The sequence below is a fragment of the Bradyrhizobium iriomotense genome (assembly GCF_018129405.1).
Lineage (GTDB): Bacteria > Pseudomonadota > Alphaproteobacteria > Rhizobiales > Xanthobacteraceae > Bradyrhizobium > Bradyrhizobium iriomotense_B.
On sequence record NZ_JAFCLP010000001.1, the window covers coordinates 230,686 to 344,896 of the forward strand.

At 64.9% G+C, this 114,211-nt stretch carries 100 protein-coding genes and 1 pseudogene (2 of these 101 running past the window's edge); 34 read left to right on the top strand and 67 right to left on the bottom strand.

Going from position 1 to position 114,211, the window contains the following annotated elements:
* Both JQ592_RS00900 and JQ592_RS00905 read right to left on the bottom strand, forming a co-directional pair.
* Positions 1 to 7,791, bottom strand: the 5' end (the start) of a protein-coding gene (locus JQ592_RS00900; protein WP_246820077.1) for a leukotoxin LktA family filamentous adhesin. It extends 9,564 nt beyond the left edge of the window; only the first 7,791 of its 17,355 coding nucleotides appear in the window; it begins with the start codon at positions 7,789 to 7,791; its stop codon lies off the left edge, out of view.
* Positions 7,792 to 7,863: 72 nt separating this feature from the next.
* A complete protein-coding gene (locus JQ592_RS00905; protein WP_211401048.1) occupies positions 7,864 to 8,613 on the bottom strand; it encodes a hypothetical protein in 750 nt (249 codons plus the stop codon).
* 292 nt (positions 8,614 to 8,905) lie between these two features.
* Between JQ592_RS00905 and JQ592_RS00910 the strand changes: the two genes are divergently transcribed.
* From JQ592_RS00910 to JQ592_RS00920, 3 genes are all read left to right on the top strand, one after another.
* The gene (locus JQ592_RS00910) at positions 8,906 to 9,949 is read left to right on the top strand and encodes an ABC transporter substrate-binding protein (RefSeq protein WP_211401049.1); all 1,044 of its coding nucleotides are present in this window, start codon (positions 8,906 to 8,908) and stop codon (positions 9,947 to 9,949) included.
* The gene (locus tag JQ592_RS00915) at positions 9,946 to 12,639 is read left to right on the top strand and encodes a hybrid sensor histidine kinase/response regulator (protein ID WP_211401050.1); all 2,694 of its coding nucleotides are present in this window, start codon (positions 9,946 to 9,948) and stop codon (positions 12,637 to 12,639) included. Before JQ592_RS00910 ends, JQ592_RS00915 begins: the two co-directional genes overlap by 4 nt.
* Before the next feature lie 200 nt (positions 12,640 to 12,839).
* The gene (locus tag JQ592_RS00920) at positions 12,840 to 13,799 is read left to right on the top strand and encodes a c-type cytochrome (protein ID WP_246820078.1); all 960 of its coding nucleotides are present in this window, start codon (positions 12,840 to 12,842) and stop codon (positions 13,797 to 13,799) included.
* Positions 13,800 to 13,969: 170 nt separating this feature from the next.
* Here JQ592_RS00920 and JQ592_RS00925 read toward each other — a convergent pair whose 3' ends face one another.
* Positions 13,970 to 14,899, bottom strand: a complete 930-nt coding sequence (locus tag JQ592_RS00925; protein ID WP_211401051.1) for a LysR family transcriptional regulator — start codon at positions 14,897 to 14,899, stop codon at positions 13,970 to 13,972.
* 128 nt (positions 14,900 to 15,027) lie between these two features.
* On the opposite strand from JQ592_RS00925, the gene JQ592_RS00930 reads away from it, so the two are divergent.
* The 11 genes from JQ592_RS00930 (at position 15,028) to JQ592_RS00980 (ending at position 27,477) form a co-directional block, all read left to right on the top strand.
* Positions 15,028 to 15,966, top strand: coding sequence for a ring-cleaving dioxygenase (locus JQ592_RS00930; protein ID WP_211401052.1), 939 nt, complete (start codon positions 15,028 to 15,030; stop codon positions 15,964 to 15,966).
* Positions 15,963 to 16,589, top strand: a complete 627-nt coding sequence (locus JQ592_RS00935) for an alpha/beta hydrolase (RefSeq protein WP_211401053.1) — start codon at positions 15,963 to 15,965, stop codon at positions 16,587 to 16,589. Before JQ592_RS00930 ends, JQ592_RS00935 begins: the two co-directional genes overlap by 4 nt.
* 184 nt (positions 16,590 to 16,773) lie before the next feature.
* Positions 16,774 to 17,556 (top strand): IclR family transcriptional regulator, encoded by a 783-nt coding sequence (locus JQ592_RS00940; RefSeq protein WP_211401054.1) that lies wholly within the window; start codon positions 16,774 to 16,776, stop codon positions 17,554 to 17,556.
* Entirely contained in the window at positions 17,553 to 18,428 is an 876-nt protein-coding gene (locus JQ592_RS00945; protein WP_211401055.1) for an ABC transporter permease, read from the top strand. Before JQ592_RS00940 ends, JQ592_RS00945 begins: the two co-directional genes overlap by 4 nt.
* 5 nt (positions 18,429 to 18,433) lie before the next feature.
* Positions 18,434 to 19,297 carry an ABC transporter permease gene (locus JQ592_RS00950; RefSeq protein WP_211401056.1) on the top strand — a complete coding sequence of 288 codons (864 nt, stop codon included), beginning with the start codon at positions 18,434 to 18,436 and terminating at the stop codon, positions 19,295 to 19,297.
* Between the two features lie 28 nt (positions 19,298 to 19,325).
* A complete protein-coding gene (locus JQ592_RS00955) occupies positions 19,326 to 20,390 on the top strand; it encodes an extracellular solute-binding protein (protein ID WP_211401057.1) in 1,065 nt (354 codons plus the stop codon).
* Positions 20,387 to 21,463 (top strand): ABC transporter ATP-binding protein, encoded by a 1,077-nt coding sequence (locus JQ592_RS00960; protein WP_211401058.1) that lies wholly within the window; start codon positions 20,387 to 20,389, stop codon positions 21,461 to 21,463. Before JQ592_RS00955 ends, JQ592_RS00960 begins: the two co-directional genes overlap by 4 nt.
* Positions 21,464 to 21,465: 2 nt before the next feature.
* Entirely contained in the window at positions 21,466 to 22,152 is a 687-nt protein-coding gene (locus JQ592_RS00965) for an AroM family protein (protein WP_211401059.1), read from the top strand.
* Positions 22,149 to 23,255: a DUF917 domain-containing protein gene (locus tag JQ592_RS00970; protein ID WP_211401060.1), complete on the top strand. Its 1,107-nt coding sequence runs from the start codon at positions 22,149 to 22,151 to the stop codon at positions 23,253 to 23,255. The genes JQ592_RS00965 and JQ592_RS00970 overlap by 4 nt, the downstream gene beginning before the upstream one ends.
* A 6-nt stretch (positions 23,256 to 23,261) precedes the next feature.
* Positions 23,262 to 24,815, top strand: a complete 1,554-nt coding sequence (locus tag JQ592_RS00975) for a hydantoinase/oxoprolinase N-terminal domain-containing protein (protein WP_211401061.1) — start codon at positions 23,262 to 23,264, stop codon at positions 24,813 to 24,815.
* 1,339 nt (positions 24,816 to 26,154) lie between these two features.
* Positions 26,155 to 27,477, top strand: a complete 1,323-nt coding sequence (locus JQ592_RS00980) for an epoxide hydrolase family protein (RefSeq protein WP_211401062.1) — start codon at positions 26,155 to 26,157, stop codon at positions 27,475 to 27,477.
* Here JQ592_RS00980 and JQ592_RS38540 read toward each other — a convergent pair.
* The gene (locus JQ592_RS38540; RefSeq protein ID WP_283816063.1) at positions 27,474 to 27,602 is read right to left on the bottom strand and encodes a hypothetical protein; all 129 of its coding nucleotides are present in this window, start codon (positions 27,600 to 27,602) and stop codon (positions 27,474 to 27,476) included. The genes JQ592_RS00980 and JQ592_RS38540 overlap by 4 nt on opposite strands.
* 36 nt (positions 27,603 to 27,638) lie before the next feature.
* Here JQ592_RS38540 and JQ592_RS38175 point away from each other — a divergent pair.
* A pseudogene (locus JQ592_RS38175) lies at positions 27,639 to 27,761 on the top strand (IS5/IS1182 family transposase); the annotation flags it as partial.
* A 681-nt stretch (positions 27,762 to 28,442) separates the two neighbouring features.
* On the opposite strand, the gene JQ592_RS00990 reads toward JQ592_RS38175, so the two are convergent.
* Positions 28,443 to 28,670 carry a hypothetical protein gene (locus JQ592_RS00990; RefSeq protein WP_211401063.1) on the bottom strand — a complete coding sequence of 76 codons (228 nt, stop codon included), beginning with the start codon at positions 28,668 to 28,670 and terminating at the stop codon, positions 28,443 to 28,445.
* Between the two features lie 366 nt (positions 28,671 to 29,036).
* Here JQ592_RS00990 and JQ592_RS00995 point away from each other — a divergent pair, with 366 nt between their 5' ends.
* Positions 29,037 to 29,474: a hypothetical protein gene (locus JQ592_RS00995; RefSeq protein WP_211401064.1), complete on the top strand. Its 438-nt coding sequence runs from the start codon at positions 29,037 to 29,039 to the stop codon at positions 29,472 to 29,474.
* Positions 29,475 to 29,586: 112 nt separating this feature from the next.
* Here JQ592_RS00995 and JQ592_RS38820 read toward each other — a convergent pair whose 3' ends face one another.
* On the bottom strand, positions 29,587 to 29,835 hold the full coding sequence (locus tag JQ592_RS38820; protein ID WP_433996386.1) for a hypothetical protein: 249 nt from the start codon (positions 29,833 to 29,835) through the stop codon (positions 29,587 to 29,589).
* 33 nt (positions 29,836 to 29,868) lie between these two features.
* On the opposite strand from JQ592_RS38820, the gene JQ592_RS38825 reads away from it, so the two are divergent.
* A complete protein-coding gene (locus tag JQ592_RS38825) occupies positions 29,869 to 30,162 on the top strand; it encodes a hypothetical protein (protein WP_433996387.1) in 294 nt (97 codons plus the stop codon).
* Positions 30,163 to 30,322: 160 nt separating this feature from the next.
* Here the strand turns inward: JQ592_RS38825 and JQ592_RS01005 are convergent, their stop codons facing one another.
* The 7 genes from JQ592_RS01005 to JQ592_RS01035 form a co-directional block, all read right to left on the bottom strand.
* Positions 30,323 to 30,553, bottom strand: coding sequence for a hypothetical protein (locus JQ592_RS01005; RefSeq protein ID WP_211401066.1), 231 nt, complete (start codon positions 30,551 to 30,553; stop codon positions 30,323 to 30,325).
* A gap of 335 nt (positions 30,554 to 30,888) precedes the next feature.
* A complete protein-coding gene (locus JQ592_RS01010) occupies positions 30,889 to 32,385 on the bottom strand; it encodes an ABC transporter substrate-binding protein (protein ID WP_211401067.1) in 1,497 nt (498 codons plus the stop codon).
* A 56-nt stretch (positions 32,386 to 32,441) separates the two neighbouring features.
* Complete coding sequence (locus JQ592_RS01015; RefSeq protein ID WP_211401068.1) at positions 32,442 to 33,446, bottom strand: ABC transporter ATP-binding protein; 1,005 nt, start codon at positions 33,444 to 33,446, stop codon at positions 32,442 to 32,444.
* Positions 33,443 to 34,456, bottom strand: coding sequence for an ABC transporter ATP-binding protein (locus JQ592_RS01020; RefSeq protein ID WP_211401069.1), 1,014 nt, complete (start codon positions 34,454 to 34,456; stop codon positions 33,443 to 33,445). The genes JQ592_RS01015 and JQ592_RS01020 overlap by 4 nt, the downstream gene beginning before the upstream one ends.
* A gap of 2 nt (positions 34,457 to 34,458) precedes the next feature.
* Positions 34,459 to 35,352, bottom strand: coding sequence for an ABC transporter permease (locus JQ592_RS01025; protein ID WP_211401070.1), 894 nt, complete (start codon positions 35,350 to 35,352; stop codon positions 34,459 to 34,461).
* Complete coding sequence (locus JQ592_RS01030) at positions 35,349 to 36,299, bottom strand: ABC transporter permease (protein WP_211401071.1); 951 nt, start codon at positions 36,297 to 36,299, stop codon at positions 35,349 to 35,351. The genes JQ592_RS01025 and JQ592_RS01030 overlap by 4 nt, the downstream gene beginning before the upstream one ends.
* A gap of 275 nt (positions 36,300 to 36,574) precedes the next feature.
* Positions 36,575 to 37,996 carry an amidase gene (locus JQ592_RS01035; RefSeq protein WP_211401733.1) on the bottom strand — a complete coding sequence of 474 codons (1,422 nt, stop codon included), beginning with the start codon at positions 37,994 to 37,996 and terminating at the stop codon, positions 36,575 to 36,577.
* A gap of 121 nt (positions 37,997 to 38,117) precedes the next feature.
* Here JQ592_RS01035 and JQ592_RS01040 point away from each other — a divergent pair, with 121 nt between their 5' ends.
* The gene (locus JQ592_RS01040) at positions 38,118 to 39,005 is read left to right on the top strand and encodes a LysR family transcriptional regulator (protein ID WP_211401072.1); all 888 of its coding nucleotides are present in this window, start codon (positions 38,118 to 38,120) and stop codon (positions 39,003 to 39,005) included.
* 7 nt (positions 39,006 to 39,012) lie between these two features.
* Here JQ592_RS01040 and JQ592_RS01045 read toward each other — a convergent pair whose 3' ends face one another.
* The 15 genes from JQ592_RS01045 to JQ592_RS01115 all read right to left on the bottom strand — a co-directional run bounded on the left by JQ592_RS01045 (position 39,013) and on the right by JQ592_RS01115 (position 54,223).
* Positions 39,013 to 39,948: a carbohydrate kinase family protein gene (locus JQ592_RS01045; RefSeq protein WP_211401073.1), complete on the bottom strand. Its 936-nt coding sequence runs from the start codon at positions 39,946 to 39,948 to the stop codon at positions 39,013 to 39,015.
* Between the two features lie 6 nt (positions 39,949 to 39,954).
* The gene (locus JQ592_RS01050; protein ID WP_211401074.1) at positions 39,955 to 41,601 is read right to left on the bottom strand and encodes an FGGY-family carbohydrate kinase; all 1,647 of its coding nucleotides are present in this window, start codon (positions 41,599 to 41,601) and stop codon (positions 39,955 to 39,957) included.
* Between the two features lie 39 nt (positions 41,602 to 41,640).
* On the bottom strand, positions 41,641 to 42,414 hold the full coding sequence (locus tag JQ592_RS01055; protein WP_211401075.1) for an SDR family NAD(P)-dependent oxidoreductase: 774 nt from the start codon (positions 42,412 to 42,414) through the stop codon (positions 41,641 to 41,643).
* Between the two features lie 30 nt (positions 42,415 to 42,444).
* Positions 42,445 to 43,452 (bottom strand): ABC transporter ATP-binding protein, encoded by a 1,008-nt coding sequence (locus JQ592_RS01060; RefSeq protein ID WP_211401076.1) that lies wholly within the window; start codon positions 43,450 to 43,452, stop codon positions 42,445 to 42,447.
* Positions 43,453 to 43,463: 11 nt separating this feature from the next.
* Positions 43,464 to 44,294 (bottom strand): carbohydrate ABC transporter permease, encoded by an 831-nt coding sequence (locus JQ592_RS01065; RefSeq protein ID WP_211401077.1) that lies wholly within the window; start codon positions 44,292 to 44,294, stop codon positions 43,464 to 43,466.
* Positions 44,295 to 44,298: 4 nt separating this feature from the next.
* Positions 44,299 to 45,171: a carbohydrate ABC transporter permease gene (locus JQ592_RS01070; RefSeq protein WP_211401078.1), complete on the bottom strand. Its 873-nt coding sequence runs from the start codon at positions 45,169 to 45,171 to the stop codon at positions 44,299 to 44,301.
* 95 nt (positions 45,172 to 45,266) lie between these two features.
* Complete coding sequence (locus tag JQ592_RS01075) at positions 45,267 to 46,610, bottom strand: ABC transporter substrate-binding protein (protein ID WP_433996388.1); 1,344 nt, start codon at positions 46,608 to 46,610, stop codon at positions 45,267 to 45,269.
* 292 nt (positions 46,611 to 46,902) lie between these two features.
* The gene (locus JQ592_RS01080; protein ID WP_183241259.1) at positions 46,903 to 47,853 is read right to left on the bottom strand and encodes a sugar-binding transcriptional regulator; all 951 of its coding nucleotides are present in this window, start codon (positions 47,851 to 47,853) and stop codon (positions 46,903 to 46,905) included.
* A gap of 6 nt (positions 47,854 to 47,859) precedes the next feature.
* Positions 47,860 to 48,522, bottom strand: a complete 663-nt coding sequence (locus tag JQ592_RS01085; protein WP_211401080.1) for an HAD family hydrolase — start codon at positions 48,520 to 48,522, stop codon at positions 47,860 to 47,862.
* A gap of 67 nt (positions 48,523 to 48,589) precedes the next feature.
* On the bottom strand, positions 48,590 to 50,506 hold the full coding sequence (locus JQ592_RS01090; protein WP_211401081.1) for a nitric oxide reductase activation protein NorD: 1,917 nt from the start codon (positions 50,504 to 50,506) through the stop codon (positions 48,590 to 48,592).
* Positions 50,507 to 50,516: 10 nt separating this feature from the next.
* Positions 50,517 to 51,329 (bottom strand): CbbQ/NirQ/NorQ/GpvN family protein, encoded by an 813-nt coding sequence (locus tag JQ592_RS01095; RefSeq protein ID WP_211401082.1) that lies wholly within the window; start codon positions 51,327 to 51,329, stop codon positions 50,517 to 50,519.
* A 62-nt stretch (positions 51,330 to 51,391) separates the two neighbouring features.
* The gene (locus tag JQ592_RS01100; protein WP_211401083.1) at positions 51,392 to 52,738 is read right to left on the bottom strand and encodes a cbb3-type cytochrome c oxidase subunit I; all 1,347 of its coding nucleotides are present in this window, start codon (positions 52,736 to 52,738) and stop codon (positions 51,392 to 51,394) included.
* Between the two features lie 98 nt (positions 52,739 to 52,836).
* The gene (locus tag JQ592_RS01105) at positions 52,837 to 53,289 is read right to left on the bottom strand and encodes a c-type cytochrome (RefSeq protein ID WP_018647685.1); all 453 of its coding nucleotides are present in this window, start codon (positions 53,287 to 53,289) and stop codon (positions 52,837 to 52,839) included.
* A 95-nt stretch (positions 53,290 to 53,384) separates the two neighbouring features.
* Entirely contained in the window at positions 53,385 to 53,645 is a 261-nt protein-coding gene (locus JQ592_RS01110) for a cytochrome C oxidase subunit IV family protein (protein WP_211401084.1), read from the bottom strand.
* Positions 53,646 to 53,647: 2 nt separating this feature from the next.
* Positions 53,648 to 54,223, bottom strand: coding sequence for a cytochrome c oxidase subunit 3 family protein (locus JQ592_RS01115; RefSeq protein ID WP_211401085.1), 576 nt, complete (start codon positions 54,221 to 54,223; stop codon positions 53,648 to 53,650).
* A gap of 170 nt (positions 54,224 to 54,393) precedes the next feature.
* Between JQ592_RS01115 and JQ592_RS01120 the strand changes: the two genes are divergently transcribed.
* The gene (locus JQ592_RS01120) at positions 54,394 to 54,549 is read left to right on the top strand and encodes a hypothetical protein (RefSeq protein WP_091892367.1); all 156 of its coding nucleotides are present in this window, start codon (positions 54,394 to 54,396) and stop codon (positions 54,547 to 54,549) included.
* Between the two features lie 11 nt (positions 54,550 to 54,560).
* Here the strand turns inward: JQ592_RS01120 and JQ592_RS01125 are convergent, their stop codons facing one another.
* A complete protein-coding gene (locus JQ592_RS01125) occupies positions 54,561 to 54,707 on the bottom strand; it encodes a hypothetical protein (protein ID WP_211401086.1) in 147 nt (48 codons plus the stop codon).
* Here JQ592_RS01125 and JQ592_RS01130 point away from each other — a divergent pair.
* Positions 54,706 to 55,131 (top strand): cupin domain-containing protein, encoded by a 426-nt coding sequence (locus JQ592_RS01130; RefSeq protein WP_211401087.1) that lies wholly within the window; start codon positions 54,706 to 54,708, stop codon positions 55,129 to 55,131. The genes JQ592_RS01125 and JQ592_RS01130 overlap by 2 nt on opposite strands.
* A gap of 97 nt (positions 55,132 to 55,228) precedes the next feature.
* On the opposite strand, the gene mmsB is transcribed toward JQ592_RS01130, so the two are convergent.
* From mmsB to JQ592_RS01225, 19 genes are all read right to left on the bottom strand, one after another.
* The gene (mmsB, locus tag JQ592_RS01135; RefSeq protein ID WP_211401088.1) at positions 55,229 to 56,419 is read right to left on the bottom strand and encodes a multiple monosaccharide ABC transporter permease; all 1,191 of its coding nucleotides are present in this window, start codon (positions 56,417 to 56,419) and stop codon (positions 55,229 to 55,231) included.
* Positions 56,416 to 57,993, bottom strand: a complete 1,578-nt coding sequence (mmsA, locus tag JQ592_RS01140) for a multiple monosaccharide ABC transporter ATP-binding protein (protein ID WP_211401089.1) — start codon at positions 57,991 to 57,993, stop codon at positions 56,416 to 56,418. The genes mmsB and mmsA overlap by 4 nt, the downstream gene beginning before the upstream one ends.
* A gap of 228 nt (positions 57,994 to 58,221) precedes the next feature.
* A complete protein-coding gene (chvE, locus tag JQ592_RS01145; protein ID WP_246820079.1) occupies positions 58,222 to 59,295 on the bottom strand; it encodes a multiple monosaccharide ABC transporter substrate-binding protein in 1,074 nt (357 codons plus the stop codon).
* Between the two features lie 71 nt (positions 59,296 to 59,366).
* Positions 59,367 to 60,248, bottom strand: coding sequence for an SMP-30/gluconolactonase/LRE family protein (locus JQ592_RS01150; RefSeq protein ID WP_211401090.1), 882 nt, complete (start codon positions 60,246 to 60,248; stop codon positions 59,367 to 59,369).
* On the bottom strand, positions 60,245 to 61,321 hold the full coding sequence (locus JQ592_RS01155; protein ID WP_211401091.1) for an aldose epimerase family protein: 1,077 nt from the start codon (positions 61,319 to 61,321) through the stop codon (positions 60,245 to 60,247). The genes JQ592_RS01150 and JQ592_RS01155 overlap by 4 nt, the downstream gene beginning before the upstream one ends.
* 2 nt (positions 61,322 to 61,323) lie before the next feature.
* On the bottom strand, positions 61,324 to 62,250 hold the full coding sequence (locus tag JQ592_RS01160; RefSeq protein WP_211401092.1) for a Gfo/Idh/MocA family protein: 927 nt from the start codon (positions 62,248 to 62,250) through the stop codon (positions 61,324 to 61,326).
* Positions 62,247 to 63,023, bottom strand: coding sequence for a FadR/GntR family transcriptional regulator (locus JQ592_RS01165; RefSeq protein ID WP_211401093.1), 777 nt, complete (start codon positions 63,021 to 63,023; stop codon positions 62,247 to 62,249). Before JQ592_RS01165 ends, JQ592_RS01160 begins: the two co-directional genes overlap by 4 nt.
* Positions 63,020 to 64,000, bottom strand: coding sequence for a galactofuranose ABC transporter, permease protein YjfF (gene yjfF, locus JQ592_RS01170; protein ID WP_211401094.1), 981 nt, complete (start codon positions 63,998 to 64,000; stop codon positions 63,020 to 63,022). The genes JQ592_RS01165 and yjfF overlap by 4 nt, the downstream gene beginning before the upstream one ends.
* On the bottom strand, positions 63,997 to 64,989 hold the full coding sequence (locus tag JQ592_RS01175; protein WP_211401095.1) for an ABC transporter permease: 993 nt from the start codon (positions 64,987 to 64,989) through the stop codon (positions 63,997 to 63,999). The genes yjfF and JQ592_RS01175 overlap by 4 nt, the downstream gene beginning before the upstream one ends.
* A complete protein-coding gene (locus JQ592_RS01180) occupies positions 64,986 to 66,530 on the bottom strand; it encodes a sugar ABC transporter ATP-binding protein (RefSeq protein WP_211401096.1) in 1,545 nt (514 codons plus the stop codon). Before JQ592_RS01180 ends, JQ592_RS01175 begins: the two co-directional genes overlap by 4 nt.
* A 114-nt stretch (positions 66,531 to 66,644) precedes the next feature.
* Positions 66,645 to 67,610, bottom strand: a complete 966-nt coding sequence (gene ytfQ / locus JQ592_RS01185) for a galactofuranose ABC transporter, galactofuranose-binding protein YtfQ (RefSeq protein ID WP_211401097.1) — start codon at positions 67,608 to 67,610, stop codon at positions 66,645 to 66,647.
* A 505-nt stretch (positions 67,611 to 68,115) separates the two neighbouring features.
* Positions 68,116 to 69,288, bottom strand: a complete 1,173-nt coding sequence (locus JQ592_RS01190; protein WP_211401098.1) for a fumarylacetoacetate hydrolase family protein — start codon at positions 69,286 to 69,288, stop codon at positions 68,116 to 68,118.
* 93 nt (positions 69,289 to 69,381) lie between these two features.
* Entirely contained in the window at positions 69,382 to 70,440 is a 1,059-nt protein-coding gene (locus tag JQ592_RS01195; protein ID WP_211401099.1) for a YeiH family protein, read from the bottom strand.
* 111 nt (positions 70,441 to 70,551) lie between these two features.
* Positions 70,552 to 70,770 (bottom strand): hypothetical protein, encoded by a 219-nt coding sequence (locus JQ592_RS01200; protein ID WP_211401100.1) that lies wholly within the window; start codon positions 70,768 to 70,770, stop codon positions 70,552 to 70,554.
* Positions 70,771 to 70,934: 164 nt separating this feature from the next.
* Positions 70,935 to 71,648 carry an ABC transporter ATP-binding protein gene (locus JQ592_RS01205; RefSeq protein WP_211401101.1) on the bottom strand — a complete coding sequence of 238 codons (714 nt, stop codon included), beginning with the start codon at positions 71,646 to 71,648 and terminating at the stop codon, positions 70,935 to 70,937.
* Complete coding sequence (locus JQ592_RS01210) at positions 71,645 to 72,400, bottom strand: ABC transporter ATP-binding protein (RefSeq protein ID WP_211401102.1); 756 nt, start codon at positions 72,398 to 72,400, stop codon at positions 71,645 to 71,647. Before JQ592_RS01210 ends, JQ592_RS01205 begins: the two co-directional genes overlap by 4 nt.
* 132 nt (positions 72,401 to 72,532) lie before the next feature.
* Entirely contained in the window at positions 72,533 to 73,552 is a 1,020-nt protein-coding gene (locus JQ592_RS01215) for a branched-chain amino acid ABC transporter permease (protein ID WP_211401103.1), read from the bottom strand.
* The gene (locus JQ592_RS01220) at positions 73,549 to 74,451 is read right to left on the bottom strand and encodes a branched-chain amino acid ABC transporter permease (protein WP_211401104.1); all 903 of its coding nucleotides are present in this window, start codon (positions 74,449 to 74,451) and stop codon (positions 73,549 to 73,551) included. The genes JQ592_RS01215 and JQ592_RS01220 overlap by 4 nt, the downstream gene beginning before the upstream one ends.
* A 90-nt stretch (positions 74,452 to 74,541) precedes the next feature.
* Positions 74,542 to 75,801 carry an ABC transporter substrate-binding protein gene (locus JQ592_RS01225; RefSeq protein ID WP_211401105.1) on the bottom strand — a complete coding sequence of 420 codons (1,260 nt, stop codon included), beginning with the start codon at positions 75,799 to 75,801 and terminating at the stop codon, positions 74,542 to 74,544.
* Positions 75,802 to 75,973: 172 nt separating this feature from the next.
* Between JQ592_RS01225 and JQ592_RS01230 the strand changes: the two genes are divergently transcribed.
* Genes JQ592_RS01230 through JQ592_RS01240 form a run of 3 tightly spaced genes read left to right on the top strand, consistent with a single transcriptional unit; the run spans position 75,974 to position 80,012 of the window.
* Positions 75,974 to 77,467: an AMP-binding protein gene (locus JQ592_RS01230; protein WP_211401106.1), complete on the top strand. Its 1,494-nt coding sequence runs from the start codon at positions 75,974 to 75,976 to the stop codon at positions 77,465 to 77,467.
* Positions 77,464 to 78,105 carry a TetR/AcrR family transcriptional regulator gene (locus JQ592_RS01235; protein ID WP_211401107.1) on the top strand — a complete coding sequence of 214 codons (642 nt, stop codon included), beginning with the start codon at positions 77,464 to 77,466 and terminating at the stop codon, positions 78,103 to 78,105. Before JQ592_RS01230 ends, JQ592_RS01235 begins: the two co-directional genes overlap by 4 nt.
* A complete protein-coding gene (locus tag JQ592_RS01240) occupies positions 78,102 to 80,012 on the top strand; it encodes a flavin-containing monooxygenase (RefSeq protein WP_211401108.1) in 1,911 nt (636 codons plus the stop codon). Before JQ592_RS01235 ends, JQ592_RS01240 begins: the two co-directional genes overlap by 4 nt.
* A 189-nt stretch (positions 80,013 to 80,201) precedes the next feature.
* On the opposite strand, the gene ald is transcribed toward JQ592_RS01240, so the two are convergent.
* The gene (gene ald / locus JQ592_RS01245; RefSeq protein ID WP_211401109.1) at positions 80,202 to 81,317 is read right to left on the bottom strand and encodes an alanine dehydrogenase; all 1,116 of its coding nucleotides are present in this window, start codon (positions 81,315 to 81,317) and stop codon (positions 80,202 to 80,204) included.
* A gap of 143 nt (positions 81,318 to 81,460) precedes the next feature.
* Here ald and JQ592_RS01250 point away from each other — a divergent pair, with 143 nt between their 5' ends.
* The 3 genes from JQ592_RS01250 (at position 81,461) to JQ592_RS01260 (ending at position 84,962) form a co-directional block, all read left to right on the top strand.
* Positions 81,461 to 81,940 carry an Lrp/AsnC family transcriptional regulator gene (locus JQ592_RS01250; RefSeq protein ID WP_211401110.1) on the top strand — a complete coding sequence of 160 codons (480 nt, stop codon included), beginning with the start codon at positions 81,461 to 81,463 and terminating at the stop codon, positions 81,938 to 81,940.
* A gap of 82 nt (positions 81,941 to 82,022) precedes the next feature.
* Entirely contained in the window at positions 82,023 to 84,380 is a 2,358-nt protein-coding gene (locus JQ592_RS01255; RefSeq protein WP_211401111.1) for an Orn/Lys/Arg decarboxylase N-terminal domain-containing protein, read from the top strand.
* 6 nt (positions 84,381 to 84,386) lie between these two features.
* Positions 84,387 to 84,962: a GNAT family N-acetyltransferase gene (locus tag JQ592_RS01260; RefSeq protein WP_211401112.1), complete on the top strand. Its 576-nt coding sequence runs from the start codon at positions 84,387 to 84,389 to the stop codon at positions 84,960 to 84,962.
* Positions 84,963 to 85,048: 86 nt separating this feature from the next.
* Here the strand turns inward: JQ592_RS01260 and JQ592_RS01265 are convergent, their stop codons facing one another.
* A complete protein-coding gene (locus tag JQ592_RS01265) occupies positions 85,049 to 85,261 on the bottom strand; it encodes a hypothetical protein (protein ID WP_183241215.1) in 213 nt (70 codons plus the stop codon).
* A 257-nt stretch (positions 85,262 to 85,518) separates the two neighbouring features.
* Between JQ592_RS01265 and JQ592_RS01270 the strand changes: the two genes are divergently transcribed.
* A complete protein-coding gene (locus tag JQ592_RS01270) occupies positions 85,519 to 85,899 on the top strand; it encodes a hypothetical protein (RefSeq protein WP_246820080.1) in 381 nt (126 codons plus the stop codon).
* 23 nt (positions 85,900 to 85,922) lie between these two features.
* Here JQ592_RS01270 and JQ592_RS01275 read toward each other — a convergent pair whose 3' ends face one another.
* Both JQ592_RS01275 and JQ592_RS01280 read right to left on the bottom strand, forming a co-directional pair.
* Positions 85,923 to 86,363, bottom strand: a complete 441-nt coding sequence (locus JQ592_RS01275) for a flagellar basal body rod protein FlgC (RefSeq protein ID WP_211401113.1) — start codon at positions 86,361 to 86,363, stop codon at positions 85,923 to 85,925.
* A gap of 106 nt (positions 86,364 to 86,469) precedes the next feature.
* A complete protein-coding gene (locus tag JQ592_RS01280) occupies positions 86,470 to 87,519 on the bottom strand; it encodes a hydroxyacid dehydrogenase (RefSeq protein WP_211401114.1) in 1,050 nt (349 codons plus the stop codon).
* A 239-nt stretch (positions 87,520 to 87,758) separates the two neighbouring features.
* Between JQ592_RS01280 and JQ592_RS01285 the strand changes: the two genes are divergently transcribed.
* The 3 genes from JQ592_RS01285 to JQ592_RS01295 all read left to right on the top strand — a co-directional run bounded on the left by JQ592_RS01285 (position 87,759) and on the right by JQ592_RS01295 (position 89,355).
* Complete coding sequence (locus tag JQ592_RS01285; RefSeq protein WP_211401115.1) at positions 87,759 to 88,310, top strand: thiamine pyrophosphate-binding protein; 552 nt, start codon at positions 87,759 to 87,761, stop codon at positions 88,308 to 88,310.
* A gap of 8 nt (positions 88,311 to 88,318) precedes the next feature.
* The gene (locus JQ592_RS01290; protein ID WP_211401116.1) at positions 88,319 to 88,915 is read left to right on the top strand and encodes a thiamine pyrophosphate-dependent enzyme; all 597 of its coding nucleotides are present in this window, start codon (positions 88,319 to 88,321) and stop codon (positions 88,913 to 88,915) included.
* A 77-nt stretch (positions 88,916 to 88,992) separates the two neighbouring features.
* On the top strand, positions 88,993 to 89,355 hold the full coding sequence (locus JQ592_RS01295) for a VanZ family protein (RefSeq protein WP_211401117.1): 363 nt from the start codon (positions 88,993 to 88,995) through the stop codon (positions 89,353 to 89,355).
* Positions 89,356 to 89,412: 57 nt separating this feature from the next.
* Here JQ592_RS01295 and JQ592_RS01300 read toward each other — a convergent pair whose 3' ends face one another.
* The 11 genes from JQ592_RS01300 to JQ592_RS01350 form a co-directional block, all read right to left on the bottom strand.
* Positions 89,413 to 89,796, bottom strand: a complete 384-nt coding sequence (locus JQ592_RS01300) for a DUF1236 domain-containing protein (protein ID WP_211401118.1) — start codon at positions 89,794 to 89,796, stop codon at positions 89,413 to 89,415.
* A gap of 117 nt (positions 89,797 to 89,913) precedes the next feature.
* Positions 89,914 to 90,801: a 2-hydroxy-3-oxopropionate reductase gene (locus JQ592_RS01305; protein WP_211401119.1), complete on the bottom strand. Its 888-nt coding sequence runs from the start codon at positions 90,799 to 90,801 to the stop codon at positions 89,914 to 89,916.
* 12 nt (positions 90,802 to 90,813) lie between these two features.
* Complete coding sequence (gene hyi / locus JQ592_RS01310; RefSeq protein WP_211401120.1) at positions 90,814 to 91,599, bottom strand: hydroxypyruvate isomerase; 786 nt, start codon at positions 91,597 to 91,599, stop codon at positions 90,814 to 90,816.
* 11 nt (positions 91,600 to 91,610) lie between these two features.
* The gene (gene gcl, locus JQ592_RS01315; protein ID WP_211401121.1) at positions 91,611 to 93,395 is read right to left on the bottom strand and encodes a glyoxylate carboligase; all 1,785 of its coding nucleotides are present in this window, start codon (positions 93,393 to 93,395) and stop codon (positions 91,611 to 91,613) included.
* A 153-nt stretch (positions 93,396 to 93,548) separates the two neighbouring features.
* Complete coding sequence (locus JQ592_RS01320) at positions 93,549 to 95,351, bottom strand: adenine deaminase C-terminal domain-containing protein (protein WP_211401122.1); 1,803 nt, start codon at positions 95,349 to 95,351, stop codon at positions 93,549 to 93,551.
* Between the two features lie 85 nt (positions 95,352 to 95,436).
* Positions 95,437 to 96,237, bottom strand: a complete 801-nt coding sequence (locus JQ592_RS01325; RefSeq protein ID WP_211401123.1) for an NYN domain-containing protein — start codon at positions 96,235 to 96,237, stop codon at positions 95,437 to 95,439.
* A gap of 54 nt (positions 96,238 to 96,291) precedes the next feature.
* A complete protein-coding gene (locus JQ592_RS01330; protein ID WP_211401124.1) occupies positions 96,292 to 97,791 on the bottom strand; it encodes a tripartite tricarboxylate transporter permease in 1,500 nt (499 codons plus the stop codon).
* Positions 97,791 to 98,273 carry a tripartite tricarboxylate transporter TctB family protein gene (locus tag JQ592_RS01335; protein WP_211401125.1) on the bottom strand — a complete coding sequence of 161 codons (483 nt, stop codon included), beginning with the start codon at positions 98,271 to 98,273 and terminating at the stop codon, positions 97,791 to 97,793. Before JQ592_RS01335 ends, JQ592_RS01330 begins: the two co-directional genes overlap by 1 nt.
* On the bottom strand, positions 98,270 to 99,238 hold the full coding sequence (locus tag JQ592_RS01340; RefSeq protein WP_211401126.1) for a Bug family tripartite tricarboxylate transporter substrate binding protein: 969 nt from the start codon (positions 99,236 to 99,238) through the stop codon (positions 98,270 to 98,272). The genes JQ592_RS01335 and JQ592_RS01340 overlap by 4 nt, the downstream gene beginning before the upstream one ends.
* A 113-nt stretch (positions 99,239 to 99,351) precedes the next feature.
* Positions 99,352 to 100,194 (bottom strand): IclR family transcriptional regulator, encoded by an 843-nt coding sequence (locus tag JQ592_RS01345; protein ID WP_211401127.1) that lies wholly within the window; start codon positions 100,192 to 100,194, stop codon positions 99,352 to 99,354.
* A gap of 173 nt (positions 100,195 to 100,367) precedes the next feature.
* Positions 100,368 to 102,497, bottom strand: coding sequence for an acetate--CoA ligase family protein (locus JQ592_RS01350; RefSeq protein ID WP_211401128.1), 2,130 nt, complete (start codon positions 102,495 to 102,497; stop codon positions 100,368 to 100,370).
* A gap of 348 nt (positions 102,498 to 102,845) precedes the next feature.
* Between JQ592_RS01350 and JQ592_RS01355 the strand changes: the two genes are divergently transcribed.
* The 3 genes from JQ592_RS01355 to frc all read left to right on the top strand — a co-directional run bounded on the left by JQ592_RS01355 (position 102,846) and on the right by frc (position 106,679).
* Positions 102,846 to 103,541: a GntR family transcriptional regulator gene (locus tag JQ592_RS01355; RefSeq protein WP_164936202.1), complete on the top strand. Its 696-nt coding sequence runs from the start codon at positions 102,846 to 102,848 to the stop codon at positions 103,539 to 103,541.
* A gap of 61 nt (positions 103,542 to 103,602) precedes the next feature.
* Positions 103,603 to 105,336, top strand: coding sequence for an oxalyl-CoA decarboxylase (gene oxc, locus JQ592_RS01360; protein WP_211401129.1), 1,734 nt, complete (start codon positions 103,603 to 103,605; stop codon positions 105,334 to 105,336).
* Positions 105,337 to 105,401: 65 nt separating this feature from the next.
* The gene (gene frc / locus JQ592_RS01365) at positions 105,402 to 106,679 is read left to right on the top strand and encodes a formyl-CoA transferase (RefSeq protein WP_211401130.1); all 1,278 of its coding nucleotides are present in this window, start codon (positions 105,402 to 105,404) and stop codon (positions 106,677 to 106,679) included.
* 272 nt (positions 106,680 to 106,951) lie between these two features.
* Here frc and JQ592_RS01370 read toward each other — a convergent pair whose 3' ends face one another.
* The 4 genes from JQ592_RS01370 to JQ592_RS01385 form a co-directional block, all read right to left on the bottom strand.
* The gene (locus JQ592_RS01370; RefSeq protein ID WP_211401131.1) at positions 106,952 to 109,375 is read right to left on the bottom strand and encodes a cytochrome c3 family protein; all 2,424 of its coding nucleotides are present in this window, start codon (positions 109,373 to 109,375) and stop codon (positions 106,952 to 106,954) included.
* A 35-nt stretch (positions 109,376 to 109,410) separates the two neighbouring features.
* Positions 109,411 to 109,863, bottom strand: coding sequence for a DUF2721 domain-containing protein (locus JQ592_RS01375; RefSeq protein WP_211401132.1), 453 nt, complete (start codon positions 109,861 to 109,863; stop codon positions 109,411 to 109,413).
* Between the two features lie 30 nt (positions 109,864 to 109,893).
* Complete coding sequence (locus tag JQ592_RS01380) at positions 109,894 to 110,172, bottom strand: hypothetical protein (RefSeq protein WP_211401133.1); 279 nt, start codon at positions 110,170 to 110,172, stop codon at positions 109,894 to 109,896.
* A 75-nt stretch (positions 110,173 to 110,247) separates the two neighbouring features.
* Positions 110,248 to 112,938: an arylsulfatase gene (locus tag JQ592_RS01385; protein ID WP_211401134.1), complete on the bottom strand. Its 2,691-nt coding sequence runs from the start codon at positions 112,936 to 112,938 to the stop codon at positions 110,248 to 110,250.
* A 319-nt stretch (positions 112,939 to 113,257) separates the two neighbouring features.
* Between JQ592_RS01385 and JQ592_RS01390 the strand changes: the two genes are divergently transcribed.
* Positions 113,258 to 114,211, top strand: partial view of a SphA family protein gene (locus JQ592_RS01390; protein WP_433996390.1) — the 5' portion only. 99 nt of this gene lie beyond the right edge of the window; 954 of the gene's 1,053 nt are visible here — the first part of the coding sequence; it begins with the start codon at positions 113,258 to 113,260; its stop codon lies beyond the right edge, outside the window.

A 114,211-nucleotide genomic window follows, 5' to 3' on the forward strand; every position in this document is an offset into this window, starting at 1 on the left:
GGCACTGCTGCCGATCTCCGCCAGGACGGACGAGTTTTCGTGAGCCTCCGCATCCGCACCGACGCCGGCGACGATACCGCCGCCGAGGGCGGTGGACGTCGTCGTCAGCGTGCCGGCGCCGCTTGCGCCAACTGCCAGAGTCGCGACGTTGATGGTGGAGCCGTTCAGAACCCGCGCGGCGACCGAGCTCGTTCGGCTTGCCGTTGCGAACGAAGCACCGACAGCCACGGCACCGCCGGTGACGCCCCCGGTGAAGACCACCTGGGTCGTCGAATCCTGCGCCATGACAGCGGTGCCATTGCCGGTGCCGCTCGCGCCGGTGATCTGGCCACCGAGCAGGGCCGTCACGGTGTTGGCGACATTGCCGACCGCCACCGCCGCCTGCGCGCCGAAGTAGAGCGCCGCACCGCCGGCGATCGCCTCGGTGTCGATGGTTTTGCCGGCATAAGGTCCGGTGGTCGCGTCCTTGACGACCGCCGCAACGGTGACAATCGGTGCCGATACGGCCAAAGGCGTATCTGCGGCCACCAGCACGCCGGAGCCGTTGCGTCCGTAGTCACTCACATTGGCGAATACGATGCTGTTGACGCTGGTGTAGCCGATGCCGGCCCCGATGCCGACGTTCTTGGCGAAGCCGGCGCCGAGAAGATACATCTTGGCCGCATTGGCGCTGGTGGCAGCGACATTGACTTGCGTGCCCGCGACGTTGCCGCCCGCGATCTGCGCGACGACGGCGTCGCTGCCGCCGCTCAGCACGCTGCTGACGTCGTAGGTCGAGCTGACGTTGGCGCTGTTCGGATTGCCGGCCGTGCCGCTGGCGACCGCGTTGCTGCCGTGCGAGTTGTTGGTGCCGTTGTTCACGGACGCGATGGTGCCGTTGTTGCCCTGATTGAGCTGGCCGGTCTGCTGGCCCTGGGTGTCGGCGTCGGCGGTGTTAGTGCCGATGATGATGACGCCGACGGTCGCGCCGATGCCGACGCTGCCACCGATGCCGGCGGTGACCGCGTAGGACAGCACCTCCTTGGTGCTGAGCGCGTTGACGTTGATTGCGCCGGCCGAGTTCAGATTGCTGTTCCAGCTCTCGGCAACGGTCCGGCTCTTGAACACGATGATGTTGGCGGCGGCGCCGACGCCGACCCCTGCCCCGCTCGCGCCGACCGCGAGCGCACCCGCGATCTCCTTGATCGCCACGTCCTCGTTGGCGTTGATGGTGACCGCACCGGCCGCACCGCCCGTCACCGATTGCAGCGTGGTGTCGTAGACGCCGGCGATGGTGGTGTTGTTGGCGATCTCGATGTTCGCCATGCCGGCAATCGCGGCCGTGCCGGTCGAGAGCGCACCGCCGATGGCATAGGCCTCGAAGCGGTTCTTGGTCTTGGCCTCGACGTCGAGCGCGCCGCTCAGATTGAGCGCGGTCGTGTGTGCCGCGCCATTGCCCTGATAGTGGAACTCGTCGCCGACATAGGCCTCGGTCCGGTTCGAGGAGACCTGGACCAGGAACGCCGCGCCGATCGCGGCCTGGCTGCCATAGGCGCCGGAGCCGTTCGCGGAGAAGATGCCGGTGTTGTTGGTGGCGTTCACCGTCAGTGACGCAGCCGTCAGCGCGCCGCCGTCGACATAGGCTTCCGTCGTCGCCTGGAAGACGTTAAGCCCGACCGAGCCGGTGTTGAAGCCTATCGCGATCGAGGACGCATCCTGCTCGGCATTGGCCTTCACGGTGACAGCGCCGACCGTCGCGCTCGACGACTGCACGCCGCCGACCGTGGCATTGGTGATGGTGGCGAACGTACCGCGCTGCATCGTGGTGCTGATGACGGTGGCGCCGCCGCCGCCGTTGCCGGTCGGAGCCACGATGCCGGCACCGAACGCGCCGGAATAGGAGAAGCTCGACGCGGCGACCTCGATCTGCGGCGCCAGCGTCGACGACGTCAGGCGGGTGTCGATGGCTGCGCTGTCGACATAGGCCCGGGTCGCCCCGCTCATCACATTGGTGATCGGGTTGATCATGATGGAGATGCCGCTGCTCGCGGCGACCGACGCGACGTTGGTCACGACCGCCTGATGCGAGCTCGCGACGACGGCAAGGCCGCGCACGGTGTCCTGATTCTCGGTGAGGTCGGGCGTGGTGTCGGTCGGCGCATGCGCAGTGCCGAGATCGAAGGCATGCACGAGCGTACCGTTGTTGACCGACAGCGTATCAGTGCTGCTGGTCCCGAGCGCGTCGACCTTGGTGTTCGCGCCGCTGATATAGGCCGCCGTTGTCCCGGTGATCTGGTTGGTGACCAGCGAGCCCGCGCCGCCGGCCGCCCCCTTGCTGATCGACACGGCGCCGGCGAATACGCCCGCCTTGTCATTGTTGCCGGCGGTCACGCCGACGTTGTTGGTGGCGGTGACGTCGGCGCCGTTGATGCCATTGGTGCCGGCGGCGGTGATGCCGGCGGTGACGTTGGTGCCCATCAGATTGGTGGCGACGGAACCGGCCAGCCCGACCTGCGAGGACATCGCGATACCGACGGCGACCGTCGAGATGCTGGCGTTCGAATTCGCACCCACCGCGACATTGCCCGAGGCGGTCAGCTTGGAGCCGGTGACGCCGGCGCTGACATTGTTGGCGATGCTGCTGTAGACCAGCGCGAGGCCCGCGGCGCTGCCTTGCGTCGAGGCGCCCGCGACCGCTGCGGTTCCCGTGATGCTGGAATTGTCGGTCGCGGTGACGGAAATGTTGCGACCCGTGACGGACGATTGCGTCGTGCTGGACAGGTTGTTGCCGATGGCCGCGGAGACGGTATTGGCGATCGAGCTGATCGTCGTGCCGCCGACGCCCGCAAATTGTCCGGTCGCAAGACCGAAGCCGATCGTGACCGACTGGATCTTGGAGGAATCGACCGCGCTCACGCTGACATTGCCGTTGCTGCCGGCCGTCATCAGGACGTTGGCGATATAGGCCGAATGCGTCGTCGCGATGGTGTTGTAGACGATCGAGGCGCCGACATTGTTCTTGCCGGCCTGGATGAGGCCCGCAACGGAAACGATGCTGGCGCCCGGACCGTTACCCGTGCCGTCGTTGAGCGCAGCCGCGCTGAAGTCGATGCAGTTCTGCCCGCCGGTGCCGCCGGCGACCGTGCAGGTGTCCGTGGCGAGATGATTGTTGTTCGACTTCTTGACGAGGTTGCCGAGCGCGGTGTCCAGCGCCGACACAGCGCCGCTGTCTGCCAGCACCGTCACGCGTCCAACGTCGATGTTCACCGTTGCGCCGCTGTTGATGTAGGCGGTCGTGGTCGGCGAGATCTCGCTGACGACGATCGCGCCGGCAAGCCCGTTGGACCCCGCCCCACCCGAGGCCGCACCGGCCGCAATCACGCTGGCGCTGTCGGCCAGCACCAGCAGGGTGTCGTAATTCGAGATCGAGGTGCTGCGGATATGCGCGTCGGTCGCGTTTCCACCCGTGGGATCGGCGATCGACGCGTAGGTCAGCCCGATGCCGACGCCGGCCTGGCCACCCGTAATGTAGAGCGAGCCGCCGCCGATCGCGATGTTCGTGGTCTGGTAGGCGTCGACCTCGAGCGCGCGATTGACGCCGCTCGCCTGCCCCGTGATCGTCGAGCTCTCGATATAGGCGTTGGCGCTGTCCGTGATGATGCCGACCGAGGCCGACAGCGACGCCGAATTGGATTTCGATCCCGCCACGCCGATGGCGACGACGGTCTCCGAGCCGCCATTGAGCGCCTGCACCGTCACCGAACTCTGGTTGCTCATGGTGGTGCCGTAGATATAGGCGAGCGTCGCATTGTTCGACATCGCCGCTGCGATCGCGCCGCCGATCGCAGCCCCCGTGGCGGACCCACCGGCCAGATTGAGCGCCGCCGAGCCCGAACCATTGTTGAGCATGGTGTCGTTGAGCGCCTGAACGATCGTGTTGGTCAGCACCGCGCCGGTCGTGGTGTACTTATTGACCGTCGTGTTCCTGATATAGGCGCTGGTGCCGAGCGAGACGTCGCTCACCGACGAGCTTCCGGCGAGATCGACGCTGAAGCCGCTGGTGCTCGATCCCGAGGTCGAACCGATCTTGCCCGCCGCCGTCGTCACGCCGGCGGTGCCTCCGGTCGAGGCGGCGCCGGCAGCGCCTGCCTTGTCGGAGAAACTCGACGACGCCGGGTCGGAGACGGCTGCCGCGACGGCGGCCGCCGTGATGCGTCCCGAAGTGGTCGCGCTGAGTGTCAGATTGTCGACATTGACCGCCCCGCTTCCGCCGCTGGTGCCGGCGAACGGATCGTTGGCGCTGAACATGCCGGGCCGGATGTCGGAATGGTTGTCGCCGATATAGGCGGAGGTGTCGGTATTTGCGCCGAGATAGGCGACCGACAAGCCGACCGCCGACCCGCCACTCCCGTTATAGCTCATCGCGCCGGACAGCGTCACGACCGACAGATCCTGCTGCGCCAGGATGCCGACGGTCGGGGCATAGACGGTGGCCCGGCTCGAGATCGACGCGTGCGTCGTGTTGTTCAGGAAACCGAGCGAAGTGATGCCGTTCAGCGCCAGCGTGCCGGCAGCCTTGCCGGACGACGGTGCGACAGCGACGAACTGGTCGGAAGTGATCGCGTTGACGGCGATGTCGTCCGCCGCACGCAGCGTCGCACGGTCCGAAACGCCGGCGATGGTCTTGGTGTTGAACTGGACGAGATTGAGCGCTCCGCCGACCGAGGAGCCGCCCGAGGTGTTGCCGAACAGGAAGCCGAGCGTGCCGACATTGCCGGCGGCGTCGATCGACGCCGTGGTCGTGGTGGCCGCGATCTGGAGGCTGGCGTTGTAGGTATGGAGGTCGCCATTGTCCATCCCGACCGACCAGCCGGTGCCACTGCCGCAGGCCGCGGTCGCGCAGGTCGCCGTCAGGCTGGCGCTGCCGGCCACCCACGCCGTCGTGTTGTTGTTCACGACGAAATGGTTCAGCGAGCCGGCGATGCCGATCGTGTCGCCGGCGTCCGCGGTGGCATTGGCGTAGCTGGTCAGGATGTTGCCGCCGACGCCGAGATTGCCGTTGAGGTGGCTCAGCACCGCCCCCAGTCCATCCCATTTCAGCCAGGTGTTGGTGATCGGCAATTCGGTGGTGGCATCGACGGCGATATTCGCCGCGTTGACCAGGGTTCCGCCCCCGATATAGGCGTTCGAATTATGCGTGAAATTGCCCCAGGCGACGGCCGCGCTGATCGCGGTGCTCTCGCCGGACACCGGGTCCTTCGTAATCGCGCTGGACGTCGCATTGCTGCGAACGCCGCGATCAATGACATTGCTGGCGACGGCGACGTTGCCGCTGGCATAGATGCTCGGCGCGCCGCCGCTCGGATTTTGCGCGATCGCAGCGGTCGCGCTCTGCGTGCTGTTGGCCAGCGAGAGCGCGCCTGCGACCTTGAAATCGAAGCTCAACGGCACCAGCGAACCCATATGGTCCCTGATGATCGACGTCGGCGCGGTGACGGCACGCAGCCCTCTTTCGATTGCCGCGATCAGTGCCGGGAGGCCGGCGATGGACGAAGCCATCGTGGAATTGAGCGTGGTATCGGACGTCGCTTCGACCAGAACGGAGCCGTTCATCCGGTTGGCGGTATCGGTTCCGAGCGATGCGCCGAGCGTTGCGGTCGCGGATGTCGTGATGTCGCTGATGGCGAATGCCCCGCCGACAGCACCGCTCGCCCCCGTTCCGGGCGCCGCAACCGACGTTGCGCTGGTCGAGAACGAGTTGTTGTTGATCGCGCGCACCTTCAGGGTGCTGCCGCTCGTGTTCACCGTGCCGGCAGCAATATGCGCGCCGGTCGCGACGTTGGCGGTCGTCGTCACCGATCCCGTGGAATAGGCCACCGTCGGGACAATCTGCGCGCTCGTCGACGCCGCGAGGGCCGAGATGGCGATGGTCGCATCGTTGAGCGCCTTGATCTCGAGGTTGCCGCCGGCGTTGATCGTCGCGCCCGAGGCCACGTTGGTCGTGGCAGTGCCGTCGATCTTGCCGACGACCACACCGGCCGCGACAGGCGTGAGGCTGCCGAGCAAGGTGGAGGCGACCGCCGGATCCGACGCGGTCTCCGTGGCGTGTGCGGAAATGGTCACATCGCCGCGGCCGTTGATGTCGGCATGGCTGTTGATGTTGATGGTCGCCGTGGCGCTTGCCGCGACATAGCCGCCATTGAGCCCGAGCAGCGAGGCGGCAAGTGTCGAGCCGACAAGCGCAAAATCGCCAGCCACGGAACCGTTCAGGAAGCTCGACACGGCCGTCGAGGTCGCACTGATCGAGATGATGCCGCCGGTGATCTTGCCGTCGACCGTGATCGACGTCGCGGCGGTGGCCTGGCCGGACAGCTTGATGTCGCTCGCCGTCGCCCGCAGCGTCACATTGCCGTCGGTGTAGCTGGTTCCACCGAAATTGACCGACTGGGCCAGGATCTGCGCGCCATTCATGATCTCGATGTTCGGCGCGTCGATGATGACGTTGTTGGCGTTGCCGGACGAATGGCCGGAGCCATCGAGACGGCGGGCATCGATCACCGCATGTGCGGCGAGCGTGATGGAATGATCGGCCTGAATGAGGTAGTCGGCACCGGCGCTGAGCCCGGCGAGCGCATTCACGATGGAGCTGTTCGACAGCGTCACGCCGGTGTCGCCCTGAGCGGCATCACCCACGACCACGTCGGTCGGGTCGATCAGCAGCGTGCCGGCCTTGCCGTTGTCCGCACTGAGATCGACCTTGATGCCTTTCCCGATGTCGATGATCCCGTTCGCGCTGAAATCGACGAGACCCGCATTGCCGCTCTTCGCGCTCGCGTCGAACCTGGCGCCGCCCGCGACGGTCAGGTTCTGCGCCGCCTTCAGGCGGATCTCGCCGGCATCGCCGGTCGTGCTCGCGATGTTGAGATTGGCCTTCTTGCCGACATCGATGTTGTTGCCGGCCTGAACCGTGATGTTGCTCGGCGTCGTAGTCTTGCTCTGCGCAGTGAGACGCCCGTTGACCCTGGCGTTGTTGACCGCACCGATATGGATCGAGCCGTTGCTGACGGTGATTGAGCTGGCGCTGCGCAGGCCCTTGGAGTTGACGGAGGCCGCGAACTTCGCGGCGTGATCGAGATTGGCGATGTCGCGCTGGGTGGCGCCGCCGACATAGACGTTCTGCCCGGTCAGGCGCACGCCATCCTGGGCATTGACCCGGCCGTAGATGCGGATGTTGCCGTCGGGCGAGACCGGGAACGAGCCGGCCATCAGGTTGCCGACCGCCGTGCCGTTGATAGCCCCTCCCGGGCCGATAAGACTATCCGTGAATTCGCGCGTCGGCGTCGAGACATTGAGGCTGCCGACATTCACCGTGCCGGAACGGCCGACCACGAACCCCTTGGGATCGGCGAAATAGACGTTACCGCCGATCGCACCGTTCATGTAGGAGTTCAGCGTGCCGTTGACGTAGACCGGCGCGTCGCGAACGATGTTGACGAGGTTCTGCGTCCCCGTCGGCAATTGCAGATTGACGGTGTTGCCCTGCCCGACGCTGAACTGCGAAAACGAGTTGAAGGCGTTGTTGCCCGCGACCGTCGACGTCGTGACATTGGTGATGCTGCCGGAGGTCTGAAGGCTGGTGCCGGTGCGTCCATCCGGGACGATGACGTTGGCGGTCTGCGCCTGGACGCGGACGCTGTACACCGGCAGGAAGACCATCTGCATCGCGCAGAGCAGCGACATCGAACGGAAGCGCGCCAGCCCCCGCAGCGTCGTCAACTCGTCATTGTCTCGCGTTGCAGATGGTCCGCGCATTTCAGATCCTCATCATCGGCATTGGCGCCGATCCACAACCGGGTGGGAGAATGTCGAAAGAAGCGTCCGGCATCAGAACTGGCCGGGCGGCAGCTTGAAGATGTCCGGGCTCTTGGCGTCCGCCACGTAGAACAACAGCAGGCTGGTGGGCGTCAGCACACGCTGGTTGTTCTCCTTGTTCTCGAACGTGCCCTGCAGCAGCAGGATCACCGAGCGGTCCTTGGCATCGCTGCCGCGGAACATCACGATGCCGCCGGCAACCGGCATGTTGACCGCGATGGAGTCGGGCTTGAAGCCTTCGCCCATGAAATGGGCGCGCAGGATGTTGGCGTTGGAGAACAGCTTCTCCGGCGTCATCGCTGTGTCGGTCCCCTTCGACCAGACGGCGCCGACCTGGATCAGCGACTTGGACTTGTAGCCGAACACGTAGGAGAGCTCGGCGGTGCCGCCGTTCGGCAGCAGCTCCGGAACGGACAGCAGGATGCTGTGCGTCAGCTCGGATGCGTTGTCCTGCGCCTTGATCGCGTCGGGCTTGGCGTTGAAGTCCCTGGTCATCGCCGCGCGCACGTCGGCTTCGCTCATGCCGAACTTGGCCGAGCGGAAACCGTCGATCGCCTTGGTCTTGTCGTCCACGCCGGCGCTCGGCGCCTCGGTCGCAGCCGCCGCCGGTGCAGCGGCGGCTGGAGCAGCACCGGCCGCCGTGGCAGCCTTCGGAGCCTGCGCGGCCTTCTGCTTGGGCACGGCGCCCTGGGCCGCCAACGGGCCTGCGGAAAGTGAAGTGAGGAGACCGACAAGGGTCGGGACAAGATAGATTTTGCGCATCGCAAACCTTCGAAACAACCTGAAACAACAGATCAAAAATCGGCAGCTACGAAATCGGCTTCCCCGAACCGTCGTCGCAACCGAGACGGAAATGTTGCAATGCTACAAGGCATTGCGGAACGTCACGGATCAGACAAACGATCGAAACAGCGACTCTTTCGGCGGGTAGGAATACGGTATCGGGCTGCGCATGGCTGCGAATGAACATTCACAAGCGCATTTTTTCATCAATTGTGGTCGCTAGCCTTTCGCGATATGCACAGCGTCAGGGACAACTTTTGCGAAACATTTCATGATTGAGCGGTCCGCTCCTGCCCGCGCTGTGCCGGCGGTCGCCCGCCGCGATTTCCTTCGGCTTGCCGGCACAACTGCTGCAGGTCTCCTCGCGCTCGGCGCAACGCCGGATCGCATGCGGCTCGTCGCCACGCTGACGGCATTGCCGCTCGACGACGAACTGACCAAGAGAAGCATGACCGAAGCTGCGACCACGCGGCTCGGCGGGCTCATCGCGGGCCTGAGGCAACGAGGCTGGGTCGAAGGGGTCAACTTCCGCCTCGAAGTCCGTTCGAGCTTCGGCGGAGCGGATCGACTGAAGACTGCAGTTCAGGAATTGCTGGAGCTCAGACCGGATGTCATCCTGACCGGCTCGACGGGTGAAACCGCAGCCGTCATGGCGGCCACCAAGACGATCCCGATCGTTTTCGCGACGTCCAACGACCCCGTCGGCAACGGCTTCGTCGAGAGCCTCGCGCGTCCCGGCGGCAACGTCACGGGCTTCACCAGCAGCACCGCCGAGATGGGCGGCAAATGGCTTCAGCTCATCAAGGAGGCCGTTCCGGACATGGCGCGTGTCGGCGTCCTGTTCAATCCGGCGAGCACGCCTCGCGCCGGGCGCTTCTTTCTCGATTCCCTCGAGCAGGAAGCCGTGACATCAGGAGTTGACGTCGTCCTCGCCCCCATCGGCAAGGCAGCGGATATCGACGGGGCGATCAGCCGTTTCTCCGAGCCGCCCAAGGCTGCTATGATCTCGCTCGTCGACAGCTTCCTGGTGGTGAACCGCCAGGCGATCGTCGCGGCAACGGCGAAATATCGCGTTCCGATGATCTATCCGTTTCATTACTTCATGGACGCAGGCGGGCTCATGAGCTACGGGCCGACGCTGGAGGTTCGCTCGGCCGACTATGTCGACCTGATCCTGCGCGGCACCAAGGCCGGGGATCTGCCGGTGCAATCGCCGCGCAAATACGAGCTCCTGATCAACCGCACCGTCGCACGATCGCTCGGACTGACGATCCCGTTCACGCTGCTGGCGCGCGCCGACGAGATCCGCGAGTGAACGAGCAGGTCGACCAGGGACATTTGCGGACGCCTCCCGGCCGGCTGTTCCGGAAATATCTCTACTCGATCGTCGCTCTCGCCTTTGCCGCGCTCGCCATCAACACCGGCTTCGACGTCTGGTTCTCCTATCGCGAGCAGAAGCAGCTGCTCGCGGCGATCCAGCGCGAGCAGGCGGCATCCGCGGCCATCCAGATCGGCCAGTTCATCGGCCAGATCGAAAACCAGATCAGATGGCTCTCGCGCCTGCCTCCGGAGCTGTCGACCAACGAAGACGATCGCCTGAACGCCATCCGCCTGCTGCGCCTCTCGCCCGCGATCGCGGAAATAGCCGAGCTCGATGCGCAGGGCCGCGAGCAGGTGCGCGTGTCGCGCCGCGTCGCAGACAAGGTCGGCAGCAAGGCCGACCTCTCCACCTCGTCGGCCTTCCGCGGTGCCAATGAAAGCCGCGCCTATTACGGGCCGGTCTACTTCTTCGGCGACACCGAGCCGTTCATGACGCTCGCCATCCGCGGGGCCGGCCGCGCGCCCAATGTGGTCATCGCCGAAGTCAATCTGCGCTTCATCTGGGACCTCGTCGCCGGGATCAGGGTCGGCAACACCGGCAAGGCCTATGTGGTCGACCGCATGGGGGTCTTGATCGCGCATCCGGATCTGTGGCCGGCGCTACGCCGCAGCGATCTCACCGGCCACGCGGACGTGCGCGCCGCGCTCGACGGCGTGGGCCCGCCCTCGGGCGGCCTGGTCAGGGAGGACCTGTCAGGCCAGCGCGTTCTATCGACCTATGCGACGGTGCCCTCGCTCGGCTGGCTGGTGTTCGTCGAGCTTCCGCTCAGCGAAGCCTATGCCCCGATCTATGCGTCGATCGGACGTTCCACGTTTCTTCTGGTCGCCCTGCTTGCCATTGCGGTGCTGGTGTCCCTTTGGCTCAGCCGGCGCATGACGGTGCCGATCCAGCTCCTGACGCAGGGCGCGCGGCGGATCGGAAGCGGCGATCTCGGCCTGCGGCTCGCGATCAGGACCGGCGACGAGCTGGAGGCGCTCGGCGACCAGTTCAACCGGATGGCCGCTCACTTGCGCGACTCCTACGCAACACTCGAGGGCAAGGTGATCGCGCGGACCTCCGAGCTCGAAAAGGCGCGCGATCAGGCCCTGGCCGAGCACGACGCGGCCGAGCGCGCGCGCAGCATCGCCGTGCAGGCCAACGAGACCAAGTCGCGCTTCCTTGCGGTCGTCAGCCACGAGCTGCGCACGCCGCTGAACGGCGTCATGGGCGTGCTGCAACTGCTCGACGACGGCAGCCTTGGCGAGGTGCAGCGGCGCCACCTCGCGACCGCCGCCGCATCGGGCGAAACGCTGATCGCGCTGGTCGATGCGATCCTGGAATATGCGCGCCTCGAGGCCAGCACCGAGGCGCTGGAAGCGCGCGACTTCCGCCTCGACCAGCTGATCGAGGCCACCGCCGATCTGATGCGCCCGCAGGCCTTCGACAAGGGACTGACCTTCGATCTCGCCAGCGATGCGACGGTCAATACGTCCGTGCACGGCGATCCTGTCAGGCTCAACCGCATCCTGCTCAACCTGATCGGCAACGCGATCAAGTTCACCCCGCGAGGCGGGATTTCATTGACGGCGGCCGCCGAACAGCTCGACAATCATGTCCTGCTGCACGTCACCGTTCGCGATACCGGCATCGGCATCGCGCCCGACATGCATGAGCGGATTTTTGAGGACTTCGTCCAGGCCGACGACAGCATTGCGCGGCGGTTCGGAGGCACCGGCCTCGGACTCGCGATCGCGCGGCGCCTCACCCGCCTGATGCGCGGCGAGCTGACGGTGGAGAGCAAGCCGGGCGCCGGCAGCACGTTTACGCTTGACGTGCCGCTCGGCCGCGCCGCAAGCGGCATCGCGCAGGGCGCGCTTCCGCCGCCGTCACGGCAGCTCAACGTGCTGCTGGTCGACGACGATCCCGTCAATTGCGAGGTCGGCGAAGCGATCCTGAACCGGCTCGGCCACCACCCCACGATCGCCAGGAACGGCGCATCAGCCATAGAGCTCGTCCGCGATCAGGCGTTCGACGTCATCCTGATGGATCTGCACATGCCCGACTTGGACGGCGTCGAGGCAGCGTCTCGGATCGGGAGACTTGGTCTGCCGAAAATGCCGCGCATCATCGCCGTCACGGCCGACATCTCCAGCAGCGCACGCGAGCGGCTCGCCGGCGCAGGCATCGCCAAGATCGTCAGCAAGCCGATCCTGATCAATGCGCTGCGCGAGGCGATCGAGGACGATCCCCAGGACGAGCCCGCAGCGGTGCAGCTCGCGGCGGGCGCATTGATCGACCAGCATTTCCTCGACGATCAGAAGGAACTGCTGGGCGCGGCGCAGGTCGCAAAACTCCATCAGCTCCTGCAGCAAACGAGCGAACGGCTGATCGACGATATCGCCAAGGCTGCGGCGATGGGCGACCACAAGCAACTCGCCCGATCCGCGCACCAGCTCGGCAGCGCGGCCGGCGCGCTCGGACTCGTCAGCCTGTTCGAGCGCTGCCGCGAAATCGAATTGGCTGCAATCTCGATGTCCCCGGTGGAGTGCCAGAGTGCGGCCGACGAACTTGCCGCGCTTCAGCAGGCGTCGATGAGAGCGCTCGACGATCTGCTCGCGCCGGCCGGTGCGACCGCAAACACCTAGCGGCTGTTCGTCAAGCTCTGCTCACTGAAACCACGACAGCTGAATTGCACATTGACGTCTGCGAGTCCCAGGCGTTGAATGGTGTTTTCGATGTGGCGGAGGAGCTGAGGCGTCCCCGACAAGCGGTCGGTTAGCCGCTCCTGATCCTCGCCTTCGGAAAGTGTAGTCTGGCTTCACCGACGGGCTGGGAGGCCGAGGCCATGAGATTTCCGATCGCTCTATGGGCGTTCTCGGTGGCATTGCTCACTGCGGCAGGGGCGCGTGCGCAAATCCAGGAGAGCCCGCCGGCATGGGCCTACCCGGTAAATCCGCCCAATTTTCAACGCACGCCTGACGACGGTACGATCAGGCACGTTCCTGACAGTGCCGCCGGTTTTACACTGACGCAGTTGCGCGATCTGTTCGCCGCGCCCGACTGGCATCCGGATGATCATCCACTAATGCCGGAAATCGTGGCAAGGGGGAGAAAGCCAGAGGTGTTCGCATGCGGCGTCTGTCATCGGGCAGACGGACCGGGTGGTCCTGAGAATGCCAGCTTATTTGGCCTCTCCGCCGAATACATCATTCAGCAAACGACGGAGTTCAAGACGAGCATGCGCACGAACTCGGTGCCTCGCATCGCCACCGACCTGATGATCAAGTTGTCCAAAGCGGTGACCGATCAGGAACTCGGAGAGGCCGCGGCCTACTTCGCCTCCATCAAGCCGAGACCGACTATTGCTGTCGTAGAGACCGAGGTGGTGCCAAAAACACAGGTGAGAGACTTGTTCTTGGCCCCGCTGGACGGCACCGAGAAAGAACCCATCGGTCAGCGCATCATCGAGATACCGGAAAACGTTGAACACTTTGTCAGCCGAGACTCGCGTGCTCGTTTCATCGCCTACGTCCCGGTAGGCAGCGTTCAGAAGGGACGAACGCTGGCAGCGAACAGCGATCCGCGCGTCCAATGCGGGGTCTGTCACGGTGCTGACCTCAACGGGACTGCCATCGCGCCAGGGATTGCGTCCCGTTCGCCCACCTACTTGTTCCGGCAGCTCTATGACTTCAAATCAGGGGCGCGGAAGGGCGCCAATAGCGAACTCATGAAACCGGTTGTCGAGAATCTCAGTATCGACGACATGATCGCGCTCGTCGCCTTTTCAGCGTCGCTCAAGCACTAACATTCTTCGGGGGCCATGCAGGACGAGCCCGCCGGCGCGCTTGGCACGATGTCATCAGGATCCGATCTGGCCAAGGCCGACCCAAGCTTTCGCTCCTGCCATGGTCTGCAAGCGGACTTGCATCCACCCGGTGGGGTTAGCGGACTCTGGCGAGCCGTCGCCCGGCAGATTTATGGGTTCACGGCCTCCGCACGTCTGCGCCCGCCGGCCTCTTCCTCGCGGCCAAACCGCTCCACCAGGAAATCGATGAACAGCCGCACCTTCACCGACAAATGCCGGGTCGGCGGGTAGACCGCGTAGAGCGCGAGCGGTGGCGCAGAATAGCTGTCCAGCACCGTCCGCAACTCGCCTTTCCGCAAAGCGTCAGCGGCGATGAACTCCGGCAGCAGCGCCAGCCCCCTGCCCCTGATCGCGACGTCGCGCAGCACTTCGGCATTGTTGACGCAGAGCGACCAGGCCGGCTGGATCCAGTGATCGCCGTCGCTGCCTGTAAGCTTCCACTGATTGCCGGTGAGCAGGAAGCCGTAGGTCAGCGAGGCGTGCTCGCGGAGATCCTGCGGATGCCTTGGCGTGCCGTGACGCGCGAGATAATCCGGCGAGGCGCAGATCATGCGCGGGACAGGCGCGATCCGGCGCGCGATCAGGCTGGAAGATTCCAGCTCCGCGATCCGCAAGGTCACGTCAAAGCCGTCCTGGACGGGATCGAGCAGATCGTCGCTGAGCACGATCTGGAGCTGCAGCTCGCCGTAGCGCGCCATGAAATCGGCGAGCACCGGCCCGAGCCGCATGGTGCCGAACGACATCGGCGCGTTGACGCGGAGCAGCCCTCGCGGCGCCGATTGGGCCTGCGTCACCGCCTGGTCGGCGGCCTCGATCTCCGAGAGGATCACCACCGCGCGCTCGAAATAGCGCTGGCCGTTCTCGGTTGGGCTCGCGTGCCGCGTGGTCCGGTTCAGGAGCTGGACGCCGAGGCTCTCCTCGAGGTCGGCGATGTATTTGCTGATGGCCGAGCGCGATAGCCGCAATTGCCGGCCCGCCTCGGCAAAGCTGCCGCTTTCGACCACTTTGACGAAGGCCCGGAGGCTGGCGACCTTATCCAAGGCCCGGCCCCGGCGATTGTTTCCAAATCGTAGACATAGCCGTCATAATTGCATGGATTGTCTCCAATCCAAAGCGGAACAATATTTCCGTCCAGATCAAGACCGCTCCGAAGTTTTGGAGGACGACAATGTCTGGACTGCACCATGTGACGGCGATCGCCGGCGACCCCATCAGGAATTTCGGCTTCTACACCCGGGATCTGGGCCTGCGCTTCGTCAAGAAGACGGTCAATTTCGACGATCCCGGCACCTACCACTTCTATTATGGCGACGAGACGGGCCGCCCCGGCACCATCCTGACCTTCTTCCCCTGGGCCGGCGTGCCAGCCGGGCGCCGCGGCGTCGGCGAGACGCATCAGACCGCCTTCCGGGTGCCGGAGCGCTCGCTCGGTTACTGGACCCAGCGCTTCACTGAAAAGGGCATTGCTTACGAGGCGCTGGAAAAGCGTTTTGGCGAGTCCGTGCTGCCCTTCACCGATCCCGATGGTATGGCGCTCGCCCTCGTCGGCGTCCCCGGCGCCGAGAACGAGCCCGGCTGGAGCAATGGCGATGTGCCGGCGGAGCATGCGATCCGCGGCTTCCATGGCGTGACGCTGCTGCTCGACAGCGCGGCGAAGACGGCTGCCATTCTCACCGACGTGTTCGGCTTCAAGGAGACGGGCCGCGAAGGTTCTGTGATCCGCTTCAAGGCGCCGGGCGATGTCGAAGGCAGCGTCGTCGACATCTACGAAGCCAAGGGGTTTTTGCGCGGGCATCAGGGCGGCGGCTCGGTGCATCACATCGCCTTCCGCGCGGCTGACGATGCCGAGCAGGGCAAGATGGCCGAGAGGCTCGTGAGCAATCACGGTCTGCACCCGACCGAGCAGAGGGACCGCAACTACTTCCGCTCGATCTACTTCCGCGAGCCCGGCGGCGTGCTGTTCGAGATCGCGACCGATATTCCCGGCTTCGCCGTGGACGAGCCTGTCGCGACGCTGGGACGCGACCTGAAGCTGCCGGGTTTCCTCGAACAGCACCGCAAGCAGATCGAGAGCGTGCTGCCGAGCCTGGAAGAGAGCGTGTCATGACCGAGACTTCATTCATCCATCGCTTCGAGCCCGCGACCAGCGCGGGCTCGCCCCCGCTCCTGCTGCTGCACGGCACCGGCGGCGACGAGGACGATCTGCTCGGCCTCGGCAAGATGATCTCACCGGGCTCCGCCCTGCTCTCGCCGCGCGGCCGCGTGCTCGAGCACGGTATGCCGCGCTTCTTCCGCCGCCTCGCGGAAGGCGTGTTCGACGAGGACGACGTGCGCCGGCGCGCGCTCGAGCTCGGCGACTTCGTCGCGGACGCGCGGCAACGCTACGGCATCGCCGCGCCTGTCGCGGTCGGTTTCTCCAATGGCGCCAACATCGCGGCGGCGCTGTTGCTGCTGAAGCCGGACGTGCTCGCAGGCGCGATCCTGCTGCGTGCCATGGTGCCGCTGTCGGATCCGCAAAAGGCGGAGCTCGGCGGCAAGCCTGTCCTGCTGCTGTCCGGGCAGGCTGATCCCATCGTGCCGGCGAGCAACTCGGCGCGGCTCGCCACGCTGCTATCGCAAGCAGGTGCCCGCGTGACTCACAAGGTCCTGCCGGCAGGCCATCAATTGTCGCAGGCCGACGTGGCACTCGCGCGCGACTGGATTGGCAGCGTTACCGCCAAAGCTGCCTAATCGCGAGAAACGGCGCATCGCCCAACACGGTGCGCCGTTCTTTTGCGATCCTAACAAGCGACCTCCCGCCGCATCTGCGCAATCGGGCGCCAGCCTGCCGGAAATTTCCGCTTGCCCGTTTGCGCGCCAGGCCTAAAATTTGGGACAAGGTTCCGAAATTTGGAACTACCTTGGACCAGCTTTCATGAGCGCTCTCACCAACGCGATCGAGATCCTGCGCTGCTTTTCCAGCGCGCGGCCCGATCTGTCGTTCGCGGATGTGATGGCGTTGACGGGCAAGCCGAAGAGCTCGACCTCGCGCCTGCTGCGCTCCTTGCGCGATTGCGGCCTGCTCGAGCAGGATCCGCACACCCGCCGCTACCGGCCGGGCCTGCTCACCTTCGAGCTCGGCCGGCTGCATCGCGCCCATGACGATCTCATCAGCATGGCCGAGCGCGAGCTGCGCGAGGTCTGCGCGCGTACCGGACACACCGGCTACATCGCCGTGCTCGACGGTTTTGAGCAGGTCGTGCTCCGCATCGTGCCGGGCTCGAATCCCCTGCGCGTCGTCAATCCGCCCGGCCAGCGCACGCCGGCGCTCGCGACCTCGAATGGCCGCGCCATGCTGGCGCGCCTCTCCGACGAGGACATCCGTGCGCGCGTGCCCGCGACTTATCCAAAGCTGCCGCGCAACTCGCCGCAGAATTTCAAGCAGCTGATGGCGCGCCTCGATGAGATACGCCGCACCGGCGTATCGGAGGCGGCCGATGAATCCATCGAGGGCGTCGGCTCGCAAGGCTTTGCGCTCAAGAGCGGCGAGACCGGCGAGATGATCGGCATCGCGGTGTCCTATTCGGTGCAGGCGACCACCGCCGCCGAGCGCGCCAATGTCCGCCGCGAGCTGGCAGCGATGGCCTCGAAACTGAGACGACTGACCGGCGATCCGCTGGATCAGGACGCCACCCGCATCCAGACGGGGACGCGATGAGCAACGCCGCGACCACGCGCCCGAACGGCCTTGCGCTCTTCATTCTGCCGAGCGCGCTGCTGTTCGCCTTGTTCTTCTTCCTGCCGATCGGGCTGATGGCGCTGATGAGCGTGCTCACCGGCAATCCGGTGGTGATGCCGAAGGTCGCCTTCACCACGCGTCACTATGGCCGCATGATCGGCGATCCCTATTATCTCGAGGTGATCTGGACCACGATCCGGATCGGGCTCGTCACCACGCTGGTCGCGCTCGCGATCGGCTATCCGCTGGCGCACTGGATGGCGCGGATCAAGAGCCGCACCGGACATGCGCTGCTGCTGATGGCCGTGCTCGCACCGATGCTGACCGGCATCGTGGTGCGCACCTTCGCCTGGATGACGCTGCTGTCCGACAAGGGCGTCGTCAACCAGACCCTGATATCGCTCGGCCTCATCGCTCAACCTTTGAAGCTGATGTACACGGAGACCGGCATCGTGGTCGGGCTCGTCCACATCTACGTTCCCTTCATGGTGCTGACGCTCACCGGCGTCATCGGCCGCATCGACGAGCGGCTGGAGCAGGCCGCTGAAAATCTCGGCGCGAGTCCCTTGCGCGCCTTCCTCGAAGTGACGCTGCCGCTCAGCCTGCCCGGCATTCTCGCCGGATCGCTGCTGGTGTTCGCGCTCGCGATCAGCGCCTATGTCACGCCGATCCTGCTCGGCGGCTTCCAGATCATGACGCTGCCGATCCTGATCTACCAGCAGATCTCGGCGAACTTCAACGTCGGCTTCGCCGCCGCGCTCGGCATCGTGCTGCTCGTGATCTCGCTTCTGCTCGTCATCGCCTATAACCGCGCGCTCGGCCTCGTCTCCGGCCAGCGCGAATTGCAGTGAGGCTGATGATGCAAACCACGGCCTCGCCTTCGCTCACGGCAGTCCAGCAAGCAGCGTCTGCTCGTACGCCCGGACCTATCAGGCCGTACGGCCGCTACCTCTATCTCGCCCTCAACATCGCCATCCTGATCTTCCTGCTGGCACCGATCGCGATCGTGGTCGTGTTCGCGCTGAACCCGACGCCGTTCATCCAGTTTCCGCCGGTCGGCGTGTCCCTGCGCTGGTTCGAAAAATTCTTCGCCTCGCGCGACTTCATGCATGCGCTCGGCTTCAGCCTCGAAGTCGCCGTGCTCACCACCCTGTCCGCAACTGTGCTCGGCGCTTCCGCGGCGCTGGCGCTTGCGCGCGGCAACCTGCCGGGCACGCGGCTGATCGTGGCGACCATGCTCTCGCCCTTGATGCTGCCGGCGATCCTCACCGGTCTCGCGCTGTTCCAGACCTATGTGCTGCTCGACGTGGGAAGGCCGACCTGGGGCCTCGTCGCCGGCCACACCCTGGTGACGCTGCCTTACGTGGTGCGCACCACGCTCGCAGTGCTGCATAATTTCGACACGCGCCTGGAAGAAGCCGCACAAAATCTCGGAGCAAGCCCTGTGCGCACCTTCTTCGAGGTGACGCTGCCGTTGATCAAGCCAGGCGTGCTCGCGGGTGCGATCTTCGCCTTCATCGTCTCCTTCGACCAGTTTCCGGTCTCGCTGTTCCTGGTCTCACCCGGCAACGAGACGCTGCCGGTCACGCTGTTCAATTATCTGAAGTTCGATCTGGACGGCACCATCGGCGCTGCCTCGGTGGTCTCGATCGTGCTCGCCTTTGTCGTCGTCATCGGGCTCGACCGCACGGTCGGCCTGCGCTCCTACGTCAAATTGTAACCGCTCATTCCAACGAAGGAATCGACACATGATGAAAGCTCTGGGATCGTCACGGCTCAGCCGCCGCCGCTTTCTGACCGCGAGCGCCTCGCTCGGCATCGGCACGATCGCCGCGCCTTATGTCGCGCGCGCCGACGATCCGACGCTGCGCATCACCGGCTGGGGCGGCAAGTGGGGCGAGATCATGAAGGCCGAGATCGGCCCCGCCTTCGAGAGCGAGTTCAAGTGCAAGCTCCAGACCGACTCCGCCTTCCCATACTTGCCGAAGCTGCAGGCGAGCTCGCGCTCCGCGCCGATCTACGACGTGCTGCACACCAACTCCAACGAGCAGTGGGCCGCCGCCGAGATGGGGCTGGTCGAGCCGAAGATCGATCCCAAGCTGGTGCCCAACCTCGCCGACGTCTATCCCTACGCCGTCAGCGACAAGATCGTCGGCGTCTCGATCTTCACCAGCGCCATCGGCCTCGGCATGCGCACCGACAAGGGCTACGGCAACGTCACCTCCTGGAAGGAGCTGTGGGACACGAAGTACAACGGCATGCGCGGCGGCTATGTCATTCCCGTCAACAGCCTCGGCCAGGCCTTCCTGATGATGTGCGGCACGCTGTTCGGCAAGGGCCAGACCGATCTCGATGCGGCCTATACGGCACTGGAGAAGCTCAAGCCGATCAAGATCGTCGATTTCACCGGCGCGATGGAGAAGATGCTGCTCTCCGGCGAAGTCGGCCTCTGCGTCATCCACGATTCCGGCATCTATCGCTATGACGGCCAGAACCAGCCGACCGACTTCGTCGCGCCGAGCGAAGGCGTGCTGTCGCTGGAGCAGGTCCTGACCATCACGCCCGGCAGCAAGATGAAGGAGCTCGCCAACGCCTATGTGAACTACATGCTCCGTCCCGAGGTCCAGAAGCGTCTCGCCGAGACCGTGTGGTACTCGCCGGCCAACAGACGCGTGAAGCTCGACGCCAAGTATGATGCCAAGCTGCTCACCACGCCCGAGAAGGTCTCCAAGCTGATCCAGGTCGACTGGAAGTGGTACAACGAGCGCAAGGACGAGATCGACCAGCGCGTCAACCGGATCTTCCGCGCATGAGCGCATCGATCGAGATCGCCGGCGTCAGCAAGGTCTATGACGGCGGCGTCCGCGCGGTGGATGCGGTTGCGATGGACATCAGGCAGGGCGAATTCTTCTCCCTGCTCGGCCCGTCCGGCTGCGGCAAGACCACGACGCTGCGCATGATCGCCGGCTTCGAGACGCCGAGCTCGGGCGCGATCCGCGTCGACGGCGCCGACATCACCCATGTGCCCGCGCACAAGCGCGATATGGGCATGGTGTTCCAGAACTACGCGCTGTTCCCGCATCGCACCGTCGCCGAGAACGTCGCCTTTGGCCTCCGCATGCGCGGGCTGGACAAGGCGACCATCGCGGCGAAGGTGAAGGCGGCCCTCGCCATGGTCGAACTGTCCGGGCTGGAGGATCGTCGCCCTGCCCAGCTCTCCGGCGGCCAGCAGCAGCGCGTCGCGCTTGCCCGGGCTATCGTCATCGCGCCGCGCGTCCTGCTCTGCGACGAGCCGTTAGGGGCGCTCGACAAGAAGCTGCGCCAGCAGATGCAGTTCGAGCTCAAGCAGCTGCAGAAGAAGCTCGGCCTCACCCTGGTCTTCGTCACCCACGACCAGGAAGAGGCACTCGCGATGTCCGACCGCATCGCCGTGATGAACGGCGGCCGCGTCGAGCAGGTCGGCACGCCCACGGAGATCTACAACCAGCCGACGACGCGCTTTGTCGCCGACTTCATCGGCGACACCAACATCTTTCGCGGCGAGCGCACCGCCGCAGGCCGAAGCCTCGACGTGGGCAAGGGCCTGATCCTGGCGCTGCCGCCGACCGACGCGCATGGCACCGGCGTGCTCTCGGTCGCGCTGCGCCCCGAAAAGATTCGCATCGCACCGCGCACTGATGCCGCCACCACAGCCGGCAGCTCCGCCCATGGCATCGTCGAGAACACCAACTTCCTCGGCGGCGCCGTGCTCTACCGCGTCACGCTCGAGGGTGGACATCGCGTCCTCGTGCAGCAACCCAATGCAGGCACGAGCCGCCTGTTCGTTCCCGGCAACGGCGTTACGCTCGAATGGACGCCGGCCGATCTCGTCGTGTTGAAGGACTAGACATGAACATGCCATTGAAGCACCAGCGCATCGGAGTGGTCGTGATCGGCCAGAGCCCGCGCCCGACCGTCGCTGCCGAGATCGCAGCCGTGCTGTCGCCGGGCATCCAGATCGAGCTGCGCGGCGCGCTCGACGGCATGAGCCGCGCCGAGATCGACGCCATCCCGCCGATGGACGGCTACGACACGCTGTTCACGCTGCTGCCGAACGGCGACGGCGTCACCATCAGCAAGAAGGAAGTGGAGCGGCGCGCGAGCCAGCAGATCACCCGCTTCAAGCACGAAGGCGTCGGCGTGACGCTGATGGCCTGCACCGGCAAATTCCCCAACCTCGCAGCTGATGGCCTCGTCATCCTGCCGTCGGCCATCCTGCATAATCTCGTCGAGGCCGTGCTGCCGAAGGGCCGGCTCGGCGTGTTCTCGCCGCTGCCCGAACAGACCGCGCTGATCGACAAGAAGTGGCAGCGCGAGGGCGTCGAGGTCGTCGGCATCACGCTGCGTCCCGGCTCCAGCGAGGCCGCCGTCGACGAAGCCGCGCGCACCATGGCGGATCTCGAGCCCGATCTCGTGGTGATGGACTGCATCAGCTACACCAGCGCCAACAAGGCCCGTGTGCGCAAGGCCTATCCGGGTCCCGTGATCCTCGGCATTGCCGCAGCGGCCCGCATCGTCGAGGAGCTGGTGTCGTGAGCAAAGTGGAATTGAAGACGATCAGCCTCGAGGAGATCGAGGCGCTCGCGGTCGGCGCCTGGATCCTCGGCACCGGCGGCGGCGGCAGCCCCTATCTCGGCCTGCTCAATCTGCGCCGGCTCTATGCCGAAGGCCATCGCGTGCAATTGATGTCGCCGCTCGACCTCGACGACGAGGACTGGGTCGCGGTCGTCTCGAACATGGGTGCGCCGCTGGTCGGACAGGAGCGCCTCGCCGACAGCCGCAACATCGCGCGCGCCGTGCGCATGCAGGAAGAGATCAACAACATCAAGTTCCGCGCCGTGATGTCGGTCGAGATCGGCGGTGGCAACGGCGTGCAGGCGCTGATGGCCGCCGCGCATCTCGGCATTCCCGTGGTCGACGCAGACTGCATGGGCCGCGCCTTCCCCGAGGCGCAGATGACCTCGGTCGCGATCGGTGGCCTGCGTCCCTATCCGTGCACGCTCTACGATCCCCGCGGCATCGAAGCCGTCGTCACCAAGGTGCCGAGCTGGAAATGGATGGAGCGGGCGAGCCGCAAGATCTGCGTCGAGATGGGCTCGATCGCCTCCACCAGCAAGGCGCCGCGCACCGGGCGCGAGGTCAAGGACTGGGGCATCCACTTCACCACCACCAAGGCGATCCGCATCGGCCGTGCCGTGCAGGAGGCGAACCGCCGCCACGAGGATCCGATCGCCGCGCTGCTCGAGACCGAAGGCGGCAAGAAGCTCTTCACCGGCAAGATTGTTGACGTTGCGCGACGGACCACCGAGGGATTCCTGCGTGGCACAGCAATGGTGGACGGCAGCGATGCCGATCGCGGCACAAAGCTAAAACTCTCGTTCCAGAACGAATGGATCGTGGCCTGGCGCGATGAGAGGGCGATCGCGACCTCGCCCGATCTGATCTGCGTGCTCGACAGCGTCAATGGCCACGGCATCGGCACCGAGACCATCCGCTACGGCCAGCGCGTCACCGTGGTGGCGCTGCCGGCGCCGCCGGTGCTGACGAGCGCCCGCGGTCTCGAATTCGTCGGTCCGCGCGCCTTCGGCTACGACCTCGACTTCCGTTCCCTCTTCTCGCCCGCAGCAGTCGGAGCTTAAGATCCCATGAAGCGTATTGGCATCGATGTCGGCGGCACCAACACGGACGCCGTGCTGATCGTCGACGAGAAGGTCGTCCATTCCGTCAAGCGCCCGACCACGGCCGACGTCACCTCGGGCATTCTCGATGCGCTGAAGGCGCTGCGCGCCGAACCTGCCGCCGCAGTGAAGGTCGACGCCGTTGTGATCGGCACCACGCATTTCATCAACGCGGTGGTGCAGCGCCGCCACGTGCAGAAGATCGGCGCGATCCGCATCGGTATGCCCGCGAGCGCCTCGCTGCCGCCGTTCTGCGACTGGCCGGCGGATCTCGCCAGCCTCGTCAACGGCGAGATCTTCATGCTGGAGGGCGGACACGACTATGACGGCCGTCCCTTCATGCCGCTGGATGTTGCCGGCCTCAAGGACGCCGCGCGAAAGATCAAGCAGGCCGGCCTGCGCTCGGTCGCGGTGTGCTCGAGCTTCTCCCCGCTCGATCCCTCCTGCGAGACGACCGCGCGGGAGATACTCGCCGAGATCTGCCCCGACGTCGCGGTGACGCTGTCGCACGATCTCGGCCGCATCGGCCTGCTCGAGCGCGAGAACGCGGCGCTGCTCAACGCCTCGCTGCACGATCTCGCCGTCACCACGGTCGCGGCCTTCCGCAAGGCGATCGCCGACAGCGGCATCGATGCGCCGCTGTTCCTGACCCAGAACGACGGCACGGTGATGCAGGCCGAGATCGCCACCGCCTTCCCGGTGATGAGCTTTGCCTCCGGCGCCACCAACTCCATGCGCGGCGCCGCGCACCTCTCCGGGCTCGACGACGCCATGGTCGTCGACGTCGGCGGCACCACCAGCGACATCGGCCAGCTGCGTCACGGCTTTCCGCGCGAGGCCAATGCTGTCGTCGAGGTCGGCGGCGTGCGTACGCTGTTCCGCATGCCCGATCTGCTCTCGATCGGGCTCGGCGGCGGCAGCCATGTCGACGAGGATCCGGTGCGCGTCGGCCCGCTCAGCGTCGGCTACCGCCTGACGTCGGATGCGCTGGTGTTCGGCGGCTCGCGCCTGACCGCCACCGACATTGCGGTGGCCGCAGGCCTGATCGACATCGGCGACCGCTCGCGCGTCGCCAATCTGCCCAAGCGGCTGATCGAGGCCGCGCTGCGCGATGCCTGGCGCAAGCTGGAGGAAGACATCGACCGGATGAAGACGGAGGCCGGCGACGTGCCGCTGCTCGCGGTCGGCGGCGGCGCCTTCCTGGTGCCGGATCGCCTGCCGGGCATCTCCGAGATCGTGCGCGTGCCGCATGGCGACTGCGCCAATGCGGTCGGCGCCGCGATCGCGCAGGTCTCCGGCGAAGCCGACCAGGTGTTCCGCGATCTCAGCCGCGAGGATGCCATCGCCGCCGCACGCGACATCGCCGCCGACCGCGCCGTCCAGGCAGGAGCCGCGCGCGACAGCCTCAAGACCGTCGATGTCGAGGACATGCCGATCGCCTATCTGCCGGGGAATGCGCTGCGGGTGCGGGTGCGTGTTGCGGGAGCGATCGCCGATCCGGATCTGCCGGCGGCGGCGTAGCCGATACAGGCCAAACAAAAAACGCGAAAACAACCCCATGCACAGTAGCCGGCGATAACACAATCAATGGCTTGTGCGGCAGGTTCTCCTCTTCCTTCTCCCCTTGTGGGAGAAGGTGGCGCGAAGCGCCGGATGAGGGGTTCTATCCGCGGGCGAAACTGCTCGATAATGAGAGAGCGCCATCCGCGGAGACAGACCCCTCACCCGAGTGAGTCCGCATCTACCGGCGACGCTGCCCTCTCCCGCAAGGGGGCCCGCAAGGGGAGAGGGCACAGCAACGGGCGATGCGCCTCTCATCATCAACGGCTTACGCAGATGGCCACGGCCCCCCCTTTGACACGTCGGGCAACACAGGGGTATAATGCTATTATTCCGAAGTCTGGGCGTTGTCCTCGTTCACCTCCTGTGGGAGGCAATACCGGCGCGAAAGGCGTTTGGATCGATGGCTCGGCGGCGCTGATGTGCGGCTGGACTTCAACGGGAGCAACCCACGCAGTTTAGCGATGGGTCATCAGAATGCATCAAGGTTAGAGGCGCGCGAGCAAGCGGCACAGCCGTTGCGCGCGGCCGTGTGCCTCGTGGCGGCTGGCAGGCGTCGGATGTCGATTGGGAGCAAACACCACCCGTAAATTTCCCAAGTGTCGGCCCTATCACCCTCTGGTTAACTGGTGCAGCCGAGCACCGCAATGAAAGCACCGAAGCCAAAGCAATGGGCCGAGCAGGAAATTCGCCGATTGATCAGGCTTGCCCGGCAGGGAGTTGGCACATCGAAGATAGCCGCCGAACTGGGCCGTCACGCCGGGTCGGTGCGACGAATGGCGCGGAGCATGGGAATACTGTTGAAGAAGTAACCGTCCCTGGCAGGGCGTTGCCTGATAAACGAGGCGCACGGATAGTGCCCGAAGGGCCCGAAGCCTCGGATGATCTCCCGCATAACCCTGACTGCGGCATCAGTATTGCGGGACAGAACTGCGCTCGCTCGATCAAGCCGAGAAAAGATACCGATTCCAAATAACGCTACAACACTGCCTCGCTGCGCGTCTTGCGAGGGAAGCTCACGGGTGGCCCAGCGCAGCCCAAGGCGGCAATCTCTTCGAAAGATATTGCCCCCAACGTCATCAGACGGTGGGTGGATTCTACTATATAATGTTTGTAGCACGGTCCCGTTATATACCGTTCGTAGCACGGTCACTGGGCAGTTCATACCAAAGGTATCATCCGAACAATTGCTCATGCGCTTCGCCCAGGCACAGCTGCACTCATTTTTACAGTTCGAAGCTGGCCGACGCATCGCAGTTCACCAAGTCTAGGAGCGGGCTTGTAAACAGGGAGGCCGAACATGACTGCAATCTCCTCCTCACCCACCCGGCGAAGCCTCCTCGCAGGGTCAGCCGCAACAGGTGCCGTCAGCTTGCTTCCAATACATTTCGTCGCCGCACGCGCGCAATCGAAGCAAGGAGGGTCCCCGCTTGGTACGACCAACGCCGACGCAATTCTTCCCTTCCGCGTCAATGTCCGGGGTGAAGACCTCGCTAATCTCCGCCGGCGCCTCGCGTCCACGCGCTGGCCCACCAAAGAGCTCGTTGAGGATCGGTCGCAGGGTGTGCAGCTGGCGACGCTGCGGGCGCTCGCCCGCTACTGGTCGACTGAGTACGACTGGCGCAAGTGCGAGGCACGGCTGAACGCGCTGCCACAGTTCACGACCGTGATCGACGGGGTCAAGATCCATTTCATCCACGTCAAGTCCCGGCATGAGAACGCGCTGCCGCTGATCATGACGCACGGCTGGCCTGGCTCGGTCATCGAGCTCCTCGATACCGTCGGTCCCCTGACTGACCCGACCAAGTATGGTGGCACTCCCGACGATGCATTCCACCTGGTGCTGCCGTCCTTGCCTGGCTACGGCTTCTCGGGTGAGCCGACCGAACTCGGCTGGGACGCCGCTCGCATCGCGCGTGCGTGGGCGGTGCTGATGGATCGCCTCGGTTACACGCGCTACGTCGCCCAGGGTGGCGACGTAGGAGCCGCAGTAACGGATGCGATGGGGCGCCAGGCACCCAAGGGCCTTCTCGGCATCCACGTCAACTTGCTCGCGGGTGTGGCGGCAATGTCCGACAAGCTGCCCGCAGAATCCGAGAAGGAACGCGCAGCGCAGAAGGCGGCCGCGACGTTTAGGGCGAGTGGCTTTGGCTACTTCCTGGAGCAGTCGACGCGGCCACAGACGATCGGCTACTCCCTGCTGGATTCACCCCTAGGGCTCGCGAGCTGGATGCTCGACCATGACACGGACAGCTACTACAAGATTTCCCGAGCATTCGTGGAGGGTAAGCCCGCGGGCAATCTCACCCGGGACAGCATCCTCGACAACATCACGCTGTACTGGCTGACGGGCACTGGGGCCTCGGCCGCACGGTGGTACTGGGAGGCCGGACAGGCCGCAGCCCGTGCGGCCGGCAAGTCTCCTCCGGCGGTCGCGGTTCCCGTGGGATTTACGACGTTCCCCGGCGAAATCTTTGCTGCGCCCCGAAGTTGGGTCGAGATTATGTACCCCAGCCTCTCCTATTTCAGCGAGGTCGAACGTGGCGGACATTTCGCCGCCTGGGAGGAGCCGAAGCTGTTTTCAGATGAGGTACGCGCAGCCTTCAGATCATTGCGTAACTAACGGACCAGAGGCTCGACGCCGCCGATGTTGAGCACGCGCGTCAGATTATAGGTCAGCGCACACCGCGCCATCTCCGTGGCGACCTTCAGCGTCTTGCACAGGAAGTTCGCCCGGCCAGGCGGCAAGGATCAATGCTGCTTGCCGACCGTGGCTATGACCGCGCTCGCAATCGGGTCGAGCGGTTCTTCAACAGGATCAAATAATGTCGTCGGGTGGCAACACGCTACGACAGGCTTGCCGCCAACTACCTTGCCTTCGTTCAACTCGCGTCTATCCGGCTATGGCCGGCCGCGCGTGATGAGTCCACGCCCTGGTTAGGCACGGAGAAGCTAACAAACTACTCTGTCTTGCACTCCACCTGCGAGGGCCGCGGTCGGTTGTGTGATACTGCGCTCTCCATGAGGCGGTGAGCCAACTTGGCAAAGTTCGAAATCATCAAGCGGCGCATCGTTGGCCAAATGCTCCCAATACTCAGCTTCGGCGAGCAGCTTCCAACTTCGGTCAGGATGATGCGCGGCTGTCTGACGGCACAGCGATGCCATCGCGCGCAGGCGACTCGCAGTATCCATTTACTCCTCCCAGTTATTTTTGTTTTTTGCACCTTATTTTCTTTTTTTGCGACGGAGTCATTATGATTATGGCGCAGAACTAATTTTCACTTTCCGGGCGTGATTCGAACTCGTCACGACTTCAAATCGTTCGAGCACTACTGCTGCAATCCAGTGACGTTTAACGCAGCCACCGCGAGCGACACGAGACCGCGGCGTTATTTGCCGAGAGAGAGAGAGAGAGAGAGAGAGAGAGAGAGAGCAAATCGGACTGTGAAGCTCCAGAAAACTTGTTACTCGTCCGCCAACTTGTCAGGTCTGTGCCGACGAACGGACGATCTGGAGACGTCGACTCGCACCAAGCCAACAGGTCGCATTGGATGAAGAGCACATAGAGGCTGCCAACTCAGGTAGGCCTTACTCTTCTTTCGGACGGGGTTCTTTTGTTTTGCGGTCCAAGAAAGTACCGCGAGCCGGTGGCAATCTTGCTATTGCTCGCTCCAACTCCACAGCGATAGCCTTGTAGCGAGCGAGCAATCTCGTGAATGTGTCGCGCTTGATCTGGTTCTTGGCAGTTTTCTGAAGTCGTTCGCATTCGGCAATTTGCGCGCGGAGCAGTTCTAGCTGGGCCTGCATTTCCTTCATCGCTTATTCCCCGCGAGAGCCGCAACCTGCCAAATCATCACTCCCGAATTTAATCTAGATGCTTTGGGGTTCGACGACATCAAGTCGAGGACGCAGTCTAATTGGGACAATCTCCCTGACAAATCGCTCGCGGGCATCGAGGTTGCCGGAGCGACCAAAAAATTGATCGCGTTTCCTCCCGACAGCAGACGCCAGCTGTGTTCGGTCGCACCAACCAAGAGGTCATCCGCGCGCCCTTCCACGTGGTCAACCGCCAGCTCGGCAACCCGGCACCAATGTCAGCGTGTGTTCGAATTGGTTGATCTGGATCAAGCCAGGCGAAGCCTGAGTCGAGAGGATTGATCAGGCAACGCGCAGGGGCCTGGGATGAAACGTTGGGCGGGGCTCGTCATCGCAGCACTCATGGTCGCCGGATCGCGCTCGGCCGATGCCGCCGCCATACGGATCACGGACGATCGCGGTGGATCGATCGGGAAGTACATATACAAGTATGAGCGGCTGCGCGCCTCGGGCCAGAGCGTCATCATCGATGGCTTCTGCGCGTCGGCCTGCACCATTGTCCTGGCGACCCTGCCCTCCGAAAGGATCTGCGTGACCTCGCGGGCCAAGCTAGCGTTCCATGCCGCATGGGACATTGGTCCTCGCGGACGGGCTGTCACGAACGCGGGCGCGACCCGTATGATCTATCTCATGTATCCCGCACCGGTGCGGCGCTGGATCGCCCATCGCGGCGGATTGACGCCCCGAACCATATTCCTCCGCGGAAACCCGCTGCAGGCGATGTATCGCGCGTGCCCATCCTGAGCCCGCGAGAGAAGAAAGCTCTCGAGACGTTCGATCCGGAGCATTCGGCGGCGCGAAAGCTGGGAGCTGACGGCGGCCCTCGGTCACCGCCGTCCGCGCTCACTCGGTCTTCTCAATACCGATACGGATTTTGACCCGGACAGACATAGCTGCCGTAGGCGTCGTAGTAGCAGCCGCTGTTGTTGTAGTAACCGTACGCTCCGTAGGCAGCGGCGGCGCCCACCGCGGCAGCACCATAGCCCGGACGGTAATAGCCGCGGCCGTAGCCCGGATAGCCGGCAACCGGACGCCCCGGATAGCCGGGTCGACCTGCAATCGGGCGGCCTGCTATCGGATGCGACGGCCGAGGTCCTCCGGCCACGCGATAGCCGCGACCGCCGTGGATGCGTCCGGCATGAACCGCGCCGCCCCGAACGTGGGCAGCACGCATGCCACCGCCGTGAAAGCCACCGGCGCGCATGCCGCCGCCATGAAAGCCGCCACCTCCACCACGGCGAGCAAACGCGTCATCGGGCACCAGGCTGGCAGCGACGAGGATAGCTGCCGCGAAACCAATCAGACCATAGCGAACCATGAGCTTCCTCCTGATGGTGAGGCGCCATCGATCCGCTGGCTTTTGCGCGTGATGTCCGCGCCAACGGCGACGGCACCAGCGCATGCATTTGGCATTTCGTTCTCTCGTGCTTGATCTAAATCAAGCGGCCGGCGTGCAGCGATGATTGATCACGTAAGTTCCCGACAGGAACCGGAAACATCTAGCCGGAAAACCGCGGACGGCGCGGCGCCGCCGGATGAGGGGTTGTCCCCGCGAATTCAACTCGCGGGATTCGTGCACTGACACGCACGCCTCATTTCTCTTTAGGGCGCGACGGCTTTCCTTTTCCCGCACCCTGCGAGGTTCGGCTCGTGGGGGCCTCGAACACCGCAATACGGCGGTCGAGCTGCCATAGCTCAACGTCGTTGACATCAACCAGTTGCGCAGCACGTTCTCGTGCTTCCTGCTCGTCGGCACACTGCAATTTGGCCACGCTTATGACGCGGCGGTGCTGATCCAAAAGGTAAGCTCGGTAGTGAGCCATCCCACGTCTCCCCAACCGGCTGCTTTTAATTGTTGGGGAATTGGAATGGAGCAGGCTTTTTCCGTCTGTTCGAAAAGCGACAAACGGATCTCTTTTGCTGCAAGTGTGGGAATTGGGATACAGGCGCGCAGAGCTATCGCATATGAAAAGTAGAGTTGCGGATAGCTCGCCCGCAACGCATCCTTCGAGACGCCCGCCGATGGCGGGCCCTCAGGATGAGGAGCCCGCCTAAAGCGGGCGTCTCCAAGGATGGCGGCAGGGACCGGTCTCAAATGCGATTCCCCTCCCCCACAAGGGGAAAGGGCACAGCAATGGGCAACGCGCTGTCGCCGCCCCTACTCCCAATACCAGGTCGAGAAATCGTTCTCGTATTGCGGGACGTCTTTCCAGACGCCCTTCAGCTTCTTGGCTGTGATGGTGATGAGCTGCGGCTGGTAGAGGTAGGCGGAGACGGCGTCGGTGGCCAGCATGCGCTGGGCGTCGCCGAGAAGCTTGGCGCGGGAGGCCTCGTCCGGGGTCGACACGATCTGCTTGTAGAGCGCGTTGAACTTCTCGTTGTTGTAGCCGAGATAGTAGTCGGGCTCGGTGATCTTGACGAGGTCGAACGGCTCGACATGGCTGACGATGGTGAGGTCGAAATTGTGCGGACCGTTGCCGGCGAACACCTGCGACAGCCACTGCGCCCATTCGACGTTCTCGATCTTGGCGATGATGCCGACCTTGGCGAGCTGGGCCGCGACGATCTCGCCGCCCTGCCGCGCATAGGACGGCGGCGGCAGCTTCAGCGACAATTCGAGCGGCGTGGTGACGCCGGCCTCGGCCAGAAGTTTCTTGGCCTTCTCGGGGTCGTAGGGATTGATGCCGGTGGTGTCGACATAACCGAGCGAGCCCGGCACGTAGAAGCTGCCGATCGGCGTGCCGAAGCCGTCGACGGCGCCATCGATCATGGCCTTGCGGTCGATCGCGGCGAGGATGGCGCGGCGAACGCGGACGTCATCGAGCGGCTTCTTGCGGTGGTTGATCGCGACGATGGTCTTGGCCTTGGAGCCGCCGACCAGCACCGAGAAACGCGGATCGGCCTTGAACTGTGCCAAGGCGCGCGCCGCGGCGACGCGCGGGAATGCACCGACGTCGCCCGACAGCAGCGCCGCCACCTGCGCCGCCGGATCGGAGATGAAGCGGATCGTGACCTTGGACAGCTTGATCGCGGAGGCATTGCGATAATCGGCCCATTTGTTCAGCGTGATCGAGGAGCCCTTGGCCCAGGCCCCTAACTGATAGGGCCCGGTGCCGACCGGCTGCGTCACGTTGGTGGCTGCGCTCTTCGGCTCGACGATCGAGCCGCCCGCCTGCCCCAGCAGGAACGGCAGGTTCGGCTCGGAATATTTCACCGTGATCACGATCGTGTCGGCATCCGGTGCGTCGACCTTCTCAAAAGCCTGGTACAGGCTCTTGTCCTTGTTGGTGCTGGTCGGCGCCGCGTTACGCTCGAACGAGAATTTCACGGCCGCGGAATCGAAGGCTTCGCCGTTCTGGAATTTGACGCCCTTGCGCAGCTTGAAGGTGTAGGTCTTCAGGTCGGGTGAAGCGGTCCAGCTCTCGGCCAGCAGCGGCGAGACCGAGCCGTCCTCGTTGATCTTGGTGAGCGTCTCGTAGATGTTGTAGAGCGTGACTTCGGCGATCGCAGCCGCAGCGGCATTGGTGGGATCGAGCCCCGGCGGCTCCAGCGCCATCGCCATGACGACGCTATCCTTCTTGCTCTGCGCCAGGACCGGCAGCGGCGCTGCGAGGAGCGCGGCGGCAAATGCGACGATCGATAGTTTCCTGAACATCTCGTAACTCCCCAGCCTGCTGTCTTCGTAAGCCTACGCCAATCCTGCTCCGAACACTAACCTTCCATGGCGGCTAGCGGCAACGCCATCACGGCCTCCGCCTTGTGACAGGCGGCAAGGTGTCCCTCGCCCACCTTGCGTAGCTCAGGCAGGGCCTCGCGGCAATGCTGGTCGGCAAGCGGGCAACGCGCGACATAGGGACATCCGGTCGCGGCCGCCGATTGCGAAGCGATCGCCTGGGCCCCGCGCCGGCGCCGGCCGCCCCCGGCGCGCGCCCGCGGCACGGCATCCAAGAGCGCCCGCGTATAGGGATGGGCGCAGCGCTCGAAAAGATCTTCGGGGCGTCCCTGCTCGACGATGCGGCCGAGATACATCACCGCGACCTCGTCGCAGAGATAATCAACGACGGCGAGGTCGTGGCTGATCAGGATGTAGCTGAGGCCGAACTGCTCCTGCAGGTCCTGCATCAGGTTGAGCACCTGGGCCTGCACGGAGACGTCGAGCGCGGAGACCGGCTCGTCGGCGACGATCAGTTTTGGTTGGGTGATCAGCGCCCGCGCAATCGCGATGCGCTGGCGCTGGCCGCCGGAAAATTCATGCGGATATTTGTCCATGTCGGCATCGCGCAGGCCGACCTGGCGCAGCACCGCGGCGACGCGGTCGCGGAAGGTGGTGCGGTCGGCGCCTTCCAGTACGGTCAAGGGCTCGGCGACGATGCGCGCGATGGTCTGGCGCGGATCGAGTGAGCCGTAGGGGTCCTGGAACACCATCTGGAAATCGCGCCGGGCGCGCCGCAGCTCGCCGGGGGCGATGCGGTTGAGATCGCGGCCGAGCAGCGCGACCTGGCCCGAGGTCGGCCGCTCCAGCGCCATCACAACGCGCGCGAAGGTGGACTTGCCCGAGCCGGACTCGCCGACGATGCCGAGGCTCTTGCCGGCATGGACCTGCACGCTGACGCCGTTGAGCGCGCGCACCTGCCCGGGCGGACGAAACAGGCTCTCGCGCGGCAGCGTGTAGCGCTGCTCGAGATCCCTGACGTCGAGAAGAGGCGCGGTGCTCATGCGGACAGCGCTCCGACATTCGCAGCCATCGAGACATCCGTTCGGATGCAGCGCACGAAATGGCCGGGCCCGACGTCGACCATCGGCGGCAGCGCGACGCGGCACGCATCGATCACGAGCGGACATCGTTCCGAGAAAGTGCAGCCGGCCGGAAGGTCCGCCAACTCCGGCACCGTGCCCGAGATCGTCTTCAGCCGCGTGCCCTTGCGCGCACCGAGCTTCGGCCGGGCGCGGAACAGGCCCTGCGTGTAGGGATGGCCCATGCGGCGGAACACCTCGTCGGTCGGCCCGCTCTCGACGACGGTGCCGCCATACATCACCATCATGCGCTGCACGTTCTCGGCGATGACGCCGAGATCGTGCGAGATCAGGATCATCGACATGCCGCGCTCCTCGACGAGATCGGCGATGAGGTCGAGAATCTGGCCCTGGATGGTGACGTCGAGCGCGGTGGTCGGCTCGTCCGCGATCAGCAAATCGGGCTCGCAGGCGAGCGCCATGGCGATGGTGATGCGCTGGCGCTGGCCGCCGGAGAACTGGTGCGGATAGGCATCGACGCGACGCGCCGGATCGGGCAGCCCGACACGGTCGAGCAAGGCGATCGCCTCTTTCCGCGCCTGCGCCGCCGAATATTTCTTGTGACGCCGCAGCGGCTCGGCGACCTGGTTGCCGATCGTGTGCATCGGGTTGAGCGCGGTCATCGGCTCCTGGAAGATCATGCTGATGCGGTTGCCGCGCAGGCGGCAGTAATCCGCATCCGGCAAGCCCGCGAGATCGTTGCCGTCGAGCCTGATGCTGCCCGTGACGAGCGCGCTGTCAGGCAGCAGGCCCATCAGCGACATCGCGGTGACCGACTTGCCGCAGCCGGACTCGCCGACGAGCCCGAGCGTCTCGCCGCGCTTGAGCGCGAAGCTGACGCCGCGCACGGCCTGCGCCGGCCCGCGGCTGGTGTTGAGGCGGACGCCGAGATTGTCGACCTCGATCAGCGGCATGTTGGAGCGCTCGCCCATCGTCATCGCTCCCGCGCCAGTCTGGGATCGAGCAGGTCGCGCAATCCGTCGCCAAGAAGATTGAGGCCAAGCACGGCGATCGCAATCGCCGCGCCCGGATAGACCGCGAGCATCGGCGACTGGAACAGCAGCGTCTGCGCATCGTTCAGCATCCGCCCCCAGGATGGTTGCGGCGGCTGCGTGCCGAGACCGAGATAGGACAGCGCGGCCTCCGCGAGAATGGCGAGCGCGAACTGGATGGTGACCTGCACGATCAGGATCGACAGGATATTGGGCAGCACGTGCTCGATGGTGATGCGGAATTTTCCTTTCCCCGAGGCGCGCGCGGCCAGCACGAATTCGCGCGCCCAGATCGCGTTGGCCGAGCCGCGCGTCAGCCGGGTCAAGGTCGGGATCTGGAAGATGCCGATCGCGACGATCGAGGTCACCATGCCGGGCCCGACGACCGCGGCGAGCATGATCGCGGACAGCACGGCCGGAAAGGCAAAGGTGAAGTCGGAGAAGCGCATGATGATCTCTTCGGTCCAGCCCCGCTTGGCAGAGGCGATCAGGCCGAGACAGACGCCGAAGGTGAGACCGATGCTGACGGCGATGATGCCGACCATGATGGTGGAGCGGGCGCCGGCGAGCAGCAGCGAGACGATATCGCGGCCGAAGGAATCGGTGCCGAGCCAATGCGCGGCCGAGGGCGGCCGGAGCTTTGAGGCGATGTCGATCTCGTAAGGCGACCACGGCGTCCAGACCAGCGACAATAGCGCGGAAGCGAGCACCAGCAGGCTGAGTGCGCCGCCGAGGACAAAACTGCGATGGCGCAGCGCGCGGCCCCAGAAGGTTTTGGCCGGCAGACGGCGCGTCGCGACGGGTGCGTCAATGGAGGTGGTCACCGGCGCGCTCACAGGTCGTGCACCTTGATGCGGGGATCGATGAAGGCATAGAGCACGTCGACGACGAAATTGACGATGACGACCATGGTCGCCAGCAGCATCACGCAATTTCGCACCACGATCAGGTCGCGGTTGGCGATCGACTGGAAGATCAGCCGGCCGAGGCCCGGCAAATAGAACACGTTCTCGATCACGATGGTGCCGGCGAGCAGATTGGCGAATTGCAGACCCATCACGGTCATCACGGGGATCATGGCGTTACGCAGCACGTGGCTCCACAGCACCTCGCGTTTGCCGAGCCCCTTGGCGCGGGCGGTGCGGACGAAATCTTCGCGCAGCACTTCCAGAACCGCCGAGCGGGTGACGCGGGCGAGGATCGCGGCCTGAACCACCGCGAGCGAGATCGCCGGGAGCAGCAGCGACTTGATGCCGGGCCAGATGCCGTCCTCCCAGCCGGCGAAGCCGCCGGCCGAAAGCCATTGCAGCCGCACCGCGAACAACAGCACCAGCAGGATCGCGAACCAGAAATTCGGCAGCGCGATGCCCACTTGCGTCAGCGACATCACGCCGACGTCGCCGAGCTTGTTGTGGTTGGCAGCGGTGTAAATACCGGCCGAGAGCGCCAGCGTCACCGTGATCGTCATGGCCATGATCGCGAGCGGAATGGTGAGCACCAGCCGCTCCGCGATCAGGCTCGCAACCGGCGTGCCGTAGACGTAGGAATTGCCGAGATCGCCGACGACGAGGCCCTTGATCCATTGCAGGTAGCGGACGGGAAGCGGCTGGTCGAGCCCGAGCTTGACGGTGAGCGCGCGCACCGCGTCCGGCGAGGCGTCGGCCCCCATCAGCATCTGCGCGGCATTGCCCGGCAGCGCATCCAGCACCAGGAAAATGATCAGCGATGCGCCGACCAGCGTCGCCAGCAGGGTCAACAGACGTCGGAGGACAAAGACGCTCATGTGCTCCAACTCCGACGTCGTCCTGGCGAAAGCCAGGACCCATTACCCCAGGGAGCAATTTGGCGAAGATTGGTCGTCCGATACTGGCACCGCCCGTCACCGATAAATTCCGCGGTATGGGTCCTGGCTTTCGCCAGGACGACACCGAGGAGGTTGCGGGCACCATGCCGCATTAGGACAAAGACGCTCATGTGCGCTCGGCTTCAGGGCTCATCCGTCGAACGATCAACATGTCCGGACCGCCGAGGCAAGGGCTTTGCTGCGTGCGCATGACGTCATTCCGGCCAGCGGGACAGGAGGCCGCTCGAGGCCTCGAACAGTGCGCTGACGCGCAGCAAGTCCGCATCACCCCGGAAGCGGCCGACCAGCTGAAGCCCGATCGGCAGGCCGTCGCGGGCAAAGCCTGAGGGAAGGCTGACGGCGGGATGCCCGGTCATGTTGAACGGCATGGTCCAAGGGAACCAGTTCGGCCGGACGCTGTCGAAATGCGCCCCGTCGATCTCGATGCTGCCGAACAGATCCTGCTTGATCGGCAGCGCCGTGCGGGTGAGCGTCGGCATCGCCAGAAAGTGCCCACGCGCAAGCAGGGATTGCACGCGGCGGAACAGCGCGGTGCGCGCGAACATCGCCTCCTGGTAGTCGACGCCGCTGACCTCGGTGGCGAGCGCGAGCTGCTTGAGAAAGGCCTCGCTCAGCTCGTCGCCGTGCTCGGCCGCGAGCTTGGCAAAGCGCGTGCGCCAAACGGTGTGGTTGATGGCGCGCCAGATCGGCTCGATGTCAAAGCCCTCGCCGGAGAATTCCTCGAGCTCGGCGCCGAGCCCGGCCAGCCGGTCGAGACTCGCCTTGAAATTGGCGGCGACCTCGGCGGAGACGGGGCGGCCCGGCGGCGTCAGGCAATACAGGATCCGCAGCCCGCGCAGGTCGCCGCGCGGGGCGGCGGTGCCGATGAAGTCAGGCACGGGCACGCCGATCGACCAGGGATCGATAGCATCCTCGCCGGCCATCGCCTGCATCATCAGCGCGGTGTCGGCGACGGTGCGGGTGGTCGGCGTGACATAGGTCTGGTTGCCGAAGACATCGAGGGCCTGGCTGTGCGGGATCACGCCGTTGCTCTGCTTCAGGCCCACCACGCCGTTGCAGGCGGCGGGAATCCGGGTCGAGCCGCCGCCGTCGGTCGCAATCGCCAGCGGCGCGATGCCGCTCGCCACCGCCACCGCCGCGCCGCCGCTGGAGCCGCCGGAGGAGCGGCAGGCGTCCCAGGCATTGCGCGTGCGGCCGAACAGCGGCGAATCCGTCAGGCACTTGCTGCCGAATTCCGGCGTCGTGGTCTTGCCGATCAGGATCGCGCCTGCCCTGCGGAGCCGCGCCACCGCCACGGCATCCTCGGTCGGCACATTGTCCCTGTAGGGAACGGCGCCGAAGGTGGTCTTGACGCCGCGGGTGTTGACGATGTCCTTGACGGTGACGGGGATGCCGTGGAGCAGGCCGAGCTGTTCGCCCGCCATCATTTTGCGCTCGGCGGCGCGGGCCTGCGCCATCGCCTCGTCGCCGCAGATCGTGATGAAGCAGTTCAGCTCGCCCTGGAGCGCCTCGGCGCGGGCGAGCACGGCACTGACGATCTCGACGGGGGAAATCTTCCTAGCGGCGATGAGGCCGCGCAGCTCGGTCGCGGACAGCAGACAGGGATCGCCGTTCATCGTCACATCACGCTCCGAAAGCCCGCCACCGTTGGCAGGCATTGACAGCGAGAATGACAGTTTTGTTAACTCGTCGTCCAATACGATTTTGGTCGCCAACTCATACGTTTTCGGTATGCCAATGGATCTTCGCCGGCTCCGCTATTTCGTCGCCGTCGCCGAGGCGCGCAGCGTCGGCAAGGCCGCCGAGCGGCTGCGGATGGCGCAGCCGCCGCTCTCGGTGCAGATCCGCAAGCTCGAGGCCGAGGTCGGCGCGCCGCTGTTCCGCCGCGGCACCCGCGGCATGGACCTGACCGAGGCGGGCCAGGCGCTGCTGGTGCGCGCCAGCGAAGCGCTGGCGCTGGCGGCCGACGGCATCGAGGCCGCGCGCGCGGTCGCATCCGGCAAGCGCGGGCGGCTCTCGGTCGGCTACATGTTCGTGCTGGCCAATGCGATCCTGCCGCGGCTGATCCCCGAGCTGCGCCGCTCGGTGCCCGGCGTCGACCTGGAGTTCGCCGAGCTCAGCGCATCGACACGCGAGGCCCGGGTGCTCGATCGCAGCGTCACGGTCGCGCTGTGCATGCCGGCGATCAACCATCCCGAGATCCAGGTAGCGCGGATCGGTGCGCAGCGCTTCATGCTGGCGATGCCGGCCAGCTCGCCGCTCGCGCGCCTCAGCTCCGTGCCGATGGCCCGGCTGCACGGCCGTCCGCTGATCGCGCTGCCGCATCCGGACCATGGTCCCGCATCGTCGGCCGTGGTCCCCCTGCTGCGCCGGCACCAGGTGGTGATGCCGATCGCGAGCCGGGTGGAGACGGTGCATTCGGCGATGAGCCTGGTTCTCGCCGGTGAAGGTTTTGCCATCCTGCCCGCCTGCGCGCAGCTCGGCGCGCCGCGCGGCATCGTGTTCCGGCCGCTGCGCGACGCCACCGACTCCCTCGACATCGCGGTGTGCTGGCGGCGGGATTCGCAGAGCCCGCTGATCGAAACCTTCATCAAATGCGCCGAGAAGGCCGTCGCGCGGATGTGAAGCAGCGCTACGGGCTCCAGCCGATCTCATGGCTCCAGGGCGGATCGGCGCCCGGGCGGGTGCAGGTCAGGCCGGCGCAATTGGCGGCAAAGGAGAGCGCGCGGCGAAGCTCCTCAGTGCTGATGTCCTTGAGCCGCTCGCGCGCGATGCGGCCCTGCTTGTGCAGGGCGAACAGCAGCGCGGCCTGAAAGCTGTCGCCGGCGCCGATGGTATCAGCGACCACGACCTTTGGCGCGGCGACTTCGATCTGCCCCGCGGCCGCATGCCAGGCGATGGCGCCGTTGTTGCCGCGGGTGATGACGACGAGGCTCGTGCCCTGCCCCAGCAGCGCGCTCGCGCGCTGATGATAGGGTTCGTCTCCGAAGAGATAGGCGAAATCGACATCCGACATCTTGATGAGATCGGCGCTTCCCGCGAACTCCGCCATCCGCGCGAGATAGGCCGGCTTGTCCTTCACCAGATTGGGGCGGCAGTTCGGATCGAAGGAGATCGTCGATGCGGCCCGCGCGTCTGCGATCAGGGCTTTGGTTTCGGCAGCTCCCTGGTCGTTGACCAGCGTGGTCGAGCCGACATGGAGGGCCTCGACCATATCGAAGGGAACGGACCCGCGCCGGTAGGTCCAGCTCCGCGTCGCGGTCTCGGCATCGTAGAAGGCGTAGTGCGACTCGCCTGCGATGATCCGCACGAAGGCGAGCGTGGTCTGGTGATCGCTGCGGGTGGCGAGATCGAGCGCGACATGCGAGGCGATTGCGTGGTCTGCGATCATCCGCCCGAACAGGTCGGTCGAGATGCCGCCGACGAAGCCGGTCGGCGCGCCCAGCCGCGCCATGCCGATCGCGACGTTCAGGCATGAGCCGCCGACCGCGGGCATCACGGCCTCGCGCCCCTCCATGTTTCGCGTCGGCACGAAATCGATCAGCGCGTCGCCGCTGGCAATCATCATGTCTCTTCAACCTCTGGCGATGTCAGCCATCGCGGCACGGCTGCCGCGATCGACCTCGCGCAGCAGCTTGTAGACCTCACGCTTGCGCGTGTGAAAGGCGGCCATGTCGGGCGCGGTCGGCTCGCTCTTGCGTCCCAGCGCCGACATCCTGGCCATGGTCTCGCCGATCGAGGCATAGGCGCCGCCGGCGACCGCCCCGAGCATGGCCGCGCCCAGCAGCACCGGCTCCCGGGTCTGCGGCAGCGCGACCGTGAGGCCGGTCGTGTCGGCCATGATCTGCCGCACCAGCGGGCTGCGGCTGGCACCCCCGCCCATGATCATGATGCTGGAGCGGACCCCATGCGCCGCAAAGGCCTCGATCACCTCGGCAAGGCCATAGGCGAGACCGCAGAGACCGGCGACGAACAGCCGCTCCATCGAGGCGATATCGGTGTCGAGATCGAGACCGGCGATCACCGCGCGCGTATCAGGATCGGCATAGGGTGAGCGGTTGCCGATGAATTCGGGCAGCACATGGACGTCACGCGCGAGCAGCGCGGCGCGGCTGGCATCGCCGGCGCGCGCGATGATGCGGCGTTCGAGGAAATCGATGAGGTCGAGGCCTTCGCTGCGCGCCGCCGCGCTCGCATCAGTGTGGCCGGGATGCGACTTGAGCAGATGGTCGATCGCAGCGCCCGCCGCCGATTGCCCGCCCTCGTTGAGCCAGAACTCCGGCACCATGCCGGAATAATAGGGCCCCCATACGCCCGGCACGAAGCATGGCTCCTTCGTCGTCGCCATGATGCAGGCCGACGTTCCCATGATGTAGGCGAGCCGGTCACTGACATCGGCCGCGCCGCCCGCCCCGTCACGCCCTCCGATCGCGCCGATACCGCCGGCATGGGCGTCGATCAGCGAGGCGCCGACCGGGGTGCCCGGCGTCAGGCCGAGCTCGGCTGCGGCCGCCGGCGTGAGACCCGTACCGAGGCGCGTACCGGGCGCGACGATCTCGGTGCCGATGCGGGCGTATTTCTCGGCGACGAAGTCGGACAGACCGATGCGCTTGAAGAACGGCGCGCTCCAGCCGCCGCCGTCATGCGCCAGATAGTTCCACTTGCAGGTGACGGTGCAGGTCGAGCGCTGCAGCGAACCGGTCGCGCGCCAGGTCAGATAGTCGGCCAGATCGAAGAAGTGACCGGCGGCGTCAAAACTCGCGCGCAGATGCCGTTTCAGCCATAGCAGCTTCGGCATCTCCATCTCGGGCGAGATCGAGCCGCCGACATAGCGCAGCACGGCATCCTCGGTCTCGTTGATCAGCCGCGCCTCGGCCGTGGCGCGGTGGTCCATCCAGACGATGACATTGCGCTGCGCCTCTCCGGAGGCGCTGACGGTGAGCGGCTCGCCTTGCGGATCAAGCACCACAAGGGAACAGGTCGCGTCGAAACCGATGCCGCCGATGCTGTCGGGCGCAATCGCTGCTTCCGCCATCGCCGCCCGCACCGATTTGACGCAGGCCTCCCAGATGTCCTGGGATGACTGCTCGACGATGTCGCCGGCCTCATGCCAGATCCGGATCGGATGCCTGGCGGTGGCAAGCAAGGTACCGGCCTCGTCAAACACCCCTGCCCGTGTGCTCGTGGTCCCCACATCGACGCCGATATACGCTCGCGGCATTGTCGCTCCCGGAAGCTCTCGTCAGTTTTGACGGTAAGCCTACCAGCAAGTGTAGCCGCCATCCACCAGCACGATGCTGCCGGTCATCAGGCTCGCGGCCTCGGATGAGAGGAACAGCACGACGGAGGCGATCTCCTCGACCTGCCCCATCCGCGCCATCGGGGTTCCACCGATCCAGGCGTCGTACATCTTCGGATTGCTCTTCACGAAGGCATTGAGCGGGGTCTCGATGTAGGTCGGCGCCACCGCGTTGACGCGGATGCCGCGCGCGCCCCATTCGGCGGCCAGCGACTTGGTCAGATGGTGCACGGCGGCCTTGGAGGCGTTGTAGAAGCACTGCTCCTGCGGCTTGTTGACGATGAAGCCGGACATCGAGCCGACATTGACGATGGCGCCGCTTTTCGCCTTCAGCATGTGCTTGCCGAACTCGCGGCAGCACCAGAAGGTGCCGTTGAGATTGACGTCGATGACGTTGAGCCAGTGCTCGTCGGTGACGGTCTCCGCCGGCGTCTCGCTGCGCGCGATGCCGGCATTGTTGACGAGGATGTCGACCCTGCCGTGGCGGGCGACGAGATCGTTCGCGACCTCGGCCACGCGCCTGGTGTCGGTGACGTCCATGATCGCGGTCTCGATGTCATAGCCTTTCGCTTTCAGTTCGGCTTTCGCGCTGTCGGCGACCTTGCTGTCACGGTCGCCGATCACGACCCGGGCGCCGGCCTCGGCCAGCGCCTCGGCGCAGCCAAGGCCGATGCCCTGCCCGCCACCGGTGATGAATGCGGTCTTGCCGCTCAGCTTGAATTTTTCCAGGTACATGGTGGTCTTTCCGTTTCTTGCCGTTTCTTGTTAGCCTCGAAGGGCATTGCCGCCGCTGTCGAAGCGGTGAATGCGCTGGGGATCCGGCACCAGCGAGACGCGGTCGCCGGCGTGCAGGCTCAATTCGCCGATGTAGCGCGCCGTCAACATGCCGAGCGGACCGGCATCGACGTAAAGGAAGGTGTCGCTGCCGAGATGCTCGGCCACCGAGATCGTTCCCTGCCAGCCCCCTCCGCCGTCCCGCTCGATCTTCAGATGCTCCGGGCGCACGCCGATCGTGGCGGCACCGCGTTGCAGGGCGAGCTCGCCGGTGACGAAATTCATCTTGGGCGAGCCGATGAAGCCGGCGACGAAGAGGTTGGCGGGCCGCTCATAGAGCTCCAACGGCGAGCCGTATTGCTCGATCTTGCCGCCGTTGAGCACGACGATCTTGTCGGCCATGGTCATGGCCTCGACCTGGTCGTGGGTGACGTAGATCGCGGTGGTGCCGAGCTGCTTCTGCAGCCGCGTCACCTCGATGCGCATCTGCACGCGCAGCGCCGCGTCGAGATTGGACAGCGGCTCGTCGAACAGGAACGCCTTGGGCTCGCGGACGATGGCACGGCCGATCGCGACGCGCTGGCGCTGGCCGCCGGAGAGCTCGCGCGGCTTGCGGTCGAGATAGGGCGTGAGGTTGAGCGTCGCGGCGGCCGCCTCGACCTTGCGATTGATCTCGTCCTTCGGCAGCCCCACCATCTTGAGGCCGAAGCCGATATTGCCGCGCACGCTCATATGCGGATAGAGCGCATAGGACTGGAACACCATCGACAGTCCGCGCTTGGCCGGCGGCGTATCGACGACGTTCTTGCCGTCGATCAGGATCTTGCCGCCGCTGACGTCTTCGAGCCCGGCGATCAGCCGCAGCAGCGTGGTCTTGCCGCAGCCGGATGGACCGACGAACACCACGAAGGAGCCATCGGCGATGTCGAGGTCGGCGCCCTTGATGATGTGCACGGGGCCGAAGGATTTCTGCACGCCCTGAAGTGTGATCTGACCCATGGCAGCCCCTCTTACTTCACCGCGCCAAAGGTGAGCCCGCGCACGAGCTGCTTCTGGCTAAACCAACCGAGGACGAGAATGGGCGCGATCGCCAGCGTGGACGCCGCCGACAGTTTTGCCCAGAACAGCCCTTCCGGGCCCGAATAGGAGGCGATGAACGTGGTCAGCGGCGCAGCGTGCGAGGTCGACAGGTTGAGCGTCCAGAACGCCTCGTTCCAGGCCAGGATCAGGTTCAGCAGCAAGGTCGAGGCGAGCCCCGGGATCGCCATCGGCGTCAGCACATAGACCAGTTCGCGGCCGATGGTGGCGCCGTCCATGCGCGCGGCCTCTAAGATATCGCGCGGGATCTCCTTGAAATAGGTGAACAGCATCCAGATCACGATCGGCAAGTTCCCGAGGCAGAGGATGAAGACCAGGCCGATGCGGGAATCGAGCAGACCGAACGTCTTGTAGATCAGGTAGATCGGCACCAGCACGCCGACGGGCGGCATCATCTTGGTCGAGAGCATCCAGAGCAGGATGTCCTTGGTGCGCTTGGTCGGCGAGAACGCCATCGACCAGGCCGCGGGGATTGCGATCAGCAACGCAATCAGCGTCGAGCCGCCGGCGATGATGATCGAGTTCATCGCGTGGTGGAAATAGTCGCTGCGCTCCTGCACCGTGGCATAGTTCTCGATGGTCCAGTGGAAGAACAGGAAGGACGGCGGAATGGCGAAGGCCTCGAGCTCGGTCTTGAAGCTCGCCAGCACCATCCACAGGATCGGGAAGAAGATCAGGAAGCCGAACAGCCAGGCCATGGCCGTCGATATCACCACCCGCCGTGTCGTCGCCATTCGCGCCATGACTTCAGGCCTCCAGGTTGCGGCCGACGATGCGGACGAGGAAGAAGGCGACGATGTTGGCGATTACCACCGCGACGAGCCCGCCGGCCGAGGCGCTGCCGACGTCGAACTGGATCAGCGCCTGCGCGTAGATCAGGAAGGCGATGTTGGTGGTCTGCAGGCCCGGTCCGCCGCCGGTGGTGACGAAGATCTCGGCGAACACCGTCAGCAGGAAGATGGTTTCGATCAGGATCACCACCGTGATGGGGCGCGCCAGATGCGGCAGCGTGATGTAGATGAAGGTCGAGACGGCGCTGGCGCCGTCCATCTCGGCGGCCTCCTTCTGCTCCTCGTCGAGCGATTGCAGCGCGGTGAGCAGGATCAGCGTCGCAAACGGCAGCCACTGCCAGGCCACGATCAGGATCACCGAGAACAGCGGCACGTCGTTGAACCAGTCGACCGGCGTCAGTCCGACCAGTTTTGCCAGCCAGGCAAACAGGCCGGACACCGGGTGCATCAACAGGTTCTTCCAGACCAGCGCACTCACCGTCGGCATCACGAAGAACGGCGCGATCACCATCAGCCGCACGAAGTTGCGCCCCACCACGGGCTGGTCGAGCAGCAGCGCCAGGGGAATGCCGAGCAGGATGGTCAGCGCCAGCACCGAGCCGACCAGCACCAGCGTGTTCCGGAGCGAGGCGAGGAAGGCGGGATCGGTGAGGAAGTAGCGGAAGTTTTCCAGCCCGATGAATTCTTCCGAGCCGGGATCGAGCAGGCTGTAATGCAGCGTCGAGAAATAGATCGTCAGCGCCAGCGGGACGATCATCCAGATGAACAGCAGCCCGACGGCCGGGGTCAGGAGCGACCGTGCAAGGAATTGCGTCTGCCGGGTTGCCATCCCTGGCTTCTCCTCTGCCGGGAAGAAGAAGGCGGCCATCCGTCCGGGGATAGGTGGATGGCCGCAAGTTTGAGCTCAGGAGGGAGAGCTCGGGTTCACTTGATGTAGCCGGCGCGCTTCATCTCGCGCTCGGTTGCGGATTGGGCGGCCGAGAGCGCCGCGTCGACCGTGGTCGATCCCGCGAGCGCCGCCGAGAACTGCTGGCCCACCTGGGTGCCGATGCCCTGGAATTCGGGGATCGCGGCGTATTGCACGCCGACGTAAGGCACCGGCTTCACAGTCGGCTTGTTGGGATCGGCGGCGTCGATCGAGGCCAGCGTCAGCTTGGCGAACGGCGCGACCTTCAGATAGTCCGGGTTCTCGTAGAGCGAGGTGCGCGTGCCAGGCGGCACGTTGGCCCAGCCCTCCTTCGACGCCACCAGCTTGGTGTAGTCCTTGCTGGTTGCCCAGGCGATGAACTTCTCGGCAGCTTCCGTCTTCTTGGAGCCGGCCGGGATCGCGAGGTTCCAGGCCCACAGCCAGTTGGCGTTCTTGCCGAGCCCGGTGTTGGGCGCGAGCGCGAAGCCGACCTTGTCGGCGACCTTGGAATCCTTCGGGTTGGTGACGAAGGACGCCGCGACCGTGGCATCGATCCACATCGCGCATTTGCCGGCGTTGAACAGCGCGAGATTCTCGTTGAAGCCGTTGGAGCTCGCGCCGGGCGGGCCGGCTTCCTTCATCAGGTTCACATAGGTGGTGAGCGTCGTCTTCCATTCCGGCGTGTTGAACTGCGGCTCCCACTTCTCGTCGAACCAGCGCGCGCCGTAGGAATTGGCCATCGCCGAGAGGAAGGCCATGTTCTCGCCCCACCCCGCCTTGCCGCGCAGGCAGATGCCGTAGGTGCCGGCGTTCTTGTCGGTCAGCTTCTTGGCGGCGTCGATCACGAAGTCCCAGGTCGGCTTTTCCGGCATCTTCAGGCCGGCCTTCTCGAACAGGTCGGTGCGGTACATCACCATCGAGCTCTCGCCATAGAACGGCGCGGCGTAGAGCTTGCCGTCGGCGGAGACCGCATCCTTGATCTTCGGCAGGAGGTCGGCGACGTCGTAATCGGCGCCGAGATTGGCGAGCGGCACCAGCCAGCCCTTCTTGGCCCAGATCGGCACCTCATAGGTGCCGATGGTGAGGACGTCGAACTGGCCGCCCTTGGTGGCGATGTCGGTGGTCACGCGCTGGCGCAGCACGTTCTCCTCCAGCGTCACCCATTTCACGGTGATGTCAGGGTTCTTCTTGGTGAATTCACCCGTCAGCCCCTGCATGCGGATCATGTCGCCATTGTTGACGGTGGCGATGGTCAGGGTCGTTTCGGCCATCGCGGGGACGGCCAGCAGAACAGACGCGCCGCAGACGGCGCCGAGGACGTGTTTCACGGTGACCTCCCTTGGATTCGCGCTTTTGAGCATATGCCCACGCGTTGAGCGTATGTTCAACGCAGGCACGGTGCTTGTCAAGCAGTCGCGAGGGCGTTCCAGCAACTTATGAGTGCTGCGGTGCGGGAGGGATGGAAGGTCAGTGCCCCACCCACGACTGTCATGCCCCGCCACCGGGTCTCGCCTACGGCGAGCCCGATGACAGGCTCCGGCGGGGCATCCAGCACTCCGTGCAGTGAGTTGTTTGCCCCGAGTTAGGCCGCGGCGTACTGGATCGTCCGCCTTCGCGGACGATGACAGCGGAGCAAGTGGAGGGATCGCGCCCCTACCGCTCCAGAATCGCCCTTGCCGTCGCTTCGTCGGTGATCAGCCCGTTGATCAGGCCGCCGCTCAGCGCGGCTGCAATCGCCGGGACCTTGGCGGCGCCGACCGCGGCGCCGATGGTCGTGGTCTTCGCCGGCACTTCCGGCGGGATGCTGGTGAGGCGCTTGTTGGTACCGGCCTTGAGCAGGCGTCCCTTGGCATCATAGGCCCAGCCCGTGATCTCCCCGATCGCCCCCAGGCGCATCATCTCGAACAATTCGTCGCGGGTGACGAAGCCGTCGACGTGCACCTGCGCCTTCTGGTCCATCTGGCCGATGCCGACGAGACGCAGATCAGCCCTGGCCGCGACCGCCTTGACCTTCGCGATCGGCTCTATGCGCACCATCTTGTTGCGCTCGTCCTCCGACGACATCAAGAACGGCAGCGGCATCGGATAGTGCCGCGCGCCGGTGCGGTCGGCGAGCCGGCCGACGGTGTCGTAGAAGCTCGCCGAGCCGTCGGCCGAGATGTTGCCGACCAGCGAGACGATCTGGTGATTGGGCCGGTCGATCGGCGTGACACGCTCGACCGCGGCGCGCACTGCCCTGCCCGTGCCGAGCGCGACGATGACGGGCGTCTCCGAACGCAGCGTGGAATCGAGCAAATTGGCGCAGCGCTCGGCAATGCCTGCGGTTGCCTGCGGCGCGGCAGGATCGGCCGGCACCACCTCGCAATGAACGAGGTTGAACCGTTGCTTCAGGCGCGCCGCCAGTTCCATGCAGGCGGCGATGGGATGTTCGAGCCGGAAGGTGATGAGCCGCTCGGCGAGGCAGAGCGAGACCAGCCGCTGCGCCGAGGCGCGCGAGACCTGGAGCATCTTTGCGATCTCGTCCTGGGTGTGGCCGGCAATGAAATAGAGCCAGCCGGCACGCGCGGCGTCGTCGAGTCTCGACTTGTCGTTCTCGGCGGCCATGCCGGCTTACATCTCCCAGAAATCGCTCATGCGCGCGAAGACCCGATCGGCCCCGGCGGCGGACAATATAGCCCGGCCGTCGCGGCTGCGATAATGGCCGCCGCCGACAAATCCCCAGACGGTCATGCCGGCCGTCTTGCCCGCCTGCACGCCGCTGACGCTGTCCTCGATCACCAGCGTGCGTGAGGGCGGTGTGCGCATATTCTCGGCTGCATGGAGAAAGAGATCGGGCGCCGGCTTGCCGTGCCTGACCATCTGCGCAGTGTAGATCCGGTCGCCGAAATGTGCCCGAAGACCGGTGACGTCGAGCGAGAGCGAGACGCGGTCGATGTCGCTGGACGAGGCCACGCAGAACGGCACGGTCAGCCCCGAGATCACGGCCTCTACTCCGGAGATCGGTTCGAGCGATACGGCAAACGTCTCCAGCACACGCGACTTCAATCGCGGCAGGAAGCCATCCGGCACGATCTGACCGAGATCGCGGTAGTGCTGCTCGACCGCCCTGGTGCTACGCCCGAGGAACAGCTCGAGCGCCTGCTCCTCGCTGAGCACGAGACCGAATTCGGCCAGCACCTCGGACAAGCAGCGACAGCTCAAGAGCTCGCTGTCGACGAGCACGCCGTCGCAGTCGAAGATGATCAGATCGGGTTCTGGCCGGCCCAAGTCCATCCGGCCATTCGATCATATACCCAAGCGATGAGCAATAGCTCACGCGGCGCCGCGGCCGTTCCCCGCATCAATGCGCCACCTGCCGGTAGATTGCCGGCAGCGCCGCGGGCAGCCGCTTGATGTTGCCGACGATCGCATAACCGCTACGCCCGAACAGCGTCGGAAAATAGGATTGCGCCGCCGCGTCGATCGTCACGCCGAACACCGCGATACCGAGCCGGCGCGCCTCCTGCACGGACTTCCTGGTGTCTTCGACCGCAAAGCGCCCCTCGTAATGGTCGACGTCGTTCGGCTTGCCGTCGGTGAGAACGAGCAACAGCTTCTTGCGCTGCGGCTGGCGCGCAAGCCCGGCCGAGGCGTGGCGGACCGCCGCGCCGATGCGCGTGTAATAGCCGGGCTTGAGCGCGCCGATGCGGCGCTCGACCACGCCGCTCATCGGCTCGCCGAACGCCTTGACCGTTTCGAGCCGCACCCAGGAGCGCCGGCGCGAGGTGAAGGTGAGGATGCTGTGGTGATCGCCGCAGGCCGACAGGCCGTGGGCAAGCACGAGCAGCGCCTCCTTCTCGACGTCGAGCACCCGGTAGCCATTGGCCCAGGCATCCGTCGAGAGCGAGACGTCGACGAGCAGCGTGACCGCGAGATCGTGCCCTTGCGGGCGCATCGCCATGTGGACACGATCTAGACCATTGCTGCTGCCGGCGCGGAGGTCACACCTCGCACGGACCAGCGCGTCGAGGTCGAGATCGTGGCCATCCGCCTGGGCGCGCATCAATTCGTGGCGCGGCCGCAAGACCTCGAAGCGGCGGCGCACCTGGCGGACGTGCCGGCGCATGGTCTCGTCGGGCGTCCAGCTTTCGCCGGTCTCAGAAGCGGTAGATGCGAGCACGCGGCAATGATCGGGCAGGTAGGCGCTGCTGCGATAATCCCATTCGGGATAGGTCAGCTCCGCGTTGAGGCGCGAGGCATCGAGGGCCTCCGGCGGCAGGTCGAGATCGAACTTGAACCGGCTCGCCGGCTTGCCGCTGCGGCGGCTGAGCGTGATCTCCTCGAGATCGTCGGCAGCCTTCTGCGCGTCCTCGTCCTCGCTGTCGTCCGCCGGGCGATCGACATTGATCATCTCGGCCATCGCCAGGATCTTCTCGAAGCGGTTGAGCACGAAGGGATCGCGGCGATTGGTCCCGTCCTCGCGCTCGCGCACGGCAAAGCGCTTGCGATTGTCCTGAGCTACCGGCTCCGCACCAGCAGCGCATTCGTCCTCACCCGCGTGTGCGGGCAACAGTTCGCGCGTCCAGCAATCGCCCCACAGCGGACACGGCAGGATGGAACGATAGCCCGGCGGCGCCTTGTCCGGCAGCGGCGCCGTTCCCATCATCGCCGGCCACAATTGTCCCGCAGGTGCGGGTCCGGCGCCGAGCAACGCGAGAACGATCTGCTCGATCTCCTGCTCGATGCGCGGCAGGGGGCGCCGCGGCCGGGCCTCGGCGGTCGCGGCGGCAAGCTGCGCGTAGTCGGCGACGAGCCCGGGAAACTGCGTGAGCACGAAGACCGCCGTTTCGGCGGCGCGGCGCAACACTAGCAGATCGCGCCGGAGCGGATCGGTCTCGGCGATCGCCTCGACCGGCGCGACCGCGAACCATGCCGCGAGCCAGCGATAGAGCGCTGCATTCAGCGCGCTGTCGGGAAAGATCGCGATGCTGTCGGGAAGGAAGATGGTCGCGGCGTCGCGGCCCGGCTGCTCGAGGCGCTCGTCACCGAGACCGATACGTTGCCGCCAACCGAGCCGATGCCCGGACTTGCGCGCGCCGGCGCTCGCGATCTGCACGCCCGTCTCGCCGCCGAGGGCGCGGAACATCACCGCGAGCCTGTTTCTCATCGCGGCAAGCGAGACCGCGTAATCGGCATGAACCGGATAGCTGGCGGTGCCGCCGACCATCCGGTGCCAGGCACGGCCGACCGTCTCCTCCAGTTCGAGGAAGTCGAGCATCGGACCCGCCTCACCCGATCACGGCGCGTGCGACGTCGAGCAGCGCCGCCTTGACGTCGGCATCGTCGGTCAGCGGCTCGATCATGCCAGCCAGCACGGCATCGGCCGTCGGCATGCCGGCGGCCATCAGGGTCGCGCAATAGACCACGAGCCGGGTCGAGACGCCCTCCTCCAGATCGTGGCCCTTCAGCGCGCGCAGCCGGCCGGCCAACGCAACCAGCGGCCGCACGCGATCCGGCGACAGTCCGCTCTCGGCCGCGACCACCGCGATCTCCTGCTCCGGGGCTAAGAAGCCGAACTCGATGGCGACGAAGCGCTGGCGGGTCGACGGCTTCAGCGCCTTCAGCAGCGTCTGGTAGCCGGGATTATAGGAGACCACGAGCATGAAGCTGTTCGGCGCGGCGAGTTCCTCGCCGGTGCGCTCCAGCGGCAGGATGCGGCGGTCGTCGGTGAGCGGATGCAGCACCACCGTGACGTCCTTGCGCGCTTCCACGACTTCGTCGAGATAGCAGATGCCGCCCTCGCGCACCGCGCGCGTCAGCGGACCATCGCTCCACACGGTATCGCCGCCGCGCAGCAGATAGCGGCCGGTGAGATCGGCCGCGGTGAGATCGTCGTGGCAGGCGACGGTGTGCAGCGGCAGTCCGAGCCGCGCCGCCATATGCGCGACGAAGCGGGTCTTGCCGCAGCCGGTCGGCCCCTTCAGCAGCACCGGAAGCTGATGCCGCCAGGCGTGCTCGAACAGCGCGCATTCGTTGCCGCTGGCGACATAGGGCGGCAGCGCTGGTGCCGGCGCCGTGACGGCGTGAAGGACAGCTTTCATGGTCATTCCTCGCAATTCACATTGAGACGGCGGCCGCGGCGAACCGCGGCCGCCATGTGCGTTTACTCGGCCGGTTGCAGCGCGGCTGGAATGGCCGCCGTCTTCTCACGGCCCGGCACCAGCACGGCCCACACGAACATCAGCGCCGAGATCGCGACGAACACGCCGGAGCCGAGCCGGATCCAGTAGAAGAAGGCGAGCTGGTCCTGCACATCCATGTAGCTCTGGCCGAGGATGCGCTGCAGATGAACCTGGATCACGCCGGCGAAGGTCAGCGCGAAGGTCATGGTCATCATGGCCGTGCACATGATCCAGAAGCTCGCCATGCTGAGCCACTGGTTATAGGGCGCACGTCCCCTGATCTGCGGGATCGCATAGGCCATAACGGACAGATTGAGCATCACATAGGCGCCGAAGAAGGCGAGATGGCCGTGTGCGGCGGTGACCTGCGTGCCGTGGGTGTAATAGTTCACCGAGGACAGCGTGTGCAGGAAGCCCCAGACGCCGGCGCCGAGGAATGCCATCACCGAGCAGCCGACCGACCACAACAGCGCGGCGCGGTTCGGATGCTTGCGGCCGGCCTTCCAGGTCATCTGCACCGTGAAGATCACCATGGTGAAGAAGGGCGCCACTTCCAGCGTGGAGAACAGCGAGCCGATCCACTGCCAGTAGCCGGGCGCGCCGATCCAGTAGAAGTGATGGCCGGTGCCGAGGATGCCGGAGAATAGCGCCAGCCCAATGATGACATAGAGCCACTTCTCCACCACCTCACGGTCGATGCCGTTGAGCTTGATCATGAGATAGGCGAGCACCGAGGCCATGATCAGCTCCCAGACGCCCTCGACCCAGAGATGGACGACGTACCACCAGTACATCTTGTCGACCGCGAGGTTCGCCGGATTGTAGAAGGCGAACAGGAAGAAGATCGCAACGCCCCACAGGCCGAACAGCAGGATGTTCGTGACCGTGGTCTTGCGGCCCTTCAGCGCCGTCATGGTGACGTTGAACAGGAACATCAGGCAGACGACGACGATGCCGACCTTGATGATGAAGGGCTGTTCGAGGAATTCGCGGCCTTCGTGATGGTGGAAGAGATAGCCGACCACGGCCACGCCTGCCGCGCCGAAGAACATCCAGAACTGGATCTTCGCGAGCAGCGGACTGTAGAGCTCGGTCTCGGTCTCCTCAGGCAGCAGGAAGTAGGTCGCGCCCATGAAGCCGATCAGCGACCACACGATCAGCGCGTTGGTGTGGATCATCCTGACGATGTTGAACGGCAGGAGCGTCGACAGGGTGTTGGGCAGGACGTAGATGGTTCCGGCGAGCAGGCCGAACAGGACCTGGGCCAGGAACAGCGTCAGCGCGCCGTAGAAATACAGCATCGCGACTTTCTGGGTTTGGTACTTCATCTCAGGTTCTCTCTGTCTTGAAAGAAGAATGCTGCGCCTTCTTGTTGTTTGAGCATGATCCTTTCGGAAAACCGCTTCACACTTTTCCGGATCATGCTCTAGCCCGCCTTGTTCGGCGGCCATTCCTGGCGCTTGATCGTCGAGGTCCATTGCAGGAAGTCGGCGAGATCGTTGAGCTCCTGGTCGGTCAGATTGAACTGCGGCATCTGCCGCCGGCCCGGTGCGCCCGAGGGCTGCGCCTGCATCCAGGCCTTCAGCGTCTCGCGCGCGCCGGCCGGATCCTCCTTGCCGCCCCAGCGATCCCAGACGTTGCCGACCTCGGGGGCGAAATAGGCGCCCTCACCCAGCAGCGTGTGGCAGTTGATGCAGGAGTTCTTCTCCCAGACATGCTTGCCGCGCGCGACCGACGACGTCAGCGTCGTCGCGTCGGTCGAGCTCGTGGCCATGTAATAGTGGCTGTGCGCCGTCAGCCCTATGAAGATGGCGAAGAAAAAGGCCGAGCCGCCGTAGAACACGTTTCGAGCGGCCGACTTGGTCAGGCGTTCAGCCATTGCCAATCCTTTCCGGTTGTTTCCCTAGAGAATGCGATGCTGCGATTTATTGCCGCTTTGCCCGGCCCGTTCTTTGTCAGGGCGCAATGAGCGCGTCAGATCAGGGGGACGACGGCGGAGGTGAGCCAGGCGAGCAGCAGCACGATCAGGATCCAGGCGCTGACGAGGCCGCGCCAGAGCGCGGGCGCCGCGCGAAGATCCATGAAGTCGAGCGCGATCCGGCGGCCCTTGATTACCGCGAGCGCCAGCAGCACGGCGTTGCCGAGCATCGCTCGCGGCATCAACGGCGGCAGCACGATGGTCGCAAGCGCGAGGCCGATCAGCGCGATCCAGGTGATATCGATACGATCCGGCATCGTCATTGCACCAGATAGAGAATCGGGAACATGACGATCCAGACCAGGTCGACCATGTGCCAGAAGGCCGTTGCCGTCTCGACGCCCAATATCCGGGCGCGGCGGCAGACCACGGCGAGAATGACGACGCCGAGGCCGACATGCAGGAGATGAAAGCCGGTCAGGAGGAAGTAGAGCGTGAAGAACGGGCTGGTTTCGAGCCCGACGCCGCGCCCGATTTCTTCGGCATATTCAGCGAGCTTGATCGCGATGAAGAGACCGCCGAGCGCCATGCCGCCGAGAAGCCAGTATCGCGCCACCTGCCGTTCTCCGGCGCGCACGGCCTTCGTCGCTCTTGCCGCCGCCCAGCCGCTGGTCACCAGCACGATTGTGTTGAGGCCGGCGAGATTCGAATCGAGCGCGGCCTGCCCGGCCGCGAACACCGCGGGGTGGATCGCGCGGGCGACCGAGAAGGCGCCGAGGAACAGGCCGAAGGCGGCGAGCTCGCTGAAGATCAGCACCCAGATCATGGGATCGCCGGGGAGATCTTCCAAAATTCCCCAGCCAGTTCCCTGTTGTTCGCACTCGGCCGTCGACATCGTCTTTCCAGATCAGGACACCGGCGAGACTTAGCTCACCCGTCCAGTTCGGAATTTGTCGCAGGACAAACTGGGGAATTGCCGGGTGCTTGTTTGCGCCGACGCAACGTCCGGCCGGCCGGAGCGCGGTACGAACAGCCTCAGGGTTCCCAGGAGTGGCGAGTGACGATATGAGCGACGCACAAATCGGGCTGATGACAGCGACGCCCATCATCATCGCCTTTGCGATCGCGCTCAGGCGCATGGGGGTCTTGTCGACGGTGGCGACCGTGTCGGCGGTGAGCCTCTCGGTCGCGATCGCGGCGGTGCTGTTCACGACGCAGTAGCGGCACGCGACTCAGTCGCAGTGCAGCACGCCGTTGCGGCTCTGCACAGCAAGGGGCCCCTGCTGCATGTCGGACTCGGGCAGTTTCGCTTCCTCCGTCTTGGCTTCTTTGCGTCGTGCGCTAATATTGCGGTCCACACGACTGGACGAGTTCGCCATGCCTGAGATCATCAACCTTGGCGCGCTGCAGCTGACGTTCCTACAGAGCAAGGATGACACCGCCGGCGGCCTCGATCTGTTCGAGATGACGCTACAGCCGAACGCGCGCATGCCGATTCCCCATTATCATGATCGCTGGGACGAAACGATCTATGGACTAAGCGGCATCTCGACTTGGCGGGTCAACGCCAAGGATATCGACGTGGCGCCGGGCGAAAGCCTCTTCATCAAGCGCGGCGTGGTGCACGGTTTCATCAACCGTTCGCCACGACCGGCGACCTGCCTGTGCATCCTCAGCCCAGGCGTACTCGGCCCGCAATACTTCAAGGACATGGCGGCCCTGCTATCGGCCAGCACGCCTGATCCGGCCAAAATGAAGGAAACAATGCTGCGCTATGGGCTGGTTCCTGTGATGCAATCCTAAGGATGAGTGCGGCGCGAGCGTGGTGGAGTGAGATGGCCGAAGCGTACGCCATTGGTGGGCACGGCGCGTTGCGCCTTTGCCCACCCTACGAGACCGCCTACCGCCGCTGATTATACACGTCGATGCACACCGCCCCGAGCAGCACCAGGCCCTTGATGACCTGCTGATAGTCGATGCCGATGCCGAGGATGGACATGCCGTTGTTCATCACGCCCATGATCATGGCGCCGACCACGGCGCCGCCGACGCGTCCGACGCCGCCATAGGCCGAGGCACCGCCGATGAAGCAGGCGGCGATGACGTCGAGCTCGAAGCCCAAACCCGCCTTGGGCGTTGCGGTGTTGAGGCGCGCGGCGAAGACGAGGCCGGCGAGCGCGGCCAGTACGCCCATGTTGACGAAGGTGAGGAAGGTCAGCCGCTCGGTCTTGATGCCCGACAGGCTCGCCGCCTTGGCGTTGCCGCCGACCGCATAGATCTGCCGGCCGATCACGGTGCGGCGGGTGACGAAGCCGTAGAGCGCGATCAGCGCGGTCATGATCACCAGCACGTTGGGCAGGCCGCGATGCGAGGCGATCAGATAGGTGAAATAGAGCACGGCGCAGGCGAGCAAAATGCTCTTGCCGAGGAAGAACGCGTAAGGCTCGACCTCGATGCCGTGCGACTGCTCGCGCGACCTCCCCTTGGCGCTGGCATAGACGAGGCCGAGCGCGAGCACGGCGCCGATCAGCATCGACGTCGGATGCAGGGTGCCGGCCTCGGGCAGCAGCTCCGGAATGAAGCCTGAGGACAGTTTCTGGAAGGTCGGCGGGAACGGCCCGAGCGACTGGCCCTGCAAGACCGCGAGCGCCAGGCCCTTGAACACCAGCATGCCGGCCAGCGTGACGATGAAGGACGGGATCTTGAAATAGGCCACCCAATAGCCCTGCGCCGCGCCGATGGCGGCACCGAGCGCGAGACAGGCGATGAAGGCAAGCGTGTAGTCGACCTTGTAGGTCACCATGAGAAGCGCGGCCACGGCGCCGATGAAGCCCGCGACCGAGCCGACCGAAAGGTCGATATGGCCGGTGACGATCACCAGCAGCATGCCCAGCGCCATGATGACGATGTAGCTGTTCTGCAGCACCAGGTTGGTGAGGTTGAGCGGCTGCAGCAGCGTGCCGGCGGTCATGACCTGGAAGAACAGCATGATCGCGATCAGCGACATCAGCATGCCGTAATTGCGCAAATTGTTCTTGATGAAGCTGCCGTGCCGGCGCTCCTCGGGCAGCGAAACCGTCTTGTCGGTCATGGCTGCGATCCTCCCATCTCCGCGGCCGCAGGCGCGGCGTTCCCAATGCTTCGTTCGTTGCGCATGATGGCGCGCATGATCTTTTCCTGTGTCGCTTCCGTACCCTTGAACTCGCCGACGAAGGCACCGTCGTTCATGACGCAGATGCGGTCGCAGATGCCGAGCAGCTCGGGCATCTCCGAGGAGATCACCACGACACCGCGGCCGGCTTCCGCAAGCTCGTTGATGATACAGTAAATCTCGTATTTGGCACCGACGTCGATGCCCCTTGTCGGCTCGTCCAGGATCAGCACCTTGGGGTCGGTCATCAGCCATTTCGACAGCACCACCTTCTGCTGGTTGCCGCCGGAGAGCTGGCCGGTCTCCTGGTAGACGTCGGAGCAGCGGATGCGCATACGGTTGCGGTAATCGCTGGCGACCTTCAGCTCGGCGATGTCGTCGATCACCCTGCTAGGTGCGACCTGGTGGAGGCTCGCCAGCGTGATGTTCTTGCGGACGTCGTCGGCGAGGATCAGCCCAAGCTGCTTGCGGTCCTCGGTGACATAGGCAAGCCCGGCGTCGATCGCGGCGGCAACGCTCGGCAGCGCGATCTCACGACCTTCGAGCTTGATGCTGCCGCTGATATTGGTGCCCCAGGAGCGGCCGAACAGGCTCATGGCGAATTCGGTGCGCCCCGCCCCCATCAACCCGGCGATGCCCACGACCTCGCCGCGCTTCACGCCGAAATTGACGTTCTTGATCACCTGCCGCTCGAGATGGATGGGGTGATAGACCGACCAGTTCTCGACGTCGAGCACAGGTTCGCCGATCTTTACGCTGCGCTCCGGGAAACGGTGAGCCATATCGCGGTTGACCATGCTGCGGATGATGCGGTCTTCCTGGATCGGCTCGGCATGGCAATCGATGCTGTCGACGGTTCGGCCGTCGCGCAGCACGGTGATGTGATCGGCGACCTTGGCGACCTCATTGAGCTTGTGCGAGATCAGGATCGAGCCGATGCCTTGCTCGCGGAACGCCATCAGGCGTTCGAGCAGCGCGGCGCTGTCGGCCTCGTTGAGGCTCGCGGTCGGCTCGTCCAGGATCAGCATGCGTACGCGCTTGGACAGTGCTTTCGCGATCTCGACCAGCTGCTGCTTGCCGACGCCGAGATCGGTGATCAGCGTATCCGGGGATTCCTTCAGGCCGACCTGCGCCAGCAGCTCGCGCGTGCGCCGGTAGACCTCGTCGCGGTCAATCACACCCAACTTTGAAGGCGGATGCGAGAGAAAAATATTTTCCGCGATTGACATCAGCGGGATCAGCGCCAGCTCCTGATGGATGATGATGATGCCGAGCGCCTCGGAATCGTTGATGTCGCGGAAGCGGCGTTCCTCGCCCTCGAACACGATGGTGCCCTCGTAGCTGCCGGCCGGATAGACGCCGCTCAGCACCTTCATCAGCGTCGACTTGCCGGCGCCGTTCTCGCCGACGAGGGCGTGAATCTGCCCGGCGCGAACCGAGAAATTGACGTCGCGCAACGCCTGCACACCGGCAAAGCTCTTGCTGACGTTGCGCATCTCCAGCATGGCGGTCATGGCTTTGGTGTCCCTTGCTTTACTTCGCCTCTCCCCGCGTGCGGGGAGAGCATAGGCCGCCTTTGGCGGCCGTTCCTAGAACGCCGAAGCAAAGCTTCGGCTATGATTCGAGCGCAGTTGAATTCCGGGTGAGGGGGAATCTCCGCGAGGGCAGCTCTCACCACCCCCGTGGAGAGTCCCCCTCACCCTAACCCTCTCCCCGCATGCGGGGAGAGGGGAAAGAGAATCCTACTGGAACTGCGACTTCTTGTAGTAGCCGCTGTCGACCAGGGTCTTCTCCCAATTGTCCTTGTAGACCACGACCGGCTTCAGAAGATAGGACGGCACGGTCTTGACGCCGTTCTCGTAGGTCTTGGTGTCGTTCACCGTGACCTGCTTGCCGGCGAGCGCGGCGTCGACCATGTCGGCGGTCACCTTGGCGAGGTCGCGGGTGTCCTTGAAGATGGTCGAGTACTGGTCGCCGCGCAGCATCGCCTTGATCGACGGCACCTCGGCATCCTGGCCCGAGATGACAGGCATCGGCTGGTCGGCGCTGCCGTAGCCGACGCCCTTCAGCGAGGAGATGATGCCGATCGAGAGGCCGTCATAGGGCGACAGCACGGCGTTGACCTTCTTGTTGCCGTAGTAGGCGCTGAGCAGATTGTCCATGCGGGCCTGGGCGGTGGCGCCGTCCCAACGCAGCGTCGCGACCTTGTCCATGCCCATCTGGCCGGACACGACGACGAGCTTGCCGCTGTCGATATAGGGCTTCAGCACGCTCAGCGCGCCGTTGTAGAAGAAGTAGGCGTTGTTGTCGTCGGGCGAGCCACCGAACAGCTCGATGTTGAAGGGACCCTTGCCGTCCTTGAGGCCGAGCCCCTGCACGAGCGACTCCGCCTGGAGCACGCCGACCTGGAAATTGTCGAAGGTCGCGTAATAGTCGACGTTCGGCGTGCCGCGGATCAGGCGGTCATAGGCGATCACGGTGATGCCTTTTGCTTTCGCCTGCTTGAGCACGTCTGACAGCGTGGTGCCGTCGATCGCGGCGATCACCAGTGCTTTCGCGCCCTTGGTCACCATGTTCTCGACCTGCGAGAGCTGGTTCGGGATATCGTCCTCGGCATATTGCAGGTCGGTGTTGTAGCCACGCTCCTTCAGTACCTTGACCATGTTGTTGCCGTCGTCGATCCAGCGTGCCGACGACTTCGTCGGCATGGCGATGCCGACGGTCGCCTTATCCTGGGCGGAGGCAGGCACGCCCGCGATCAGCGTAGCGGCGCTTGCGAGAGCAAGCGCGAGGACGGTCGTCTTCAGTTTCAGCATGTTTCACTCCCTTTGGGTGTCAGACTGTTTCTTCGTGTCGTCGAGAACGGAGGTCGGTTGCTTGGGGTCTCCTATGCGAGCTTGACGTCGGGCTCCGCGCGACCGCGCGCGGATGCTTCGAGCAGAAAGGTGCAGCCGGCTTGCGGATCGGCAGCGCGTGCCGCCGCGTCCATGTCCTGCCATGCGGAGGTGACGAGCAGGCGCGACAGGTCCTGGCCGACGAAAGCGGGGCAGCTCGCCTGCTTCGCCGGCACGCTGAGTGAGCGCAGGCGTTCGCCCTGCGGCGAGTAGACGTCGATACGGCTTGCGCCCCAGCACGCATTCCAGATCTGCCCGTCGGCATCGCAGACCGAGCCATCGAGGCCGCCGATGCAGCTGTGGCGCAGCAGCACCTCCGGCTCGCCGCGCGGCAGGCCGGTCGCGGGATTGAGCGGGACCGCGTAGAGCACCGCGCGAGGAGTGTCGGTGAAATAGCCGGTGGCGCCATCGGGCGAGAAGCAGATCGAATTGGGAATGCTGATGCCGGGAAACAGCGTCGAGATCTTGCCGCGATGGAGCGCGTAGATCGCCCCCGCCTTCGGCTCGGCCTTCTTGCCCATGGTGCCGATCCAGAACGTGCCGGATTGATGCACGCGGCAATCGTTGGAGCGCGTCGCGGGATTGTCCGCTTCGAGCGGACAGAACAGCGTCATCTCGCCGCCAGCGAGCTTGCGGATGTAGAGGCCGTCTTCCGCGACGATCAACTGGCTGTCGGCATCGATGCGTCCCAGCGCGCTGGCCATCCGGCCGAGCGCGTGGATGCGGACGGAACCGCTGCCGAGTTGCGCCTCGAACAGCTTGCCCTCGCGAATGTCGAACCACCAGGCTGTGTCGGTGGTGACGTCATAGGTCGGCCCTTCGCCGAGATGGCACTGCTCCGCGGATAGAACCGAGGTCGGCACCTGTTCCGTCATGCTCTCACCCCAAAGCGATAGACGGTGTGATGCCGATAGACCTGGCCGGGATCGAGGCGCGGACTCGGAAAGTCCGGCCGGTTCGGCGCATCGGGCCAGATGTGCGGCTCCAGGCACATGGCGTCCGACTGCCGGATCAGCTTGCCGCCCTTCCCCGAGATCGTGCCGTCGAGATAGTTGCCGGAATAGACTTGCAAGCCGGGCTGATTGGTGAGCAGCTCCATGGCACGCCCGGAGCGCGGCGCCTCCAGCCGCGCCGCGAGCGCAAGCTTGCCGTCACGCCCGAGGCAATAGGTGTGGTCGTAGCCCCTGCCATTGCGCAATTGCTGGTCGCTCTCACGGATACGCTCGCCGACGGGCCGCGGCTCGCGGAAGTCGAACGGCGTGCCGGCAACGCTGCGCGGCGGCTCCGGCAACGGAATGGCGGTGGGATCGATGGCGAGGAAGTGCTCGGCTGCGACCGTCAAGCGATGGTCGAGAATGGGCGTGCCTGATGTGGCGCCTTCGAGATTGAAGAAGCTGTGATTGGTCAGGTTGACGATGGTCGGCCGGTCGGTCCGCGCTTCCATCACCAGCGACAGCTCGGTCGGGCCGGTGATGCGATAGGTCAGGCGCACGTCGAGCTTGCCTGGATAATTCTCCTCGCCATGCGGACTGGAATAGGTGAGCGTCACCGCGGGCTCGGCGCCCTCCTCGATCGCGGTAATGTCCCACAGCTTGCGATCAAAACCCTCGAGCCCGCCGTGCAGCGCATTCGGACCATTGTTGACGGGAAGCTGCACCGTCTCGCCATCGAGCGAGAATTGTCCTTTGGCGATGCGGTTGGCATAGCGGCCGACGGTGGCGCCTAAAAACTTCCGTTCGGCGAGATAGCCGGCGAAGGCATCATGGCCGAGCACGACGTCGTCGGTGCCGCCTTTGGCGTCCGGCGCGATCAGCGCCTGGATCACCGCGCCATGGGTGATGATGCGAGCCTCGACGCCGCCCTCCCCGCGCAGCACGATGCGCTCAACCTTGCGGCCATCGGGCAGTGTTCCGAAAACGTCCTTTTCTATTTTTTTTGAGCCTGCCATGTTCAGTCCACAAACGGTTCGACGATCGTGCGCTTGCCGAGCAAGAAAGAGTCGGCGACGAGACGCAGCGGCGCCAGATCGACATCGCTTGTGCCTGACGCCGCCAGCTTGACGAAGCGCTGGTACAGCCGGCGATATTCCTGATCGGGTGCATCCGCAATGGCCTTGCCGTCGACGGCCATCCGCCGGCCGCCGTCAGACAATGTCATCCGGCCCTGGTCTGTTTCCACGAGGATATCCCAGCTCTGCGGGCCGGTCTGCCGGAAGTCGAACTCGGCGGTGATGGGCAGGCCATTGATATCAGTCAGGTTCAGGTTCGCGGCGATCGGCGCCTGGCAATTGGCGGGGAAAGCAAGCTCGGCCGAGGTCACGAACACTTGAGACGGCAGGATGCGGGTCACAATCGAGAGCGCGTTGATGCCGGGATCGAACACGCCGAGCCCGCCCGGTTCCCAGATCCAGGCCTGGCCGGGATGCCAGACGCGGACGTCTTCCTTCCAGCTGATGCGCACGGATTTGATCCGGCGGCTCGCCAGCCATTCGCGAGCCGGCTCGACCGCCGGCGCGTAGCGCGAATGCCAGGTCGCAAACAGCGTGCGCCCGGCATCAGTCGCCATCGCGATCAGCGGATCGAGCTCGGCAACGCCGGTGCCCGGCGGCTTCTCCAACATGACATGCTTGCCGGCGGCGAGCGCGGTCGCGGCCTGGGCGCGGCGCACCTGCGGCGGCGTGCAGAGCGAGACGGCGTCGATCGGCGGACCTTTTTCCAGCAGCTCCTCGATGGTGGCGAAATGCGGCAGCTCCGGCAGCGAGGCATTGCGGCTCGCCACGGCCGCGAGCGTTGCGCCCTGTGTCGCCGCGATCGCGCCCACATGCTGGTCGCGCGCGATCTTGCCGAAGCCGACAATGGCGATGCGAAGGTCTGTCACGCTTGTTCTCCCGTATCCGCTGACGGCAGCGGCTCGGCCGGGGCGGTCTCGATCACCGTGCCCTCGTGGCGGCGCATGCCGTTGTGAATGACATAGACCATGGCCTCGGACGCGGCTTCCGCGTCGCCCGCGGCGATGGCATCGACGATCTTCTGGTGCCAGAGCAGCACGGCGTCGCGGTCTTCCGGCTCGACCGGGGCGCTGAGCAGGAACGATGCGCGCAACGCTGCCTCGATGACATGCCCGATCGAGCGCATGAACAGATTGCCGGAGGCACGCGCCACGCCAACGTGAAGCGCGAGATCGGCGTCGGCAAAGCCGACCGAGTCGGACGCTTCATGCCGCATGCGATCCATGCAGCGGCGGAGTTCGGCGACGTCCTCCTCTGACCGCTGCGCTGCGGCGAGCATCGCCGCGCGCGGCTCGACCGCGAGACGAATCTCGGCGAGGTCGTTGAGGAAGCGCTTGTCGATGCCGGCGTCGAGGTGCCAGGCCAGCACGTCGGCGTCGAACATGTTCCAGGCGCCGCGCTCGCGCACGACGGTGCCGACCCGCGCCTTGGTGGTGAGCAGGCCCTTGGCGACCAGCGTCTTCACGCTCTCGCGCAGCACCGGCCGCGACACGCCGAACATCGCAATCATCTCGGCATCGCCGGGCAGCCGTGTCCCCTCCGCGTAGCGGCCGGCGATGATGTCGACGCCGATCGAACGCGCCACCTCCGCGTGATTGGAGTGAGCCCGCCGCGTTGGGATGACGACGATACGCGAGGTCATGATGCCGCTCCTGCGCTCTTCGTCACGGGCCGGCGCGCCAGCGCGACCAATCCCTGCTGCAAGGCGATGAAGGCGAACAGTAGCACGCCGGTTGCGATCTTGGTCCACCAGCTCGACAGCGTCCCGTCGAAATTGATGTAGGTCTGGATCATGCCCTGGATCAATACGCCGAGGAAGGTGCCGATCACGGAGCCCTGCCCGCCCGTGAGCAGCGTGCCACCGATCACGACGGCGGCGATGCTGTCGAGCTCGACGCCGACGGCGGAGAGCGAGTAGCCGGCGCTGGTGTAGAAGGAGAAGACGATGCCGGCGATGCCTGCGAGCAGGCTCGACAGCATGTAGATCTTGACCGTCATCTTGCCGACGGCCACGCCCATCAGGCTCGCGGTGACCCGGCTGCCGCCGAGCGCATAGACGTTGGCGCCGAACCGGGTGAGATGCAGCAGCAGGGCGCCGCCGATCACGATCACGAGCATGATGATTGCGATCGCCGTTAGCCGCCCGCCGCCGGGCATCCGCAAGGCAAAGTCCGACACGGTGGAATAGACCGGCGCGGTGATCGGCACCGATTCCGTCGAGAGCAGGAAGCTGGCGCCACGGGCGAGGAACATGCCGGCCAGCGTCACGATGAAAGGTGGCAGATCGAAGACGTGGATGACCGCGCCCATCGCCGCGCCGAACGCCGCCGACAGCGCGAGGATGGCGACGAAGGCGACCAGCGGCGGCACGCCCCAGCGCTCGATCGCCAGCGCGACGAACACGGTGGTGAAGCCGATCACCGAGCCGACCGAGAGGTCGATGCCGCCGGAGATGATGACAAACGTCATGCCGGTCGCGACGATGCCAAGAAAGGCATTGTCGGTGAGGAGATTGCCGACCACGCGGGTGGAGGCGATGTTGGGGAATTGCATGGCGCAGAGCGCAAAGCCCGCGACGAGCACGATCGCCGTGATGAGGACGGGCGGCAGGCCTTTCATGCCTTGGTCCTCCGCAGCCGCGCGGCGATCCCGGCGAGACCGGAGAATTTCGGCGATTGCAGCAGCAGCACCGCGAGCACCACCACCGCCTTGACCAGCAGGTTGAACTCCGGCGGATAGCCCGACAGCAGAATGCCGGTGTTCATGGTCTGGATGATCAGCGCACCCAGCACCGCGAGCACGAGACTGAAGCGGCCGCCAAACAGCGAGGTGCCGCCGATCACCACGGCGAGGATGGCGTCGAGCTCGAGCCAGAGGCCGGCATTGTTGGCATCGGCGCCCATGATGTCGGCGGCCGCGATCACGCCGGCGAGCGCGGCGCAGACGCCGCACCAGACATAGACCGAAAGGATCATGGCGCGGGTGCCGACGCCGGCCAGTTCGCTCGCGCGCGCATTGCCGCCGGTCGCCTCGATCAGCAGCCCGAGCGCGGAGCCGCGCACGACTGCACCGGTGAGGATGAGCATGCCCAGGGCAATCACGACCGGCACCGGCAGGCCGAGCACCGAGCCGTTGCCGAGCCAGACCAGATCCGGCGAGGAGAAGGTCACGATACGCCCTTCAGTGATGAGCTGGGCGATGCCGCGCCCCGCCACCATCAGGATCAGCGTCGCCACGATCGGCTGCATGCCGAGCACGGCGACAAGAAAGCCGTTCCACAAGCCGCAGACGAGGCCCGCGCCGAGCGCGGCCGCCAGCACCACCGGGAGGCCGTGACTGTCAGCGAGGCTCGCCGCGATCGCGCCGCAGATGGCCATGACCGCGCCGACGGAGAGATCAATGCCGCGCGTCGCGATCACCAGCACCATGCCGAGCGAGAGCAGCGCCACCGGCGTGCCGCGGTTGAGCACATCGATCAGGCTGCCAAACAGCCGGCCGTCCTGCAGGCGCAAGTCGAAGAATTGCGGCGACACCACGCGATCGACCGCGAGGATGACGATCAGCGCCAGGATCTGGGCAAGGCCGCGGCGCGGCAACAGCGCTGTCATGTGTGGGCCTCAAGCGCAACGGCGGCGCTATCGGCGGCAATGGCGGCGAGAATGTTGCCGACGTCGATCGCCTCGCCCGCGAGCTCCTCGATATGGGCGCGGTCGCGCAGCACCACGACGCGGTCCGAATAGGTCACGATCTCGTCGAGCTCGGAGGAGATCACGAGCAGCGAAAGCCCGTCATCGCAGAGCTCGCGGATCAGGCGGATGATTTCGGCATGCGCGCCGACGTCGATGCCGCGGGTCGGCTCGTCCAGCACCAGAAGCCGCGGCGAGGTCGCAAGCCAGCGCGCCAGCAGCACCTTTTGCTGGTTGCCGCCGGAGAGCAGGCCGACCGGGCGCTCGGGATCGGGCGGGCGGATGTCGAGCATCTTGACATAACGGCGCGCGATCTCGTCCTGCTCGCGGCGTGACAGCGGCAGATAGAGGCCACGCTTGGCCTGGAGCGCGAGCACGATGTTCTCGCGCACGCTGAGCTCGGCGACGATGCCGTCGGTCTTGCGCTCCTCCGGGCAATAGCCGAAGCCGTGGCGGACGCCGTCGCGCGGCGACTGCAGCCGGACGGCTGCGCCCTCCACCCTCGCCTGCCCGCGGTCGGCGCGCTCGGCGCCGAACACCAGCCGCGCCGTCTCGGTGCGGCCGGAGCCGAGCAGGCCGGCGAGACCGACGACCTCGCCATGGCGCAGCTCGAGACTGAAGGGCGCGACATAGCCGGCCTTGCCGTAATTCTCGAAGCTCGCGCAGACCTCGCGGGCCGAATGCTCCCGCGTCGCCGCCCGCGCGCTGGTGGTTTCCGCGAGCTCGCGGCCGAGCATCATGCGGATCAGTTCGAGGCGCGGCAGCGAGGCGGTCTCGCGCTCGCCGACGAGGCGGCCGTTGCGCAGCACGGTGATGCGGTCGGAGATCTCGTAGACCTGGTCGAGGAAGTGGCTGACGAAAACAATGCCGATGCCGCGCCTCGCGAGCTTGCGCATGATGCCGAAGAGGATCTCGACCTCGTGGCGGTCAAGGCTCGCGGTCGGCTCGTCCAGGATCAGGACTCGCGCGGAGAGATCCACCGCACGGGCGATCGCGGTGACGTGCTGGATGGCCACGGAATAATTGCCGAGCGGGGCGGCGACGTCGATGTCGAGGTCGAAATCCGCAAGCAACGCCTTGGCGCGGCGGCGCATCTCGCCTTCGCGGACGATGCCGAAGCGCATCGGCTGGCGGTCGAGGAACAGGTTCTGTGCCACCGAGAGGTTCGGCAGCAGATTGACTTCCTGGTAGACGGTGGCAATGCCGGCCCCAAGCGCCGCCTTGGCCGAGCGCGGCGCGATCTCTTCGCCACTGATCCTAACGATGCCGGCATCGCGGGCGAACACGCCGGTGACGACCTTGATCAGCGTGGACTTGCCGGCGCCGTTCTCGCCGAGCAGCGCATGGATCTCGCCGGCGCGCAACGTGAAGTCGACCTCCTGCAACGCACGCACGGCGCCAAAACTCTTGCTGATCCCGCGCACTTCCAGCAGCGGCAGAGCAGGATCAAGGCTGTTTTCCATCGCGACGTCACTCCCACCGGCACCCGCTGATGATGCGGACGCCCAGCCTATTGGTTCGCGCAGCGGTTTCGAAGGGGGTGCCGGACCACACGGCGTGGTCCGGCGAAGCCCACCTCAATAACCGAGGCCCTTCTTGCTGTCGTAGATCTTCTGCGGATCATCGGCGGCCGTGTAGAGCTTCGACTCGGTCTGGATCCATTTCGGCGGCACCGTGCCCTTGTCCTTGAAGGCCGCGATGGCATCGAGCGCGGGCCCGGCCATGTTCGGCGTCAGCTCGACGGTGGCATTGGCTTCGCCGGCGGCCATCGCCTTGAAGATGTCGGGGACGGCGTCGATCGAGACGGTGAGGATCTCCTTGCCGGGCTTGAGGCCGGCTTCCTTCATCGCCTGGATCGCACCGACCATCATGTCGTCATTGTGGGCATAGACCGCGCAGATCGACTTGCCGCCGCCTTCGGCCTTGATGAAGCTCTCCATCACCTCCTTGCCCTTGGCGCGGGTGAAGTCGCCGGTCTGGCTGCGCACCACCTTCAGGTTCGCATGCTTGGCAATTGCGGTGTCAAAGCCCTTCTTGCGGTTGGCGGCGACGCTGGCGCCGACCGTGCCCTGCAATTCGACGATGCTGCAGGCCTTAGTTCCGACCGTCTTCGCCAGCCAGTCGCCGGCGACCTCGCCTTCATGCACGCTGTCGGAGGTGACGGCGGTGAGATAGAGCTCCTTGCCGGAGGGATCGATGTCGCGGTCGAGCAGCACGACCGGGATCTTGGCCTCCTTGGCTTCCTTCAGCACCGAATCCCACCCCGTCGAGACGACGGGCGCAAGGAAGATGGCATCGACATTCTGCGCGATGAAGGAGCGGATCGCCTTGATCTGGTTCTCCTGCTTCTGCTGGGCGTCGGCGATCTTGAGATTGACCTGGCGCTTGGTGGCCTCCTGCTTGGAGACCGACGTCTCGGCCGCGCGCCAGCCGGATTCCGATCCGATCTGCGAGAAGCCGATGGTGAGCTGGCCGGCACTGGCCGGCAGCGCGAGCAGCAGGGCGGCCATGGCGCTGGCCGCAAAAAGGGCTTTAGGGGTCATCAGGCGTGTCTCCCAAGATGTTATCCGGGGCGCCGATTGGTAGCATGGCACCCGCAGGGTCGCCTTTGAGGCGGCGGGAGGGACTATTTCACGGAAGATGGGTTCCTACTAGTCATATTATTTGACTATTTGGAGGAAAACACGCGCGAGCGGCGGCCGGCGATTTGAAGACACGCCAAGCGCGATTTTGTTCCGGCGATGCAACGGGGGGATGAAGGAAATTGTGCGAGGGGAGTTTCCGCAAGGACGGCGACAGACGGGCTCGCAACCTCTCCTCCTCGTCATTGCGAGCGCAGCGAAGCAATCCAGAGTCTTTCCGCGGAGGGATTCTGGATTGCTTCGCTTCGCTCGCAATGACGGCGTGGGGAGAGTTCTGCGTTTGTCAGGCGGACCGACTCGCGGTGAGTCCCCCTCACCCGGATTTGCGCTTCGCACAAATTCGGCCTCTCCCCGCATCCGCCTTCGCTAAAGCTTCGGCGGACAAGCGCGGGGAGAGGCGAAGAAGCTAAATCAGCTTGCGCTGCGCGAGGTTCTTCATCAGCGCGCCGATGCCAAAGGTCCAGGGCTCGCATTCGTCGCTGGTGCGCATGCGGTTGACGAGCTTGCCGAGCTGGGGCGCTGCGATGGTGACGATGTCGTCGCGCTTGTGGGTGAACCCCTGCCCCGGCGCGTCACGATCCTTCACGGGTGCGAACATGGTGCCGAGGAAGAGAACGAAGCCGTCAGGATATTGATGGACCTTGCCGATGGTCTGCGCCACGAGATCGGTCGGATCGCGGCTGATCTTGCTGATCGAGGAATGGCCGTCGAGGACGAAGCCGTCCGTGCCCGTCACGTTCAGGCTGATGTCCAGCTTGCGCGCGTCGTCGAGCGTGAAACTGTCGTCGAACAGGCGCAGCAGCGGGCCGATCGAACAGGATGCGTTGTTGTCCTTGGCCTTCGACAGCAGCAGCGCCGAACGGCCCTCGAAGTCGCGCAGGTTCACGTCATTGCCGAGCGCGCCGCCGACGATCTTGCCGCGGCTCGACACGAACAGCACGAGCTCGGGCTCGGGATTATTCCAGGTCGATTTCGGATGCAGGCCGGCATCCATGCCGGTGCCGACCGAGGACAGGGTCGGTGCCTTGGTGAAGACCTCGGCATCCGGGCCGATGCCGACTTCGAGATACTGGCTCCAGGCGTTCTGATCGATCAGCACCTGCTTCAGGTGCATCGCCTGGTCCGAGCCCGGCTTGAGCTTCGACAGATCATCGCCGATCAGCCGCGTCACTTCTTTGCGGATCGCCTCGGCCGAGGCCGGATTGCCCTTGGCGCGCTCCTCGATCACGCGTTCCAGCATCGAGATCGCGAAGGTGACACCGGCGGCTTTCAGCGTCTGGAGATCGACGGGCGCGAGCAACCAGGGCTTCTTGGGATCGCGCCCGTCGGGGGCCGTGTTGGCCACGATCGCTTCGAGATCGCCGATGCGCTCGCCCTTGGTCGAGCTAAGCGCCTTGGCCGGATTGTCCTCCTCGCACAGCGCGCTGATGGTCGGAAATTTTGCGGTGACGTCGAAGACGCCGTCGGCGCGCACGGCGACGACGGCCGGACCATTCACCTGCGGCAGCCAGACACGGCCAGCCAATGTTCCCCTCGTGCCGTCCTCGGGGAGAAGGTCTTTCACAGTCAATGTCGTCATGGCCGGCGTCCTCGCTGTTTCCAGGGATCGGCCGCGGCCGATCACATTGGCGACCAATAAACGTCTGGCGGGGGAAGTCCAGAGAGCGCGCCCCTACTTGAACCAATGCACCAGTCCGATGCTGATCCCCAGTAGCAGCATCAGCGAGAGCGTCACGGCTGCCGTCACGCGGCCACCGACATTGGCGAGCACGCGCACGTCGACGCCGAGGCCGAGGGCCGCCATCGACACCACCGTGAGAAAGCTCGTGATCTTCGTCACGGGACCAACCACCGTGGCCGGCACGATCTCGAGCGAGCGCAACGTCGCGAGTGCGAGGAAGCCGAGGATGAACCAGGGGACCAGGCGGAAGAAGCCGACACTGGTCTTCTTGGCATCGGCCTGCCAGCGCGAGGCGACCAGCGACAGGCTGACGACGACCGGGCCGAGCATCAAGACGCGCATCAGCTTCACCAGCGTGCCGATCTGCGTCGAGACGAGTCCGGCCGGCACCGTTGCCGCAAGCACCTGCGGCACCGCGTAAACGGTGAGACCGGCGAGGATGCCATATTGCGTGGCGGACAACTGCAGCAGCGGGATCAGCAGCGGCAGGCCCAGCACCATCATCACGCCGAGGATCGCGGTGAAGGAGATCGAGGATGCGATCTCGTCGTTGGTGGCGCCGATGATGGGCGCCACCGCTGCGATCGCGGAATTGCCGCAGATCGAGTTGCCGCAGGCGATCAGGATCGACAGCCGTGTCGACAGGCCGAGCAGCCGGCTGAGGCCGAAGGAGACGCAGAGCGCGACCACGACGACCGCGGCAATGGAGGCGAGCAGCGCAATGCCTGAAGCCGCTATCGCGGCGAAGCTGATGGAGGCGCCAAGCAGCATCACCGCGACCTCGAGCAGCTGCTTGGCGCTGAAGGCGATGCCGGTCTGCCAGCGCGCGGCCGGCTTCCAGAAGCTGCGGAGCGCCATGCCGAGCAGGATCGCCATCACCAGCGCCTCGACATAGGGATGCTCGAACACGCCCAGTTCCGCCCGCTCCAGCAGGGCCGAGACACCGGCAACGAGAATGCAGAGGAGAATGCCCGGAATCAGCGCCGCAATACGGCTCGCGGCGGTGGCCGGCTTGGAATCGGCCGGGCTGGATGCTTGATTCTGCGACACAAATCTCTCCCAGAGGAGAAGGATTTATACGCAGCGCGCTTCCATTGGGGAATAAGTTTTCGGCATATCAGAGCCGAGGGAAGTTCTATCCTCGACCCGGAATAATCGAGGTCAGAAGATCAGGTTCTTGGCCAGCGCCGCGACGCGGCTGAAGCCGTCATAGATGCCCGGCTCGAAAAAGGCCGCACGCGCCAGCACGATGCCCGCGACCAGCGACCAGAACAGCGTGGTGCCGGCCCGCAGCAGGAGCTTCGAGGCGCGCGATTTCGGCTGGGCGTCCGTTGCGGACACCAGCTGCTCGCCAAAGGGCTCAAATGCGGTGCGTTCCATAGCTGCCGATCCATCAATTCCTGGCGGAAATGTCGTCGTTTCGGCCCCAAACAGCAATGGAAGCGATTGGCGTTTTTAGCCTCCGGAGGGAAAACTCCTTCCTCGCGGCGGCACCACGGCAATAGTTTTCTTCTTCCGGCCTATTTGGACACCGGCGCCCGGGGCTACAGGGCCAGATAACGCCGCCGGATCGCCTCATTGGCCTTCAGCTCGTCGATTCCCGCCGCATAGACGATCTGGCCCTTGTCGATGACGGTGGCGTGGCTGGCGAGGCCCAGGCAGAAATGCATGTTCTGCTCGGCGATCAGCACGGTCGAGCCGAGTTGGCGGAGCTGCCGCAACAACTCGCCGATCCGCTGCACGATAATCGGCGCGAGGCCTTCGCTCGGCTCATCCAGCAGCAGCAGCGCCGGATTGCCCATCAACGTACGCGCGATCGCCAGCATCTGCTGCTCGCCGCCGGAGAGGCGCCCGGCGATGCGGTGGCGCAGCGGCTCGAGCAGCGGGAAGACCTCATAGATGCGCCTGATCGGCCATTCGTCCTGGCCCTCCGGCCCCTTCTTGCGGCCGATGACGAGATTGTCCTCGACCGTGTGCTCCGGAAAGATCTGGCGATCCTCCGGCACGAAGCCGAGACCCGCGCGCGCGATGGTATGCGGCTTCTGGCCCGAGATCACCGCGCCGCGCAGGCTCACTCTCCCGCGTCGCGGCGGCGCGAGGCCCATGATCGCCTTCATGGTCGTCGACTTGCCGGCGCCGTTGCGGCCGAGCAGCGCCATGGTCTCGCCCTGCCGCACCGAGAGACCGACGCCGAACAGGATCTGGCTGGTGCCGTAATAGACGTCGAGATCGGCGACTTCGATGACAGCATCGCTCATGCGGCGGCTCCCGCATGCTCGGTGCCGAGATAGGCGTCGATCACGGCGCTGTTGTTGCGGATCTCGTCGGGCGTGCCGGTCGCAAGGATGCGGCCATAGCAGAGCACGACGATCTTCGGCGCGATCTTGAACACGATGTCCATGTCGTGCTCGATGAAGACGACGGTGATCTTCTGGCTCTCCCAGAGCTCGCGCACCTTGTCGATCATGCGCCAGCGCTCCTCCGGACCCATGCCGGCGGTCGGCTCGTCCAGCAGCAGCACTTTCGGTTCGAGCACCAGCGCCAGCGCAATGTCGAGCAGTTTTTGGTCACCATGCGACAGCGTCGCGGCCGTGCGATGACGCTTGCCGGCAAGACCCAGGAGCTCCATCACATGCTCGGCGCGGTCGCGCGTCTCGGGCAAGGGAAAGCGCTTGTGCAGCACAGCGGAGGTGCGCTGATCGGCGCTGACGGCAGCTAACATGGTCTCCTGCACCGTCAGCGATTTGAAGATGCTGGCGACCTGGAAGGCCCGGCCGATGCCGTGACGCACGATCTCCGGCGGCGAGCGGCCGGCGAGATCGACGCCGTCGAGCAGCACCTGACCAGAGTCCGGCTTCAAGGCGCCGGTGATCAGGTTGAAGAAGGTGCTCTTGCCGGCGCCATTCGGGCCGATCACCGCGGTGAGCGAGCCGTCGGGAAAGTCGAGCGTGACGTCGTTGGTCGCCTTCACGCCGCCGAAGGATTTTGCGAGGTTGCGGATATCAAGCATGGTGCGTCTCGCGCCGTTGTCTGGTCCCGTCATTCCGGGATGGTCCGCCAGGACCAGACCCGGAATCTCGAGATTCCGGGTTCGCACGTCGTGCGCCCCGGAATGACTGCTCGATAGATACAACGCACATGGCTAGCGCCCCTCGCCTGTCTCGCGCCGGTGCGCGTACCATTCGGCAACGAAATCCAGGAGCCCTTTGCGCAAGCCGAGCGCAAAGAACAGGATGACGATTCCGAGCACGATGCCGTGGTATTCGGTGAACCGCGTCACGGTGTCGTTGAGCAGCAGCAAGAGGACGGTGCCGACCATCGGGCCGAGGAAGGTCGAGACACCGCCGAGCATGTTGATGAAGATGGCTTCGCCCGAAATGGTCCAGTAGGCGAATTCCGGATAGGCGCCGGAGACGAACAACGCCATCACCATGCCGCCCATCGCCGCGAACAGCGCCGCCAGCACGAACACGGTGAGTTTTGCGCGCCAGACGTCGATGCCGAGGAAGCTCGCGCGCGCGGCATTGTCGCGGATCATGCGCAAGGTGTAGCCGAACGGCGATTGCGCGATCTGGCGCATCGCGAGCAGGCCGAGGATCAGCAGCGCACAACTCGTGACGTAGAGATGGACGTGATTGGACAGATCGATCCCGAGGAAGACGGGGCGCGGAATGCCGCCGCGCAGGCCCTGGTCGCCGCCGGTGAAGGAGGCCCAGGACAGGATGGTCGAGTGAATCAGCATCTGGAAGGCGAGCGTGACGAAGGCGAAATAGATCTCCTTCAACCGCACGCAGATCGCGCCGATGATGGCGGCAACGATTGCCGTGACCACCAGCGTTGCGACGAAGGCGACCGGAATCGGCACGCCGAGCCTCTGCATGATCAGGCCGAAGCTGTAGGCGCCAAGGCCGAAGAACATGCCGTGGCCGAACGAGGTCAGGCCGGTATAGCCGACCAAGAGATTGAGCGAGGTCGCGAACAGGCCGTAGGCGGAGCAGCGGATGACGAAATCGAGCAGCGCCTTGCTGCCCGTGAACAGCGGCAGGCTCGCCAGCACCGCGAAGGCAATCAGCGCGATCAGCACGTCGCGATAGCGGTGAAGCGCCGCGCCGCCACGCGCCGGCACCAGCGTTTGCGCGCGGCCGGCCTCGAGCTCGGTCATGCCGCCTCCTTGCCGAACAGGCCGGTGGGTTTCGAGACCAGCACGATCACCATGAACAGATACATCAGGCCTTCGGTGAACAGGGGAAAGCCGAGCGAGCCGAACGAGCGGATGAGGCCGAGCAGGAGCGCACCGATCAGCGCGCCCAGGATCGAGCCCATGCCGCCGATCACCGTTACGATGAAGGACTCGATCAGCACCGAAAATCCCATCCCGGGCGTGAGCGACCGCACCGGTGCGGCAAGCGCACCGGCAAGGCCCGCCAGCATGCCGCCGAGCGCGAACACGCCGCCATAGATCAGGCCGGTGTTGATGCCGAGCGCCGACACCATGCCGGGATTATGCGCCGCTGCCCGGATCACCTTGCCGATGCGGCTGCGCGACAAGCCGATTCCGAGCACGATGGCCGCGACCAGCGCGACGCCGATCAGCAGCAGGTAATAAGGCGGCACCACGCCGCCGGCGATGAACAACGGCATCACCTGGAACGCAGCCGGCATGCCCATCGCCTTGAACTCCGGCCCCCAGATGATGCGCACGACATCGTCGAAGATCAGCACGAAGGCGTAACAGACCAGCAGCTGCATCAGGACGTCGGCGCCATAGACGCGGCTCATGAAGACGCGCTCGAAGATCAGGCCGAGGATCGCGGTACCCGCTGCACCGGCCAGCATCGCGAGCGCGAAGCTTCCCGTGAGCTGATAGGCCGTCATCGCGAAATAGGCGCCGAACATGTAGAAGGCGCCGTGACTGAAATTGACCACCTTGAGCACGCCGAAGATCAGCGTCAGGCCGACCGCGACCAGGAACAACAGCATGCCGATGATGAGGCCGCTGGTGGTTTGCGTCACCAGGCAGGCGGAGCTGGAGAGGCAGCCGGCGAGCGCGTCGAGATCCACGGGAGCACTTTCATTGCAGCGCGCCTGATATGGCGCGAAAGACGAAACGAAAACGGCGGAGACGGTCGCCCGCCTCCGCCGCGCATCAGATCAGGTATAACCCTTGCTCTTCTTCCACTCGGCTTCGAGTTCGAAGATCGTCTTCCAGTCGCCGGCCTTGACCTCGGGCACGTACGGCTCCTGCGGGATCGTGGTGCCCCAGCCGATGGCGTAGCCGACCAGCGTGTGGTCGTCGCCGCGCATGGTCACGGTGCCGTCGGCGCCGAACGGGCATTTGATGGTGAGGCCCTTCAGCGCCTCCGCGATCTTCTTGCCGTCGGCGGAGTTCGCCTTCTTCGCGGCTTCCGCCATCAGCATGATGGCGGTGGCATTCTCCCACGACCAGTTGGTCGGATATTCGTTGTACTTGGCCTTGTAGGCGTCGCCCCAGGCAGCGTTTTCCGGCGTGGTCGGGAACGTCTTGATGTAGCGGTTGCCGGAGTGGATGCCCTTGGGCAGGTTCTTCACCACGGTAAGCGCGGTGTAGTCGGCCATGTTGACCGCGAACACTTCCATCTGGCCGAACATCGCGTAGATGTTGGCCTGGTCGATGTAGGAGGTGAGATCGCCACCCCACAGACAGGAATAGAGCGCTTGCGGCTTGGCCTGCAGGATCTTGGTGACCACCTCGGTGTAGTCAGGCTGGAACAGCTTCGGCCAGGACTCGCTGATGATCTCGACCTCGGGCGCGAAGCGCTTCAGGTACAGCGTGAATTCCGCCGTGGTGTCGCGGCCATAGGCATAGTCGGGCGAGCAGGTCGCCCATTTCTTCAAGCCCTTCGCCTTGGCGATCGCTGCGGCATAGCTGCCGCCGACGATGGAATCGTGCACGCCCTGTCGCGCGGTGCGGAACGCGTTGGGAATGTGCTGCTTGGGATCCGCAGTCAGCGACGAGGTTTCCGAATTGGTGTGGATGCAGAACACGCCGAGATCGCGCGCGACCTCATGCACCGCGAAGGCGCCGGACGAGGCCTCGGCGTCGATCATCAGCTCGCAGCCGTCGGTGTTGACGAGCTCGCGCGCGACACGGGCGGCTTCCTGCGGCTGGCCCTTGGAGTCGCGGATCACCATCTCGATCTGCCGGCCGGCAAGACCGCCGGCGGCGTTGACCTTCTCGACCTCGAGCATCACCGCATTGCGCGACGACGTGCCGAGCTGCGCGACGCGCCCCGACAAAATCGTCGGCATGCCGATCTTAATGGTCTTGGCCTGGGCGCGCGCCACCCAGGGCGCGGCAAATGTCATCGCACCGGCGCCCATCAGCGCCAATGTTGAACGGCGGCTGATGCCCGGCATGCGGGTTCTCGTCATTTTTCCCTCCCTCTTTCGGGTCGGCGTTTTCCTGGTCCCTTGCCGGAGATCGTCTCGTCTCCGTGTTCCCAAGGATTTCAGAGGTAGGGGGTGACGTCAAGCCAAAGATGAATTATGAGTCAGAATTCATAGGAGGGAAACGAGGCCAGCGATCGGCCCGAAACCAGCGAAAATGATCAATCTGTCGAGCTTCATCGCCTTTCACGCCCGGCGCGCGCCGGAGCGGCCCGCGCTGAAATACCGCGGCGAGGAGATTTCCTACGCCGCGCTCGACGCGCGCATCCGGAAAGCGGCCGGCTGGCTCACCACGCAGGGCATCGGCGCCGGCGATGTCGTGGCCGTATTGATGAAGAACAGCGCGGCCTTTCTCGAACTCGTCTTCGCCACAAGCCATCTCGGCGCGGTGTTTTTGCCAATCAACTTCCGCCTCTCGCGCGACGAGGTCGGCTACATCGCCGGCAATGCCGGCGCGCGCCTTTTGATCGTCGACGAGGAATTGGCGGCGAACGCCGCGGGCGCGAGGATTGTCGTGCTCAATGAGGCCGCGCAGCAGAGCGTCACGCATCTGGCAGGCAACGGACCGCCCGCCTCCATGCACGTTCGCCAGCCATCAGACCTGATGCGGCTGATGTACACGTCGGGCACGACCGACCGCCCCAAGGGCGTGATGCTCTCTTACGATAATTTCTACTGGAAGTCGGCCGACCAGACGATCGCGCTCGGCCTTGGCGCCGAGTCGCGGCTTCTCGTGGTCGGCCCGCTCTATCACGTCGGCGCGCTCGACCTGCCCGGCATCGCCGTGCTCTGGCATGGCGGCTTCATCCGCATCGAGCGAAATTTCGAACCTGAGACGGCGCTCGCGGCGATTGCCGAGGACAAGCTCAACGCCGCCTGGTTCGCGCCTGTGATGACCACGGCGATGCTCACCTGCCCCAGCCGCGATCACTACGACGTCTCCAGCCTGAAATGGGCGATCGGCGGCGGCGAGAAAACACCAGAGCTGCGCATCCGCGCGTTCTCGGAATACTTCCGCAACGCGCGCTACATCGATGCTTACGGTCTCACCGAAACGGTGGGCGGCGACACCTTCATGGAGGCTGGCCGCGAGATCGAGAAGATCGGCTCCACAGGCCGCGCAATTGCCCATGTCGAGATCGAGATTCGCGACGAGGACGGCAGGACGCTGCCGCCGAACGTCAATGGCGAGATCTGCCTGCGCGGACCCAAGATCACGCGCGGCTACTGGAAGGATCCGGAAAAGACGGCTTCCGCGTATTTCGGCGACTGGTTCCGCAGCGGCGACGTCGGCTATCTCGACGACGAGGGCTTTCTGTACCTGACCGACCGCAAGAAGGACATGATCATCTCCGGCGGCGAGAACATCGCCTCCTCCGAGGTCGAGCGCGTCATCTACGATCTGCCTGAGGTGCGCGAGGTCGCGGTGATTGGCCTCTCCGATGCGCGCTGGGGCGAGCGTCCCGTCGCCATCGTCGTGCTCGCTGATGGCGCGAGCCTGGAGCTGCCTGCCCTCACCGAGCACTGCCGCGCGAGGCTGGCGAGCTTCAAGGTACCGAAACAGCTGATCATCCGTGACAGCCTGCCGCGCAACCCAAGCGGAAAGATTCTCAAGCGCGTGCTGCGCGCCGAGCTGGAGACGTCTGAATGACGCAAGTGAACGCCAAGGTGACAAAGCTCAACCGCGTCGAGCGCAACGCCTGGACCAAGCAGAAGATCTTCGAGGCCGCCACGAAGGTAGTCGGCAAGCACGGCTATGCCGAAGCCTCCGTTGCCCGCATCACCGAGCAGGCCGGCGTCGCGCAGGGCACCTTCTACAATCATTTCGAGAACCGCCAGGAGCTGCTCGACCAGCTCCTGCCCAAGATCGGCCTCGACATGGTCGCGTTCATCCGCGCCCGCACCGGCACGGCGGATGCGGCGCGGCAGGAGATCGAGCGCTTCTCCGCCTTTTTCGACTTCATCCGCGAGGTGCCGGAATTCCTTCGCATCCTCAACGAGGCGGAATTTTTTGCCCCGATCGGCTACCAGAAGCATCTCGACAACATCTCGGTCGCCTATGTCCGCATCCTGCGTAGGGCCCGTCTTGCCGGCGCGATCGAGGATTACAGCGATGAAGAATTCGAGGCGATCGTCCACATGCTGATGGGCGCGCGCGGCTATCTCAGCCGCCGCTATTCCTATTCGCAAGGCGGCGTCACCGCCGTGCCCGACCACGTCATCTCCGCCTATCGCAAGCTGATGACGCGCGGCCTCTTCAGCTCACCCGGAGATCAGGACACGCCATGAACATCGAATCTCCGCACAAGCCGCTCGACCTCGCCTCTGCGATCGCCGAGGGCGACATCCGTTGCCTGCTGATGGTGCTGGTGCATATGACGGGCGACGAGAAATGGCTCGCCCCGCCCTACCTGCCCAAGCGCGACATCCGTCTCATTCCCGATCCCGAGGCCGGCGTTCCCCGGGAGATCCAGGACGAGATCCGCGCCGCCGTGGTCAGGCTGTTCGCCGGCGGCACGCCAAAGCCTGTCATCACCGACCCCGGCGAGGGCTTGCTGCTGAGGATGATGCGCGCTTGCCTCGGCGAGGACGTCGCGCCGGAATACGCGCCCCTGATGCGCGAGGAGATGGGTTTTGTGCCGCGCGAAGCGCGCTGGACCAAGCAGCCGTCGAACGAGAAGCTCGCCGAGCAGCATGTGCTGATTGTCGGCGCCGGCGTCTGTGCCATCGCGCTCGGCGTGGCGCTCGGCCGTCTCGGCATCCCCTATACCATCGTCGAGAAGAACGCCGAGCTCGGCGGGACCTGGTGGATCAACCGCTATCCCGGCTGCGGCGTCGATACGCCGAACCACTCCTATTCGTATTCGTTCGGCTCGCGCAACGCGTGGACGCGCTACTTCTGCCAGCGCGAGGAGCTGCTCGGCTATCTGCTCAAGGTCGCGGACGAATACGGCATCCGCAAGCATCTGCGCGTCAACACCGAGCTGACCTCGTCGCGCTGGGATGAGGCTAAGCGGCGCTGGATCTCGACGCTGAAAACCAAGGACGGCGAAGAGACCTTCGAATCAACCGCGCTGGTCAGCGCCATCGGCCAGCTCAACGATCCCTCCCGCGCCCGCTTCAAGGGCGAGGAGAACTTCAAGGGCACGATCCTGCATTCGGCACTCTGGTCGAACGACATCAAGCTCGACGGCAAGCATGTCGCAGTAATCGGCACCGGCGCGACGTCGATGCAGCTGGTGCCGTCAATCGCAAGCCGCGTCGCTTCTGTCACGGTCTATCAGCGCAGCGCGCAATGGGCGCGGCCGGTGAAGGGCTATTCCGATCCGATCAGCGAGGGCGCACGCTGGCTGCTCGCGCATCTGCCGTTCTATGTGCAGTGGTACCGCTTCAACATGTTCTGGCGCTACGGCGACGGCCTGCTGCCGTTCCTGCGCAAGGACCCGGCCTGGCCGCACCCCGAGCGCGCCGTCAACAAGGGCAACGACCGGCATCGCCAGGAGCTGACCGACTTCATCCTGTCCGAATTGCAGGGGCGGCCCGACCTGATCGAGAAATGTGTGCCGACCTATCCGCCCTATGGCAAGCGCATCCTGCTGGATAACAATTGGTTCAAGACGCTCACGCGGCCGAACGTCGAGCTCGTCACTGACGCGATCGACCGTTTCGACGAAAGCGGCATCGTCACTGCCGATGGCAAGCATCGCCCCGCCGACATCATCGTTGTCGCGACCGGCTTCAAGGTGACGGAGATGGCGGCGCGCCTCAACATCACCGGCCGCGACGGCAGGGATTTGCGCAAGGCCTGGGGCAACGACAACCCGACCGCGTTTCTCGGCCTCACTGTTCCGGGCTTTCCAAATTTCTTCTGCATGCTCGGCCCGAACTCCGGCCCCGCGCATGGCGGCAGCGTCATCTTCCAGTCGGAATGCCAGAGCCGCTACATCTCGGCCTGTCTCGCCGGCATGATCGAGCAAGACGTCGCCGCCATCGACGTCCGCCAGGACGTGCTCGACGACTATGTCCGCAAGGTCGATGCCGAGCACGAGGCGATGATCTGGACCCATCCGGGCATGACCACCTACTACCGCAATTCGAGCGGCCGCGTGTTCTCGGCGATGCCGTGGCGGTTCGTGGACTACTGGCGCATGACGCACGATCCCGATCTGCGGCAGTACAGGCTGACGAAGGGGTAGATCGTGATCGGTTAATCGCGCCACGCTGACGGTGCACCCTCTCCCCTTGCGGGTCCTTGCGGGAGAGGGTGGCTTCGCAAAGCGAAGCCGGGTGAGGGGTTCTATCCTCACGAACGGTTTTGCGCGCGGAGAGAACCCCTCATCCGGCGCTTCGCGCCACCTTCTCCCGCAAGGGGAGAAGGAAGAAAGCTACGCCGCCAGCCCGCTCTCCACCGGCGCAAACTCCAGCCCCAGGCTCTCCGCCACCGCCTTGTTGGTGATGCGGCCGCGATGGACGTTCAGGCCGTTGCGCAGATGCGGGTTCTCCAGCACCGCGGCAAAGCCCTTGTTCGCGAGCATCAGGCCGAACGGCAGTGTCGCGTTGTTCAGCGCCTGGCTCGAGGTCACCGGTACCGCGCCCGGCATGTTGGCGACGCAATAATGCACGACGCCGTCGACCTCGTAGGTCGGCTCCGCATGCGTAGTCGGGTGCGAGGTCTCGAAGCAGCCGCCCTGGTCGATCGCGACGTCGACCAGCACGGCGCCCGGTCGCATCGATTTCAGCATCGCGCGCGTGACGAGTTTCGGCGCACTTGCGCCCGGCACCAGCACCGCGCCGATCACGACGTCGGCGGCGAACACCTCCTCCTCGACCGACTCGATGGTGGAAAGGCGCGTCCGCACGCGTCCGATAAAGAGATCGTCGAGCTGCCGCAGCCGGGGTATGGAGCGATCGATCACCGTGACTTCGGCGCCGAGGCCCGCGGCCATGCGCGCCGCCTGTGTTCCCACCACGCCGCCGCCGAGAATGACGACACGCGCCGGCTGCACGCCGGGGACGCCGCCAAGCAGCAGACCGCGGCCGCCGGCCGACCGCTTGAGCGCGGCGCCGGCTGCCTCGATGGCAAGGCGGCCGGCGACTTCGCTCATCGGCGCGAGCAGGGGGAGGTTTCCGGCCGCGTCGGTGACGGTTTCATAGGCGATCGCCGTACAGCCGGAAGCAAGCAGGCCCTTGGCCTGTTCGGGATCCGGCGCAAGATGAAGGTAAGTAAACAGGATCTGGCTTTCGCGGAGCTGAGCCCATTCGCTTCGCTGCGGCTCCTTCACCTTCACGATCATGTCGGACTTGGCGAAGATGTCGCGGGCGCTCTCGGCGATCGCAGCCCCTGCCCGCCGATAGACCTCGTCGGAGGCGCCGATGCCGTTGCCGGCGCCGGTCTCGACCGTCACCTGATGCCCGGCGGCGACATATTCACGGACCGCGCCCGGCGTGAGCCCGACGCGATATTCCTGCACCTTGATCTCCCTGGGAACACCGACGTGCATCTTCCGCTCCTTCGCCAACAAATTGATTCCGCTGTTGATCGTAGCGAGAGGGCCGGTTTGGTTTCGTGCAAATATCCGCTAGTCTGGCGAGCTGCGCGCCGGTTTCCGGCGCAGAAACATCCTTTCACGCTGGAAACAAAACTTTGGCCCTGGACCGGAAAGACCTCGCCATCCTCGCGGAACTCACGACCAACGCGCGGGCCAGCCACACCGAACTCGCCAACAAGGTCGGGCTGTCGAGCACGGCGCTGGCGCGACGGCAGAAGGCGCTGGAGGACGACGGCTACATCCAGGCCTACCAGGCCGCGCTCGATCTGACGCAGTTCGGCCTCACCACGACGGTGCTGGTCCGTATCGCACTGGAGAGCCAGAGCGACGAGGCGCTGAAAGCATTCGAGGCGGAAGTGGGGAAGTGCCCCTCTGTCGTGCGCTGCTTCCTGATGTCGGGCACCGACGACTACATCCTGATCGTGCTCGCGCGCGACATCCAGGATTTCGAACGCATTCACCGCACCGAGCTGTCGCGCCTGCCACGCGTCGCCCGGGTGCAATCGAGCTTCGCACTGCGCGAGATCGTCAACCGCACGGTGCCGACGGTGGTGTTCGGCGAGGTGAAGCGCTAGCGGACGCCATCCCGCTGCACTGTCATCCAACTGTCATCGAATGTGCCGAGAGCTGTATCCCCTGGCACATTCGGGATGAACCATGGACTATTTCAAGCGCTTCAACTTCCTGTTCGCAGCACCCATGTTCGACGCCGACGACCTCGAGGGCGTCCGCTTCAACCAGATCATCGAGGAGATCCAGCGCTCCGGCTTCGAGGTGGTCCGGGCCCGCAAGCTGGAGGACGCCGAGATGGCGGTGCAGACCGACGCCGCGATCGGCTGCATGGTGGTGGACTGGGGCAAGAAGGGGCTGGAGGGCAAGACCTCGGCGCTGATCAATTTGATGCGCCGCCGCGGCCTCGACTTCCCGATCATCCTGCTGATCCGGCGCAAGCGCTTCGAGGACCTGCCGGTCGAGGTGCTCGATTTCATCGACGGCTATGTCTTCCTGTCCGAGGAGACTCCCCCCTTCATCGCCAAGAACCTGATCAGCCGGCTCAAGCAATATGCCGAGACGCTGAAGACGCCGTTCTTCGGCGCGCTGGTCGACTATGCCGAGGAAGGCAACCAGCTCTGGACCTGTCCGGGCCACAATGGCGGCGTGTTCTACAACCGCAGCCCGATCGGGCGCGTGTTCGTCGAGCATCTCGGCGAATCCGTGTTCCGCGACGATCTCGACAATTCCGTGCTCGACCTCGGCGACCTCCTCACTCATGAGGGGCCGGCGCTGAAGGCGCAGAAGGAAGCCGCCGCAATCTTCGGCGCGGAAAAGACCTATTTCGTGCTCAACGGCACCTCGACCTCCAACAAGGTCGCGCTCGGCGCCCTCGTCACCGACGGCGATCTCGTGCTGTTCGACCGCAACAACCACAAGGCCGCCCATCACGGCGCGCTGATGATCAATGGCGGCATCCCGGTCTACGTGCCGACAGTCCGCAACGCCTGGGGCCTGATCGGCCCGATGCGCTGGGACATGCTCGACGAGAAGACCCTGCGCGAGGCGATCCGCAACCATCCGCTCGTGAAGGATCGCGACGCCTGGCGCAAGGAGCGGCCGTTCCGCGTCGCCGTGGTCGAGCAGTGCACCTATGACGGCTCGATCCACAGCGCCGAGATGATCATCAAGCGCATCGGCCATCTCTGCGACTACATCCTGTTCGACGAGGCCTGGGCCGGCTTCATGAAATTCCACCCGCTCTATGCCGGCCGCTTCGCCATGGGTCTTGCCAATCTTTCTCCGGAAGCGCCGGGCATCATCGCGACGCAGTCGACCCACAAGCAGCTCGCGAGCTTTTCGCAGGCTTCGCAAATTCACATCAAGGACCGTCACATCCGCGGCCAGAAGCGGCGCGTCGAGCACCGCCGCTTCAACGAAAGCTTCATGCAGCATGCCTCGACCTCGCCCTTCTACCCGCTGTTCGCCTCGCTCGACGTCGGCGCGCAGATGATGAAGGGCCGCTCCGGCGAAGTGCTGTGGGACGACACGATCCGCCTCGGCATCGAGCTGCGCAAGAAGGTCCGTGCGATGCGCCGGGAGTTCGAGGAGAAGGAGCAAAATCCGGATCGCCGCTGGTTCTTCGAACCCTTCGTTCCCGATCGAGTCGCCATTCCCGATGTCAGCCGCCCCGGTGCTGCGCATAACGTCGCCTGGGAGACCCTCTCCACCGACGAACTCGCCACCAATCCCGCGCTGTGGCAGCTCTCTCCTGATACCAACTGGCACGGCTTTCCCGATCTCGCGGAAGGCTTTGCCATGACCGATCCGAACAAGCTGACGCTGCTCACGCCCGGATTCGATCGCGCCACCGGCGCCTATGCCGAGCATGGCATCCCCGCACCGGTCGTCGCGCAATATCTGCGCGAGAACCGCATCGTGCCCGAGAAGAACGATCTCAACTCCCTGCTCTTCCTGCTCACCCCCGGCGTCGAGGCGAGCAAGGCCGGCACGCTGATCTCCGGTCTCGTCGCGTTCAAGAGGCTGCATGACGACAATGCGCTGCTGGCCGACGCGATCCCGGAATTTCATCAGCGGCGGCAAACGCGCTATGCCGGCGTGCGCCTGCGCGACCTCTGCGGCGACATGCACCGCTTCTTCCGCGCCGCCGATGTCAGCGCGCTCCAGGCCCGGCAGTTCATGCCCGAGCACATGCCCGAGATCGCGATGTCGCCGCGCGATGCCGCGCGCTATCTGTTCAAGAACGACGTCGACTACCTCCCGATCGAGGCGATCGCGGGCCGCATCGCCACCACGCCCTTCGTGGTCTATCCGCCCGGCATCGCCACCGTCGTGCCCGGCGAGCGGCTGACGGAACGGGCCAAGCCCATGATCGATTATCTCAAGATGTTCGAGAGCTGCTTCAACACCTTCCCGGGCTTCGACGTCGAGATCCAGGGCGTCTACAAGGAGATCGATGCCCAGGGGCGCATCGGGCTCTATACTTACGTCGTTGCCGAGTAGGTGCCGATGAACGAAACAGCTGCGCGCGCCAGTGACGAACCCGTCCTGATCCGGCCGTCACGCGAGAGCGATGTCCAAGCCATGCTGGCGATCTACCGCCATCACGTCCGCAATGGCGTGCCGCGCGATGTCGAGGGAACCGGTGCGCCGGAGCCGGACGATTTGCGCGACCGCCGCAAGAATTTGAAGCAGACCCGCCTGCCGCATCTGGTTGCGACCTATCGCGGCGAGGTCGTCGGCTATGCCTATGCCGTGCTGTTCCGTAAGCGTCCGGCCTATCGCTACACCGCCAAGCATTCGATCTACGTCCACCACGCGCATCTCGGCCGCGGGGTCGGGCGGCTTCTGCTGCAGGAATTGATCGATGCCTGCGCGGCGGCCGGCTTTCGCCAGATGATCGGCTATATCGACGCCGACAACGGGCCCTCGCTGGCATTGCACGAGAAGTTCGGCTTCGCGCGCGCCGGCCTGCTCGGCGGCGTCGCCTATCGCCACGGCCGCTGGTCCGACACCGTCATGGTGCAACGGTCGCTCGGCGCGGGAACGACGGCGCCCCCGCCCGTCACGGCGCCCGGCCGGTAGGGCATGATCCGGAAAAGTGTGCAGCGATTTCCTTCGCGACAAACGCGGAATACGTTTGCGCGGAGATCATGCTCAAACAAGAGGCCTCACGACGGAAAATCGGCCGGTCTCACATGGATGCGGTCGGCATGCAGTGACCAGTGATGCAACGCCTGGTCCTTGCAGAACCTCGCCTTCGCCTGTTCCCTGGCCTCGTCCTCGTCGGCGGCGTCGATCTCGAGCGTGCCCTGGCAGACTTCGCACTGCCGGCCGTACTCGCCGAGCACGTCCTTCATGAACTTGACCACAAAAGTTGACATGGGACCTCCTGCGCCCCCCGGCAGCACTCTAATCCCATTTAGGCCGGACGGGGGAAGGAGATTTTGACGCGGATCAAGGCTGTCGAGTCCCGGCGGAAGATTCGTTGCGGAACCCACCGCGCAGATTTAAGGCCAAGTGCCGGCCGCCCATGAGGATTTTGCCTTGCACTTTGTCTCCGATACCGAAGTCACGAAAGTTCTGACCTTTCCGATCCTCATCGCGGCCCTGGAAGAGGCATGGGCGGCCGCTGGCGGCGATGGACATCACCACCTGCACCCGCGCGCATCAACCGCTGATCAAGGGCAAGAACCTGCGGCCGGGCACGCATCTGGACCTCGTCGGCGGCTACACGCCGCAGACGCGCGAGGCTGACGACGACGCGGCGAAGATGTCCCGTGTCTTCGTGGACCGGCGGGAATCCGCGTTCCACGGCGTCGGCGACATCCTGCAACCGATCGCAAGCGGTGCGATCAGCAAGACAGATGTTCTCGGCGATCTCTACGACCTTGCCGGCGGCCGCGTGCATGGGCGAACCTCACCGTCCGATCTCACGTTCTTCAAGAACGCGGGCGGCGGCCATCTCGATCTCATGACTTGCGAGGCCGTGTTTCGGCAGCTCGGCGCGAAGCTGGGGTAGGCGCGTTACCCCTGCGTCAGCCGTTACGTCTTGATGTCGAGGAGTGTGTCGGTCGTTTCCGCGTAGGCCTGAATGACCTTCGCATTGGCAATGAAGCTGTACTTTGCGGTTTCCAGCTCAACGAATTCGCCGACGAGATCGACATTCGGCGCGGCGACCAGACCATCCTGGTTGGCGAAGGGAGCGCCTGGGTCGGATTGTGCAGTGAAGCTCGGGGACACCATCGATACGGTCGCAACCGTTCCGCCAGGCGTGGAGCCGCTCGATTGGGCGACCTGATCGACCCGCAACGGCACATAGGCCGCGGGAAACGTCGGGGCAATGCCCGAGCTGCCCGCACCGGCCGACGCGCCCGACCCGGGTAGCGGACCGGTCGTGTTCGCATTGGCGATGTTGCTCGCGGCCACGCTCACGCGCAAGCTCGCCGCAGAAAGTCCGGATGTCGCAATCGAAAATATGCTCATGCCCCTGATCTACAGGACAGATCATACGCGTTCATTCACGCCATCGATAAGATGCCCCGCTTTGCATTTTCATCGTGGTAACCAATGATTGGAGCGCAATAGCGCCCTACCCCGGCGTCACGCCAAAGGCCTGCTTGAAGCGCTCGGCATAGTGCGGCCAGACCTCGGGATTGATGATGCGCGGCGGACGCTTGCCGTCGAGCGTCTCGAGCACCTGCTCGGCGGCGATGCGGCCCATGTTCTGGCGCGCCTCGATCGTGACGCCGGCGGTGTGCGGGCTCGCCAGCACGTTGTCGAGCTGGAGCAGCGGATGCTCCGGCGGCGGCGGCTCCTTGGACCAGACGTCGAGGCCGGCGCCGGCGATGCGCTTGTCGCGCAGCGCCTGCAGCAGCGCGTCCTCGTCGTGGATGAAGCCGCGCGCCGTGGTGACGAAGTAGGCATGCGGCTGCATCAACGCGAATTCGCGCGTGCTGATCATGTTGCGGCTGCCCTTGTTCAGCGGGCAGGAGATCGAGACGAAATCGGCGCGGCGCAGCAGCTCGTCGAGCTCGACCTTCTCGCCGCCCCGCTCGGCCATCACTTCGGCGGTGAGATACGGATCATAGGCCAGCACCTTCATGCCGAGCAGGCCCTTGCACAGCGCGGCGATGCGGCGGCCGACATTGCCGAGGCCGATGATGCCGACGGTCTTGTGCTCGACCTCGTTGCCGACGAGCTCGTTGCGGTTGACGTCGCGCTCCCGGCGCAGGCGGCGATCGGACTGGATGATGCGCTTGGACAGCGTCAGCATCATCGCCAGCGCGTGCTCGGCGACGGAATGGGCGTTGCCGCCGGACTGGTTGACGACCACGACGCCGGCGGCCGTGCAGGCCTCGACGTCGACCGGATCGAAGCCGGCACCGTTGCTGGAGACCAGCAGTAAATTCGGCGTGCGCTTCAGGAGGGCGGCATCGACATGAAAATGCGGAGCGAGCTCATCGCGGGCGGCGCCGATTTGATAGACATGGGCCGCGCCCAGGAGCGGCGCATAGACATCTTCAGGGCTCCCGTTCTCGATGCGATCCAGCCGGACGTCGGGCCGCGCCTTCAGGATGTCGATATAGATCGGATTGGCCAAATAATTGGAGTAGACGACGCGCTTGCTGTTGACGGACATCAGGACCCTTCCGGCTCTCTCGTGGGAGATCCGCAAGGTCAGCGCGATGCGCGCCCGTCCGTGCCCCTCCCGTTTTCTGGTTGCCCGCTTATGCCATGGCGGCGCCGGCCACGGCAGGCCGTCTGGCGCAGATCACGGTGCCGGCCCGGGCATGTTGACAATCCCGCTGCCTGCGTCAAGTTCGGCAGACCGCCGCGACGGCCAGAACAAGAAGCATGCGCGGCTCAAGGGAGAACGCAATGGCGATTGCGGAACAACAGACGCAGGGGACGAGCGACAGAAGCTGGCATGGCATTGTCCTGCAAACGCTGAAGCGGAACGAGGTCAGCCTGATCCCCTACGTGCCCGACCGCGTGCTGACGCCGCTGATCAAGAATTTGCATGCCGATCCCTTCTTCACCACCTTCGCCACCGCGCGCGAGGAAGAGGCCGTCGGCATCGTCTCCGGCGCCTGGATGGGCGGACGGCGCGGCGCGGTGCTAATGCAGACCTCCGGCTTTGCCACGCTCGCCAACGTGCTGGCCTCGCTCGCAGTGCCCTACCAGATCCCGCTGATCATGTTCGTCTCCGAGCGCGGCACGCTCGGCGAGTTCAACTACGGCCAGTCGCTGGTCTGCCGCACCATGCGCCCGGTGCTGGATTCGCTGGCGCTGGAGCACCACACCATCACCCGGCTCGACGAGCTTGAATTCATTGCCGACCGCTCGATCAAGCAGGCCGTCACGACGCAGGCGCCGGTGGCCCTGATCCTCAACCCGCTGCTCACGGGCGGCAAGGTCTTCGACAAGTGAGCGCCGCCATGAACACTGGCAACACCAAGGTGATGAACCGGTTCGATGTGACCTCGCGGCTGATTGCAAAGCTCCAGCACGAGGAAGCCGTGATCGGCGGCATCGGCAACACCAATTTCGACCTCTGGGCCGCCGGCCACCGCCCGCAGAATTTCTACATGCTCGGCAGCATGGGCCTCGCCTTCCCGATCGCGCTCGGGGTGGCGCTGGCGCAGCCCGACCGCCGCGTGTTCGCGCTCGAAGGCGACGGCTCGCTTCTCATGCAGCTCGGCGCGCTCTCGACGATCGCGGCGTTGAAGCCGAAGAACCTGATCATGATCGTGATGGACAACGGCATCTATCAGATCACCGGCGCGCAGCCGACGCCGGCGGCAGGGGTCGCCGACATCGTCGGCATCGCAACCGCTTCGGGGCTCGCCAACAGCACCTGGGCCGCGGACGAGGAGGATTTCGAGCGGCTGGTCGACGAGGCCATGTCGGCCTCCGAGCCGAGCCTGATCGCGGTCCGCATCGACGACAAGCCGGGCGTCGGCACGACCCGGCGCGATCCCGTGCAGATCCGGGAGCGCTTCATGCACGGCCTCGGCGTGCGCGAGCCACTTTAACGTTTCGTCATTAACTACACGGCGATCTGATCCTCGCGCCGCAACAGGCGGTCGCGATTCCGTGCTATCGGCACCGGATGTCCATTTTTGTTCGTTTCTTTGCCTGGCTGCTCGCCGCCGCCGTCAGCTTTGCAACGCTCGGGCCTCCGGGCCTGCGGCCCCATTCCGATCTCGGCCAGGACGGCGAGCATGCGCTGGCCTTCATCCTTGTCGGGCTGGCCTTCGGCCTCGCCTACCGGCAGCGGCGCCTGGCAGTGGCGGCCGTCTCGGTGATCCTGATCGGCCTGCTCGAGTTGATGCAATTCTGGGCGCCGGGACGCCATGCGCGACTGGAGGATTTTCTGGTCGATGCCGGCACCGCCTGCATCGGCTTTGCACTCGCCGCGGTCGCCGATTGGGTCATGACCCGGTTTCGCGCAAATTCGGCCCTCACAAGCTGAGGCCCCGCGGAGCGATGCTCCGCAGGGCCCAACTCTTCAAAGACCGTATTGCGCCGATCAGTCGATGATCTTGACGACGCGGCGCGTGCGCGGCTCGACGATCACGCGGCGATCGTTCACGACGGCATAGCGATACTCGGTGTAGTTCGGCACCGGCCGCAACACCACGGTCGGAGGCAGCGGCTCGCCGACGACGACGCGCTCGTGAACCACGACGGAGCGATCGCGCGGGATTCCGCCGAGCACCGCATTCGGAATTTCGAGGCCTGCGCCGACGGCCGCACCGACGGTGCCGCCGACCATCGCGCCGATCGGGCCGCCGATGTCGCCGCCCGCACGCGCGCCGTCCCTGGCGCCCTGTTCGGTGGTCGACTGGGCAAAGGCCGCACTCGACGCCAGCAGCGACGCGGCAGCCAACGTAATCGCAAGACGGGTTTTCATATCCTTACGCCTCCAGTGATTGTTGTGCATCGTCAACCCGCAGGGCCGGAGCATTGTTCCGGTTCCCCTGCGACGAAAGATGCATCACACGTCTGGAGACTGTTACCGCGTAACAGTTCAGGCCGCGGCGATCTCGTGGCCTGCCATCAGTTCCAGCGCCCGCACCATGGCCGAATGATCCCAGGCCTTGCCACCATGCGCAGTGCAGGACGAGAACAATTGCTGCGCCACCGCCGTGCTCGGCAGCGAGAGGCCCAGTGCGCGCGCGCCTTCGAGCGCGAGGTTGAGATCCTTCTGGTGCAGCTCGATGCGGAATCCCGGATCGAAATTGCGCTTCACCATGCGCTCGCCGTGCACCTCGAGAATTCGCGACGAGGCGAACCCGCCCATCAGCGCCTTGCGCACCAGCGCGGGATTCGCACCGGCTTTCGATGCAAACAGCAGCGCTTCGCTCACGGCCTCGATCGTCAGCGCGACGATGATCTGGTTGGCGACCTTCGTGGTCTGGCCGTCGCCGTTGGCGCCGACATGCGTGACGTTCTTGCCCATCTTGTCGAAGACCGGCTTCATGGTGCCAAAGGCCCGCTCGGGCCCGCCGACCATGATGGTGAGGCTCGCAGCTTTCGCCCCGACCTCCCCGCCCGAGACAGGCGCGTCGAGATAATCGGCGCCGAGCGCCTCGATCCTCTTCGCAAACTCCTTCGTCGCCAGCGGCGAGATCGAGCTCATGTCGACGACGATCTTGCCCTTGGAGATGCCGCTCGCAACGCCGTCCTTGCCGAACAGCACTGCCTCCACATGCGGCGTATCCGGCACCATGATGATGACGGCGTCCGCCTTCTCTGCCACCTCCTTGGCCGATTTGCAGGCGATGCCGCCCGCAGAGATCAGCTCAGCCGCGACCGGCGCGACGTCATGCAGGAATACGCGATGGCCCGCGGCCAGGAGGTGGCCGGCCATCGGCCGTCCCATGGTGCCAAGTCCGATGAAGCCGATGTCGATCATATCAGGATGTCCTCACGTCTCGAAGGTCTGTGCCGCGTGCCAGGACAGGCCTTCCAGCGTCGTGGTGCGCGGCTTGTATTCGCAGCCGATCCAGCCGCGATAACCGATCGCGTCGAGGTGGCGGAACAGGAAGGGATAGTTGATCTCGCCGGTGCCGGGCTCATGGCGGCCGGGATTGTCGGCGAGCTGGATGTGGGCGATCTGGGGCAGATATTCCTGCATCGTGCGGGCGAGATCGCCTTCCATGATCTGCATGTGATAGATGTCGTATTGGATGAAGAGGTTGTTCGAGCGCACCTCGGAGATCAACTGCACCGCCTGCTCGGTGCCGTTGAGATAGAAGCCGGGAATGTCGAGCGTGTTGATAGGCTCGACCAGCAGCTTGATGTTCTCCCGCGCCAGCGTCGAGGCGGCGAAGCGCAGGTTTCCGACCAACGTCTCCTGAAGCTCGCGCGGGTCGGCGCCATCAGGCGCGATGCCGACGAGGCAGTTGAGCTGCTCGCAATCGAGCGCCTTGGCATAGTCGATGGCACGGAAGATGCCGTCGCGGAATTCGGCGGTGCGGTCGGGCAGGATCGCGATGCCGCGCTCGCCCGCCGCCCAATTGCCTGCGGGGAGATTGTGCAGCACCTGCGTCAGGCCGTGGGCCTCGAGCTGCTCGCGCAGCTGCGCCTTGTCGAAATCATAGGGGAAGAGATATTCGACCCCGGCAAAACCCGCCGCCTTCGCCGCAGCGAAGCGGTCGAGGAACGGCATCTCGTTGAAGAGCATGGTGAGGTTGGCGGCAAACTTCGGCATGATGCTCTCCCCTATTCTGCCGGCTGCAACACGCGTGTAGTCCCGACTTCGTCGAGCGGCAGATCCAGCACCTCCTCGAACTCGACGATGTTGTCGATCTCCGTGCCCATCGCGATGTTGGTGACGCGTTCGAGGATGAACTCGACCACCACGGGCACGCGGTGCTTCGCCATCAATTCGCGCGCGGTGGCGAACGCGGCCTGCGTGTCCTTCGGATCCGTCACGCGGATCGCCTTGCAGCCGAGGCCCTCGGCCACCGCGACATGGTCGACGCCGTAGACGCCGATCTCGGGCGCGTTGATGTTCTCGAAGGAGAGCTGGACGTGGTAGTCCATGTCGAAGCCGCGCTGAGCCTGGCGGATCAGGCCGAGATAGGAATTGTTCACGACGACGTGGATGTAGGGCAGATTGAACTGCGCGCCGACCGCGAGCTCCTCGATCAGGAACTGGAAGTCGTAATCGCCGGAGAGAGCGACGATCTCGCGATCCGGGCACGCCGCGCGCACGCCGAGAGCGGCGGGCAGCGTCCAGCCGAGCGGGCCCGCCTGCCCCGCATTGATCCAGTTGCGCGGCTTGTAGACGCCGAGGAATTGCGCGCCGGCGATCTGCGACAGGCCGATCACGGTGACATAGGTGGTGTCGCGGCCGAACGCCTTGTTCATCTCCTCATAGACGCGCTGCGGCTTGATCGGGACGTTGTCGAAATGGCTCTTGCGCAACATCGTCTTCTTGCGATCGCGGCAGGAAGCGGGCCACGCCTGGCGCTCGCGAAGCCTGCCCGACCGCCGCCACTCCCTGGCGACGGCAACGAAGAGCTCGAGCGCGGCCTTGGCGTCCGAGACGATGCCGAGATCGGGATTGAACACGCGCCCAATCTGGGTCGGCTCGATGTCCACGTGAACGAATTTGCGGCCCTTGGTGTAGGTCTCGACCGAACCGGTGTGGCGGTTGGCCCAGCGATTGCCGATGCCGAGCACGAAGTCGGATTCAAGCAGCGTGGCATTGCCGTAGCGGTGGCTGGTCTGCAGGCCGACCATGCCGGCCATCAGCACGTGATCGTCGGGGATCGCGCCCCATCCCATCAGCGTCGGCACGACGGGCACGTTGGCGATCTCGGCGAACTCGACCAGGAGATCCGACGCGTCGGCATTGATGATGCCGCCACCCGCGACGATCAGCGGCCGCTCGGCGGCGTTGAGCATCTCCAGCGCCTTCTCGACCTGCTTGCGCGTCGCTGTGGGCTTGTAGACCGGCAACGGCTCATAGGTCTCGTCGTCGAACTCGATCTCGGCGAGCTGCACGTCGAGCGGCATGTCGATCAGCACCGGTCCTGGCCGGCCCGAGCGCATGATGTGAAACGCCTGGCTGAACACGCGCGGCACCAGGGCCGGCTCGCGCACGGTGACCGCCCATTTGGTCACGGGCTTTGCAATCGACTCGATATCGACGGCCTGGAAGTCTTCCTTGTAGAGCCGCGCGCGCGGCGCCTGGCCGGTGATGCAGAGGATCGGAATGGAATCGGCGATCGCCGAATAGAGCCCGGTGATCATGTCGGTGCCGGCCGGCCCCGAGGTGCCGATGCAAACGCCGATATTGCCGGCCTTCGCCCGCGTATAGCCCTCGGCCATATGCGAGGCGCCCTCGACATGGCGCGCCAGGATGTGGCGGATCGAACCGCGCTTCTTCAGCGCCGAATAGAGCGGATTGATCGCGGCCCCGGGAACACCGAAGGCCGTCGAGATGCCTTCCTTCTCCAGGATACGCACGGCCGCATCGACAGCTCGCATCTTCGCCATATCGGACCTCGCTTTGGCTTAAGTCAGCGAGCGAGATCATCGGGTGCGCAAGAAGCGATCTCAACGAGATCGATTTTATTTTCCACGATGCGGCAGCGTTGGAAAAATCGCGGCTGTCTCAATCGGTTAGATGAAGCGACGCGTGAAAGCGTTTCATTCGAACAGCGGCGCCAGCTCCATCTGCGGCACCAGCACGAGGCCCTTGTCGGTGATGCGAATTTCCGGAATGACCGATAGCGGAATCAGATTGAAACCCATGTAGGGGATGGTGCAGCCGGCCTCGGCCCATTCCTTCTTCAACACCTTCACCTCTTCGGCCACCTCGGTCACGCGCTTGTCGGAGAGCAGCCCCGCGATCGGCAGCGGAACCAGCGCCCTCACCTTGCCGTCGGCCACCACGCAGACGCCGCCCTGCTGTTCCTTGATGGCGGCGATCGCGACCCGCATGTCACCCTCGTTGGTGCCGGCGACGATGATGTTGTGGCTGTCGTGCCCGACGCTGGAGGCGACCGCGCCGCGCTTCAGGCCGAAATCCTTCAGCAGACCGTAGGCGACGTTGCCGGCCGACTTGCCGTGGCGCTCGACCACCGTGACGAAGCAGAGGCCGTAACGTTCAAACAGCGACAGCCAGTCCTTGGCCGGTTCGATCGCGACCTTCTCGTGGATCAGCGTGATGCCCGGCAGAGCCGTCTTGATTGCGTTGACGGTGCAGGCCTTCGCGGGCAGCTCCGGCGTCAGCTTCAGCTTCTCCGGCAGCTTCACGGTCGCATAAGCCGCCTTCGGATATTGGTAGCGCTGCGACAGCGCCTGATCGAGACGCGGCGTGATCTTGCGATGCTCGACCACGAGCTCACCGCCATACCAGGTGCATTGCGGCTTGAGCTGGTCGTCCATCAAAACGAGGTCGGCGCGGCGGCCGCCGCCGAGACCGCCGATGTCGCCCTCGATGCCGAAGCGCGTCGCGCCGTGCAGCGAGCCCATCGACCAGGCCTGCTCCGGCGACATCCCCGCCTTCACCGCCTCCCGCACGACCCAATCGAGACCGAACAGCAGCAAATCGTCGGCATCGCGGTCGTCGGTGCACACGGCCGTGCGCTTGTGCGAGGCGCCAAGCTCGGTGACCGTCCGGATCGCCTGCGGCAGCGAATGCCAGGGCGTGGTCGGCGGGCCGCCGCGCAAAAACACCCAGACGCCGGCATCGAGCAGATCGTCGGCGATGTCGCGGTCGATCGCCTCATGGGTGTCGGTGACGCCCGATGCCGCATAGGCCGCGACGAATTCGCGGCCGTAGACATGGCCGGACACCGGACGTCCCCTCTTCAAGGCGGCGGCGAGAATGGCGTGGCTGCGTTCATCGCCCATCGTGACCGGCACGAAATCCATCTTCTCGCCGAGCGCCACCGCCTCGGGCCAGCGGTCGAACAGGCCGGCGATCTTGTCCGGCGTGAGGTCGCCGCCGGCCGTCTCCAGCTCGGCCGAGGTCGCCGGCACTGTGCTCGGCACCGTCAGGAAGATCGAGAGCGGCGCCTCGCGCGCGTCCTCCAGCATCGCCTCGACGCCGGCGACGTCCATGACGTTGCCGATCTCGTGGCTGTCGCAGAAGATCGTCGTGGTGCCGTTGAGCAGCGCGGCCTCGGCATAGGCGCAGGCCGTCACCATCGAGGATTCGATGTGGATGTGCGGATCGACGAGGCCCGGCGCGATGATGCCGCCTGCGGCGTCGTACAACGCAACGTTGCTCCAGGCCTTCTTTGCTGTGCCTGCCGGCTTCACCGCCGCGATGCGGCCGCCTGTGATCCAGACCTCCCGCCCCGGATGGATACGCTCGGAATAGGTCGAGAGCACCCGCGCGCCCGATATGACAAGATCAGGCGCGACGCGGGCCGACGCGACATCAGCGAGGCGCCGCGTCATGCTGTGCAGCGGCGCGACGGCGAAACGGGTGAGTCTGGTCATCGGGGCTCTCGCGTGGCGTTACGGGCGAGCGATGGTTACGCCCCGCGCCAAACTGGGCAAGCGCAAATATAACGGCAGGCTCTGCTTACGTCTTAGGCGCCGAACTGCCTGCCGTCCCCGACCCTGTAGACCTCCGCGAGTTCCGCCGCCGCGGCGGCGGTGCGGCAGTGGGCTTGACCCGGATTCGCATCGACCGGCCCTTTGCCTCATCGATCTCGAACGAATTCGTCTTTCGCACAAGATCGCTCAGCTTGCGGAAGCCGAACGTCCTCGGATCGAAATCGGAAGCCAAGTTTGCAAGCTGCCGCCCGACTTCTCCGAGCGTGACCCAACCGTCCTCGCTCTCCATCTGGGTGATGACCTTCTTGATGATGGGCGTGGCGGCATCGGGCGGCTGAAGCGGTGCAGACCTTGAAGCGGCGTCCTGGGTGGTCGTCGTGCCGGCAAGCAGGTTCTCTGTGTAGACGAACCTTCGGCAGGCCTGCCTGAAGCTTTCCGGCGTCTTCTGCTCGCCGAACCCAAAGACATCGATGCCCTGCTCTCGGATACGGGCGGCCAGACGGGTAAAGTCGCTGTCGGACGAGACGAGGCAGAAACCATCGAACCGTCCGCTGTGCAGCAAGTCCATCGCGTCGATGACAAGGGTAATGTCCGACGCGTTCTTTCCTGTCGTGTATGCGAACTGCTGCTGCGGGATGATCGCATGTTTCGACAGGATGTCGGCCCAGCCCCTGGAACGCGCATTGGAGAAATCGCCGTAGATGCGGCGAACACTGGCCTCGCCGATCTTGGCAATCTCCTCGAACAGGCCATCCGCGATCTTTGCGGAGGCGTTGTCGGCATCGATCAGGACGGCGAGACGGGGCGAGCGAACTTCCGACGGCATGACGTTTCCTCAACGAGCTGGACGCGGCATTAGAGGACGCGTACGCCGGGACGGCTAGTCCTCATTCGGCTTGAACCGGCCGAGCCCCTTCAGCACGAAGGGCGCCAGCAGCGCGATCAGCGCGACACCGAGCAGCGTCGCCGAGATCGGGCTCTGCAGCAGCGTCATGGGATCGCCGAGGCTGATGGCGAGCGCGCGGCGCAGCTGGCTCTCGGCAATCGGGCCGAGGATCAGGCCGACCACGACCGGCGCGATCGGAAAATCGAACCGGCGCATCAGGAAGCCGAGCACGCCGAAGCCGGCCAGCATCGACAATTCCACCACCGACGGCTTTGCCGCGATGGTGCCCATGGTGGCGAACACGAGGATGCCGGCATAGAGCCAGGGCTGCGGGATCGCGAGCAGTCGCACCCACAGGCCGACCAGCGGCAGGTTGAGCACCAGCAGCATCATGTTGGCGATGAAAAGACTTGCGATCAGTCCCCAGACCAGATCGGGCCGCTCGGCGAACAGCAGCGGCCCCGGGTTGAGGCCGTATTGCTGGAAGCCCGCCAGCATCATCGCGGCGGTCGCCGAGGTCGGCAGTCCCAGCGTCAAGAGCGGCACCAGCGTGCCGGCGGCGGAGGCGTTGTTGGCCGCTTCCGGCCCGGCGACGCCTTCGATCGCGCCCTTGCCGAATTCCTCGGGATGTTTCGTCAGCCGCTTCTCGGTCGAATAGGACAGGAAGGTCGGGATCTCTGCGCCACCCGCCGGCAGCGCGCCGATCGGGAAGCCGAACATGGTGCCGCGCAGCCACGGCTTCCATGACCGCTTCCAGTCTTCCTTCGTCATCCACAGCGAGCCGCGCACCGGCTCGAGCTTTTCCTCAGTGTGGTGGCGGCGCGACGCGACATAGAGCGCTTCACCTACTGCGAACAGGCCGACGGCCAGCGTCGTCACCTCGACGCCGTCGAGCAATTCAGGGACGCCGAACGCAAGCCGTGCCTGCCCGGTCAGCTTGTCGATGCCGACGAGGCCGAGCGTCAGGCCGATGAACAGGCTGGTCAGGCCGCGGATCGGGGAGTCGCCGAAGGTCGCGGACACCGTGACGAAGGCGACGCACATCAGCGCGAAATAATCCTCGGGGCCGAAGCGCACGGCGACATCGACCAGCCATGGCGCGAGAAAGGCGAGTCCGATGGTCGCAATGGTGCCGGCGACGAAAGAGCCGATCGCAGAGGTCGCCAGCGCCGGACCGCCGCGGCCGGCCTTGGCCATCTTGTTGCCTTCGAGCGCGGTCGCCATCGAAGCGCTTTCGCCGGGCGTATTGATCAGGATCGCGGTGGTCGACCCGCCATACATGCCGCCATAATAGATGCCGGCGAACATGATCAGCGAGCCGCCGGGGTCGAGCTTGTAGGTGACCGGCAACAGCAGCGCGACCGTCAGCGCCGGGCCGATGCCGGGCAGCACACCCACGGCCGTGCCGAGGAACACGCCGATCAGCGCGTAGAGCAGGTTCATCGGCTGGACGGCAACGGCCATGCCGTGCGCCAGCGCGGCAAATGTGTCCATCACAGCAGTCGCTCCAGAGGGCCCGCCGGAAGGCTCAGCGTCAACAGCCGGTCAAAGGCGAGATAGATGAGGGTCGACATCACGAGGGCAATGACGCTGTCGACGAGGACGGCGCGGCGGCCGAAGGCTGCCGACGTCGTCACGAACAGCGCCGATGTCGCCAGGATGAAGCCGCCGCCGAAGCCGATGATGGCGATCAGCAATGCCAGGCCGACGAGGATCAGAAGCACCGGCACGGGATCGGTGCTCTCGCGCGCCGGCAAATTGCCGCGCAGCGCATCGATGAAATTGCCGATCGCGAGCAGCGCAAGGCCGCTGGCGACGACGACCGGCATCGCCTCCGGCCCCATGCCGTACATCGCGGCAGATTGCAGGCCGCGCGCGTCCCAGACCAGCACCACGGCAAGTAGCGCGAGCAAGGCGGCGATGACGATGCCGGCGCGATCGACGCGCCGCGGCTGCGCAGGATCGCCTGAGGTCATGATTTGACGAGGCCGACCGATTTCAGCACGTCGGTGACGCGCACCGTCTCCTTCTTCAGGAAGTCGGCGAAGGCGTCGCCGCCGAGATAGGCGTCCTCCCAGCCCTTCTGCTTGAGGATCTCCTTCCAGGCGTCCGACTTCACCATCTTCTCGACCGCATCGCTCAAAGTCTTGCGCTGCTCCGGCGTGATGCCGGGAGGCGCGACCACCGAACGCCAATTGGCGATCACGAGGTCGATGCCCTGCTCCTTGAATGTCGGGATGTCGCTGCCTGCGATACGCTTCTCCGAGGTCACGCCGATCGCGCGCAGCTTGCCGGACTTGATCTGCCCTTCGTACTCGCTAAGCCCCGAAATGCCCGCGGTGACCTTGCCACCGAGGATCGCGGCGAGCGACTCGCCGCCGCCGGAGAACGGGATGTAATTGATCTTCTTGGCGTCGGCGCCGACGGCGCCGGCGAACAGCGCCGCCATCACATGGTCGACGCCGCCGGCCGAGCCGCCGGCGAAGGTCACCTTGGCGATATCGGCCTTCACTGCGGCCGCCAGATCCTGCGCAGTCTTGATCGGCGAATTTGCGGGCACCACGATCACCTGGATTTCCTCGGTGAGGCGCGCGATCGGCGTCACCTGGTCGAGGGTGACAGGCGACTTGTTCATGGCGAGCGCGCCGACCATGACGAAGCCGTTGACCATCATCTGGTTGCCGTCGCCCTTGGCGCCGTTGACGAACTGCGCGATGCCGACGCTTCCGCCGGCGCCGGGAACGTTGGTGACCTGGACGCTGCGCGCCACGCCGGAGGCCACCAGCGCCTGCTGCATCGAGCGCGCGGTCTGGTCCCAGCCCCCGCCCGGGGCCGCCGGCGCCATCAGCTTGAGCTCGAGCTGCTGGGCGAAGGCAGGCGTCGCTGCCGCAAGGGTCAGCGCGACGGCCGCGCCGACAAGGCACGCGGGAAATCGAAACATGGGGGCATTCTCCAGGCTGGTGCGGACGTGTTGATCGTTTGCCGCATTGTGTCGTTTGGTCGCATATCAGCCAAAACGGCCGATGCTGTCCAGCGACAGGCCTGGGTTCCCGGTCAGCTGGAGGTCGGCATCACCCCGCCGAGCGCGACGGTCAGTTCAGCGGCGACTTCGCGCACGATTTGGCCGATTTCCGGTAGCCTGTCGTCGGTCAGGCGGCTGGTCATGCCTGAGACGGAGATCGCGGCCAGCGGCTCGGCGCAGTCGCTGTAGACGACTGCGGCAATACAGCGCAGGCCCATGCAGGCCTCCTCGTCGTCGACCGCAAAGCCCTGTTTGCGGATCTTTTCCAGCTCCCTGAACAGGTCGCTCGGCCGCACGATCGACTTTCCGGTCAGGCGGGGCATGCCGTGATGGCGGATGACGGCGCCGACGTCCTCGTCGGAATAGGTCGCAAGCACCGCCTTGCCGACGCCCGACGTCACCATGGGGACGCGGCCGCCGACCTTGGTCAGCGAGCGCATGATCTCGCGGCTCTCCATGCGGGTCAGCACGATGATGAACTCGTCGTCGACGACGGCGAGATTGGCGGTTTCGCGGGTGAGATCGCGCAGCTTGCGCAAGTAAGGAACGGCCTGCGCCGAGAAATTGCGCCGCCGGGCGAAGCTGGCGCCCACCGTGAAGCTGCGGACGCCGACATGCCATTTGGATTCGGCGCGGTCGAACTGTACGAAGCGGCGGCTTTCCAGGGTCGCCAGCAGGCGGTGCACGGTCGAGGCCGACAGGCCGGTGCGCACGGCAAGATCGCTGAGGCGATAGCCCTCGTCGTCCTCGGCCAGCGTTTCAAGAATCGACAGCGCGCGGTCGACGGACTGAACGCCGCCGTCGCGCGCCTCATGCTCGGCCTCCAATGGCGACCGGGCTTCGAGCGATTTGCGCCGGATCACGTTCTTGCTCATCGCGACCTGACCGTTCTCCCTCGCCCCGCTTGCGGGGAGAGGGTCGGGGTGAGGGGGAGCTTCCACAAGGACGGTGAGAGTTGGACTCGCGGAGAGTCCCCCTCACCCGAATTCGAGCCTTGCTCGAATTCGGCCTCTCCCCGCGAGCGGGGAGAGGCGAACATCAAGACGACTCAGAGCAGCCCTGCCCCGCGCGCCCATTTGTACTTGGCGCCGAGCACCTCGACCGGCAGCTCGGTGGAGTAAGCGTAGGCCGGGATGCCGTGCTGGTAGAGATATTCGGCGGCTTCCTCGACCTCGACGTCGCCGGCGAGCGAGGCGACCATGGGCTTCACAAAGCCCTTGGCCTCCATCTCCTTCTTCACCTCGACCATGTTGCGGGCGAACACCATCGGCGGGGTGACGATGGTGTGCCAGTAGCCGAGGATCAGCGCGTGGATGCGCTCATCCGACAGGCCGAGCTTCACGGTGTTGACGTAGGTGATCGGCGGCTCGCCGCCGGTGATATCCACAGGATTTCCGGCCGCGCCGAACGGCGGGATGAACTTGCGGAACGCCGCATCCAAATCCGGCGGCATCGACATCAGCGACAGGCCGTTGTCGACGCAGGAGTCCGACAGCAGCACGCCCGAGCCGCCGGCACCGGTGATGATCAAGACGTTCTCGCCCTTCGGCGTCGGCAGCACCGGCACGCCGCGGGCGAATTCGAGCAGCTGGCGCAGGCTGCGGGCGCGGATCACGCCGGACTGCTTGAACACGTCCTCATAGATGCGGTCGTTGCCGGCGAGCGCGCCGGTGTGCGAGGACGCAGCCTTCGCACCGGCCGAGGTGCGGCCGGCCTTGAGCACGACGACCGGCTTCTTCTTGGAGACGCGCTTGGCGGCTTCCGCGAAGGCGCGGCCGTCCTTGAGGTCTTCGCAGTGCTGCGCGATCAGATTGGTGTTCGGGTCCTGCTCGAAGAAGGCGAGCAGATCGTCCTCGTCGATATCGGATTTGTTGCCGAGGCCGACGATCGCCGACACACCCATTTTCGCCGAGCGCGAGAAGCCGATGATGGCCATGCCGATGCCGCCGGACTGCGACGACAGCGCCGCGTGGCCCTTGACGTCATAGGCGGTGCAGAAGGTCGCGCAGAGATTGGCCGGCGTATAGTAGAAGCCGTAGATGTTCGGCCCCATCAGGCGGATGTCGTACTTCTTGCCGACCTCGACGATCTCGGCCTGCAGCTCCGGCGCGCCGGCTTCAGCGAAGCCCGACGGGATCAGCACCGCGCCCGGGATTTTCTTCTCGCCGCATTCGGTGAGCGCGGCAGCCACGAACTTGGCGGGGATCGCGAACACCGCGACGTCGATCACGCCCGGTACGTCCTTGACGCTCTTATAGGCCTTGTAGCCGAGGATCTCGGCCGCCTTGGGATGGATCGGATAGATCTCGCCCTTGTAGCCGCCGTTGATGAGGTTCTTCATCACGGAGTTGCCGATCTTGCCGTCCTCCGCGGAGGCGCCGACCACGGCGACCGCCTTCGGCTGCATGATGCGGTTCATCGCCGCGACGATCTCTTCGGTCGGGCGCGGCTTCGGCTTGGGAACATAGGCGAAATCGACGACGATGCGGACGTCGGCGGCGGTCGCGCCCTTCGGGGTCGCGAACACAGGGTTGAGGTCGAGCTCGACGATCTCGGGGAAATCGGTGACGAGCTGCGAGACCTTGACGATGACGTCCGCGAGCGCCGTGCGGTTCACCGGCTCGCCGCCACGAACGCCCTTCAAAATCTCGTGCGCCTGGATGCCGTCGAGCATCGAGAGCGCGTCTTCCTTGGTCGCGGGCGCGAGGCGGAAAGTGATGTCCTTCAGCACTTCGACCAGCACGCCGCCGAGGCCGAAGGCGACCAGCTTGCCGAACGAGCCGTCGGTGATCGAGCCGACGATGACCTCGGTTCCGCCGGCCAGCATCTGCTGCACCTGGACGCCCTCGATCTTGGCATCGGCCTTATACTTCTTGGCATTGCCGAGAATGGTCTCATAGGCCTTCTCGGCATCCTCGACCGTCTTGAGGCCCACGATGACGCCGCCGGCCTCGGTCTTGTGGAGAATGTCCGGCGAGACGATCTTCATCACGACGGGGAAGCCCATGGACGATGCCATCTTGCCGGCCTCGCCCGCCGACTTGGCCACGCCTTCCTTCGGCACCGGAATGCCGTAGGCGTCGCAGACCAGCTTGCCTTCCGGCGCCGTCAGGCTGGTGCGGTTGTCCGCCTTGACCTGGTCGAGCACCTTGCGGACGGCATCTTTGGAATTGGACATGTGGCTTCTCCCTTGACCTCGGTTCGTTCTTTGCAAAGCGCGCGCATGTTGCGGCCGCCCGTGATGCTTGCCATTCGCCGCGCTCTGTTCCATGCCGCGGAACGGAGTGGCATAAGCCTGAGACTACTCCGCCGGCTAGGATCAAAAATGGCTGGCGATGGCATTTGGTATGCCAGAAGCCAACTTGTCAAGCTCGGGCATGCCTTGGAACGCCGCAAAAAATAGGCAGCTTGACATTCTGGCATGTGGTATGCCAAAAACTTTCCCGTCAATATTCCTGTAAAAGACGACTCCCACTGGAGGAGATTCGTCGTGTCACTACGGAAACCAACCAAGGCGTTGCCGAACATGGCCGAGGCAGACATCGCAATCGTTCGTATTGCCCCGGAGAGCAGCTTCAAGAACAAGGCGTATGACGCCTTGAAGGAAGCCATCCTCAAGATGGACATCTACTCGACGCCCGAGCCGGTGATGCTCGATGAGCGCGCGCTGTCCGAACGACTGGGTGTGAGCCGCACGCCGATCCGCGAAGCCATCGCGATGCTCGAGCAGGACGGTTTCGTGAAGACCGTTCCACGCCGCGGCATCATGGTGGTGCGCAGGACCAAGAGCGAGATCGTCGACATGATCCGCGCCTGGGCGGCGCTGGAGAGCATGGCCGCGCGCCTCATCACCACCACCGCGCGCAAGAAGGACATCACGGCGCTGCGCGACTTCTTCAAGGATTTCGGCAAGGACCGCCTGCCCGAGGATCATGTGGAGGAATACTCCAAGGCCAACATCGCCTTCCACCAGGCGCTGATCTCGCTGTCGGAATCCCCTGTCCTGGTCGATCTCACCAACGACCTGCTGCTGCATGTGCGCGGTTATCGCCAGCTGACCATCGGACGCAAGGATCGCACCGCGACCTCGCTGCCCGAGCATCTCGGCATGATCGAAGCACTCGAAGCGCGCGACACCGAGCTCGCCGAGAAGCGCGCCCGCGACCACACCCTTGGCCTTGCCGCTTACGTCGAAGCGCACGGCCAGGAACTGTTCACTTAGCAACGTTCACCAGAAGGGCGAAAAATTCGCCCCACTACTTGAGACCAGGGAGACAAGGCCCATGCTGAATACCGCGACCAAGTCCGAAGCACCGGGCACCGAGCAGGAACTGACGGATGGCTTTCATCTCGTCATCGACGCGCTCAAGCTGAACGGCATCAACACTATCTATAATGTGCCGGGCATCCCGATCACGGATTTGGGCCGCATGGCGCAGGCCGCCGGCATTCGCGTGATCTCCTTCCGCCACGAGCAGAACGCCGGCTACGCCGCAGGCATCGCCGGCTACCTCACCAAGAAGCCCGGCGTCTGCCTCACGGTGTCGGCGCCCGGCTTCCTCAACGGCCTCACCGCGCTCGCGCACGCCACCACGAATTGCTACCCGATGATCCTGGTCTCGGGCTCCTCCGAGCGCGAGATCGTCGACCTCCAGCAGGGCGACTATGAGGAAATGGACCAGCTCGCGATTGCCAAGCCGCTGTGCAAGGCGGCCTATCGCGTGCTGCACGCCCAGGACATCGGCATCGGCTTTGCCCGCGCCATCCGCGCCGCGGTCTCGGGCCGTCCGGGCGGCGTCTATCTCGACCTGCCGGCAAAGCTGTTCGGCCAGGTGATGAACGCCGAGGCCGGCCAGAAGTCGCTGGTCAAGGTGATCGACGCTGCGCCCGCGCAGCTCCCCTCGCCCGCCTCGGTCAAGCGCGCGCTTGATGTCTTGAAGAACGCAAAACGTCCGCTCATCATCCTCGGCAAGGGCGCGGCCTACGCGCAGGCCGACGAGGAGATCAAGAGCTTCGTCGAGAAGAGCGGCGTGCCGTTCCTGCCCATGAGCATGGCCAAGGGCCTCCTCCCCGACACCCATCCGCAGTGCGCCGGTGCGGCGCGCTCGACCGTGCTGAAGGACTCCGACGTCGTCATGCTGATCGGCGCCCGGCTGAACTGGCTGCTCTCGCACGGCAAGGGCAAGAGCTGGGGCGAAACGCCGAAGAAATTCATCCAGGTAGACATCGAGCCGAAGGAAATGGACTCCAACGTCGAGATCGTTGCGCCCGTCGTCGGCGACATCGGCTCGGTCGTCTCCGCCTTCAACCAGGCGATGGGCACCGGCTGGACCGCGCCGCCGGCCGACTGGACCAAGGCCGTCTCGACCAAGCGCGAAGAGAACGTCGCCAAGATGGCGCCGAAGCTCATGAACAACAAGTCGCCGATGGACTATCACGGCGCGCTCGGCGTGCTGAAGAACGTCGTCAAGGAGTATCCCGAGGCGATCCTCGTCAACGAAGGTGCCAACACGCTCGACCTCGCCCGCGGCGTCATCGACATGTACCGCCCGCGCAAGCGTCTCGACGTCGGCACCTGGGGCGTGATGGGCATCGGCATGGGCCAGGCGATCGCGGCCGCGCTCGAGACCGGCCATCCCGTGCTCGCCGTGGAAGGCGACTCGGCGTTCGGCTTCTCCGGCATGGAGGTCGAGACCATCTGCCGCTACAACCTGCCGATCTGCGTCGTCATCTTCAACAATGACGGCATCTATCGCGGCACCGACGTCAACGGCGCCAACTCCGATCCGGCAACCACCGTGTTCGTCAAGGGCGCGCGTTACGACAAGATGATGGAAGCCTTCGGCGGCGTCGGCGTGAATGCCACCTCGCCCGACGAGCTCAAGCGCGCCGTCAACGAGGCGATGAAGTCCGGCAAGCCGACGCTCATCAATGCGGTGATCGATCCGGCCGCGGGCTCGGAGAGCGGCCGCATTGGCAACCTCAATCCGCAGAGCGTCCTGCAGAAGAAGAAGTAAGTCCTCCCCTTCAACCCATATTCCCTGTGGTTAGCAGGGGCAGACACAGAGTACGGAGCAACATGATGACCAAAGCGCTCACGGGCGTTCGCATTCTCGACTTCACCCACGTCCAGTCCGGACCGACCTGCACGCAGCTGCTCGCCTGGTTCGGCGCCGACGTGATCAAGGTGGAACGCCCGGGCGTGGGTGACATCACCCGCGGCCAGCTGCAGGACATCCCGAACGTGGACAGCCTGTATTTCACCATGCTCAACCACAACAAGCGCTCGATCACGCTCGACACCAAGAACCCCAAGGGCAAGGAAGTCCTCACCGAGCTGATCAAGAAGTGCGACGTGCTGGTCGAGAATTTCGGCCCCGGCGTGCTCGACCGCATGGGCTTCCCCTGGGAGAAGATCCACAGCCTCAACCCGAGGATGATCGTCGCCTCGATCAAGGGCTTTGGTCCCGGACCGTATGAAGACTGCAAGGTCTACGAGAACGTCGCGCAGTGCACCGGCGGCGCCGCCTCGACCACCGGCTTCCGCGACGGCCTGCCGCTCGTCACCGGCGCGCAGATCGGCGACACCGGCACCGGCCTGCATCTCGCGATCGGCATCCTGGCCGCGCTCCACCAGCGCACCACGACCGGCAAGGGCCAGAAGGTCACCGCCGCGATGCAGGACGGCGTGCTCAACCTCGCCCGCGTCAAGCTGCGCGACCAGCAGCGCCTCGCTCACGGCCCGCTCAAGGAATACAGCCAGTTCGGCGAAGGCATTCCGTTCGGCGACGCGGTGCCGCGCGCCGGCAACGATTCCGGCGGCGGCCAGCCCGGCCGCATCCTGAAGTGCAAGGGCTGGGAGACCGATCCCAACGCCTACATCTACTTCATCACCCAGGCCCCGGTCTGGGAGAAGATCTGCGACGTGATCGGCGAGCCGACCTGGAAGACCGATCCGAAGTACGCGAAGCCCGCGGCGCGCTTGCCCCACCTGAACGAGATCTTCGGCCGCATCGAACAGTGGACGATGACGAAGACGAAGTTCGAGGCGATGGAAATCCTCAACAAGGATGACATCCCCTGCGGCCCGATCCTGTCGATGAAGGAGATCGCCGAGGACCAGTCGCTGCGCGCCACCGGCACCGTGGTCGAGGTCGACCACCCCACCCGCGGCAAGTACATCTCGGTCGGCAACCCGATCAAGCTGTCGGATAGCCCGAGCGACGTGCAGCGTTCGCCGCTGCTCGGCGAGCACACCGACGAGATCCTGCGCTCGGTGCTCGGCTTCAGCGATCACCAGGTCGCCGACATCCACAAGTCCGGCGCACTCGACCCGCCGCAGAAGCAGGCCGCTGAGTAAGCGACACCGCCTCGAACGATACGCAAGGGCCGCCCGAAGGGGCGGCCTTTTTGCTTGTGAATGCGTGCAGTCGCAGGGCTCAAACTAAAAAATGGAAAAACAACCCCATGCACAGTAGCGCCCCCCTTGGCATCAAAGGGTATTTCTGATTTGGCGAAAATCGCTTTGACCCGTCGGGCAAAACAGGGGTAGAAGTCTATCATTGGGATTTGTCCGCCTGAGGTTCGTCATCGTGCCCGATACCAACGGGCATCCGGCTCTCCCCCACCCATCTATCGCTTCAGCTCCCTGATCAGGTCGGCTAGACGCGAATCGTCAGGCCGGAGGCGCGCCAGTCGCTCGGCGTATCCAAGCGCCGCCGCGATGTCTCCCTTTTCCCTGCTGAAGCTCAAAGCGGCTGAGAGCAGCTCCAGATTGTTCGGATGACCGCGCAGGCTCTGGTCCAGCACAGAAAGAGCATCGTCGCGCCGACCCATTCCGTTCAGTCCGACGGCATAGACGTAGGCGTACCGCATTTGGCCGGGGTCAAGAGAGGCAGCCCGATGCAGCTCGTCGAGGGCCTCCTCGCTGCGCTTCTGGCGCACGAGTGTCAGACCAAGCGCGTAGTGGAGTGATGCGTCCTGCGCCGACGTGGAGAGTGCTTCACGCAGGATTTTCTCCCCATCACTGTCGCGTCCGAGCTGCCGATACAGGTCGGACAGGTTGACGGCGGCCGCCGCAAACGAGGGATCGAGCCTGAGGGCGGCGCGGTATTCGGCCTCCGCGGCGCCGGGATTGGCCTGGCGCCGGAAGAAGTCGCCGAGCGCCGTTCGCGAATCCGGCCGATCAGCATTCAGCTTCTGCGCAGCAATGAATTCGGCAGCCGCCTGCATGAACTTGTCGCGATCGGCCGCTGGCTGGCGCGCTGGGGGCATGGCGGCCAGAAGTTCGGCGGCGCGAATGCGCACACCACGCACGGGATCGCCCAGCTGCGGCGAAGCGAGCGGCCAGAGCTGATCGGCCGGCACTCCTTCGAGCCGATCGAGCGCGCCGAGCCTCACGAGCGGATCGGAATCGGAAAGCCCCTGCCGGATCAGATCGAGAACCGGTGCCGGAAGCTCCGCCAGCGCGCTGGCACGGACGATACCGGGGACGTCAGCTGCTCCAGCGATTGCGATAAGCTGCACTTGCGCGTCGGCCGCTTCGCTCCAGGCAGCATGAAACGCACGCGCATAGGTCTGATGGCCGCGCCGCTCTGGCCCGAACCAGCCCTCGATCTGATGCGCTGCCCAGGCCGCCGGCTTGTCGCGATGGCAGTCGTTGCACGCATTCGGTGCTCCCGTCTGCAGCGAGAGATCGGGACGCGGAACGCGGAAGCCGTGGTCGTGGCGGCGGTCGACGACCATGTAACGGCGTTCCGGCATGTGGCAGGACGGGCAGCCCGGCGGCGGCGAGACATCGGCGTGATGCCGGTGCGCGGTGGATTCATATTTAGCGGGCGTATGGCACTGCCAACAAACGCCGTCTCCGGGCGCCTTCAACGTTGCGCTGTGCGGGTCGTGGCAGTCGCTGCAGGTCACGCCCTTGGCGAACATCCTGCTCTGCTTGAACGGTGCGTAATTGTAGGTCTCCTCGTCGTCGCGCATCTGGCCGTCGGCATGAAAGCGCTGGCGATCGAGCAGCGATACGCGGTGCGTGTCAGAGAGCGGTCGGCCCGGTATCCAGTCTTCCGAAAGCTGCCCGCGGCGCGCGTGGCAGCGCCCGCAGGTCTCGACCTCCTTGCGCAGCGCCGGCGCCGGCGCGCTGCGTACCGGCGTCAACGTGCCGGCGGAGGCGGACCAGGTGATGCCGGTGCGCTCATCGAAGCGGACCAGCAGGCCGTTATCGGCCTCGCGCGCCGCCGGCTTGCTGCGCGCCCAGGTGACGTGGCGCGAGCCGGCGCCGTGGCACGCCTCGCAGCCGACGCTGATCTCGGAGAAGGTGGTGGCGAAGCGATCCTTCTCGGCGTCATAGCCCTTGTGCACATCGGTCGAATGGCACTCCGCACACATGAAATTCCAGTTCTGGTTCAGCTTCGTCCAGTGCAGGGAATCGCTGCTGGTGATGGCGCTGTCCGGGTAGAGATGAAACCAGCGCTGACCGCCCTGCTCTTTCGGCCGCGTGTCCCAGGCGATGGACAGGGCCTGGACACGGCCATCCGGGAATTGGATCAGATATTGCTGCAGCGGGTCGATGCCGAAGGTGTATTTCACCTCGAAGGTCGCGAGCTTGCCGTCAGGCCCGTCGGTCTCGACCAGGAACTTGTTGTCCTTGCGGAAGAAGCGGGAGCGCGCGCCGGCGTAGTCGAAAGTCGCGCTGTTGAAATCGCCGCGCACGGACTGCGCCGTCGCGTGATCCATGGCGCGGCGGTGCTGCGAGGCCCGCCAGAGTCTTGCTTCCGCTTCGTGACACCCGGCACAGGACTCGCTGCCGACGAAAGCCAATTCGGCAGGCGCCGACGTCTGGACGGGAGCCTTCGATGGTTCGAACCACTGCAGTCCGACGACGATCGCGGCAACGACGGCGATCACGGCAACCACTGCGCTCGCACCGACGATCCAGCGCCTCGTGGCGCTGTGATTGGCTTGCAGCGGCTGCGGCGCGGACTGCACCGGTTCGGGCGCTGGCGCCTTGCGGAGCTTGCCGTTCTTGCGGTTCTTTCGCGAGCCTCGTGTCACGTCTGCTTACCGCTCCAGCCGCTCCGCCACTCGGCTTACACGTGAAGGTCATTGTCGTGAAGCGCAATTCTGGTTTCGCGCGCCAGATCGACGAGGGCGGCGCTGAACATCAGCATGGCCGCCATGAACAGGATCGCCACGCCGTATTCGTGTGCGACTTGCAGGAGCGCGCTGACGAAGGCAACGAAGATGATGAGGGCCGTGAGGATCGCTGCGATGACGGAGCAGAACAGCGATCGGTTCAGAAGCCTCGCCCTCTTCCGGAGCCGCGGTAGATCGGCTTTCAGGAAGACTCTTGCAGAATCGCCTGCGGGAATGCCGTGAATGAACTGCGAGCGGTCGATCACCCGGTTGATCCGCGAAATCACGACCGAGATGAACGCAGCGACCGCGCCGAGCAGGAATGCGGGCGCTGCAACATTGGCGATGATGCGGCCAAGTTCGTTGATCGAAGGTGTGATTGGGATCAGATCTGTTACGCTTTGCATGTCACCGCCGTTCGGTGCTGGCGCGCCTCGTCACCGCAGCGGCTCGACCTTGGCGGGCATGTCCGGCCAGCGGCTCACCCGATAGCTCGCATTGCTGCATCTAAGCACCCAGACCCCATGATCGGCCCTCGAGCGCGCGGCATCCTTGGTTGCGCCCAGCGGCTTGTCGCAAGTAAACCCCTGCGAGCGGATTTGTGCGGCAAGCATGCCCTGAAGCGTCTCCGCCGCGCCCTGCGCTGAAATGCGGCCGACGGCCAAGACGTCGACCAGTGCAAGCGTTGCAATGAAGATCCAACGACCGTTCTTCATGAGCTTCTCCGATCGCGCATCGCGTGCATTTGGCCGCCGGGAAGCCGATTGGCTTCCCGGCGGTCTCGCGCCGAGCTATTGGCTGACACATTCCTGAACGAACTTGACGCGGTCCACCATACCAAGATCCTTCGCCTCCGCCTGCTTGCGGCAACCCTCGCGCTTGTCGATCCGCAACTGGATTTTGTCGACGAGGCTCAGGCCGACGGTGCCGACTTGCGGTTCGGCCGAAGCCGTCTTGCCGGCATCGCTTGACGGACCATCCCCGGCGGCGCGCGCGGCCTCCTGCAGCCGCTTGATGTCGTTCGGGCTCAGCTTTGGCCGGTCGATATCCAAACTAACCTTGTTGAGCTTGCCGGTAAAGGCAAACGGTGCCTGGTAGTCGTTGTCGTCAACCGGCGTGCCGGTGTCTGAACCGATGTCCAGCGCCTCGTCCCATTGCAGGATTAAGGGAAGCGTGTGCTCCATCTTCTCCGTCGCCACCACATTGCCGTCGACCTTCAACGTGCCGGTGCCGCCCTTTCCGATGCCGCTGTAATCGCCGAACAGCATGGTCGCTGCGCCGAGACCGTCATACTTGAAGGCAAACTCGATCAAGTGCTTGCCAGGCGTGAGCTCAGACCCTCCTTCCCAGCGCACTCGCTTGAGGTCGACGAGATTCCAGGTAAAGACCGGCTTGTTCTTCAGCACATAGAAGCCGTAACCGCCGAAACGGCCGCCCTGGGTCACCAGCATGCCTTGAGCGCCGCCCTGCGGAATTTCCACGTCCACCTTGAAGACGTAAGAGGAGTTGAGAAGGCTCGGCGCATCACCGTTCGGCACGCCGGTCATCGGCCGCGACCAGGCAAAGCTTGTCCGACCCGCGCTCAGGCTCGGACGCGGCGTGATAATGCGAGTTGCCACGGACGAGTCCAGTGGCAGTACCTGATACTTTTCCGCCTCCTTCCAGAACAGTGCCTGCAGTTCCTTCAGCTTGGCTGGATTCCTGGCTGCCACGTCCTCGTACTGCGTCCAGTCGTTGCGTAAATCGTACAGCTCCCAAGGATAGTCGCCGGGAGCCGGCAGCTTGGCCACCGTCACCCACGGCGGCCGCAGCACCTTGGTGCTGGCGATCCAGCCGTCACTATAGATCGCGCGGTCCGCAAACATCTCGAAATACTGCGTCTTGTGCGTCGACGGCGCGTTCGCGTTCTTGGCATCGAACGTATACATCATGCTGACGCCTTCGATCGGCTTCTGAGGGATGCCATCGACGATGTCCGGGGCCTTGATCTTCGACGCCTCAAGGATAGTTGGCACGACGTCAATCACATGGTGGAACTGCTGGCGGATCCCCCCCTTGTCCTTGATCACCGCCGGCCAGGAGATCGCCATGCCCTGACGCGTGCCGCCGAAGTGCGAGACGATCTGCTTGGTCCAGGAGAACGGCGTGTCGAACGCCCAGGCCCAGCCGATCGACATGTGGTTGTAGGTGCGGTCGGTGCCCCAGACGTCGTAGAAATATTTGAGCTGGTCCTCGACCGACGGGTTGATCTGGTTGAACATCGCCACTTCGTTCGGCGTGCCATTCGGCTGCCCTTCGGCGCTGGTGCCGTTATCGCCCTCGATGTAGATGATCAGGGTATTGTCGAGTTTTCCCATGTCGTCGATCGACTGGATCACCCGCCCGATCTCGTTGTCGGCGTAAGCCGCAAAGGCTGCGAATACCTCGGCCTGGCGGATGAACAGCTTCTTCTCATCGGCGGAAAGCTGGTCCCACTCCTTGATCAGGTCCTTCGGCCACGGCGTGAGCTTTGCGTTCTGCGGGATCACGCCGAGCTTCTTCTGGTTGTCGAAGATGGTGTCGCGCAGCTTGTTCCAGCCCTGGTCGAACAGGTGCATATCGCCGATCTTCTTCACCCACTCCTTGGTCGGATGATGCGGCGCATGCGTCGCGCCGGGCGCGAACTTGATGAAGAACGGCGTATCCGGCGATAGCGCGTTCATGCGATTGACATAGTCGATGGCGTCGTCCGCCATCGCCGTCACCAGATTCCAGCCGGGATTTCCCTGGTAGGGATAGATTGCCGTGGTGTTGCGAACGAGATTGCCGGGCTCCCACTGATTGGTATCGCCCCCCATGAAGCCGTAGAAATATTCAAAGCCCATGCCGGTCGGCCACTGGTCGAACGGGCCGGCCTGGCTCGCCTGGTATTCCGGCGTGTTGTGGTTCTTGCCAAACCATGCCGTATGATAGCCGTTGTCGGTCAGGATGCGGCCGATCGTGGCCTTGTCCTTGGTGATGATGCTGTCATAGCCGGGGTAACCGGTCGCCTGCTCGGCGACCACGCCGTAGCCCGCCGAATGATGATTGCGCCCCGTAATCAGCGCTGCGCGCGTCGGCGAGCACAGCGCCGTTGAATGGAAATTGGTGTAGCGCAGTCCGCTTTGCGCGATGCGGTCGAGCGCCGGCGTTGGAATGACGCCCCCGAACGTGCTTGGCACGCCGTAGCCGGCATCATCGGTGATGATGAGCAGCACGTTCGGTGCGCCCTTGGGCGGCACCACGCGCGAGGGCCAGAAAGGAGTAGAATTGCGCGCGTCGCGCTCGATCTTGCCGCCGAACTTCTGCGGCGGCGGTGGCAGCTGATTGCCGGGAATGGTGATGGTCGCGGCGGGCGAGCCCGGAGGTGGTGCGGCCTGTTGGGCTTGCTGTGCGAATGCCGGCGACGAGAGCGCAAGGGTCAGTGAAAATGCGACAAGATGAAAGGATCGCGCAGCGCTCATTGCAATTACTCCCCTTCAAATGAGGCGCAATCATTTTACGGCGGCCCGAAAAAGGGTTTGATATGGATCAACAGATCAGGATGACGGATCGGAAGCGGACAGGCCGGAGACAGAGGAGCGCCGTTTTTCCGTAAACTCCCGCGGCCTTATTTCCATGCGCTGGTATCATGGCGCGGTAGTGTTGTTATCTTGCTACACCCGGATGCCAAAAATTCCCGGCGCATCGGCAGCTATGGCAAGTCCGGTCGGCTCGGTCATATGATCCGCAACAAATCAGGCGCTCCCACTGAGCGAAGCTCGTGGTCCGGGAGGAGTCACCATGCGATTGACGAAAGCGTTTGCCGCTCTTGCATTTGCGGCCTTGGCATCAATACCGACCAAGACCTTGGCCGACGAAAGCGGTATCAGCTTCTGGATTCCGGGCCTATTCGGCAGCCTTGCTGCCACACCTCAGCAACCGGGCTGGACGGCCGCTGCGATCTACTATCACACCTCGGTGTCCGCCGGCGGTGACGTGGCGCGGGCGCGCGAAATTCAGATCGGACGTATCCCTGCGAACCTGACGGCCACGTTGAACGCCAATGTCAATGCGAACGTCGATCTCGGCATCTTGAATGCGACCTACGTCTTCGCAACGCCGGTGCTGGGCGGTCAGGCCTCGGCCACCCTGCTTGGAGTCTACGCTACAAACACGACTTCGCTGAACGGATTGGTGACGGGAACACTTGCGACGCCGCTCGGCTCGATTCCGTTCTCGCGCTTCGATTCCATCAGCGATTCCGTGACCGGCTTTGGCGATGTGATCCCGCAATTCGCGCTGCGCTGGAATGCCGGTGTCAACAACTACATGACATACATCACGGGCGATATTCCGGTCGGGGCTTACCAGTCGACTCGGCTCGCCAATATCGGGATCGGTCACGGTGCGATCGACGCGGGCGGCGGCTATACCTATTTCAATCCGCAGACCGGACATGAGCTGTCCGGCGTGCTCGGGTTCACCTACAATTTCAAGAACACCGATACGCAGTATCAGAGTGGCGTGGACATGCACTTCGACTGGGGCGCATCCCAGTTCCTGAGCAAGCAGGTGCAGGTGGGTTTAGTCGGCTATGTCTACCAGCAGCTCGGCTGCGACAGCGGATCCGGCGATCGCGTCGGCTGCTTCCGCTCGCGCGTGGGCGGGATCGGGCCGCAGATCGGATTCATCTTCCCGGTCGGCGACAAACAGGGCTACCTCAACTTCAAGGGCTACAAGGAATTTGCCGCCGAA

Excerpts from the sequence above, each read along its gene's own strand:
- chvE (WP_246820079.1), bottom strand. The coding sequence starts at position 59,295 with ATGCTGAAACTGAAGACGACCGTCCTCGCGCTTGCTCTCGCAAGCGCC.
- JQ592_RS00935 (WP_211401053.1), top strand. The coding sequence starts at position 15,963 with ATGACCGAGACTTCATTCATCCATCGCTTCGAGCCCGCGACCAGCGCG.
- JQ592_RS01005 (WP_211401066.1), bottom strand. The coding sequence starts at position 30,553 with ATGGCTCACTACCGAGCTTACCTTTTGGATCAGCACCGCCGCGTCATA.
- JQ592_RS01200 (WP_211401100.1), bottom strand. The coding sequence starts at position 70,770 with ATGGAACGCACCGCATTTGAGCCCTTTGGCGAGCAGCTGGTGTCCGCA.
- JQ592_RS01260 (WP_211401112.1), top strand. The coding sequence starts at position 84,387 with ATGAACGAAACAGCTGCGCGCGCCAGTGACGAACCCGTCCTGATCCGG.
- JQ592_RS01380 (WP_211401133.1), bottom strand. The coding sequence starts at position 110,172 with ATGAAGAACGGTCGTTGGATCTTCATTGCAACGCTTGCACTGGTCGAC.
- JQ592_RS01275 (WP_211401113.1), bottom strand. The coding sequence starts at position 86,363 with ATGAGCATATTTTCGATTGCGACATCCGGACTTTCTGCGGCGAGCTTG.
- JQ592_RS01055 (WP_211401075.1), bottom strand. The coding sequence starts at position 42,414 with ATGTACCTGGAAAAATTCAAGCTGAGCGGCAAGACCGCATTCATCACC.
- JQ592_RS00945 (WP_211401055.1), top strand. The coding sequence starts at position 17,553 with ATGAGCAACGCCGCGACCACGCGCCCGAACGGCCTTGCGCTCTTCATT.
- JQ592_RS01205 (WP_211401101.1), bottom strand. The coding sequence starts at position 71,648 with ATGAGCGATGCTGTCATCGAAGTCGCCGATCTCGACGTCTATTACGGC.
- JQ592_RS00950 (WP_211401056.1), top strand. The coding sequence starts at position 18,434 with ATGATGCAAACCACGGCCTCGCCTTCGCTCACGGCAGTCCAGCAAGCA.
- JQ592_RS01180 (WP_211401096.1), bottom strand. The coding sequence starts at position 66,530 with ATGGAAAACAGCCTTGATCCTGCTCTGCCGCTGCTGGAAGTGCGCGGG.
- JQ592_RS00975 (WP_211401061.1), top strand. The coding sequence starts at position 23,262 with ATGAAGCGTATTGGCATCGATGTCGGCGGCACCAACACGGACGCCGTG.
- JQ592_RS01295 (WP_211401117.1), top strand. The coding sequence starts at position 88,993 with ATGTCCATTTTTGTTCGTTTCTTTGCCTGGCTGCTCGCCGCCGCCGTC.
- JQ592_RS38825 (WP_433996387.1), top strand. The coding sequence starts at position 29,869 with ATGAACCGCGCCGCCCCGAACGTGGGCAGCACGCATGCCACCGCCGTG.
- JQ592_RS01320 (WP_211401122.1), bottom strand. The coding sequence starts at position 95,351 with ATGACCAGACTCACCCGTTTCGCCGTCGCGCCGCTGCACAGCATGACG.
- JQ592_RS01100 (WP_211401083.1), bottom strand. The coding sequence starts at position 52,738 with ATGAAGTACCAAACCCAGAAAGTCGCGATGCTGTATTTCTACGGCGCG.
- mmsB (WP_211401088.1), bottom strand. The coding sequence starts at position 56,419 with ATGACCGACAAGACGGTTTCGCTGCCCGAGGAGCGCCGGCACGGCAGC.
- mmsA (WP_211401089.1), bottom strand. The coding sequence starts at position 57,993 with ATGACCGCCATGCTGGAGATGCGCAACGTCAGCAAGAGCTTTGCCGGT.
- JQ592_RS01120 (WP_091892367.1), top strand. The coding sequence starts at position 54,394 with ATGAGCGACGCACAAATCGGGCTGATGACAGCGACGCCCATCATCATC.
- JQ592_RS01110 (WP_211401084.1), bottom strand. The coding sequence starts at position 53,645 with ATGCCGGATCGTATCGATATCACCTGGATCGCGCTGATCGGCCTCGCG.
- JQ592_RS00940 (WP_211401054.1), top strand. The coding sequence starts at position 16,774 with ATGAGCGCTCTCACCAACGCGATCGAGATCCTGCGCTGCTTTTCCAGC.
- JQ592_RS01125 (WP_211401086.1), bottom strand. The coding sequence starts at position 54,707 with ATGGCGAACTCGTCCAGTCGTGTGGACCGCAATATTAGCGCACGACGC.
- JQ592_RS00930 (WP_211401052.1), top strand. The coding sequence starts at position 15,028 with ATGTCTGGACTGCACCATGTGACGGCGATCGCCGGCGACCCCATCAGG.
- JQ592_RS01085 (WP_211401080.1), bottom strand. The coding sequence starts at position 48,522 with ATGGACTTGGGCCGGCCAGAACCCGATCTGATCATCTTCGACTGCGAC.
- JQ592_RS01070 (WP_211401078.1), bottom strand. The coding sequence starts at position 45,171 with ATGGCAACCCGGCAGACGCAATTCCTTGCACGGTCGCTCCTGACCCCG.
- hyi (WP_211401120.1), bottom strand. The coding sequence starts at position 91,599 with ATGCCGAAGTTTGCCGCCAACCTCACCATGCTCTTCAACGAGATGCCG.
- JQ592_RS01265 (WP_183241215.1), bottom strand. The coding sequence starts at position 85,261 with ATGTCAACTTTTGTGGTCAAGTTCATGAAGGACGTGCTCGGCGAGTAC.
- JQ592_RS01095 (WP_211401082.1), bottom strand. The coding sequence starts at position 51,329 with ATGAAAGCTGTCCTTCACGCCGTCACGGCGCCGGCACCAGCGCTGCCG.
- JQ592_RS01325 (WP_211401123.1), bottom strand. The coding sequence starts at position 96,237 with ATGCCGTCGGAAGTTCGCTCGCCCCGTCTCGCCGTCCTGATCGATGCC.
- JQ592_RS01345 (WP_211401127.1), bottom strand. The coding sequence starts at position 100,194 with ATGAGCAAGAACGTGATCCGGCGCAAATCGCTCGAAGCCCGGTCGCCA.
- JQ592_RS01175 (WP_211401095.1), bottom strand. The coding sequence starts at position 64,989 with ATGACAGCGCTGTTGCCGCGCCGCGGCCTTGCCCAGATCCTGGCGCTG.
- ald (WP_211401109.1), bottom strand. The coding sequence starts at position 81,317 with ATGCACGTCGGTGTTCCCAGGGAGATCAAGGTGCAGGAATATCGCGTC.
- JQ592_RS01030 (WP_211401071.1), bottom strand. The coding sequence starts at position 36,299 with ATGAGCGTCTTTGTCCTCCGACGTCTGTTGACCCTGCTGGCGACGCTG.
- JQ592_RS00965 (WP_211401059.1), top strand. The coding sequence starts at position 21,466 with ATGAACATGCCATTGAAGCACCAGCGCATCGGAGTGGTCGTGATCGGC.
- JQ592_RS01375 (WP_211401132.1), bottom strand. The coding sequence starts at position 109,863 with ATGCAAAGCGTAACAGATCTGATCCCAATCACACCTTCGATCAACGAA.
- JQ592_RS01050 (WP_211401074.1), bottom strand. The coding sequence starts at position 41,601 with ATGCCGCGAGCGTATATCGGCGTCGATGTGGGGACCACGAGCACACGG.
- JQ592_RS01270 (WP_246820080.1), top strand. The coding sequence starts at position 85,519 with ATGGACATCACCACCTGCACCCGCGCGCATCAACCGCTGATCAAGGGC.
- JQ592_RS01165 (WP_211401093.1), bottom strand. The coding sequence starts at position 63,023 with ATGACCTCGCGTATCGTCGTCATCCCAACGCGGCGGGCTCACTCCAAT.
- JQ592_RS01330 (WP_211401124.1), bottom strand. The coding sequence starts at position 97,791 with ATGGACACATTTGCCGCGCTGGCGCACGGCATGGCCGTTGCCGTCCAG.
- JQ592_RS01285 (WP_211401115.1), top strand. The coding sequence starts at position 87,759 with ATGGCGATTGCGGAACAACAGACGCAGGGGACGAGCGACAGAAGCTGG.
- JQ592_RS01065 (WP_211401077.1), bottom strand. The coding sequence starts at position 44,294 with ATGGCGCGAATGGCGACGACACGGCGGGTGGTGATATCGACGGCCATG.
- JQ592_RS01340 (WP_211401126.1), bottom strand. The coding sequence starts at position 99,238 with ATGTTTCGATTTCCCGCGTGCCTTGTCGGCGCGGCCGTCGCGCTGACC.
- JQ592_RS00995 (WP_211401064.1), top strand. The coding sequence starts at position 29,037 with ATGAAACGTTGGGCGGGGCTCGTCATCGCAGCACTCATGGTCGCCGGA.
- JQ592_RS00910 (WP_211401049.1), top strand. The coding sequence starts at position 8,906 with ATGATTGAGCGGTCCGCTCCTGCCCGCGCTGTGCCGGCGGTCGCCCGC.
- JQ592_RS01335 (WP_211401125.1), bottom strand. The coding sequence starts at position 98,273 with ATGACCTCAGGCGATCCTGCGCAGCCGCGGCGCGTCGATCGCGCCGGC.
- JQ592_RS01210 (WP_211401102.1), bottom strand. The coding sequence starts at position 72,400 with ATGCTTGATATCCGCAACCTCGCAAAATCCTTCGGCGGCGTGAAGGCG.
- yjfF (WP_211401094.1), bottom strand. The coding sequence starts at position 64,000 with ATGAAAGGCCTGCCGCCCGTCCTCATCACGGCGATCGTGCTCGTCGCG.
- ytfQ (WP_211401097.1), bottom strand. The coding sequence starts at position 67,610 with ATGACCCCTAAAGCCCTTTTTGCGGCCAGCGCCATGGCCGCCCTGCTG.
- gcl (WP_211401121.1), bottom strand. The coding sequence starts at position 93,395 with ATGGCGAAGATGCGAGCTGTCGATGCGGCCGTGCGTATCCTGGAGAAG.
- JQ592_RS01060 (WP_211401076.1), bottom strand. The coding sequence starts at position 43,452 with ATGGGTCAGATCACACTTCAGGGCGTGCAGAAATCCTTCGGCCCCGTG.
- JQ592_RS01040 (WP_211401072.1), top strand. The coding sequence starts at position 38,118 with ATGGATCTTCGCCGGCTCCGCTATTTCGTCGCCGTCGCCGAGGCGCGC.
- JQ592_RS01225 (WP_211401105.1), bottom strand. The coding sequence starts at position 75,801 with ATGACGAGAACCCGCATGCCGGGCATCAGCCGCCGTTCAACATTGGCG.
- JQ592_RS01150 (WP_211401090.1), bottom strand. The coding sequence starts at position 60,248 with ATGACGGAACAGGTGCCGACCTCGGTTCTATCCGCGGAGCAGTGCCAT.
- JQ592_RS01255 (WP_211401111.1), top strand. The coding sequence starts at position 82,023 with ATGGACTATTTCAAGCGCTTCAACTTCCTGTTCGCAGCACCCATGTTC.
- JQ592_RS01130 (WP_211401087.1), top strand. The coding sequence starts at position 54,706 with ATGCCTGAGATCATCAACCTTGGCGCGCTGCAGCTGACGTTCCTACAG.
- JQ592_RS00990 (WP_211401063.1), bottom strand. The coding sequence starts at position 28,670 with ATGAAGGAAATGCAGGCCCAGCTAGAACTGCTCCGCGCGCAAATTGCC.
- JQ592_RS01215 (WP_211401103.1), bottom strand. The coding sequence starts at position 73,552 with ATGACCGAGCTCGAGGCCGGCCGCGCGCAAACGCTGGTGCCGGCGCGT.
- JQ592_RS01010 (WP_211401067.1), bottom strand. The coding sequence starts at position 32,385 with ATGTTCAGGAAACTATCGATCGTCGCATTTGCCGCCGCGCTCCTCGCA.
- JQ592_RS01230 (WP_211401106.1), top strand. The coding sequence starts at position 75,974 with ATGATCAATCTGTCGAGCTTCATCGCCTTTCACGCCCGGCGCGCGCCG.
- JQ592_RS01240 (WP_211401108.1), top strand. The coding sequence starts at position 78,102 with ATGAACATCGAATCTCCGCACAAGCCGCTCGACCTCGCCTCTGCGATC.
- JQ592_RS00980 (WP_211401062.1), top strand. The coding sequence starts at position 26,155 with ATGACTGCAATCTCCTCCTCACCCACCCGGCGAAGCCTCCTCGCAGGG.
- JQ592_RS01385 (WP_211401134.1), bottom strand. The coding sequence starts at position 112,938 with ATGAGCGCTGCGCGATCCTTTCATCTTGTCGCATTTTCACTGACCCTT.
- JQ592_RS01190 (WP_211401098.1), bottom strand. The coding sequence starts at position 69,288 with ATGACGACATTGACTGTGAAAGACCTTCTCCCCGAGGACGGCACGAGG.
- JQ592_RS00905 (WP_211401048.1), bottom strand. The coding sequence starts at position 8,613 with ATGCGCAAAATCTATCTTGTCCCGACCCTTGTCGGTCTCCTCACTTCA.
- JQ592_RS01115 (WP_211401085.1), bottom strand. The coding sequence starts at position 54,223 with ATGTCGACGGCCGAGTGCGAACAACAGGGAACTGGCTGGGGAATTTTG.
- JQ592_RS01155 (WP_211401091.1), bottom strand. The coding sequence starts at position 61,321 with ATGGCAGGCTCAAAAAAAATAGAAAAGGACGTTTTCGGAACACTGCCC.
- JQ592_RS01290 (WP_211401116.1), top strand. The coding sequence starts at position 88,319 with ATGAACACTGGCAACACCAAGGTGATGAACCGGTTCGATGTGACCTCG.
- JQ592_RS01035 (WP_211401733.1), bottom strand. The coding sequence starts at position 37,996 with ATGAACGGCGATCCCTGTCTGCTGTCCGCGACCGAGCTGCGCGGCCTC.
- JQ592_RS01350 (WP_211401128.1), bottom strand. The coding sequence starts at position 102,497 with ATGTCCAATTCCAAAGATGCCGTCCGCAAGGTGCTCGACCAGGTCAAG.
- JQ592_RS00920 (WP_246820078.1), top strand. The coding sequence starts at position 12,840 with ATGAGATTTCCGATCGCTCTATGGGCGTTCTCGGTGGCATTGCTCACT.
- JQ592_RS01355 (WP_164936202.1), top strand. The coding sequence starts at position 102,846 with ATGGCCGAGGCAGACATCGCAATCGTTCGTATTGCCCCGGAGAGCAGC.
- JQ592_RS01305 (WP_211401119.1), bottom strand. The coding sequence starts at position 90,801 with ATGATCGACATCGGCTTCATCGGACTTGGCACCATGGGACGGCCGATG.
- frc (WP_211401130.1), top strand. The coding sequence starts at position 105,402 with ATGACCAAAGCGCTCACGGGCGTTCGCATTCTCGACTTCACCCACGTC.
- JQ592_RS01090 (WP_211401081.1), bottom strand. The coding sequence starts at position 50,506 with ATGCTCGACTTCCTCGAACTGGAGGAGACGGTCGGCCGTGCCTGGCAC.
- JQ592_RS01235 (WP_211401107.1), top strand. The coding sequence starts at position 77,464 with ATGACGCAAGTGAACGCCAAGGTGACAAAGCTCAACCGCGTCGAGCGC.
- JQ592_RS01080 (WP_183241259.1), bottom strand. The coding sequence starts at position 47,853 with ATGGCCGCCGAGAACGACAAGTCGAGACTCGACGACGCCGCGCGTGCC.
- JQ592_RS01075 (WP_433996388.1), bottom strand. The coding sequence starts at position 46,610 with ATGCTCAAAAGCGCGAATCCAAGGGAGGTCACCGTGAAACACGTCCTC.
- oxc (WP_211401129.1), top strand. The coding sequence starts at position 103,603 with ATGCTGAATACCGCGACCAAGTCCGAAGCACCGGGCACCGAGCAGGAA.
- JQ592_RS01280 (WP_211401114.1), bottom strand. The coding sequence starts at position 87,519 with ATGTCCGTCAACAGCAAGCGCGTCGTCTACTCCAATTATTTGGCCAAT.
- JQ592_RS01300 (WP_211401118.1), bottom strand. The coding sequence starts at position 89,796 with ATGAAAACCCGTCTTGCGATTACGTTGGCTGCCGCGTCGCTGCTGGCG.
- JQ592_RS01105 (WP_018647685.1), bottom strand. The coding sequence starts at position 53,289 with ATGGCTGAACGCCTGACCAAGTCGGCCGCTCGAAACGTGTTCTACGGC.
- JQ592_RS01020 (WP_211401069.1), bottom strand. The coding sequence starts at position 34,456 with ATGGGCGAGCGCTCCAACATGCCGCTGATCGAGGTCGACAATCTCGGC.
- JQ592_RS00955 (WP_211401057.1), top strand. The coding sequence starts at position 19,326 with ATGATGAAAGCTCTGGGATCGTCACGGCTCAGCCGCCGCCGCTTTCTG.
- JQ592_RS01045 (WP_211401073.1), bottom strand. The coding sequence starts at position 39,948 with ATGATGATTGCCAGCGGCGACGCGCTGATCGATTTCGTGCCGACGCGA.
- JQ592_RS00960 (WP_211401058.1), top strand. The coding sequence starts at position 20,387 with ATGAGCGCATCGATCGAGATCGCCGGCGTCAGCAAGGTCTATGACGGC.
- JQ592_RS01015 (WP_211401068.1), bottom strand. The coding sequence starts at position 33,446 with ATGAGCACCGCGCCTCTTCTCGACGTCAGGGATCTCGAGCAGCGCTAC.